102 protein-coding genes and 1 riboswitch (2 of these 103 only partly in view) are annotated in these 113,728 nt (G+C 74.5%); of the genes, 65 read left to right on the top strand and 37 right to left on the bottom strand.

All coding sequences use genetic code 11. From position 1 onward, the window contains the following. The 3 genes from OG335_RS17605 to OG335_RS17595 all read left to right on the top strand — a co-directional run. Positions 1 to 1,272, top strand: partial view of an SCO6880 family protein gene (locus OG335_RS17605; protein WP_405015436.1) — the 3' portion only. 252 nt of this gene lie to the left of the window's left edge; the window shows 1,272 of its 1,524 coding nt (coding positions 253-1,524); its start codon lies beyond the left edge, outside the window; the stop codon is at positions 1,270 to 1,272. Between the two features lie 49 nt (positions 1,273 to 1,321). Further along, positions 1,322 to 2,632, top strand: coding sequence for an ATP-binding protein (locus OG335_RS17600; RefSeq protein WP_405015435.1), 1,311 nt, complete (start codon positions 1,322 to 1,324; stop codon positions 2,630 to 2,632). A gap of 169 nt (positions 2,633 to 2,801) precedes the next feature. Continuing rightward, positions 2,802 to 4,607, top strand: coding sequence for a bifunctional metallophosphatase/5'-nucleotidase (locus OG335_RS17595; protein WP_405012078.1), 1,806 nt, complete (start codon positions 2,802 to 2,804; stop codon positions 4,605 to 4,607). Positions 4,608 to 4,691: 84 nt separating this feature from the next. Here OG335_RS17595 and OG335_RS17590 read toward each other — a convergent pair whose 3' ends face one another. The 5 genes from OG335_RS17590 to OG335_RS17570 form a co-directional block, all read right to left on the bottom strand. Then, complete coding sequence (locus tag OG335_RS17590; protein ID WP_405012077.1) at positions 4,692 to 6,146, bottom strand: sensor histidine kinase; 1,455 nt, start codon at positions 6,144 to 6,146, stop codon at positions 4,692 to 4,694. Next, positions 6,143 to 6,913 (bottom strand): response regulator transcription factor, encoded by a 771-nt coding sequence (locus OG335_RS17585; RefSeq protein WP_387586408.1) that lies wholly within the window; start codon positions 6,911 to 6,913, stop codon positions 6,143 to 6,145. Before OG335_RS17585 ends, OG335_RS17590 begins: the two co-directional genes overlap by 4 nt. Positions 6,914 to 6,973: 60 nt before the next feature. Continuing rightward, positions 6,974 to 8,161, bottom strand: a complete 1,188-nt coding sequence (locus OG335_RS17580; RefSeq protein WP_405012076.1) for a S1C family serine protease — start codon at positions 8,159 to 8,161, stop codon at positions 6,974 to 6,976. Positions 8,162 to 8,250: 89 nt separating this feature from the next. Next, complete coding sequence (locus tag OG335_RS17575; RefSeq protein ID WP_405012075.1) at positions 8,251 to 9,303, bottom strand: LacI family DNA-binding transcriptional regulator; 1,053 nt, start codon at positions 9,301 to 9,303, stop codon at positions 8,251 to 8,253. A 133-nt stretch (positions 9,304 to 9,436) separates the two neighbouring features. Then, complete coding sequence (locus OG335_RS17570) at positions 9,437 to 10,165, bottom strand: response regulator transcription factor (RefSeq protein WP_405012074.1); 729 nt, start codon at positions 10,163 to 10,165, stop codon at positions 9,437 to 9,439. 661 nt (positions 10,166 to 10,826) lie between these two features. Between OG335_RS17570 and OG335_RS17565 the strand changes: the two genes are divergently transcribed. The 6 genes from OG335_RS17565 to OG335_RS17540 all read left to right on the top strand — a co-directional run bounded on the left by OG335_RS17565 (position 10,827) and on the right by OG335_RS17540 (position 14,057). After that, complete coding sequence (locus tag OG335_RS17565; RefSeq protein ID WP_405012073.1) at positions 10,827 to 11,138, top strand: MoaD/ThiS family protein; 312 nt, start codon at positions 10,827 to 10,829, stop codon at positions 11,136 to 11,138. A 98-nt stretch (positions 11,139 to 11,236) separates the two neighbouring features. After that, positions 11,237 to 11,908, top strand: a complete 672-nt coding sequence (locus OG335_RS17560; protein ID WP_405012072.1) for a DUF2993 domain-containing protein — start codon at positions 11,237 to 11,239, stop codon at positions 11,906 to 11,908. 357 nt (positions 11,909 to 12,265) lie between these two features. After that, entirely contained in the window at positions 12,266 to 12,346 is an 81-nt protein-coding gene (locus tag OG335_RS17555) for a putative leader peptide (RefSeq protein ID WP_350637490.1), read from the top strand. A gap of 216 nt (positions 12,347 to 12,562) precedes the next feature. Further along, the gene (locus tag OG335_RS17550) at positions 12,563 to 13,396 is read left to right on the top strand and encodes a sulfurtransferase (RefSeq protein WP_405012071.1); all 834 of its coding nucleotides are present in this window, start codon (positions 12,563 to 12,565) and stop codon (positions 13,394 to 13,396) included. Between the two features lie 34 nt (positions 13,397 to 13,430). Further along, positions 13,431 to 13,721, top strand: coding sequence for a DUF1416 domain-containing protein (locus OG335_RS17545; protein ID WP_405012070.1), 291 nt, complete (start codon positions 13,431 to 13,433; stop codon positions 13,719 to 13,721). A gap of 63 nt (positions 13,722 to 13,784) precedes the next feature. Continuing rightward, complete coding sequence (locus OG335_RS17540; protein ID WP_405012069.1) at positions 13,785 to 14,057, top strand: DUF3099 domain-containing protein; 273 nt, start codon at positions 13,785 to 13,787, stop codon at positions 14,055 to 14,057. Between the two features lie 11 nt (positions 14,058 to 14,068). Here the strand turns inward: OG335_RS17540 and OG335_RS17535 are convergent, their stop codons facing one another. After that, the gene (locus OG335_RS17535; protein WP_405012068.1) at positions 14,069 to 14,431 is read right to left on the bottom strand and encodes a DsrE family protein; all 363 of its coding nucleotides are present in this window, start codon (positions 14,429 to 14,431) and stop codon (positions 14,069 to 14,071) included. A 288-nt stretch (positions 14,432 to 14,719) separates the two neighbouring features. Between OG335_RS17535 and OG335_RS17530 the strand changes: the two genes are divergently transcribed. From OG335_RS17530 to OG335_RS17520, 3 genes are all read left to right on the top strand, one after another. Then, a complete protein-coding gene (locus OG335_RS17530) occupies positions 14,720 to 15,304 on the top strand; it encodes an FABP family protein (RefSeq protein ID WP_405012067.1) in 585 nt (194 codons plus the stop codon). A gap of 104 nt (positions 15,305 to 15,408) precedes the next feature. Next, the gene (locus OG335_RS17525) at positions 15,409 to 15,858 is read left to right on the top strand and encodes a Fur family transcriptional regulator (protein WP_405012066.1); all 450 of its coding nucleotides are present in this window, start codon (positions 15,409 to 15,411) and stop codon (positions 15,856 to 15,858) included. A gap of 19 nt (positions 15,859 to 15,877) precedes the next feature. Beyond that, positions 15,878 to 16,843 carry a YgfZ/GcvT domain-containing protein gene (locus tag OG335_RS17520; protein ID WP_405015434.1) on the top strand — a complete coding sequence of 322 codons (966 nt, stop codon included), beginning with the start codon at positions 15,878 to 15,880 and terminating at the stop codon, positions 16,841 to 16,843. 23 nt (positions 16,844 to 16,866) lie between these two features. On the opposite strand, the gene dtd is transcribed toward OG335_RS17520, so the two are convergent. Further along, positions 16,867 to 17,298 (bottom strand): D-aminoacyl-tRNA deacylase, encoded by a 432-nt coding sequence (gene dtd, locus OG335_RS17515; protein WP_405012065.1) that lies wholly within the window; start codon positions 17,296 to 17,298, stop codon positions 16,867 to 16,869. Between the two features lie 344 nt (positions 17,299 to 17,642). On the opposite strand from dtd, the gene OG335_RS17510 reads away from it, so the two are divergent. From OG335_RS17510 to OG335_RS17500, 3 genes are all read left to right on the top strand, one after another. After that, positions 17,643 to 18,152, top strand: coding sequence for an ABC transporter substrate-binding protein (locus OG335_RS17510; protein WP_405012064.1), 510 nt, complete (start codon positions 17,643 to 17,645; stop codon positions 18,150 to 18,152). Positions 18,153 to 18,208: 56 nt separating this feature from the next. After that, a complete protein-coding gene (locus OG335_RS17505; protein ID WP_405012063.1) occupies positions 18,209 to 19,159 on the top strand; it encodes an asparaginase in 951 nt (316 codons plus the stop codon). Between the two features lie 140 nt (positions 19,160 to 19,299). Further along, positions 19,300 to 19,515, top strand: a complete 216-nt coding sequence (locus OG335_RS17500; protein ID WP_405012062.1) for a dodecin — start codon at positions 19,300 to 19,302, stop codon at positions 19,513 to 19,515. Positions 19,516 to 19,669: 154 nt separating this feature from the next. On the opposite strand, the gene OG335_RS17495 is transcribed toward OG335_RS17500, so the two are convergent. Further along, entirely contained in the window at positions 19,670 to 20,161 is a 492-nt protein-coding gene (locus tag OG335_RS17495; RefSeq protein WP_405012061.1) for an inorganic diphosphatase, read from the bottom strand. 76 nt (positions 20,162 to 20,237) lie between these two features. On the opposite strand from OG335_RS17495, the gene dacB reads away from it, so the two are divergent. From dacB to folE, 6 genes are all read left to right on the top strand, one after another. Next, on the top strand, positions 20,238 to 21,743 hold the full coding sequence (gene dacB / locus OG335_RS17490; protein WP_405012060.1) for a D-alanyl-D-alanine carboxypeptidase/D-alanyl-D-alanine-endopeptidase: 1,506 nt from the start codon (positions 20,238 to 20,240) through the stop codon (positions 21,741 to 21,743). An 87-nt stretch (positions 21,744 to 21,830) separates the two neighbouring features. After that, positions 21,831 to 22,997 carry a zinc-dependent metalloprotease gene (locus OG335_RS17485; RefSeq protein WP_405012059.1) on the top strand — a complete coding sequence of 389 codons (1,167 nt, stop codon included), beginning with the start codon at positions 21,831 to 21,833 and terminating at the stop codon, positions 22,995 to 22,997. A 315-nt stretch (positions 22,998 to 23,312) separates the two neighbouring features. Continuing rightward, positions 23,313 to 24,434, top strand: a complete 1,122-nt coding sequence (gene tilS / locus OG335_RS17480; RefSeq protein ID WP_405012058.1) for a tRNA lysidine(34) synthetase TilS — start codon at positions 23,313 to 23,315, stop codon at positions 24,432 to 24,434. A 62-nt stretch (positions 24,435 to 24,496) separates the two neighbouring features. Beyond that, complete coding sequence (gene hpt / locus OG335_RS17475; protein WP_405012057.1) at positions 24,497 to 25,051, top strand: hypoxanthine phosphoribosyltransferase; 555 nt, start codon at positions 24,497 to 24,499, stop codon at positions 25,049 to 25,051. Between the two features lie 222 nt (positions 25,052 to 25,273). Further along, a complete protein-coding gene (gene ftsH / locus OG335_RS17470) occupies positions 25,274 to 27,322 on the top strand; it encodes an ATP-dependent zinc metalloprotease FtsH (RefSeq protein ID WP_405012056.1) in 2,049 nt (682 codons plus the stop codon). 132 nt (positions 27,323 to 27,454) lie between these two features. Then, positions 27,455 to 28,060 carry a GTP cyclohydrolase I FolE gene (gene folE, locus OG335_RS17465; protein WP_405012055.1) on the top strand — a complete coding sequence of 202 codons (606 nt, stop codon included), beginning with the start codon at positions 27,455 to 27,457 and terminating at the stop codon, positions 28,058 to 28,060. Positions 28,061 to 28,165: 105 nt separating this feature from the next. Here the strand turns inward: folE and OG335_RS17460 are convergent, their stop codons facing one another. After that, on the bottom strand, positions 28,166 to 29,353 hold the full coding sequence (locus OG335_RS17460) for an alpha/beta hydrolase (RefSeq protein ID WP_405012054.1): 1,188 nt from the start codon (positions 29,351 to 29,353) through the stop codon (positions 28,166 to 28,168). A 445-nt stretch (positions 29,354 to 29,798) separates the two neighbouring features. Here OG335_RS17460 and OG335_RS17455 point away from each other — a divergent pair, with 445 nt between their 5' ends. The 6 genes from OG335_RS17455 (at position 29,799) to OG335_RS17430 (ending at position 35,013) form a co-directional block, all read left to right on the top strand. Beyond that, positions 29,799 to 31,643 carry a phosphatidylglycerol lysyltransferase domain-containing protein gene (locus tag OG335_RS17455; RefSeq protein ID WP_405012053.1) on the top strand — a complete coding sequence of 615 codons (1,845 nt, stop codon included), beginning with the start codon at positions 29,799 to 29,801 and terminating at the stop codon, positions 31,641 to 31,643. A 108-nt stretch (positions 31,644 to 31,751) separates the two neighbouring features. Next, complete coding sequence (gene folP, locus OG335_RS17450; protein WP_405012052.1) at positions 31,752 to 32,609, top strand: dihydropteroate synthase; 858 nt, start codon at positions 31,752 to 31,754, stop codon at positions 32,607 to 32,609. A gap of 73 nt (positions 32,610 to 32,682) precedes the next feature. Next, positions 32,683 to 33,171, top strand: coding sequence for a nuclear transport factor 2 family protein (locus tag OG335_RS17445; RefSeq protein WP_405012051.1), 489 nt, complete (start codon positions 32,683 to 32,685; stop codon positions 33,169 to 33,171). A gap of 205 nt (positions 33,172 to 33,376) precedes the next feature. After that, positions 33,377 to 33,736, top strand: a complete 360-nt coding sequence (folB, locus tag OG335_RS17440; protein ID WP_405015433.1) for a dihydroneopterin aldolase — start codon at positions 33,377 to 33,379, stop codon at positions 33,734 to 33,736. A gap of 40 nt (positions 33,737 to 33,776) precedes the next feature. Beyond that, positions 33,777 to 34,376: a 2-amino-4-hydroxy-6-hydroxymethyldihydropteridine diphosphokinase gene (gene folK / locus OG335_RS17435; protein WP_405012050.1), complete on the top strand. Its 600-nt coding sequence runs from the start codon at positions 33,777 to 33,779 to the stop codon at positions 34,374 to 34,376. 145 nt (positions 34,377 to 34,521) lie between these two features. Further along, positions 34,522 to 35,013, top strand: a complete 492-nt coding sequence (locus OG335_RS17430; protein ID WP_405012049.1) for a DUF3180 domain-containing protein — start codon at positions 34,522 to 34,524, stop codon at positions 35,011 to 35,013. Positions 35,014 to 35,037: 24 nt separating this feature from the next. Here the strand turns inward: OG335_RS17430 and OG335_RS17425 are convergent, their stop codons facing one another. Further along, the gene (locus OG335_RS17425) at positions 35,038 to 36,582 is read right to left on the bottom strand and encodes an alpha/beta hydrolase (RefSeq protein ID WP_405012048.1); all 1,545 of its coding nucleotides are present in this window, start codon (positions 36,580 to 36,582) and stop codon (positions 35,038 to 35,040) included. A gap of 1 nt (position 36,583) precedes the next feature. Next, on the bottom strand, positions 36,584 to 36,928 hold the full coding sequence (locus OG335_RS17420; protein ID WP_405012047.1) for a WXG100 family type VII secretion target: 345 nt from the start codon (positions 36,926 to 36,928) through the stop codon (positions 36,584 to 36,586). Between the two features lie 109 nt (positions 36,929 to 37,037). Here OG335_RS17420 and OG335_RS17415 point away from each other — a divergent pair, with 109 nt between their 5' ends. Beyond that, the gene (locus OG335_RS17415) at positions 37,038 to 38,039 is read left to right on the top strand and encodes a hypothetical protein (RefSeq protein ID WP_405012046.1); all 1,002 of its coding nucleotides are present in this window, start codon (positions 37,038 to 37,040) and stop codon (positions 38,037 to 38,039) included. A gap of 136 nt (positions 38,040 to 38,175) precedes the next feature. On the opposite strand, the gene OG335_RS17410 is transcribed toward OG335_RS17415, so the two are convergent. Together OG335_RS17410 and OG335_RS17405 are read right to left on the bottom strand one after the other, a co-directional pair. Further along, positions 38,176 to 38,751, bottom strand: coding sequence for a TerD family protein (locus OG335_RS17410; RefSeq protein ID WP_405012045.1), 576 nt, complete (start codon positions 38,749 to 38,751; stop codon positions 38,176 to 38,178). 117 nt (positions 38,752 to 38,868) lie between these two features. Next, a complete protein-coding gene (locus OG335_RS17405; protein WP_405012044.1) occupies positions 38,869 to 39,357 on the bottom strand; it encodes a hypothetical protein in 489 nt (162 codons plus the stop codon). A 98-nt stretch (positions 39,358 to 39,455) separates the two neighbouring features. Here OG335_RS17405 and arfB point away from each other — a divergent pair, with 98 nt between their 5' ends. Next, positions 39,456 to 39,890 (top strand): alternative ribosome rescue aminoacyl-tRNA hydrolase ArfB, encoded by a 435-nt coding sequence (arfB, locus tag OG335_RS17400; protein WP_405012043.1) that lies wholly within the window; start codon positions 39,456 to 39,458, stop codon positions 39,888 to 39,890. Between the two features lie 19 nt (positions 39,891 to 39,909). On the opposite strand, the gene OG335_RS17395 is transcribed toward arfB, so the two are convergent. Continuing rightward, entirely contained in the window at positions 39,910 to 40,437 is a 528-nt protein-coding gene (locus OG335_RS17395; RefSeq protein ID WP_405012042.1) for a flavin reductase family protein, read from the bottom strand. A gap of 279 nt (positions 40,438 to 40,716) precedes the next feature. On the opposite strand from OG335_RS17395, the gene OG335_RS17390 reads away from it, so the two are divergent. After that, complete coding sequence (locus OG335_RS17390; protein WP_405012041.1) at positions 40,717 to 42,501, top strand: diguanylate cyclase domain-containing protein; 1,785 nt, start codon at positions 40,717 to 40,719, stop codon at positions 42,499 to 42,501. Between the two features lie 90 nt (positions 42,502 to 42,591). Next, entirely contained in the window at positions 42,592 to 43,548 is a 957-nt protein-coding gene (locus tag OG335_RS17385; protein WP_405012040.1) for a hypothetical protein, read from the top strand. A 116-nt stretch (positions 43,549 to 43,664) separates the two neighbouring features. Here OG335_RS17385 and nagA read toward each other — a convergent pair whose 3' ends face one another. Further along, positions 43,665 to 44,837 carry an N-acetylglucosamine-6-phosphate deacetylase gene (gene nagA, locus OG335_RS17380; RefSeq protein ID WP_405012039.1) on the bottom strand — a complete coding sequence of 391 codons (1,173 nt, stop codon included), beginning with the start codon at positions 44,835 to 44,837 and terminating at the stop codon, positions 43,665 to 43,667. Further along, the gene (locus tag OG335_RS17375; RefSeq protein WP_405012038.1) at positions 44,834 to 45,766 is read right to left on the bottom strand and encodes an ROK family protein; all 933 of its coding nucleotides are present in this window, start codon (positions 45,764 to 45,766) and stop codon (positions 44,834 to 44,836) included. The genes nagA and OG335_RS17375 overlap by 4 nt, the downstream gene beginning before the upstream one ends. 560 nt (positions 45,767 to 46,326) lie before the next feature. Between OG335_RS17375 and OG335_RS17370 the strand changes: the two genes are divergently transcribed. Beyond that, complete coding sequence (locus OG335_RS17370) at positions 46,327 to 47,616, top strand: extracellular solute-binding protein (RefSeq protein WP_405012037.1); 1,290 nt, start codon at positions 46,327 to 46,329, stop codon at positions 47,614 to 47,616. Between the two features lie 54 nt (positions 47,617 to 47,670). On the opposite strand, the gene OG335_RS17365 is transcribed toward OG335_RS17370, so the two are convergent. Continuing rightward, entirely contained in the window at positions 47,671 to 48,012 is a 342-nt protein-coding gene (locus OG335_RS17365; protein WP_405012036.1) for a cupin domain-containing protein, read from the bottom strand. A gap of 92 nt (positions 48,013 to 48,104) precedes the next feature. Here OG335_RS17365 and OG335_RS17360 point away from each other — a divergent pair, with 92 nt between their 5' ends. Together OG335_RS17360 and otsB are read left to right on the top strand one after the other, a co-directional pair. Continuing rightward, complete coding sequence (locus OG335_RS17360) at positions 48,105 to 48,332, top strand: DUF3263 domain-containing protein (RefSeq protein ID WP_405012035.1); 228 nt, start codon at positions 48,105 to 48,107, stop codon at positions 48,330 to 48,332. Positions 48,333 to 48,373: 41 nt separating this feature from the next. Next, positions 48,374 to 49,237 (top strand): trehalose-phosphatase, encoded by an 864-nt coding sequence (gene otsB, locus OG335_RS17355; RefSeq protein WP_405012034.1) that lies wholly within the window; start codon positions 48,374 to 48,376, stop codon positions 49,235 to 49,237. Here the strand turns inward: otsB and OG335_RS17350 are convergent. Beyond that, positions 49,221 to 50,690, bottom strand: a complete 1,470-nt coding sequence (locus OG335_RS17350; protein WP_405012033.1) for a trehalose-6-phosphate synthase — start codon at positions 50,688 to 50,690, stop codon at positions 49,221 to 49,223. The genes otsB and OG335_RS17350 overlap by 17 nt on opposite strands. 74 nt (positions 50,691 to 50,764) lie before the next feature. Next, positions 50,765 to 51,769 (bottom strand): glucosyl-3-phosphoglycerate synthase, encoded by a 1,005-nt coding sequence (locus tag OG335_RS17345; protein ID WP_405012032.1) that lies wholly within the window; start codon positions 51,767 to 51,769, stop codon positions 50,765 to 50,767. 138 nt (positions 51,770 to 51,907) lie between these two features. Then, a riboswitch (SAM riboswitch) is annotated at positions 51,908 to 52,038 on the top strand. A 17-nt stretch (positions 52,039 to 52,055) separates the two neighbouring features. Between OG335_RS17345 and thrC the strand changes: the two genes are divergently transcribed. From thrC to OG335_RS17315, 6 genes are all read left to right on the top strand, one after another. Further along, a complete protein-coding gene (thrC, locus tag OG335_RS17340; protein WP_405012031.1) occupies positions 52,056 to 53,324 on the top strand; it encodes a threonine synthase in 1,269 nt (422 codons plus the stop codon). A gap of 32 nt (positions 53,325 to 53,356) precedes the next feature. Next, the gene (locus OG335_RS17335; protein ID WP_405012030.1) at positions 53,357 to 53,635 is read left to right on the top strand and encodes a MoaD/ThiS family protein; all 279 of its coding nucleotides are present in this window, start codon (positions 53,357 to 53,359) and stop codon (positions 53,633 to 53,635) included. A gap of 657 nt (positions 53,636 to 54,292) precedes the next feature. Then, a complete protein-coding gene (locus OG335_RS17330; RefSeq protein ID WP_100888966.1) occupies positions 54,293 to 54,499 on the top strand; it encodes a cold-shock protein in 207 nt (68 codons plus the stop codon). Between the two features lie 332 nt (positions 54,500 to 54,831). Beyond that, entirely contained in the window at positions 54,832 to 56,454 is a 1,623-nt protein-coding gene (gene groL / locus OG335_RS17325) for a chaperonin GroEL (protein WP_405012029.1), read from the top strand. Between the two features lie 119 nt (positions 56,455 to 56,573). Next, positions 56,574 to 56,930 carry a hypothetical protein gene (locus OG335_RS17320; protein WP_405012028.1) on the top strand — a complete coding sequence of 119 codons (357 nt, stop codon included), beginning with the start codon at positions 56,574 to 56,576 and terminating at the stop codon, positions 56,928 to 56,930. Then, positions 56,927 to 57,196: a DUF4031 domain-containing protein gene (locus OG335_RS17315; protein WP_405012027.1), complete on the top strand. Its 270-nt coding sequence runs from the start codon at positions 56,927 to 56,929 to the stop codon at positions 57,194 to 57,196. Before OG335_RS17320 ends, OG335_RS17315 begins: the two co-directional genes overlap by 4 nt. Here the strand turns inward: OG335_RS17315 and OG335_RS17310 are convergent. Continuing rightward, positions 57,177 to 57,806: a hypothetical protein gene (locus OG335_RS17310; RefSeq protein ID WP_405012026.1), complete on the bottom strand. Its 630-nt coding sequence runs from the start codon at positions 57,804 to 57,806 to the stop codon at positions 57,177 to 57,179. The two genes, OG335_RS17315 and OG335_RS17310, sit on opposite strands and share 20 nt — an antisense overlap. Positions 57,807 to 58,023: 217 nt before the next feature. Here OG335_RS17310 and OG335_RS17305 point away from each other — a divergent pair, with 217 nt between their 5' ends. Then, the gene (locus OG335_RS17305; protein WP_405012025.1) at positions 58,024 to 58,710 is read left to right on the top strand and encodes a copper homeostasis protein CutC; all 687 of its coding nucleotides are present in this window, start codon (positions 58,024 to 58,026) and stop codon (positions 58,708 to 58,710) included. A 41-nt stretch (positions 58,711 to 58,751) separates the two neighbouring features. Here OG335_RS17305 and OG335_RS17300 read toward each other — a convergent pair whose 3' ends face one another. Further along, positions 58,752 to 60,899, bottom strand: a complete 2,148-nt coding sequence (locus OG335_RS17300; RefSeq protein ID WP_405012024.1) for a HelD family protein — start codon at positions 60,897 to 60,899, stop codon at positions 58,752 to 58,754. A gap of 490 nt (positions 60,900 to 61,389) precedes the next feature. On the opposite strand from OG335_RS17300, the gene OG335_RS17295 reads away from it, so the two are divergent. Further along, positions 61,390 to 61,566: a hypothetical protein gene (locus tag OG335_RS17295; RefSeq protein ID WP_405012023.1), complete on the top strand. Its 177-nt coding sequence runs from the start codon at positions 61,390 to 61,392 to the stop codon at positions 61,564 to 61,566. Positions 61,567 to 61,606: 40 nt separating this feature from the next. Here the strand turns inward: OG335_RS17295 and OG335_RS17290 are convergent, their stop codons facing one another. After that, entirely contained in the window at positions 61,607 to 63,241 is a 1,635-nt protein-coding gene (locus tag OG335_RS17290) for a DNA repair helicase XPB (RefSeq protein WP_405012022.1), read from the bottom strand. A gap of 97 nt (positions 63,242 to 63,338) precedes the next feature. Here OG335_RS17290 and OG335_RS17285 point away from each other — a divergent pair, with 97 nt between their 5' ends. Next, positions 63,339 to 63,608, top strand: a complete 270-nt coding sequence (locus OG335_RS17285; protein WP_405012021.1) for a hypothetical protein — start codon at positions 63,339 to 63,341, stop codon at positions 63,606 to 63,608. A gap of 38 nt (positions 63,609 to 63,646) precedes the next feature. Here OG335_RS17285 and OG335_RS17280 read toward each other — a convergent pair whose 3' ends face one another. After that, complete coding sequence (locus OG335_RS17280; RefSeq protein WP_405012020.1) at positions 63,647 to 66,178, bottom strand: helicase-associated domain-containing protein; 2,532 nt, start codon at positions 66,176 to 66,178, stop codon at positions 63,647 to 63,649. A gap of 506 nt (positions 66,179 to 66,684) precedes the next feature. On the opposite strand from OG335_RS17280, the gene OG335_RS17275 reads away from it, so the two are divergent. Beyond that, a complete protein-coding gene (locus tag OG335_RS17275) occupies positions 66,685 to 67,272 on the top strand; it encodes a hypothetical protein (RefSeq protein ID WP_405012019.1) in 588 nt (195 codons plus the stop codon). A gap of 14 nt (positions 67,273 to 67,286) precedes the next feature. On the opposite strand, the gene OG335_RS17270 is transcribed toward OG335_RS17275, so the two are convergent. Together OG335_RS17270 and OG335_RS17265 are read right to left on the bottom strand one after the other, a co-directional pair. Then, positions 67,287 to 68,309 (bottom strand): ABC transporter substrate-binding protein, encoded by a 1,023-nt coding sequence (locus tag OG335_RS17270; RefSeq protein WP_405012018.1) that lies wholly within the window; start codon positions 68,307 to 68,309, stop codon positions 67,287 to 67,289. A gap of 182 nt (positions 68,310 to 68,491) precedes the next feature. Then, positions 68,492 to 69,628, bottom strand: coding sequence for an alpha/beta hydrolase (locus OG335_RS17265; protein ID WP_405012017.1), 1,137 nt, complete (start codon positions 69,626 to 69,628; stop codon positions 68,492 to 68,494). Positions 69,629 to 69,783: 155 nt separating this feature from the next. Here OG335_RS17265 and OG335_RS17260 point away from each other — a divergent pair, with 155 nt between their 5' ends. Further along, positions 69,784 to 70,032 carry a hypothetical protein gene (locus tag OG335_RS17260; protein ID WP_405012016.1) on the top strand — a complete coding sequence of 83 codons (249 nt, stop codon included), beginning with the start codon at positions 69,784 to 69,786 and terminating at the stop codon, positions 70,030 to 70,032. Here the strand turns inward: OG335_RS17260 and OG335_RS17255 are convergent. After that, positions 70,005 to 70,625, bottom strand: a complete 621-nt coding sequence (locus OG335_RS17255; protein WP_405012015.1) for an HAD family hydrolase — start codon at positions 70,623 to 70,625, stop codon at positions 70,005 to 70,007. The genes OG335_RS17260 and OG335_RS17255 overlap by 28 nt on opposite strands. A 351-nt stretch (positions 70,626 to 70,976) precedes the next feature. Between OG335_RS17255 and OG335_RS17250 the strand changes: the two genes are divergently transcribed. After that, positions 70,977 to 71,360: a cold-shock protein gene (locus OG335_RS17250; RefSeq protein WP_405012014.1), complete on the top strand. Its 384-nt coding sequence runs from the start codon at positions 70,977 to 70,979 to the stop codon at positions 71,358 to 71,360. Positions 71,361 to 71,367: 7 nt separating this feature from the next. On the opposite strand, the gene OG335_RS17245 is transcribed toward OG335_RS17250, so the two are convergent. From OG335_RS17245 to OG335_RS17230, 4 genes are all read right to left on the bottom strand, one after another. Next, entirely contained in the window at positions 71,368 to 72,213 is an 846-nt protein-coding gene (locus OG335_RS17245) for a 1,4-dihydroxy-6-naphthoate synthase (RefSeq protein ID WP_405012013.1), read from the bottom strand. Then, positions 72,206 to 72,949, bottom strand: coding sequence for a futalosine hydrolase (locus OG335_RS17240; protein WP_405012012.1), 744 nt, complete (start codon positions 72,947 to 72,949; stop codon positions 72,206 to 72,208). The genes OG335_RS17245 and OG335_RS17240 overlap by 8 nt, the downstream gene beginning before the upstream one ends. 11 nt (positions 72,950 to 72,960) lie before the next feature. Next, positions 72,961 to 73,482, bottom strand: coding sequence for a hypothetical protein (locus OG335_RS17235; RefSeq protein ID WP_405012011.1), 522 nt, complete (start codon positions 73,480 to 73,482; stop codon positions 72,961 to 72,963). Positions 73,483 to 73,599: 117 nt separating this feature from the next. Continuing rightward, positions 73,600 to 74,928, bottom strand: coding sequence for an MFS transporter (locus OG335_RS17230; protein ID WP_405015432.1), 1,329 nt, complete (start codon positions 74,926 to 74,928; stop codon positions 73,600 to 73,602). A 478-nt stretch (positions 74,929 to 75,406) separates the two neighbouring features. On the opposite strand from OG335_RS17230, the gene OG335_RS17225 reads away from it, so the two are divergent. Then, positions 75,407 to 76,288: a DUF3027 domain-containing protein gene (locus OG335_RS17225; RefSeq protein ID WP_405015431.1), complete on the top strand. Its 882-nt coding sequence runs from the start codon at positions 75,407 to 75,409 to the stop codon at positions 76,286 to 76,288. A gap of 115 nt (positions 76,289 to 76,403) precedes the next feature. Next, positions 76,404 to 79,697, top strand: coding sequence for a sacsin N-terminal ATP-binding-like domain-containing protein (locus OG335_RS17220; protein WP_405012010.1), 3,294 nt, complete (start codon positions 76,404 to 76,406; stop codon positions 79,695 to 79,697). On the opposite strand, the gene OG335_RS17215 is transcribed toward OG335_RS17220, so the two are convergent. The 3 genes from OG335_RS17215 to OG335_RS17205 form a co-directional block, all read right to left on the bottom strand. Continuing rightward, a complete protein-coding gene (locus OG335_RS17215; protein ID WP_405012009.1) occupies positions 79,685 to 79,996 on the bottom strand; it encodes a hypothetical protein in 312 nt (103 codons plus the stop codon). The genes OG335_RS17220 and OG335_RS17215 overlap by 13 nt on opposite strands. Before the next feature lie 26 nt (positions 79,997 to 80,022). Then, the gene (locus OG335_RS17210) at positions 80,023 to 82,476 is read right to left on the bottom strand and encodes an HAD-IC family P-type ATPase (RefSeq protein WP_405012008.1); all 2,454 of its coding nucleotides are present in this window, start codon (positions 82,474 to 82,476) and stop codon (positions 80,023 to 80,025) included. Between the two features lie 82 nt (positions 82,477 to 82,558). Beyond that, positions 82,559 to 82,864: a DUF2530 domain-containing protein gene (locus tag OG335_RS17205; RefSeq protein WP_405012007.1), complete on the bottom strand. Its 306-nt coding sequence runs from the start codon at positions 82,862 to 82,864 to the stop codon at positions 82,559 to 82,561. A gap of 238 nt (positions 82,865 to 83,102) precedes the next feature. Between OG335_RS17205 and OG335_RS17200 the strand changes: the two genes are divergently transcribed. After that, the gene (locus tag OG335_RS17200; protein WP_405012006.1) at positions 83,103 to 84,560 is read left to right on the top strand and encodes an NCS2 family permease; all 1,458 of its coding nucleotides are present in this window, start codon (positions 83,103 to 83,105) and stop codon (positions 84,558 to 84,560) included. Positions 84,561 to 84,952: 392 nt separating this feature from the next. Beyond that, positions 84,953 to 86,644 (top strand): hydrogenase maturation protein, encoded by a 1,692-nt coding sequence (locus OG335_RS17195; protein ID WP_405012005.1) that lies wholly within the window; start codon positions 84,953 to 84,955, stop codon positions 86,642 to 86,644. 72 nt (positions 86,645 to 86,716) lie between these two features. Here OG335_RS17195 and OG335_RS17190 read toward each other — a convergent pair whose 3' ends face one another. Continuing rightward, positions 86,717 to 87,646 (bottom strand): MHYT domain-containing protein, encoded by a 930-nt coding sequence (locus OG335_RS17190; protein WP_405012004.1) that lies wholly within the window; start codon positions 87,644 to 87,646, stop codon positions 86,717 to 86,719. A gap of 271 nt (positions 87,647 to 87,917) precedes the next feature. Between OG335_RS17190 and OG335_RS17185 the strand changes: the two genes are divergently transcribed. The 3 genes from OG335_RS17185 (at position 87,918) to thpR (ending at position 90,706) form a co-directional block, all read left to right on the top strand. After that, positions 87,918 to 88,352: a MarR family winged helix-turn-helix transcriptional regulator gene (locus tag OG335_RS17185; protein WP_405012003.1), complete on the top strand. Its 435-nt coding sequence runs from the start codon at positions 87,918 to 87,920 to the stop codon at positions 88,350 to 88,352. Between the two features lie 331 nt (positions 88,353 to 88,683). After that, complete coding sequence (locus OG335_RS17180; RefSeq protein WP_405015430.1) at positions 88,684 to 89,967, top strand: MFS transporter; 1,284 nt, start codon at positions 88,684 to 88,686, stop codon at positions 89,965 to 89,967. A 148-nt stretch (positions 89,968 to 90,115) separates the two neighbouring features. Beyond that, entirely contained in the window at positions 90,116 to 90,706 is a 591-nt protein-coding gene (gene thpR, locus OG335_RS17175) for an RNA 2',3'-cyclic phosphodiesterase (RefSeq protein WP_405012002.1), read from the top strand. Between the two features lie 91 nt (positions 90,707 to 90,797). On the opposite strand, the gene OG335_RS17170 is transcribed toward thpR, so the two are convergent. Next, the gene (locus OG335_RS17170) at positions 90,798 to 92,558 is read right to left on the bottom strand and encodes a glycoside hydrolase family 35 protein (RefSeq protein ID WP_405012001.1); all 1,761 of its coding nucleotides are present in this window, start codon (positions 92,556 to 92,558) and stop codon (positions 90,798 to 90,800) included. A gap of 139 nt (positions 92,559 to 92,697) precedes the next feature. Here OG335_RS17170 and OG335_RS17165 point away from each other — a divergent pair, with 139 nt between their 5' ends. Continuing rightward, positions 92,698 to 93,555: an AraC family transcriptional regulator gene (locus OG335_RS17165; RefSeq protein ID WP_405012000.1), complete on the top strand. Its 858-nt coding sequence runs from the start codon at positions 92,698 to 92,700 to the stop codon at positions 93,553 to 93,555. A gap of 312 nt (positions 93,556 to 93,867) precedes the next feature. Here the strand turns inward: OG335_RS17165 and serC are convergent, their stop codons facing one another. Continuing rightward, complete coding sequence (gene serC, locus OG335_RS17160) at positions 93,868 to 94,986, bottom strand: phosphoserine transaminase (protein ID WP_405011999.1); 1,119 nt, start codon at positions 94,984 to 94,986, stop codon at positions 93,868 to 93,870. 118 nt (positions 94,987 to 95,104) lie between these two features. Further along, positions 95,105 to 96,205: a citrate synthase 2 gene (locus OG335_RS17155; protein WP_405011998.1), complete on the bottom strand. Its 1,101-nt coding sequence runs from the start codon at positions 96,203 to 96,205 to the stop codon at positions 95,105 to 95,107. 387 nt (positions 96,206 to 96,592) lie between these two features. Between OG335_RS17155 and pdxH the strand changes: the two genes are divergently transcribed. The 11 genes from pdxH to OG335_RS17100 all read left to right on the top strand — a co-directional run. Continuing rightward, complete coding sequence (pdxH, locus tag OG335_RS17150; protein WP_405015429.1) at positions 96,593 to 97,216, top strand: pyridoxamine 5'-phosphate oxidase; 624 nt, start codon at positions 96,593 to 96,595, stop codon at positions 97,214 to 97,216. A 261-nt stretch (positions 97,217 to 97,477) separates the two neighbouring features. Continuing rightward, the gene (locus OG335_RS17145) at positions 97,478 to 97,660 is read left to right on the top strand and encodes a hypothetical protein (RefSeq protein WP_405011997.1); all 183 of its coding nucleotides are present in this window, start codon (positions 97,478 to 97,480) and stop codon (positions 97,658 to 97,660) included. Positions 97,661 to 97,737: 77 nt separating this feature from the next. After that, positions 97,738 to 100,092, top strand: coding sequence for an FxsB family cyclophane-forming radical SAM/SPASM peptide maturase (locus tag OG335_RS17140; protein WP_405015428.1), 2,355 nt, complete (start codon positions 97,738 to 97,740; stop codon positions 100,090 to 100,092). 108 nt (positions 100,093 to 100,200) lie between these two features. Continuing rightward, complete coding sequence (locus OG335_RS17135; RefSeq protein WP_405015427.1) at positions 100,201 to 100,617, top strand: CU044_2847 family protein; 417 nt, start codon at positions 100,201 to 100,203, stop codon at positions 100,615 to 100,617. Continuing rightward, a complete protein-coding gene (locus tag OG335_RS17130) occupies positions 100,548 to 102,683 on the top strand; it encodes a trypsin-like peptidase domain-containing protein (protein ID WP_405015426.1) in 2,136 nt (711 codons plus the stop codon). Before OG335_RS17135 ends, OG335_RS17130 begins: the two co-directional genes overlap by 70 nt. A gap of 53 nt (positions 102,684 to 102,736) precedes the next feature. After that, complete coding sequence (locus OG335_RS17125; RefSeq protein ID WP_405011996.1) at positions 102,737 to 103,705, top strand: AAA family ATPase; 969 nt, start codon at positions 102,737 to 102,739, stop codon at positions 103,703 to 103,705. After that, entirely contained in the window at positions 103,702 to 106,329 is a 2,628-nt protein-coding gene (locus OG335_RS17120) for an SAV_2336 N-terminal domain-related protein (protein WP_405011995.1), read from the top strand. The genes OG335_RS17125 and OG335_RS17120 overlap by 4 nt, the downstream gene beginning before the upstream one ends. 197 nt (positions 106,330 to 106,526) lie before the next feature. Then, positions 106,527 to 107,315, top strand: coding sequence for an aminoglycoside N(3)-acetyltransferase (locus OG335_RS17115; protein ID WP_405011994.1), 789 nt, complete (start codon positions 106,527 to 106,529; stop codon positions 107,313 to 107,315). A gap of 111 nt (positions 107,316 to 107,426) precedes the next feature. After that, a complete protein-coding gene (locus OG335_RS17110; RefSeq protein WP_405011993.1) occupies positions 107,427 to 108,767 on the top strand; it encodes a TIR-like protein FxsC in 1,341 nt (446 codons plus the stop codon). Continuing rightward, positions 108,764 to 112,750 carry an FxSxx-COOH system tetratricopeptide repeat protein gene (fxsT, locus tag OG335_RS17105; RefSeq protein WP_405011992.1) on the top strand — a complete coding sequence of 1,329 codons (3,987 nt, stop codon included), beginning with the start codon at positions 108,764 to 108,766 and terminating at the stop codon, positions 112,748 to 112,750. Before OG335_RS17110 ends, fxsT begins: the two co-directional genes overlap by 4 nt. Before the next feature lie 58 nt (positions 112,751 to 112,808). Beyond that, positions 112,809 to 113,728, top strand: partial view of a 2-hydroxyacid dehydrogenase gene (locus tag OG335_RS17100; protein ID WP_405011991.1) — the 5' portion only. 97 nt of this gene lie beyond the right edge of the window; 920 of the gene's 1,017 nt are visible here — the first part of the coding sequence; its start codon is at positions 112,809 to 112,811; the stop codon falls past the right edge of the window.

The following is a 113,728-nucleotide window of genomic DNA, read 5'->3' as shown; positions in this document are numbered from 1 at the left end:
CGCCGGACGGTGCGCAGCGGCCGCGCGGTGTGGAAGTCCGAGGTGATCGACGCCGGGACGCGGCTGGACGGCCGTGAGGTGGAGATCGGCCCGCCGCCGGGTGTCGGACGGCAGCGCTGGCTGTCGGCGCCGTTCGGTCCGGACGAGGTCGGGGTGCTGATGCACCTGGAGCGGCGCACGGTGACGGCGGCGATCGAGATCGAGGGCCCGGGTGTCGGCCTGCGCGACTCCGAGGACCAGGAGACGCTGGTCGACCGGTTCGGCACGCTGCTCAAGCACGTGGCCAACGGGGACGGCTTCGTGACGCGCCTGCAGATCCTGGCCCGGACGCTCCCGGCGGACCCGGACGCGCACGCCAAGGACGTGGAGCGCCGCGGCGCCCACGACGCGCCGCGATGGCTGCAGGACTCGTACGACCAGCTGCAGTCGATGGTGTCGACCTCCTCGGAGCAGCACCGCGCCTACCTGGTGGCGTGCATGCACTACACGCGCGATCTGGCGGCCGAGGCGCACGCGATGGGCCGGACGGCCGACGGGCGGCGGCAGCGCGACGACGAGGGCCTGGCGACGGTGATGGCCCGTGAGCTGACCGACATCTGCGCCCGGCTGGCGGAGGCGGACATCCGGGTGCGGCAGCCGCTGGGGGAGGCCCGGCTGTCGTCGCTGGTGCACTCGATGTACGACCCGGACCACCCGATCGACCACATCCAGGCGATGTCGCGCCGCAACGCGTGGCCGGCCGAGCTCGACGCCACGCACCCGCAGCTGCTGGGGGCCAAGACGCGTGAGTCGGCGACCCGTGAGCCGTGGTGCCACGCCACCGCGTGGATCAAGGAGTGGCCGCTGACCCCGGTCGGCGTGAACTTCCTCGCCCCGCTGCTGGTGCACACCCCGGACGTGATCCGCACGGTCGCCGTCACGATGGACCTGGAGCCGACCGACGTGGCCATCGAGCGGATGCTGACGGAGAAGACCAACGACGAGGCGGAGGCCAACCGCGCCGCCAAGATGAACCGCACCGTCGACCCGCGCGACCTCGCCCACACCGGCCGCGTCGACCAGCGCGGCGACGACCTCGCCTCCGGTGCGGCCGGCGTCAACCTGGTCGGGTACATCACCGTGTCGTCCCGCAGCCCGGAGGCGCTGGCCCGGGACAAGCGCACGATCCGTGCCTCCGCGGGCAAGTCGTACCTGAAGCTGGAGTGGTGCGACCGCGAGCACCACCGGGCGTTCGTCAACACCCTGCCCTTCGCCACCGGCATTCGACGCTGAGGAGGCGCCCCCCGTGATCGGCAACCTCACCGACGCGTTCACCAGCCTGATGTTCGGCAAGGTGGAGACCACCCGCCTGCCGGTCCGTACCTCCACCGGTCAGGCCCAGGCCGTCTACCTGCCGACCGCCGCACCCGGCCTCGGCGACTCCGGCGTGATCATCGGCCGCGAGGTCTACAGCGGCAAGGGCTACGTCTACGACCCGTTCCAGCTGTACGGCCAGCAGTTGCCCGCGCCGCACTGGCTGGTGCTGGGGGAGTCCGGCAACGGCAAGTCGGCGCTGGAGAAGACGTACGTGCTGCGCCAGCTGCGCTTCCGCGACCGGCAGGTCGTGGTGCTCGACGCGCAGGGCGAGGACGGCGTGGGCGAGTGGAACCTCATCGCCAACGCGCTGGGCATAAAGTCCATCCGGCTCGACCCGATGGCGGCCCGGGACGGCGGTGTGCGGCTCAACCCGCTGGACCCGTCGATCACCACCAACGGCCAGCTGTCGCTGCTGCGCACCATCATCGAGGTGGCGATGGGCCGGCCCCTGGAGGAGCGGGCGGGGTTCGCGCTGAAGGCCGCCCACGGGCACGTGCACGCCACGGTGACGGACCGCCAGCCGGTGCTGGACGACATCATCAACACGCTCCGCAACCCGGAGCTGTCGTCGGTGGAGTCGCTGGGCGTGGCCGTCGGTGACGTGCAGTCCTGGGGCCTGGACGTCGCCCTGGTGCTGGACCGCCTGGTCGACGGCGACCTGCGCGGCATGTTCGACGGCCCCACCTCGGCCGGCATCGACCTGGACGCGCCGCTCATCGTCTTCGACCTGTCGCACATCGACCGCAACTCCATCGCGATGCCCATCCTCATGGCGATCGTCGGCGTCTGGCTGGAGCACACCTGGCTCCGCCCGGACCGGGTGAAGCGGATCTTCCTGGTCGAAGAGGCCTGGCACATCATCAACAGCCCCTTCGTGGCGCAGCTGTTCCAGCGGCTGCTGAAGTTCGGCCGACGGCTGGGGCTGTCGTTCGTCGCGGTCGTCCACCACCTCTCCGACGTGGTGGACGGTGCCGCCGCGAAGGAGGCCTCGGCGATCCTGAAGATGGCCTCGACCCGCACGATCTACATGCAGAAGGCCGAGGAGGCGAGAGCCACCGGCCGGGTGCTGGGCCTGCCGCGCTGGGCGGTGGAGATCATCCCGACCCTCTCCCCGGGCATCGCGGTGTGGGACGTCAACGGCAACGTGCAGGTGGTGAAGCACATCATCACCGAGGCCGAGCGGCCGCTCGTCTACACCGACCGTGCCATGACCGAGGACGCGGTGGCCGAGCGCCAGCGGGCCGAGCAGCAGCTCGCCGCCGAGCCGCGGATCTGAGCGGCGGCCGGGCTCCGCGACGACGGATGCTCGGCCGCGCGTCGACCACGGGTAACCCGCTCGTTACGTCAGATGTCCTGACAGCTACGCGCGTTGACTCTAGGCTGCACTGGTCACGCCACGATGTCCCGGGCCCGTGCCGGGCCCCCGACGGTGCAGGGGTACCCTCATGTCCAAATCAGGTCGTACCGGCAGATACCGCCGCGCGACACTCGCAGCCGCGGCGACCGCCGGGCTGATCGGCACACTCCTCGTGCCGAGCGTCGCCGAGGCCCACGGCCACCAGAAGCCGAAGGTCGAGGACCTGCAGCTCCTCGCCATCAACGACTTCCACGGCAACCTCGAACCGCCGGCGGGCTCCTCCGGCACCATCAAGGAGATCGACCCGGCCACCGGCCTGGTCGTCTCCACCCCGGCCGGTGGCGTCGAGTACCTCGCCACCGCGCTGCGGGAGGCCCGCAAGGGCCACCGGAACACCCTCACCGTCGCGGCCGGCGACATCGTCGGCGCCAGCCCGCTGCTGTCGGGCCTGTTCCACGACGAGCCGACCGTCGAGGCGATGAACAAGCTCGGCCTCGACGTCACCGCCGTGGGCAACCACGAGTTCGACGAGGGCGCCAAGGAGCTGCTGCGCCTCCAGAACGGCGGCTGCCACCCGACCGACGGCTGCTACGTGGAGGGCCGCAAGTTCAAGGGTGCGGACTTCGACTACCTCGCGGCCAACGTCACCGCCGAGAAGACCGGCAAGCCGGTCCTCGACCCGTACTGGGTGACGAACGTGCACGGCGTGAAGGTCGGCTTCATCGGCGTCACGCTGGAGGGCACGCCCAACATCGTCACGGCCGAGGGCGTCAAGGGCCTGAAGTTCGGCGACGAGGTCGCCACGATCAACAAGTACACGGCCGAGCTGAAGCGCAAGGGCGTCGGCTCGATCGTCGCCCTGATCCACGAGGGCGGCCTCCCGGCGAGCAGCACGTACAACTACGACTGCGGCGCGGGCGGCACCGGCATCTCCGGTCCGATCGTCGACATCGCGAAGAACATCGACCCCGCGGTCGGCGCGATCGTCACCGGCCACACCCACAACGCCTACGCCTGCTCGATCCCGGACCCACAGGGCGTGCCGCGCTCGGTGACCAGCGCCGCCTCCTTCGGTCGGCTGTACACCGAGATCAACCTGCAGCTGGACAAGCGCACCGGCGCGATCGTCCGCCCGTCGGTGACCGCCGCCAACCACGTGGTGCGCCGTACGGTCGAGAAGGCCCCGGACCTCACCCGGCTGATCGACTACTACAACAAGATCGCCGCGCCGATCGCCAACCGTCCGATCGGCTGGATCGCGTCCGACATCAACGGCCGCGGCTCCGCAGACCTGGAGAAGCCGCTCGGCTCCGTCATCGCCGACGCCCAGCTGGCCGGCCTCGCGCCCGCCGACAAGGGCGGCGCGCAACTGGCCTTCATGAACCCCGGCGGCATCCGCTCGGACCTGGTCTACACGGCCTCCGGGGCCGAGGGTGACGGCGTCGTGACGTACGGCGAGGCGTTCACCGTCCAGCCGTTCACCAACATGATGCAGGTCAAGACGCTGACCGGCGCCCAGGTGATCCAGGTGCTGCAGCAGCAGGTGAGCGGGCCCAACGAGGCCGCCGTCAAGATCCTCCAGATCTCCAGGGGCCTCACCTACACGCTGGACATGAGCCGGGCCGGCGCCGACCGGGTGATCGTCTCCTCGATCAAGCTCGACGGCGTCCCGATCGACCCGGCCGCGTCCTACCGCGTCGCCGCGAACGAGTTCCTCGCGGGCGGCGGCGACGGCTTCCCGGCGTTCGCCGCGGGCACCGGCACCCTGGTCGGCCCCTCCGACCTGGACCTCTTCAGCGCCTACCTGGCGGCCAACAGCTCGGCGGCCGCCCCGCTGGCCGCCCCGGCCCGCGACCGCATCACCCTGGCGACGGCCGCGGCCGACCAGGACTGACCCACCGGCCGGTCCGCCGGTCGCAGCACGCCGAGGGCGGGGCACCCGGAAGGGAGCCCCGCCCCCGGCGCGTGCGGGCCGGTGTCAGTGCGGCGGGTCCGCCTGCCCGGGCAGCCGTACGGTCGCGAGCGCGCCCGGACCGCCGTCGGCGGCGGGCCCCAGCGAGACCTCGCCGCCGGTGTCGCGGACGGTCTGCGCGACGATCGACAGCCCGAGCCCCGACCCTGGCAGCTGACGCGAGGACGGCGAGCGCCAGAAGCGGTCGAAGACGTACTGCAGCTCGTCGGACGGGATGCCCGGGCCGTGGTCGCGGACGGAGAGCCGGCCGTCCAGCAGCGACACGTCGACCGCGCCGCCGGGCGGGCTGTACTTCACGGCGTTGTCGAGCAGGTTGATGACGGCGCGTTCCAGTGCGGCCGCGTCGCCGTGGACGTACCAGGGGTGGACGGCCACGTTGAAGACCAGTCCGGGGCCGCGGAGCCGGGCGCGTTCGAGGGCCCGGTCGGCGATCTCGTGCAGGGCGACGACGGCGAGCGCCTGCGGGGGCCGGGCGGAGTCGGGACGGGAGAGCTGCAGCAGGTCGCCGATGAGCAAGGTCAGTTCCTGCATCTGCGCCTTCATGTTGCCGAGCAGCTTCGCGCGGGTCGCGGCCGGGAGCGGCCGGCCGGTGTCGTCGCTGCGGATCAGCAGGTCGACGTTGGTGCGGAGCGAGGTGAGGGGGGTGCGCAGCTCGTGCCCCGCGTCGGCGATCAGCCGGGTCTGCCGCTCGCGGGAGTTGAGCAGGGCGGTCGACATCGAGTTGAACGAGGTGGAGAGCCGGGCGATCTCGTCGCTGCCGTGGACGGGGATCGTCGCCCCGACCTCCTCGGTGCGGGCGATGTGCTCGACGACGTCGGTGAGCCGGTCGACGGGCTTCAGCGCGGAGCGGGCGACGAGCCGACCGGTGAACCCGGCCCCGACCACGCCGAGCGCGGCGACCCCCATCAGCACGAACGCAAGCTCGCGCAGCGACGTCTGGACGCTCTCGGTCGAGGCCGCGACCAACTGGACGTACTGGCCGGTGACGCCGTCGACGTTCATGGTGACGGCGGACCGCCGGACCATGGCGGGCTCGCCGTTCGCGTACTCGCCGTCGCGGTAGGAGTAGCCGTGCGTACCGAGGACGGCCAGGTCGGCGGCGGTGGTCTTGATGATCCGGGTGCTCGACAGGGGGAAGCACACCGTGTCCGCGGTGATCAGCTGGACGTCCCACTTGTCGAACCCGCCGGGGAACCGCCGGTCGTCGACGGCGTTCGCGGCGACGGCCCGGTCGAGCGCGGCCTGCGCGGTGGGATCGCAGGAGACGTACCGCTGCTGCGGGTTGACCACGTTGGGCGGGCCACCGCCGAGGCTGTCCCGCACCTGGTCGTAGAGCCGGTCCCGGACGACGAACCAGCAGGCGAAGGCGGCCAGGGCGATCGCCACGGCCATTGCCGCCGCGGTCAGCATCGCCATGCGGCTCCGCAGCGAACGGCTGCGGTACCACCCGGTGAGTTTCACGCCGCCGCACCGCTGGCGGCGCGCAGTGCGTAGCCGACGCCGCGGACGGTCTGGATGAGCCGGGGCATGCCGCCGAGCTCGGTCTTGCGGCGCAGGTACATCACGTACACGTCGAGGGAGTTCGACGAGGGCTCGAAGTCGAAGCCCCAGACGGCCTTGAGGATCTGTTCGCGGGTCAGCACCTGCCGGGGGTGGGCGAGGAACATCTCCAGCAGCATGAACTCGGTGCGGGTGAGTTCGATGGGCTTGCCGCCGCGGGTGACCTCACGGGTGGCGGTGTTCATCCGCAGGTCGCCGAAGGCCATCACCTCGCTGTCGTCCTCCGCGGCGGCGCGGGCGGCGGCCTCGCTGGCGAGGGCGCTGCGGCGGAGCAGGGCGCGGACACGGGCGAGCAGCTCGTCGAGTTCGAAGGGCTTGGCGAGGTAGTCGTCGGCGCCGACGTCGAGGCCGGTGACGCGGTCTCCGACCGCGTCGCGGGCGGTGAGCATGAGGACGGGGGCGGTGTCCCCGCGGGAGCGCATCCGGCGGACGGCGGTGAGGCCGTCCATGCGGGGCATCATGATGTCGAGCAGGACGAGGTCGGGGTGGTCGCGTTCGACGGCCTCCAGGGCCTCGAAGCCGTCGGTGGCGGTGGTGACCTCGTAGCCTTCGAAGGCGAGGCTGCTCTCCAGGGCGTCCCGCAGGGCGGGCTCGTCGTCGACCACGAGGAGCCGGGCCGGGGTGCCCGTGAGCTCGGCGGGTGTGCGGTCGTCGGCGGGGGGCGTCATGGGCTCGGGCCCTTTCTGAGTCCGTGGGGGTGCTGCCATTGTCCTGCGGGTGGTGCTCGGTTACAGGTTCTGACCGGCCTGCATCGTGGACAGGACCTGCTTGACGTCGTTGATCGGGATGGCGAAGCCCAGGCCGACGCTGCCGGCGGTGCCGGATCCGGCGGTGGAGCTGGAGCCGCTCGCCGAGTACATCGCCGAGTTGATGCCGATGACCTGGCCGCTCGCGTTGATGAGCGGGCCGCCGGAGTTGCCGGGGTTGAGGGCGGCGTCGGTCTGCAGGGCCTTGTAGGTGGCGGTGTCGCCGGAGGAGGCCGACGAGCCGGAGGAGCCGGAGGAACTGTTCGAGCCGGGCATGCCGGGCAGCTCGGGGAAGCCGAATCCGCCGTTGTCCCGGGTGGAGCCCTCGTCGACCTGCACGGTGACCTCGCGGTTCTCGGCGCTGATGATGCCGGAGGTGACGGTGCCGGTGAGGCCCTCGGGGTTGCCGATGGCGACCACGGGGTCGCCGACCCGCACGGTGGAGGAGTCGCCGAGGACGGCCGGGGTGAGGCCGCTGACGCCGGACGCGGTGACGACGGCGACGTCGAGGGACTTGTCGGTGCCGGTGACGGTGGCGTCCGCGGTCCTGCCGTCCTTGAAGGCGACGGTCATCCGGCCGCCGTCCACGGCGCCCGAGACGACGTGGTAGTTGGTGAGGATCCGGCCCGTGGCGGTGAGGACGACGCCGGTGCCGGTGGCCGTGCCGCCGTCGGTCGTGACGGTGATCTGGACGACGCTGGGGGAGAGGGCCCCGGCGATGGCGGAGACGTCGGCGGTGCCGTCGGACTTCGCGGCGACCGGGCTGACGATGGTGCTCGCCGTGCCGGCCGAGCCGTCCCGGCTGCCGGCGACGACCCCGCCGGTGACGCCGCCGAGCAGGGCGGCGACCGCGGCGACCGCTGCGGCGAGGCCGAGCCTGCCGCGCCGGGCGCGGCCTCCGCCGGGGGCGGCGTGGGCGGGGCCCTCCGGGGGTCCGGGCGGTTCGGGGGTGTCGGCCAGGCCCGCGGTGAGCGGGTACGCCTCCTGCGGGCCGGGGGCGTGCTCCGCCCACGGCGCGGGGGCCTGCGGGGCGTACGGGGCCTGCGGGGCGTACGGGGCGTACGGCGTGCCGTACGGGGGCTCCGGGGCGTGGGCCGGCGGTGCGGGCCACACGAGGCTGCCGTCGGCGGTGCGGTAGGGCTCGTCGCTGCTGCGGTGCTGGTCGCTCATGACGACCAAGGTCCGCCCGCCGGATGAAGTTCCGATGAGAGCCGGGTCAGAAGGGTCCGAGAAGCCTGTCGGATTCTCATAAAGCCTGGTCAGGCCGAGCGGGTGGGCTCCTGCCCGGTGCAGCCGCAGGAGCGGCGTACGACCAGGCGCGATTCGAATTTCCGCACCCGCTCGGTGTCCGACCCGGGCACCATCAGCGAGTCGTCGAGCACGAGGTCGACGGCGGCGCGGGCCATCGCGTCGCGGTCGGAGGCGACGGTGGTGAGCGGCGGGTCGGCCAGGGCGGCCTCGGGCACGTCGTCGAAGCCGGCGACGGCGAGGTCCTCGGGCACGCGGAGTCCGACCTCGCGGGCCGCCCGGAGGACGCCGATCGCCTGGTCGTCGGTGGAGCAGAAGATGGCGGGGGGCCGGTTCGGGGAGCGCAGCAGCTCGACGGCGACCTCGTACGCGCCGTAGCGGTGGAACGGTGCGTCGACGAGGTGCGGCGCGGTGTCCAGACCGTGGGCGGTCATGGCGCGCTGCCAGCCCTCGACGTGGTCGATGACGGGGTCGCCCGGCGCCGGGGACTCGACCGGACCGCCGAAGCAGACCACGTACGGGTGGCCGTGGACCTCCAGCAGGTGGCGGACGGCGAGCTCGGAGCCGCCGACGTCGTCGGTGACGACCGCGACGTCGTCGATCGCCTCGGGCCGGCGGTGCAGGAGCACGACCTTGGCGCCCTCCATGGCGGCGAACTCCTCGGCGGCCCGCTGCGAGGGACCCTGGCTGACGAGGATCAGGCCGGAGACCCGCATGCCGAGGAAGGCGCGGACGTAGTGCACCTCACGGTCGTCGACGTAGTCGGAGTTGCCGATGAGGACGAGCTTGCCGCGCTCGGAGGCGGCGCGTTCGACGGCGTGCGCCATCTCGGCGAAGAAGGGCTGGCGGGCGTCGGGGACGACCATGCCGATGAGGTTGGTGCGCCGGGAGGCCATGGCCTGGGCGACGCTGTTCGGCCGGTAGCCGAGCTGCTCGATCGCCGCGAGGACCTTCTCGCGGGTCGCGGGGGCGACCGGGCGGGGTCCGTTGTTGATCACGTAGCTGACGACCGCGGTCGAGGTGCCAGCCAGTCGGGCTACGTCGTCGCGCGTCACCTTGGCCACGGGGGGAGTCTACGCGGGTGGCGCGGCAGCGGTAGGAGGAGTCTCACGTACCGGCGGGTACGGCCCCGGGGTATCCCCCGCAAGCCGGACAAACCGGGCGGCCGATCGATGGGACCGGCCGCCCGGTGGCGGGTCAGACCTCCTGCACGGCCGGGCGCTGCTCGGCCCCGGGCCGCTCGCCCTTGTCGGGCTTCTCCGGCACGACGAAGCGGTAGCCGACGTTGCGGACGGTGCCGATGAGCTGCTCGTGCTCGACGCCGAGCTTCGCGCGCAGCCGCCGCACGTGCACGTCGACGGTGCGGGTGCCGCCGAAGTAGTCGTAGCCCCACACCTCCTGCAGCAGCTGGGCGCGGGTGAAGACCCGGCCGGGGTGCTGCGCGAGGTACTTCAGGAGCTCGAACTCCTTGAAGGTGAGGTCGAGCACCCGGCCCTTGAGCTTCGCCGAGTAGGTCGCCTCGTCGACGGAGAGGTCGCCGTTGCGGATCTCCATCGGGCTGTCGTCGGAGGTGACCTGGAGCCGGCCCATGGCCAGCCGGAGCCGGGCCTCGACCTCGGCCGGGCCCGCGGTGTCGAGCAGCACGTCGTCGATGCCCCACTCGGCGGTGACGGCTGCGAGCCCGCCCTCGGTGACGATGAGGATCAGCGGGCAGCCGATGCCGGTGGACCGCAGCAGCTGGCAGAGGCTGCGGATCTGTGGCAGGTCGCGGCGGCCGTCGACCAGGATCACGTCGGCGCTCGGGGTGTCGACCAGGGCCGAGCCCTCGGCCGGGGCGACCCTCACACTGTGGAGCAGCAGGCCGAGTGCGGGAAGAACCTCGGCTGACGGTTGCAGGGCGTTGGTGAGCAGGAGGAGAGAACTCATACCCGGTAGTCCCCTTTCCGGGTCGTCGCGGTCGCACCGTGCGTACGGTCGCCGCCGTCCGGTACTGGTGCGATGAAGGTGGAGGAAACGCTGGCAGGGCGCGTGCGGGGAGCTCCGGGGGATTCGTCGGCACGCACGGCACGACGGGGCGCACGACCGGGGTGAAGCAACCCGTGGCGTACCGTTCCTGCCCTGCTCATCCGCGAACCTTCCGGTCTGCTCCCGTACCGGGCGGGGGCCCGGCGCCGGGTCCTGACGCCCCGTCGGACCGCGAGCACTCCGTCGTGCCGCTGTCGACGGGGGTGTTCCCGCGGCCGGTGCGGGTAGCGCACCGCTCGCGAGAACGTCCGTACTGGCGTCCTGAAAGCACAAAAGGACCCGGGGGCGACTCTGCCCGGATCCCTTACGGATCGAGAATAGCCGACCTCACCCCGCTCCGGGAGGGGCGTGCAGCGAGGGTTGGGCCACAGAACACACGCCCCGGCGCACATCCGGACCTCCGGCGTCCGCCGCCGGGAGCTGGGGGGTTTCCGTCCGGCGGTCCGGGCGGGCCATCATGGGGGCAGCACCGGCCGCACGGTACGTGTACACCTTCGGCGTGGGCGCCCGGCGCACGGAGCCGGGCCGCTGCACCGGGCGAGGACGACGAGGAGGGCCCGCCATGGACGCCATCACCGCTGCTTCACCCGGAGGAGTGACCCCGTCGGTCACTCGGGTGACCGGCACGATCCGCTACTGGGCCGCGGCGAAGGCGGCGGCCGGCACGGCGGAGGAGCCCTACCGGGCCGCGACGCTGGCGGAGGCGCTCGACGCCGTGCGCGCGCGGCACGCCGACCGGCCGCGACTGCTCGGGCTGCTCGGGCACTGCTCGTACCTGGTCGACGGCGAGCAGGTCGGCACCCGCGACCGGGCCGGGGTGCGGCTCACCGAGGGCGGCACCGTCGAGGTCCTCCCGCCGTTCGCGGGCGGCTGATCCCAGCCGGCGGACCGGAACCGGAACCAGCGGGCGCGGCCGATCGTCGTAGCTCTCCGGACGGCACGACGAGACGGAGCCAGACCCCGGGGAGAGACATGCGCGGCCTGCTGAAGCTGACGATCGGTCTGGTGGCGCTGGTCGGCCTGCTGGCCGGGGCGGACCGGATAGCCGTGGGCGTGGCGGAGGACGAGGCCGCGGACCGGCTGGCGAGCGGTGGCCGGATGTCGCAGCCGCCGAGCGTGCACATCGAGGGCTTTCCCTTCCTCACCCAGGCGCTGGCGGGCGAGTTCGACGAGGTCCGGCTGTCGGGCGAGGGCATGACCGTCGGCGACGGCAAGGAGCAGGTGGCGCTGCGCTCGTTCAGCGCCCGGCTCTCCGGCGTGGCGGTGGGCGACGGGTACCGCAGCGCCACGGTGCGCAGCGGCAGCGGCAGCGGGCTGATCAGCTACGCGGACGCCGCCCGGCTCGTCCCGGGCGCGGAGCGGCTGGAGCTCTCCTACGGCGGGCCCGGCAAGGTCAAGGCCTCCGTGATGGGCGTGTCGATCGGGCAGGGCGACGTGCACAGCAAGGGCAACACGATCACCGCGGACGGCTTCCAACTGACCGGCGTGGCGTCGCTGCTGAAGGGGCGTATGGCGGCGCTGCTGGGGCCGCGCAGCTTCACGCTGACCGAGCTCCCGGCCGGGCTGAACCTCGCCGCCGCGGTGCCGCAGCCCGACGGCCTGCAGCTCAGCTTCAGCGGCGAGCACGTCGAACTGATCGGCTGACCGGATACGGCTCCGGTTCCGGCCCCGGCGCAGGGCGAGGGCGCCTCTGCCGCTCGCCGCCGTCCGTCGGCCCGCCCGTGCCGCCGCCCGCTGCCGCCGTCCGTCGCCCCCGCGCTGCGCCCGCGTACGCCCCCGGACGGGCCTTCGGCCGCCTGTCGCGCCGTCTTGATCCGCGAGACGCGCTGTCCATCACCGGCCACGCCGCGACCGACCCGGTCCGATCGGGGTCGGGCGCGTCGGAGCGATTCCCGCGCCCTGCCTGGCGTAAAATCGGAGAATCCCAGCATTCGGGCCATTCGGTCTCACTATTCGACACAATGATGACAGCGGGCCTGCGGTGTCCCTAGCATCGACGACATGAAGCGACAGGCGGATCTCACGAAGCGGCGGGCGGTAGACCTGTGCCGCGTGTCCACCTGCCTGTGTCGAATGCGCTGACCGGGCAGCCGACGAGCCCCTGAGTCCTGCCCGACCCCGCATGCCGGTCCCGATCCGACCCGTCCACCGGGTCGGCGGCCTCCCCGGCGCCCCGATCCGACCGCGCGGCAGTCCCGCATCCCGCCGTGTCCACCATGTGGACGCGATGCCGGGCGCGACCCTGCCGGGCATCCTTCAGCAGCCTTCCGCAAACCGCCCCCGGATGGAGACACCACCATGAGCCGCAGCGACGTCCTGGTCGACGCCGACTGGGTCCAGGACCGCCTGGACGCACCGAAGGTCGTCATCGTCGAGGTCGACGAGGACACCTCCGCCTACGAGAAGAACCACATCCGCAACGCCGTCCGCATCGACTGGAAGAAGGACCTCCAGGACCCGGTGCGCCGCGACTTCATCGACCAGGCCGGCTTCGAGGCGCTCCTGAGCGCCAAGGGCATCGCCAACGACGACACCGTGGTGCTCTACGGCGGCAACAACAACTGGTTCGCCTCGTACGCCTACTGGTACTTCAAGCTGTACGGCCACGGCGACGTCCGCCTGCTCGACGGCGGCCGCAAGAAGTGGGAGCTCGACTCCCGCGAGCTGGTCGCCGCCGTGCCCGAGCGCGCCGCCACCTCGTACACCGCGCAGCCGGCCGACAGCTCGATCCGGGCCTTCCGCGACGACGTGCTCGCCGCGATCGGCACGCTCAACCTGGTCGACGTCCGCTCGCCCGACGAGTTCTCCGGCAAGCTGCTCGCCCCGGCGCACCTCCCGCAGGAGCAGTCGCAGCGTCCGGGCCACGTCCCGTCCGCCCGCAACATCCCGTGGGCGAAGAACGCCAACGACGACGGCACCTTCAAGAGCGACGACGAGCTGCGCGAGCTCTACCAGGCCGAGGGCGTGGACCTCGCGAAGGACACCATCGCCTACTGCCGCATCGGTGAGCGCTCCGCGCTCACCTGGTTCGTGCTGCACGAGCTCCTCGAGCAGTCGAACGTGAAGAACTACGACGGCTCCTGGACCGAGTACGGCAGCCTCGTCGGCGTGCCGATCGAGCTCGGCAACTGAGCTCCGGCTCGAACCGTAGGAAGGGAAGACAGACATGTGCGGTGCGAAGGCCGGCGGCCCGGACCTGGCAGGAGTTGACGTGGCGAGCGAGACCATCATCCAGGGTTCGGTGACCCGCGACGGCGAGCCCGTCAACGGCTACGTGCGCCTCCTCGACGAGGGCGGCGAGTTCACCGCCGAGGTGCCCACCTCGGCCACCGGGCAGTTCCGCTTCTTCGCCCGTCCGGGCAAGTGGACGCTGCGCGCGCTGGTTCCGGGCGCGACCATCGACCGCCAGGTCGTTGCCGCCCAGGGCGAGTTCACCGAGGTGGCGATCGCGGTCTGATCCGCGACCCTGCCCGACCGAGGCCCCCTGCGGCGCAGGGGGCCTCGGTCATACCCTGGAGGTGTGCAGGCACGCCGGCGGCACGTCCGCTACTTCGTGATGATGGGCGTCTGCCTCGGCCTCTTCGTGCTGGCGTGGGGCGTCGTCCGCTTCTGGTCCGTGCCCGCCGCGATCGGCATGTGCGTGGTGGCCATGGTCATCCCCCCGCTCGCCGCGGTCTTCGCCAACAAGCGGGATCCCGACGACGACTGGTGGAACGACCCGCGGTGGGACGACCCGCGCTGGGACCGTCCGGGCCACGACCGCGACCACCCCGACCACGAGCAGGGCCCCTGAGGGGTGCCGCGTCAGTACACCAGCGCCTGCACGCCGTCCTGCACGATCTCGCTGAGGAAGACCTGTGCGCCCGCGATGCGGACGCCCTCCACCGTGTCCTTCTCGGTGATGTCGCGCCGGGCCGCGCACTGGGTGCACAGCGTGACCGTGCCCGCGGCCAGCACCGACTCCAGGAGGTCCGGGAGCGGCGCCGCGTGGGGCAGCTCGAACTCCGCCGCCCGCCCGGGCAGGGCGAACCAGGACGACTCCCCGGTCAGCCACAGCGACACCTCGACCCCGCTGGCGACCGCGACCGCCGCCACCGTGAAGGCCTGCGAGCAGCGCTCCGGGGCATCCGCCCCGGCCGTGACCTTGATGACCAGCTTCTTCGACATGCGCCCAGCGTAGCGACGGCGTGGCGGGGCTCACCAAGACCCGGCCGGGGTGCGGCCGATAGACTCCGCAGGACGTACGTATCTGCCCGCCCGCCCGCAATGGAGCGTCCCGTGTCCGGTCTGGAAATCTTCTTCGACAGCCTGCTCGTGCTCATGGCCGTGCTGATCACCTGGTTCGCGTTCTTCTCGGTGATGAAGCTCTACCAGGGCCAGCGCTGACGCCCACTGCCGTACCGTGGTGGCCGTAGCACGAGTCCGTAGGCCCACACCGACGACAGCAGCAGGAACATGATCGAGATTCCCTCCGACCTCCACCGGGACGTCGTCCCGCTGGCCTTCCTCCTGGGTACCTGGGAGGGCGCCGGCGTCTTCGACTTCCCCGGGTCCGAGAAGTGCAACTTCGGCCAGGAGGTCGTCTTCCGGCACGACGGCCGTCCGTTCCTCGAGTTCCGCTCCCGCACCTGGGTGCTGGACGAGCAGGGCGAGAAGATCCGTCCACTGGAGAACGAGCACGCCTTCTGGCGCATCACCACCAACCAGCAGGGCACGTCCGGCGAGCGCGAGGTCGAGGTCTCGTCCGTCCGCGACGACGGCACCGTCGAGGTCTGGTACGGCAAGCTGCACGACGGCAAGCCGCAGATCGACCTCGCCACCGACGCCGTCGCCCGGATCGAGGGCGCCGCGCCGTACACCGGCGGAAAGCGCCTCTTCGGCCTGGTCAAGGACGAGCTGCTCTGGGTCGGCGAGAAGGCCGCCCCCGAGGTGCCGCTCCGGCCGTACATGTCCGCCCAGCTGCGCAAGGTGCTCAGCCCCGCCCAGCTGATCAAGGACATCAACGACCTCCCGGACGATGGGATCGCCTTCTTCCGCTGACCGGCGGCAAAGCGTTCCCCGGCCCGGTGTCGGGTGAGACAGGGACCGGCCGCTCGGCCGGTCCCTACACTTGTCGCATCACCTCGAACCGGCAGGGACACACCGTGGCGAACACCGAGACCCCCACCGACTGGAAGAGCGATCTGCGGCAGCGCGGTTACCGGCTGACACCGCAGCGCCAGCTCGTCCTCGAGGCCGTCGACGCCCTGGACCACGCCACGCCGGACGAGATCCTCGGCCACGTCCGCAAGACCGCGAGCGGCGTCAACATCTCCACCGTGTACCGCACGCTGGAGCTGCTGGAGGAGCTCGGCCTGGTCTCGCACGCCCACCTCGGCCACGGCGCCCCGACGTACCACCTGGCGGGCCGCCACACCCACCTCCACCTGGTCTGCCGGGACTGCGACAAGGTCACCGAGACCGACACCGCGATCGCGGCCCCGCTGGTCGACAGCCTCCGCGCCGAGTACGGCTTCGACACCGACCTCAAGCACTTCGCGATCTTCGGGCGCTGCGCCGACTGCACCGAAAAGCGCCACCGCCCGCAGTCGTAAGCTGGCCGGTATGACCGGTATCAAGAGCCCGCTGCTCGACCTGCCAGGTGCCGTCCCCTCGGAGGGTGCCGACGCGGGCGTCGCCGCGCACTACGGCAACATCTTCCGCGAACAGCGCGAGCTCGCCGCCGGCCGCGGCTTCGTCGACCTCTCGCACCGCGGCGTGCTCACCGTCACGGGCGCCGACCGGCTCTCCTGGCTGCACCTGCTGCTCACCCAGCACGTCAGCGCTCTGCCCCCGGGGCAGGCCGTGGACGCCCTGGTGCTCTCCCCGAACGGCCACGTCGAGCACGCGCTCTACCTGGTCGACGACGGTGCGACCACGTGGATCCACGTCGAGCCGGGCACGCAGGAGGCCCTGCTCGCCTACCTCGACAGCATGCGGTTCTTCTACCGGGTCGAGACCGCCGACGCCACCGGCGACCTCGCGGTCGTCCATCTCCCGGCCGGCTCCACCGTCCCGGCCGAGGGCGCCGCCGCCGTCCGCGAACTCCCGCACGGCCGCGATCTGTTCCTGCCCCGCGCGGAGCTGGAGAAGCTGACGGCCGGTTACGGTCCGGCGGCCGGCGTGTGGGCGTACGAGGCGCTGCGCATCGAGGGCCACCGGCCGCGCCTTGGCTTCGAGACCGACCACCGGACGATCCCGCACGAGGTCGACTGGCTGACCACCGCCGTGCACCTGCAGAAGGGCTGCTACCGCGGGCAGGAGACCGTCGCCCGGGTGCACAACCTGGGCCGCCCGCCGCGCCGCCTGGTCTTCCTGCACCTGGACGGCACCGAGGAGAAGCTGCCCCCGCACGGCACCGAGGTGCGGCTCGCCGCCGACGGCGACGGCGGCCGGGCGCTGGGCTTCGTGACCTCCTCGGCACGCCACCACGAGCTCGGGCCGATCGCCCTGGCGCTCGTCAAGCGGAACACCCCGGTCGACGCCGTGCTGCTGGCCGGCACCGTGCCGGGCACCCAGGACGTGATCGTGCCGCAGTAGGGCGGTGGCGGCCCGGGGCCGCCTCAGACCTCCAGCAGCACCGTGAACGGGCCGTCGTTCACCAGCGAGACCTTCATGTCCGCGCCGAACCGGCCGGTCTCCACCTTCGCACCCAGCGCCCGCAGCTCGGCCACCACCGCCTCCACCAGCGGCTCGGCGGCCGGGCCGGGCGCTGCGGCGTTCCAGGTGGGCCTGCGCCCCTTGCGGGCGTCGCCGTACAGCGTGAACTGACTGATCACCAGCAGCGGTGCGCCCAGCTCGGAGCAGGACTGTTCGGGGGTGCCCTCGAACAGCCGCAGCGTCCACAGCTTCCGGGCGAGCTGCGCCGCCTTCGCCGGCGTGTCCTCGTGGGTCACCCCGACCAGGACGCACAGGCCCGGTCCCTCGATCGCACCCACGCAGGCGCCGTCCACGTGGACGGCGGCCCCGGCCACCCGCTGCACCACTGCTCGCATGCCGCCATTCTGCCGGAGGCGCGCGGGGCGGTGGTGCGCGCCGGGTGGCGCACGCGTGCGCCGATGTCGGCGCAGGTCAGCGCCGAGGCGCCAATTGTCGTACCAGCCAGGGCGGTTCGCCAGGGGGGCCGTTCGGGTGCCGGGCGGTGCGCCGGGCCCCACCGGGGTGGGACGCTGTCGGACGGCCCGAGGGTGGCGGCGTGTCCGAGCGGAGCGGGAAACCGCCGTCCGGTGCCGCCCGACCGGGTGGCAGCGACGCCCGCCGGGAACCGCCGGGGGCGGCCGGTACGTGCTCACCCACGGGCCGCACCGGCACCGGGACGCAGGACATTGGCAGGTGGTGGATGGACGCGAGCGACATCGGCGGGCTGGGCCTGGACCAGCTCCGGACGCTCTGGCGGAACGCGCAGGAGCAGGAGGCGGACCTCTCCTACCTCCGCCGCCTGCTGCAGGGCCGGATGGACATCCTGAGAGCCGAGCTCGCCCGCCGCCGGGTGCCGCACGACGTCCGCCCCCAGGACCCGGCCGACCTGCTCGACCGGCTGCCGGCGATCCTCGCGGACCTCCCGTCACCGGTCCGGCGCCCCGCCCGGCACGTCACCCTGGGCCCGCCCCGCGGCGAGGAGTACCGCCGCGAGGCCGACGCGCTCATGGGCGACGTCCAGCTCGCCGACCTCGACGCCCACCCCGCCGACGACCTCCTCGCGGCCGTGGAGCGCCTCACCCGGCACGAGCGCGAGGTCTCCGGACGGCGCCAGCACCTCCAGCGGACGGCGGACGACTGCAGCGCCGAGATCACCCGCAGGTACCGTGAGGGGGAAGCACGGGTCGACGACCTGCTCACGGGGGGCTGAGGAGCGGGCGGCGGCCGGGCCACCCTCACCCAGTGCACAGCCGTCAGGAGCCATCCATGCCCCAGCCCGTCCTGCCCGCCCTCGCCGAGGTCATACGCTCCGGCTTCACCGAGGGCCGCCACCGCGGCTCCCTCGTGCTGCTCGCCGCCGACGGCACCGTCGAGTACGCGCTCGGCGCGCCGGACGAGCCGGTCTTCCCGCGCTCCACCGCCAAGCCGTTCCAGGCCGTCGCCACCCTCCGGGCCGGCCTCGTCCTCGACGACGAGCTGCTCGCGCTCGCCGCCTCCAGCCACTCCGCGGAGGCCTTCCACCGCGCCGGCGTCCGCAGCATCCTGGCCGGTGCCGGGCTCACCGAGGACGACCTGCGCACCCCGGCCGACCTGCCCCTCGACCGCGTCGAGGCCGACCTCCTGCTGCGCTCCGGCGGCGGGCCCGCGCCGATCCTCATGGACTGCTCCGGCAAGCACGCCGGCTGGCTCGCCGCCTGCGCCGCCAACGGCTGGGACACCGCCGCCTACCTCGACGCAGACCACCCCGTCCAGGTGCTGGCCCGGGAGGCCCTGGAGGAGGCCACCGGCGAGCGGGCCGCCCACGTCGGCACCGACGGCTGCGGCGCGCCGCTGCTCGCCGTCTCGCTCACCGGCCTCGCCCGCGGCTACCGCGCCCTCCTGCTCGCCGCGCCCGGCACCCCGCAGCGGCGGGTCGCCGACGCGATGCGCGCCCACCCGGAGTACGTGGCCGGCACCCGCCGGGCCGACACGTGGCTGATGCGGGCCGTGCCGGGGTCGCTGTCCAAGATGGGCGCCGAGGCCGTCCAGGTCGTCGCGCTGGCCGACGGGCGGGCGCTCGCGTTCAAGATCGACGACGGTGCGGAGCGGGCGCGCGGCCCGGTGCTGGCGGCCGCGCTGCGCCGGCTGGGCGTGGAGGACGAGGTGCTCGCGCGGATCGGCGCCGAACCGCTGCACGGCGGCGGCGCGGTGGTCGGCGAGGTCCGGGCCGCCTTCTAGCGGCCGGGCGTCCGGCGGGGGCCCGGCCCGGCCGCGTTGCCCCGGACGGCAGCTCGGCGCGCGGGCCACGGCGTCCTGCGGCACGGTGGACGAGGGACTGTCACACCACCCCCCGTCACATCATTGCTGGGAGACCCGCCATGACCGACCACGTCTACCGCGTCACCGAGATCGTCGGATCCTCCTCCGACGGCATCGACGCCGCGATCCGCAACGGCATCGACCGCGCCGCCCGCACCCTGCGCAACCTGGACTGGTTCGAGGTGACCCAGGTCCGCGGACACATCGAGGACGGCCGGATCGAGCACTACCAGGTCGGGCTCAAGGTCGGCTTCCGCCTCGACGACGCGGACTGACCCGCCGCCCCGCGGGAGCGGCACCCGGGACCGGCACCGCGCGACGCCGCCGGAGCCGCGGACGTGACGCCGCACCGCACGCACGAGGGCCGGGACGAGCAGCAGCTCGTCCCGGCCCTCGTCACGTCGGAGAACCGGGCGGGAACAGGACGGCTCAGTGGCCGCCCTGCTCCTCCAGGCGCTTGATCGAGGCGACGATCTCGGCCTCGGCCTCGGCGCGGCCGACCCAGTTCGCGCCCTCGACGGACTTGCCGGGCTCCAGGTCCTTGTAGACCTCGAAGAAGTGCTGGATCTCCAGACGGTCGAACTCCGACACGTGGTGGATGTCCTTCAGGTGCTCCCAGCGCGGGTCCGTCGCGGGGACGCAGAGCAGCTTGTCGTCGCCGCCGGCCTCGTCGGTCATCTTGAACATGCCGATGGCGCGGCACTTGATCAGGCAGCCCGGGAAGGTCGGCTCGTCCAGGATGACCAGCGCGTCCAGCGGGTCGCCGTCATCAGCGAGGGTGCCCTCGACGTAGCCGTAGTCGGCCGGGTAGCGGGTCGAGGTGAAGAGCATGCGGTCAAGACGCAGGCGACCGCTCTCGTGGTCGACCTCGTACTTGTTGCGCGAGCCCTTCGGGATCTCGATCAGGACGTCGAACTCCAAGGGTTCCTCCAAGGTAGGTACTGACAGAATCCCAGTGTCTCGCACGGCGGGGAGTGCTCGGGAAAGGGGCCGGTCGGTGAACGTGGGAGCAGGCACGGGGAGGGCGCGCGCGAGGGCGGCCGACGGGGTCGTCGCGGCCCTGCTGGCGGTGGCCGTCGCGGTGGCCGTCCCGTCCTCGGCGGCGGCCCGCCCGTCACCGGAGCCGGGCCGGAGCGGCCGGCCGGACCGGGTCGGGAGCGAGGACGGACCCCGGGGCGCGGGCGCGACCGGGAGACCGGGCACCCGCGCCTCCGGCGCCGCGCACCGGCCCGCTCCCGCCGCCGCCCCCGTGCTCGGGGTGCCGGCCGACACCGGGGCCGCGCCCACCGGCCCCGGCGTGCAGACCGCGCTGGGCGCCACCGTGCAGGACCGCGCGCTCGGCGCCCTCAACTTCGCCGTCGCCGACGCCGTCACCGGCCGCCTGCTGTACGGGTCCGGCGAGACGACCCCGGCCGTCCCCGCCTCCACCACCAAGCTCGCCACCGCCGTCGCCGCACTCGCCGTCATCCCGCCCACGACGCGGCTCGCCACGACCGTGGTGCGCGGCACCGAACCCGGCACCATCACCCTCGTCGGCGGCGGCGACCCGACGCTGACCGTGCTGCCGGCCGACCAGGTGAGGATCGGAGGGCTCCCGGTCGACCCCGACACCACGCCCGCCTCGCTCGCCGACCTGGCCGCGCGCACCGCCGACGCCCTCCGGGCGTCCGGCACCACCGCCGTCCGGCTCGGCTACGACGTGTCGCTCTACACCGGCCCGCTGCTGCACCCGGAGCACGACGCGGTGAACATCGCCGCCGTGACCCCGCTCATGGTCGACGAGGGCCGGATCGACCCCCGGTCGCCCGACGAGGCCCCGGCCCGGGTGTACGACCCCGCCGGGCAGGCGGCCGCGGCGTTCGCCGACGCGCTGCGCGCCCGGGGCATCGCCGTGGACGGCAGGCCCGTGCAGGTCACCGCCCCCGCCGGGGCGCCGACGGTCGCCGAGGTGCGGTCGCCGACCCTGCCCCGGCTGATCGAGCGGATGCTGACCACCTCCGACAACACCCTCGCCGAGGCCGTCGCCCGGCAGGCCGCGCTCGCCGCGCACCTGCCCGCGAGCTTCGCGGGCGCCGCCGACGCCACCGTCCGGGCGCTGGCCGCGCTGGACGTGCCGACCGCCGGGGTCGTCCTCAACGACGGCAGCGGCCTCAGCAAGGCCAACCTCATCCCGCCGGTCACCCTGACCGCGCTGCTCGCCCGCGCGGCCTCGCCCGCCCACCCCGAGCTGCGGCCCGTGCTGACCGGGCTGCCGGTCGCCGGGTTCACCGGCACCCTCGTCAACCGCTTCGGCGCCCGCTCCGGGGCGTCGGAGGCGGCCGGCGTCGTCCGGGCCAAGACCGGCACCCTCGCGGGCGTCAACACCCTGGCCGGGACGGTCGTCGACGCCGACGGCCGGGTGCTGACCTTCGCCCTCATGACGAAGACCGCCGCGGGCGCCTACGACGCCCGCTCCGCGGTCGACCGGATCGTCGCCAGGATCGCCTCCTGCGGCTGCCACTGACCGGCCCGCCGGACGGCCGCCCGCCGCCGCCCGCGGGCGGCGGCAGGTTCCCTCCCCACGCCGCCGTGGAACACGTACGGTGAGGGCATGACGAGCGCGAGCGGTGGAGCGGGCATGGTCGACTGGAACCTCGCGGTCGCGACCGCCACCCGGCTGGCCCGGCCCGGCCCGGAGGTGAGCCGCGAGGAGGCGGTGAAGGTCGTCGCGGAGCTGCGCCGCCACGCCCTGGAGGCCGAGGAGCACGTCCGCGGCTACACCGGGCTGCAGCCCGCCAGGCTCGCGGACGCCGAGGCCACCCCGGTCCTCGTGGTGGACCGTCCCGGCTGGGTGCGGGCCAACGTCGCGGGGTTCCGCACGATCGTCCAGCCGCTGGTCGACCGGCTCCAGGCCCGCCGCGCGGACGGCGCGGGCGCCCAGCTCGTCGGCACCCTGGGGGAGAAGGCCACCGGCATCGAGATCGGTGCGCTGCTCGCCTTCCTGTCGACCAAGGTGCTCGGCCAGTACGAGACCTTCGCGCCGGCCGAGCTGCCGCCGGCGCCGGACAGCCCGGCCGGGCTGTTCGACAAGCCGCGGCGCGGGCCGGAGCCGCCCGGGCCCGGCCGGCTGCTGCTGGTGGCGCCGAACATCGTGCAGGTCGAACGGGAGCTGGACGTCGACCCGCACGACTTCCGGCTGTGGGTCTGCCTGCACGAGGAGACGCACCGCACGCAGTTCAGCGCCGTGCCGTGGCTGCGCGACCACATCCAGTCCGAGGTCCAGGGCTTCCTCGCCCAGACCGACGTCGACCCGGGCGCCCTGCTGGAGCGGGCCCGCGAGGTGATCGCGGACGGCATCCCCGGCCTGGGCGGCCGCGGCGACGGCTCCGGGCCGACGACGCTGCTGGAGGCGGTGCAGTCGCCCGGTCAGCGCGAGGTGCTCGGCCGGCTGACCGCGGTGATGTCGCTGCTGGAGGGGCACGCGGACGTCGTCATGGACGGCGTCGGCCCGTCGGTGGTGCCGAGCGTCGCCGAGATCCGGGAGAAGTTCCAGCGGCGCCGCGACCGCGGCGCCGGCCGGCTCGACGTGGTGCTGCGCCGCCTGCTGGGGATGGACGCCAAGCTGCGGCAGTACCAGGACGGCGCGGTGTTCGTCCGGGGCGTGGTCGACCGGGTCGGCATCGCGGGCTTCAACCGGGTCTGGACGTCGCCGAACACGCTGCCCACCAAGGAGGAGATCCACGACCCGGCCGCCTGGGTCGCCCGGGTGGCGCGCTGATCCCCGGCCCGGTCCGGCCGGGACCGCCGGGCCGACCCCTGCCGGGGCCTCGTCGGAGCCGGTGACCCGGGACCGGCCGAAGGCCTTCCGGAGCCGTACAGATGCCCCCAGCCGGGCGTACGGCGCCCGAATGAACGTTTCTCCATTCACCCGTACGTGGGACGGTGGAGCCGACGCTGGCGCGCACGGCCTGACGGACCGCCGCTTTCTGCGACCATCTGTGAGCGCCCGGTGACCGTGAGCGTGCGAGGTCCCCGCCCCGCCGCCCCGGGCCAGGCCGCCCGTCCCTCCCCCTCTCCGTCAAGGAGTGCACCCGTGGGCCCTCACCCCGCCGTCGCGGCGATACGCCTCGCCGTCCGCCGTACGCTCGCCGACCTCGCCGCCGAGGCCGGCGTCCCCGCCGGTGCGCCGGTGCGCGCGCCGCAGAGCCGACCCGCCGCCGAGCTGGTGCCGTCCGGCGCCACCACCCTGATCGGCAACGCCCGCCGCCACCCGTCCGGGCTGCCCCGCACCCCCGCCGCCCCCGGCTCCCCGCTCGTGCTCGTCGCGGTCAGCGGCGGCGCCGACTCCATGGCGCTCGCCACCGCGACGGCCTTCGAGGCCCCCAAACTCGGCCTGCGCGTCGGCGCCGTCACCGTCGACCACGGCCTGCAGCCCGGCTCCACCGAGCGCGCCGACCTCGTCGCGATGCGCCTGCGCGAGCTCGGCCTGGACCCGGTCGAGGCCGTCCCCGTGCAGGTCGGCCGGGTCGGCGGCCCGGAGGGTGCCGCCCGCGACGCCCGCTACGCCGCCCTCGACGCCGCCGCCGACCGGCACGGCGCGCTCGCCGTCCTGCTCGGCCACACCCGCGACGACCAGGCCGAGACCGTCCTCCTCGGCCTGGCCCGCGGCTCCGGCTCCCGCTCCCTCGCCGGCATGCCCGCCCAGAAGGGCCGCTACCGCCGCCCCCTGCTCGAACTCGACCGGGCCGCGACCCGCCAGGCCTGCTCCGCGCAGTCCATCCCGGTCTGGGACGACCCGCACAACACCGATCCTGCCTACACCCGGTCCCGCGTCCGCCACGAGGTGCTGCCGGTCCTGGAGAAGCACCTCGGCGGCGGCGTGGTCGAGGCGCTGGCCCGCACCGCCCGGCTGTTCCGCGACGACGCCGACGCGCTCGACCAGTGGGCCGCCCTCGCCGAGCGCGACCTCCGGACGGCCGAAGGCGCCCTGGACGTCGAGAAGCTCGCCGAACTCCCGCCCGCGGTGCGCCGCCGGGTGCTCCGCCGGGCGGCACTGAGGGCCGGATGCCCGGCCGGCGACCTGTTCGCCCGCCACCTGGAGAGCGTCGACCTGCTCGTCACCGGCTGGCGCGGCCAGGGGCCGCTGCACCTACCCGGGGGGGTCGAGGCGGGCCGCAGGTGTGGCACGCTGGTGTTTCGGCGACAGGGCGACTAGCGGCAACGCGTCGCAGGGCCGCCGCCGACACAGGACCCCGAACGTTTGAGGACGTATCCCCGGTGGATCAGAACGACATGGGCGCCGACCTGGCGAAGGTGCTCATCAGCAAGGACGAGATCGACGCCAAGCTGCTCGAGCTGGCCGAGCGGATCGACCACGACTACGCCGGACGGGACCTGCTGCTCGTCGGCGTGCTCAAGGGCGCCGTGATGGTCATGGCCGACCTCGCCCGTACGCTGCACTCGCAGGTGACCATGGACTGGATGGCCGTCTCCTCGTACGGGATGGGCACCAAGTCCTCCGGCGTGGTCCGGATCCTCAAGGACCTCGACACCGACATCGCGGGCCGGGACGTCCTGATCGTCGAGGACATCATCGACTCCGGCCTCACGCTCTCCTGGCTGCTCGGCAACCTGGGCTCGCGCCGCCCGGCCTCGCTGGAGGTGTGCACCCTCCTGCGCAAGCCGGACGCCGCCAAGGTCGAGATCGACGTGAAGTACGTGGGCTTCGACATCCCCAACGAGTTCGTCGTCGGATACGGCCTCGACTACGCCGAGAAGCTGCGGAACCTGCCCTTCATCGGCACCCTCGCGCCGCACGTCTACGGTGGCTGAGGACCGTACGGGCGAAGGTCGGGAACGGCACACCGTTCCCGCCCGTTGAGGGCACGTAGGAAAGAGGTCGTGTCGTCGTGCTCCCGCCACGCGCGGGTGCTACTGCGGTACGGTCCAATGAACCGCTCTTCTCATGAGCACATACCGGATGCGCCGGCGGCCCTCGGGGCCGTGCAGCGCCGTTGAGTGGCAGGAGGGACGGGGCGGCAACGCCCCGCATGGATGGACGTCAAGCGATACTTCCGTGCGCCGATCATGTGGATCGTGCTGGCCGTCCTCGCCGTCATCGTTCTGATGCAGGTCGTCTCTGACTCGAACGGCTACAAGACGGCGTCAACCGGCCAGGTCATTGCCGCGATCAACAACCAACAGGTCAAGCAGGCGCAGATCACCACGGGTGATTCGAACCTCATCAAGATCGAGCTGAAGGACGGCCAGCAGCTCCCGGCCAAGTCCTCGGGCAAGCCCCCGAGCGGCAGCAAGTTCGAGGCGTCCTACGTCTCCGACGGCCAGGCTGCCGCCATCTCCAACACGCTGCAGGACTCCTACAAGGCGGGCCAGCTGCCCGAGGGCTACACCGTGAGCCCCGAGCGCCAGTCGACCTTCGTCAGCCTGCTGCTGTCGATGCTCCCGATCGTCATCATCGTCCTGGTCTTCCTGTTCCTGATGAACCAGATGCAGGGCGGCGGCTCCCGGGTCATGCAGTTCGGCAAGTCCAAGGCCAAGCTGCTCACCAAGGACACCCCGAAGACCACCTTCTCCGACGTCGCCGGCACGGACGAGGCCGTCGAGGAGCTCCAGGAGATCAAGGAGTTCCTCCAGGAGCCCGCGAAGTTCCAGGCCGTCGGCGCCAAGATCCCCAAGGGCGTGCTGCTGTACGGCCCGCCCGGCACCGGCAAGACCCTGCTGGCCCGCGCCGTCGCCGGCGAGGCCGGGGTGCCGTTCTACTCGATCTCGGGCTCCGACTTCGTCGAGATGTTCGTGGGTGTGGGTGCCTCCCGCGTCCGCGACCTCTTCGAGCAGGCGAAGGCCAACGCCCCGGCGATCATCTTCGTCGACGAGATCGACGCCGTCGGCCGGCACCGCGGTGCAGGCCTCGGCGGCGGCCACGACGAGCGCGAGCAGACGCTCAACCAGCTGCTCGTCGAGATGGACGGCTTCGACGTCAAGGGCGGCGTCATCCTGATCGCCGCCACCAACCGGCCCGACATCCTGGACCCGGCGCTGCTGCGCCCGGGCCGCTTCGACCGTCAGATCGCGGTCGAGCGCCCCGACCTCCAGGGCCGTCTGGACATCCTCAAGGTGCATCAGAAGGGCAAGCCGATCGCGCCCGACGTCGACCTCAAGGCCGTCGCCAAGCGCACCCCCGGCTTCACCGGCGCCGACCTGTCGAACGTCCTCAACGAGGCGGCCCTGCTGACCGCCCGTTCGGACAAGAAGCTGATCGACAACTTCGTCCTGGACGAGGCGATCGACCGCGTCGTGGCCGGCCCGCAGAAGCGGACCCGGATCATGTCCGACCGCGAGAAGAAGATCACCGCGTACCACGAGGGCGGCCACGCCCTGGTCGCGGCGGCCTCCCCGAACGCGGACCCGGTGCACAAGATCACCATCCTGTCCCGCGGCCGGGCCCTCGGCTACACCATGGTGCTGCCGGAGGAGGACAAGTACTCGACCACCCGCAACGAGATGCTCGACCAGCTGGCGTACATGCTGGGCGGCCGTGCCGCGGAGGAACTGGTCTTCCACGACCCGACCACCGGCGCGTCCAACGACATCGAGAAGGCCACCGCCACGGCCCGCGCGATGGTCACCCAGTACGGCATGAGCGAGCGCCTCGGCGCGATCAAGTTCGGTTCGGCCGACGGGGAGCCCTTCCTCGGCCGTGAGATGGCCCACCAGCGCGACTACTCCGAGGAGATCGCCGGGCTCGTCGACGAAGAGGTCAAGAAGCTCATCGAGAACGCGCACAACGAGGCCTGGGAGATCCTGGTCGAGAACCGCGACGTGCTCGACAACCTCGTCCTGGAGCTGCTGGAGAAGGAGACGCTGAACAAGGAGCAGATCGCCGAGGTCTTCTCCACCATCGTGAAGCGTCCGGCCCGTCCCGCGTGGACCGGCTCCTCCCGCCGCACCCCGTCGACCCGCCCGCCGGTCCAGTCGCCGAAGGAGCTGGCGCTCACCAACGGCGTCGCCGCCTCCTCCGTCGAGGCCCCGGCGGTGGACGTCGTGAAGCTGCCGCCGGCCGGCGACGGCTCCGCCGAGGGCTGACCGCCCGGAGCACCCGCACGGAATGAATGCCGCGTCACCGGGGTTTGTACCCTGGAGGCGCGGCATCCGTGCTGCCGGGCGCCCCGACCCGGGCACCCGTCCCGCCCACTCCCTCAGGCAAGCGAGGCCCGCATGATCGACCCGGTGACTCTCGGTGGTGAGCCCGTCGTCGGGCACTTCGACCAGAAGCGTGCGGAGAACGCGGTGCGCGAACTCCTCCTCGCGGTCGGCGAGGACCCGGACCGCGAGGGTCTGCTGGAGACGCCGGCCCGCGTGGCCCGCGCGTACAAGGAGATATTCGCCGGTCTGTGGCAGGAGCCCGAGGACGTCCTGACCACCACCTTCGACCTCGGCCACGACGAGATGGTGCTGGTCAAGGACATCGAGGTCTTCTCCACCTGCGAGCACCACCTGGTGCCGTTCCGCGGCGTGGCGCACGTCGGGTACATACCCTCGACCAGCGGCAAGATCACCGGCCTGTCCAAGCTGGCCCGGCTGGTCGACGTCTACGCCCGCCGGCCCCAGGTGCAGGAGCGGCTGACCAGTCAGGTCGCCGACTCGCTCATGCGGATCCTGGAACCGCGCGGGGCGATCGTCGTCATCGAGTGCGAGCACATGTGCATGTCGATGCGCGGCATCCGCAAGCCCGGCGCCAAGACGCTCACCTCGGCCGTCCGCGGCCAGCTGCGCGACCCGGCCACCCGCGCCGAGGCCATGAGCCTGATCGTCGCACGCTAGACGCCGTCCGGCCGCGGTGCCCGTGGCCCGGGCGCCGCGGCCCGACGCGAACGCCTGCGCGTCACGGCACTGCGCGCCACGGCACTGTGCGTCACGGCCTGCGCGTCACGGTCGGGGCTCGCGGTCCGGCGGCGGCGCCAGGTGGTCGCTCATCCACTCCAGCGCCGCCGGAAGCTCCCGCCGCCAGGTCTCGAAGCTGTGCCCGCCGTCGTCCAGGAACAGCGACTCCGCGCTGAACTCCGGGTGCTCCCCGGCGACCTGCTGCGCGGCGGCGAGGAACTGCTGGGTCGCCGGGTAGTTGTCCTCGGTCTTCGTGCTCACCACGAGCAGGGACGTGTGCGGCGCCGGCAGGTTCTTCAGCCGCCAGGCGAGGTCCGACTGCGAGGCGGCCCCGGCGTCGCCCCCGAAGAGGTCGCCGTCAGTCCAGCGGTCGTTCGGCACCTGGTAGTCCGCGTGCAGCCCGGCCGCGTAGGGGAAGGCGTCCGGGTTGCGCATCGCGAGGCGCAGTGCGCAGCTGCCGCCGGTCGAGTAGCCGAAGACGCCCCACGAGCCCGTCGAGTGGCTCACCCGGTACGCCGAGCGGAGCGCGGCCGGCACGTCCTTGGTGAACCAGGTCTCCGTCTTCGGGCCGCCCGCCACGTCCACGCACTCGGTGTTGCGCGGCGGCGCCACGGTCGGCCTGGCCATCACGATGACGGTCGGCGACATCCGCCCCGCGCGCTCCAGCTCCGAGGCCGTCTGCGGCACCCGCAGGCCCTCCACCAGGTGCAGGGACGGGCCGGGGTAGCCGCCGATGGCCATCATCACCGGGAAGCGCTCGCGCGCGTACTTCGCGATGAAGTACTCCGGCGGCAGGTAGACGAAGACCTGGTCGGACAGCCCGGACTCGGTGCCGGTGACCTTCACCGAGTCGACCCGGCCCACCTCCTCCGGCTTGCCGGCTGGCAGCACGTCCTTCACCGTCTCCAGCCCGCCCTCGGTGCTGGGCTCCACGAGCTTCTGCCCGTCCTCCGGCGCGGCCCCCGGCGCGTGCTCCGAACTCGTCAGCGCCAGCGCCGCACCGCCCGGGCTCAGCAGGTCGTTCCACGAGGTGTAGAAGCTGTACGAGTTGTTCACCGCCAGCGCGAGCACGCCCAGCACCGACACCTGAACGACCGTCAGCAGGCCGAGCCGTCCGAGCACCGCCAGCGGCCGCTGGCGGGCCAGCCGGGGCCAGAGCCAGAGGGTGGCCAGCAGCCCCGCAACCGCCGTCGCGGCCAGTGCGTACACCAGCGAACTGCTGGTCAGTTCCATGACGGCGCCTTCCATCGGGCGGTGTGTGGGCCAGGGTTCATCGTCCGTTCGCACACGGGACCGGGCCACCGGGGCTAGCCTGACCGGGCGTCGGTCGGCGGCGCCCGGTCGGGCTGCCCGGGCACACTGCAACCGAGGCCCTAGACTGCGGCGTCCCACCGTGTGTAGTGCGTGAGCCGGCGCCCCTCGGCGACGGTGCCCCAGCGTCCGAGCCCTTCACCTCTGCCACCCGCCCGTGCGACCGGCCGGCCACACCGACCCGTCCGAGGGCGGCCCCACCCGTCCCCATGCTTCCCCCGTCCGGGGAGGACCCGCTCCGGCGTGCCCGCGCGCGGACCCCTCTTGACCTGCGGATTGCCCGATCGAGGAATAGCCATGAAGGTCCATCACCACTCCTGCCGCGGCGTGACCGGGCGAGCCGCCCCAGCCCCTACGCTGAACCCCCATGAGCGTTCCCGTGTCCGTTGAGCCGTCGACCGAGCAGCCCCGCCGCCGCGGGCTGCAGACGCTGCGCACCCAGGCGGCGGCCGTCCCCCGCGTGTGGCTCCCCGGCGTGGTCGGCTACGCCTGCCTGCTGATCGGCCTGCTCGACATCTGCAGCGCCGTCTTCCCGAGGCTGCGCCACACCCGGATGCACACCTTCGCCGGACAGCTGCCGGGCATCACCACGGCCCTCGCCGCGGTCGGCACGCTCATGATCGGCATTCTGCTGGTGCTGCTCGCCCACGCGCTGCGCCGCCGCAAGCGGCGCGCCTGGCGGGCGGTCTGCGTGCTGCTGCCGGTCGGCGCGGCCCTGCACCTGCTGCGCTGGCACGAGACCGTCCCGGCGGTGGTGTCGCTGGTGCTGTTCTCGGTGATCCTGGTGCACCGCGGAGAGTTCTACGCGAAGGCCGACCCGCGCACCCGCCTCCGCGCCGTGGTCAACCTCGTGGTGATGGGCGTCTTCAGCGTGCTGCTCGGCCTGCTGATCGTGAGCGTCCACCCGAAGTCGGAGCTCGGCGACCCCACGCTCGCCCAGCGGCTCCAGGAGACGTTCTACGGCCTCTTCGGCTTCGACGGGCCGATCCGCTACGGCTCCGACCGCATCTCCGACCTCGTCGCGTACTCGCTCGGCGCGCTCGGCCTGCTCACCGCCTTCACCACCGCCTACCTGGCGCTGCGGCCGGAGAGGCCCGAACCCGAGCTGACCGCCGAGGACGAGGTGAAGGTGCGCGGGCTGCTGGCCCGGCACGGCCACCGCGACTCGCTCGGCTACTTCGCCCTGCGCCGCGACAAGAGCGTGCTGTTCTCGCCCTCCGGCAAGGCGGCGATCTCCTACCGCGTGGTGTCCGGCGTGATGCTGGCCTCGGGAGACCCGGTCGGCGACGTCGAGGCGTGGCCCGGGGCGATCAAGGTCTTCATGACGGAGGCCCGCGAGCACGCCTGGGTGCCCGCCGTCATGGGATGCAGCGAGGTCGGCGGCGAGGTGTGGACCCGTGAGGCGGGCCTCGACGCCCTGGAACTCGGCGACGAGGCCATCGTCGACACCGCGACGTTCTCGCTCGCCGGTCGGGCGATGCGCAACGTCCGCCAGATGGTGAAGCGGATCGAGCGCAACGGCTACTCCTGCCAGGTCCGCCGGGTCGGCGACCTCACGGCGGACGAGAAGCGGCAGATCGCCGACTCCGCCTGCCGGTGGCGGGGCACCGACACCGAGCGGGGCTTCTCGATGGCCCTCGGCCGCTTCGGCGACGCCGGCGACGACGACTGCATCGTGGTCACCGCCCACAAGGCCCCCGTGGATGAAGGGGCCGACCCCGGCCTCGCGGCCGTCCTGCACTTCGTGCCCTGGGGGCCCGACGGCATCTCCCTGGAGCTCATGCGCCGCGACCGCGAGGCCGACCCGGGCCTCAACGAGCTGCTCATCGTCGCCGCCCTGCAGGCCGTGCCGGCGATGGGCGTGCGCCGGGTGTCGCTGAACTTCGCGATGTTCCGCTCCGCGCTCGCCCGCGGGGAGCGCATCGGCGCCGGTCCCGTGCTCCGCGCGTGGCGGGGGCTGCTGGTCTTCCTCTCCCGGTGGTTCCAGATCGAGTCGCTGTACAAGTTCAACGCCAAGTTCCAGCCGGAGTGGGAGCCCCGCTTCCTCGTCTACAAGCAGACCCGCGACCTCCCGCGGATCGGCTTCGCCGCGATGCAGGCGGAGGCGTTCATCACGCTGGGCCTGCCCCGCATCGGCCGGCCCCGCCCCCGGCAGGGCCTGATGCCCGAGACCGGCGAGGCCCGGCTCGGATCGGTCACCGAGGCCGCCTGAGCCCGGCCCGCCCCGCACGGACGCCGTCGGCGGGCACCGCAGCACGCGGTGCCCGCCGACGGCGTCCGGCGTCCGGTCCGGCGCCCCGGGTGGCTCGATAATGGCCCCATGGACAACCCGCTGCCCGGCCTTCCCGCCCTCGACCGCTGCGCCGTGATGGGCGTCGTCAACGTCACCCCCGACTCCTTCTCCGACGGCGGCCTCTGGCTCGACCCGGACGCCGCCGTCGCCCACGGCCTGCGCCTGGCCGCGCAGGGCGCCGACCTGGTCGACGTCGGCGGGGAGTCCACCCGGCCCGGCGCGCAGCGCGTCACCGAGCGGGAGGAGCTGCGCCGGGTCGTCCCGGTCGTCCGCGACCTCGCCGCGGCGGGTGTCGCCGTCTCGGTGGACACCATGCGGGCGGCCGTCGCCGCGGCCGCCGTCGAGGCCGGCGCCCGGATGGTCAACGACGTGTCGGGCGGCCTCGCCGACCCGGCGATGGCCGAGGTGGTGGCCGCCACCGGCGCGCCCTTCGTGGTGATGCACTGGCGCGGGCAGTCCGCCGACATGGACTCCCTCGCCGTCTACCGCGACGTCGTCGCCGACGTCACCGCCGAGCTCGCCGCCCGGATGGGCGCGCTGCTGGCCGCCGGGGTCAAGGAGGAGCAGATCGTCCTCGACCCGGGCCTGGGCTTCGCCAAGACCGCGGAGCACAACTGGGCCCTGCTCGGCCGGCTCGACGCGCTCACCGCCCTCGGGCGCCCGGTGCTCGTCGCGGCTTCGCGCAAGCGCTTCCTGGGTACGCTGCTCGCCAACCCGGAAACCGGGGAGCTGCGCCCGGCCAGGCAGCGGGACGACGCCACGGCGGCGGTCTCGGTGCTCTCCGCCCGGGCGGGCGCCTGGGCCGTCCGGGTGCACGACGTGGCCGGCACGGCCGACGCCGTACGAGTGGTCGCGGCCTGGCAGCAGGCCGCCCGAAGGGGGTAGGCGTGGCAGCAGCAGCCCTGCAGGAGGCACGGTGCGGGACGACGACGCGGGCGGTACGTCAGGAGGCGGCACGGTGAGCGGAGAGCGGGCGTCGGCCCTGGAAGTGGACCGCGAGGCCGTCCTGGCGGCCAACCAGGCGATGTACGAGGCGCTGGAGAACGGCGACCTGGAGGCCGTGGAGGGCATCTGGCTCGGAGCCGGGGACGCCGACGACAAGAGCGGCGTCGTCTGCGTGCACCCCGGCTGGCCGGTGCTGCGCGGGCGGGCCCAGGTGACCCGGTCGTACATGCTGATCATGATGAACACGGAGTACATCCAGTTCTTCCTGACCGACGTCGAGTGCGAGGTGCAGGGCGATGTGGCCCTTGTCACCTGCACCGAGAACATCCTCTCCGGCGGCGAGGCCGAGGAGGAGGGCGAGCTGGGCCCGCTCGTCGGCGGCAAGGTCGTCTCCACCAACCTCTTCCGTCGCACCCCGGACGGCTGGCGGCTCTGGTCGCACCACGGATCACCCGTGCTGACCAGCGGGGACGACGAGGACGACGACGAGGACGAGGACTGACGCCGCCACCGGTGCGCGGCCGCAGCCGGAACGGCACGAAACGTTCACGTCGATCGCCGGTCCGGCGCGCGTGACGGCCCGTGGCACCGGGTAGACGGTCGGGGGCCACGGGCACCCGGAGGTAGATTCGACGGGTGGCGGGCGACGGGGCCCGCCGTCGCCCTGCCTCCGGCCGGGCCGTCTTCTGGGAGCAGTGATTCGTTTGCTGGACCGCGTCACCCTGCGGGGCCTGCGTGCCCGGGGCCACCACGGCGTCTTCGAACGGGAACGCGCCGAGGGCCAGACCTTCGTCGTCGACCTCGTCCTGTTCCTGGACACGCGCCCGGCCGCCGCCACGGACGACCTCACCCGCACCGCCCACTACGGCGTGATCGCCGAGGAGGTCACCGCGGTGATCGCGGGCGACCCCGTCGACCTGATCGAGACGCTCGCGCAGCGGATCGCCGACCAGTGCCTGAAGCACGGCACGGTCGAGGAGGTCGAGGTCACCGTGCACAAGCCGGACGCCCCGATCACCGTCCCGTTCGACGACGTGACCGTCACCATCCACCGGGGCCGCACGTGACGCGCCGGCCGCGTCGCCCCCGAGCCGCAGAGGGAACCCGATGAGCACCAGCGACCCGACCGCCACGCCGACCACGTCCGATCTGGAGCGCAGGGTCGACTCGGCGGACTCCACCCTGCAGACGGTCCGGCACGCCGCCGTCGCCCTGGGGGCGAACCTGGGCAACCGGCTGGAGACCCTGCAGGGCGCCGTCGACGCGCTCGGGGACACTCCCGGCATCCGCATCACCGCCGTCTCCGGCGTCTTCGAGACGGACGCCGTCGGCGGCCCCGCCGACCAGCCGTCCTACTACAACGCCGTGGTGCTGCTGCGCACCACGCTCCCGGCGACCTCGCTGCTGGAGCGCGGCAACGCCGTCGAGGACGCCTTCGGGCGGGTCCGCGAGGTCCGCTGGGGCCCGCGCACCCTCGACGTCGACATCCTCGCGGTGGAGGGCACCCTCAGCGAGGACCCGCACCTGGTGCTGCCCCACCCGCGCGCCCACGAGCGCGCGTTCGTCCTCGCCCCCTGGCTCGACGCCGACCCGGACGCCGAGGTGCCCGGCCGCGGCCCGGTCGCCGAACTGCTGAAGGCCCTGGGCGGCGAGGAGGCCCAGGGAGTGCGTCGCCGCTCCGACATCCGGCTGAGGCTGCCGGAGTGACCGACCGCCGGGGAACTTCCCCCGGCACCGGACCGTCCGTACAGGTGGGGGCCGGTGGGCCGGTACGGTGGCCTGGCACCGCCGCACCGCGACGGTCCGTCAGGGACAGCAGTCCGTCGCGTCCGTCGGGAAGGACATCGTCCGCGTGAAGCCGCTCCGTCTCCGCCTGCTGCTCGGCATCACCGCCGTGGCCGGGGTGCTCTCCTGGGCCGGCGCCAAGCTGTGGGGCTCGCTCGGCAGCCTCCCCGGCGTGCCCGCGGCGGCCCCCGTGGTGCTGGCCGCCGTTGCCGTGGTGCTGCTGGCCACCGCTCTGTCGCTGCGGGCCCGGCTCAAGGCGGTCCGCGAGCGGCAGCCCGGCGCCAAGGGCGTCGACCCGCTGCACGCGGCGCGGGCCGTGGTGCTCGCCCAGGCCAGCGGCCTGGTGGCCGCCGTGGTCACCGGCATGTACGCGGGCACCGGCGTCTTCCTGCTCGGCCAGCTCGACATCGCCGCCCGCAAGTCGCAGGCCCTCACCGCCGGGTTCGCGGTGCTGGCCGGCGCGGCCGTCATGGCGGCCGCGCTCTGGCTCCAGCACGTCTGCAAGCTCCCCGAGGACCACGACGGTCCCACCCGCCCCGCCGCCCCGTCGCCGCGCTGAACCGCACCCCCGGGCCGCGGCCGGTCAGCGGTGCGGCGCGGTGGTGACCTCCGCCCCGCGGCCCGCGACCACCCGGCCGATGTTGGCCAGCGACTCCGACGGACGGCCGTCGGCCGCGGCGTCGAAGTAGGCGGAGTGGCTCGCGAAGGCGCCCGCGCCCCCCGGTTCCACCCCGAACCGGTGGGCGCCGAAGCCCGCGCCGGCCGGGTCGCGGCCGAACCACAGGTCGTGCGGGCCCGCGGCCTGCAGCGCCGCGGCGGCCGGCAGCCCGCCCAGCAGCAGTCCGCCCGCCACCGACGCGCCGCCGGGCAGCCGGCCCACGGGGTCGTGGTCCGCCACGCCGACGTACACGTGGTCGGCGCCGACCCCCAGCTCCCCGGCCCGGCCGACGCCCGCGCCGGGGCTGCCGACCAGGACGACGTCGTCCATGCCGCCGCCCTGCCGGGCGGCCAGTCCGACGACCAGCGAGCCGTAGCTGTGCCCGACCGCCGTGACGTGGGCGGGCGGGCCCGGGCGGGCGGCCCGCAGGCCGTCCAGGAAGCCGTGCAGGCCCTCCGCCCCGGCCCGGGCGCGGTCGTCCCCGGCGACCTGGGCCGACCGCAGGTCCAGCCCCTCGTTGGGCGGGGCGTCGTACCCCAGCCACACCATCGCGGCGGTCGTCCGGCCGCTGCCGCAGCGGACGGCCGCGTCACGGATCCGCTCCGCCCGGTCGGCGTCGCCGCGGCCCGCGGCGGCCAGGTCGGTGCCGAAGCCCGGCACGTAGACGGCGACGTCGTCCGCGGTGTCCGGGTCGCCGTGGCTCAGCACCGCCCGGCCCTGGCCCTCCGCGCCGAGGGCGAGCAGCAGGATGCCGTCCTCGGCCCGGGCCAGGCGATCCGCGACGGCCTGCAGGCCGGTCCGCAGCGGTCCGGGCAGGGTGTCGGGGTGCTGCAGCAGGAGGGTCAGCCGGAGCCGGTTCGCCCGGTCGCGGTCGCGGGCCGGCAGGCCGTCCAGGCCGCCGACGAGCTCGGGCCGTCCCTCGGTGAGGGCGGCCCGGGCGTCGGGGCCGAGCGCCCGCCACCAGGCGGCGGCCTCCGAGGGACCGGCACCGGGCGGCGGCAGCAGGGACGCCAGCGCGGTGTTCAGCGCCTCGCGCGGGTCGGAGAGCCGGCCGAGCCCGGCGACCGCGGCGGCCGCGGTGAGGGCCGCACCGCTGCGGGCGGTGGCGGCGAGCGCGGTCAGCCGGGCGGCGGCTGCGGCATCGGCGTGCTCCGCCGCCGCGACGGCCCCGTCGGGGTCGGCCGCCAGCCGGCCCCGGGCGACCCGGAACGCCTCCGCGGCCGTCCGCAGGGTGTCCCGCACCAGGGCCAGCTCCATCCAGGCGGCCTGGAGGCGCCCGCCCGTCCGGTCGACGGTGGCCGTGGCGAGGTCGGCCGCCCGGCCCTGCCAGTCGGCGCCGTGCACCCGGGCGGCGGTCTCCCGCGTCCAGGCGGCGTGGTGCCGTTCGAGGGCGGAGACCAGGGCGGCGTAGGCGTCCGCGGCGGCGGGCAGGGTGTCCGGGCGGGCGGCGGCGAGTGCGGCGGCGTCCACGTCAGCGCGCCGGGGTGAGGGAGCGCCGGACGGCCTCGTCGGCGGCCGCGTAGCCGTCGGCGGTGCGGCCGAGGTCGCTGCCGATGGTGTCGAGCTCGTCGGCGAGCCGCTCCAGCACGCGGTGCCAGGCGTCGGCGCAGTCGCGGAGCGCCGCGGCGGTCCGCCAGCCCGGGAGGGCCCCGGCGGCGGCGTCGGCGGGGCCGAGCGCAGCGCGCGCGTCGGCGCGCAGCCGTCCGGAGGTGTGCCGGGCGGCCTGCCCGGCGGCAGTCAGTTCACCGGGGTGCACACGGAAACCGGGGGACACGGGCGCCTCGCTCTGCAGGTCGGTCGGTCGGACGGCGGCCATGGTAGCCCTCCGTGCAGGTTCGAACACGCCGTGCGTTTCCGACGGACTGTCAAGAGCCGAATGAGTGGCGAGGCTGACAGCGCCCCGATTCGCACGCTAGTTTCTTGGCATGTCTCGTGGACGCCACCGTCATTCCTCCGTCCTCGGCCGGTCCGTGCCTCCTGTCGCCGTCGGCGTGCTGGTCCTTGCCGCGGTGGCCGCCCTGGTGGCCACGCCGGACCCGCTGGTCGCGCGGTCGGTGGGTGTCGCCGCCGTCGTGGCGGCCGTCGGCCTTGGCCTGGTGCTGCGTCAGCGTGACCGTGCCGCCCGCGCCGCCCTGCAGCTCGCGGCCACCCGCCGGCTGCGCGCCGAGGAGCGCTTCGAGGAGCAGCTCGCCGAGGCCGAGTACGCCGCCGAGGTCGCCGAGGAGCGCGCCACCCGGTTCGGCCGCCGGCTGACCGCGGAGAAGTCCCGCCTGGCCAAGGCCGAGACGGAGATCGCCCGGCTGCTGCGCGAACGCGCCGTGGCGGTCGCCGAGCAGACGCTGCGTGAGGCCGAGGCGGCCCGGCGTGCGCGCGACGCCGAGGTGCCCGCGCACCCGGTCAGCCCGGCGGCGTTCGTCCGGGCGGCCGCCGCGCTGCGCCGCATGGAGCGCCAGGGCGCCGAGGCCGCGGCCCGTCGTCAGGAGGGTGCGGCGCGGGCCCAGGTGGAGCTCCGCCCGCGGTCGCCGCAGCCGGTGCCGGTGGTCCGGCAGCAGGCCGTGGTGGCCGTTCCGGAGCCGTCCGTCCCGAAGTCCGGCACGGTGGTGCAGGCGGCCCGTCCGCGGATCGGCCGCGGGCCGGGGTTCAGCTTCTTCGGGCGTCCCGCCACGGCCGCCGCGCTGCGGGCGGCGGTGCCGGCACCGGCGGTCGGCGACCTCGCCGACGTGGTGGGCGACGAGGCGCTCGCGGAGAGCGTGCGCTACGCGGCCCCGACGGAGGCCGTGCCGCGGGTGGCCGAGCCCGCGCCGGTGCCCGCCCGTCCCGAGGAGGACGAGGAGACGGAGCACCGCCGTCCCGAGGTGGTCGACCTGACGCCGCACGACGACACCGAGATGCTGCAGCTGCCGGAGCTCCGGGCGGGCCGTTCCTGACGGATCGCACGGCCGGCGGACGCCGGCGGACAGGCGAACGGGCGATGCCCGGACCCCCGAGGGGGTCCGGGCATCGCCCGTTCGTGGGCGGCGGGCCGTTGACGGCCCGGGCGCGGTCGTGCCGCGCTTCCGCGGGTCAGACGTTGACGCCGAAGTCCTGCGCGATGCCGACCAGGCCGGAGGCGTAGCCCTGGCCGATGGCGCGGAACTTCCACTCCGCGCCGCTGCGGTAGAGCTCGCCGAAGATCATGGCGGTCTCGGTGGCGGCGTCCTCGGAGAGGTCGTAGCGGGCGATCTCGGCACCGCCCGCGGCGTTGAGCACGCGGATGTAGGCGTTGCGGACCTGGCCGAAGCTCTGGCTGCGGTTGACCGCGTCGTAGATCGACACCGGGAAGGTGATCCGGGTGACGTCGGCGGGCAGGCCGGCCAGGTTGACGTTGATCTGCTCGTCGTCGCCGGCGCCCTCGCCGGTGCGGTTGTCACCGGTGTGGACGACGGTGCTGTCCGGGGTGCTGGTGTTGTTGAAGAAGACGAAGTGACGGTCGGAGTACACCTTGCCGTCGTTGTTCAGCACGATCGCGCTGGCGTCGAGGTCGAACTCCGCACCGGTGGTCGTGCGGGTGTCCCAGCCGAGGCCGACGGTGACGGCCGTCAGACCGGGGGCCTCCTTGGTCAGCGAGACGTTGCCACCCTTGGAGAGGCTCACGGGCATGGTGTGTGTGTCCCTTCGGTCGCTTTTGTTCGGAAGAACGCTGGTCGCGGGGGCCATGGTTCCAGCCCGGGCCGGATTTCTCGTACGAACCGTAGCGGCGCGGCGTGGTCCGGCCGGTCAGATCCGCGGAAAACGGCCCTGGACCGTCCAGACGTTCGGATTGTCGGCCAGGCCCTCGTGCAGGTCCGCCAGATCCGCGAGCACGTCCTGCAGGAAGTCGCGGGCCTCGCGGCGGAGGTCGGCGTGGCGGACGACGGCCGGTTCGGCGTCCCGCAGCCAGGTGGCGGTGACCTCCACCCAGCCGAAGCGGCGGGCGAAGCGCAGCAGCTCGGTGTTCTGGGTGAAGTCGAGGTCGGCCGTCTGCACGGCGGCGGCGCGGCTGCCCTGCGGGTCGCGGTCCAACTGCTCGACGATGTCGCACAGCGCCCAGGCGAAGTCGAGCACCGGCACCCAGCCCCAGCGCGTGCCGAACTCCTTGCCGTCCGCCTCCAGGTAGACGTCGCCGCAGAACAGGTCGTGCCGCAGGCTGCGCACCGGGGCGTCCCGGTAGTCGGTCTGCGGGGGGTCGGGGAAGCGGGTGGAGAGGGAGTAGCCGAGCTCGATCACGGGCCCATTCTGCCCCGGGGCGGTGCCGGCCGGGGCCGGAGCGGATCCGCGGTGATAACCGCGTGACCGGGGGCGGTGCGGCGCGGGATGATGAACGCATGTCCGAGCCCATCCGCGTACGGGGGTCGGTGGTCGTCCCCGACGCCGAGCTCGTCTGGCGCTTCTCGCGTTCCTCCGGCCCCGGTGGCCAGCACGTCAACACCTCCGACACCCAGGTCGAGCTGCGCTACGACCTGGCGGCGTCCACCGCGCTGCCGCCGGTGTGGAAGGAGCGCGCCCTGGAGCGCCTGGCGACCCGGCTGGTCGACGGCCGGGTGCTGGTCGTCCGGGCCTCCGAGCACCGCTCGCAGTGGCGCAACCGGGAGGTCGCCGCCGCACGGCTGGCCTCGCTGCTGGGGGACGCCACGGCGCCGCCGCCGAAGGCGCGCCGGGCGACCAAGCCGTCCCGCGGGATGGTCGAGCGCCGGCTGGAGAACAAGCGGCACCGGGCCCAGCTCAAGCAGGGCAGGAACCGGGTGCGCGGGGCGGAGTGACGTTCCGTCCGGCGGGTGCTCAGCCCAGCCGGCGGTAGTCGCCGCGGAAGTAGAGGAGCGGCCGCCCGCCCGCCGCGTCGACCCTGGCCTGCAGGACCCGGCCGAGCACCAGCGTGTGGTCGCCCGCGGGGATGCGCTCCTCGGTGCGGCACTCGACGGTCGCGAGGGCGCCGTCGACCAGCGGGGAGCCGGTGAACTCGGCCCGCCGGTGCGGGGTGTCGGCGAAGAGCAGGCGGTCGCTGAGCCGGCCCTTCATGGCGAACCGCGAGGCGAGGGCCCGCTGCTCCTCGCCGAGCAGGGAGACGGCCCAGGTCTCGGCGCGGGTGAGCACGTCGTCCATGCGGGAGTCCTCGCGGACCGAGATCAGCACCAGCGGCGGTTCCAGCGAGACGGACAGGAACGAGGTGGCCGTCATACCCGCGTCCTCGCCGTCCTCGGGGTCGCGGGCGGTCACCAGGGCGACGCCGGAGGCGAGCTGGGAGAGCGCGGCCCGGAATTCTTCGGGTCCGGCGGCTCGGGCTTGGGAGGGTTGCGGGGAGCTCTGCACGTATCGCACGGTAGTCCGCGGGTCGGCGGGGCGGAATCGGGCCCCGGTCGTAGGACTCCGGGCTGACGCACCCCTCCCCGCAGGACCGGTTGTCCGGTATCGTCCGGGTTTCCCTCGGCTCACCTGGGTATGGGCACGGGGGCCGTCTGTGATTTGGGTCACAAGTCGTGGCCTATTGCTGACCGAGCGTGCCGATCGCTGTGCTCGCTGTGATTCAGTTCTTCTGGCAATCGGACGATAACCATCACCGCCAATCCGAAGCAGCCGGGGAGACCCCGCATGGAAGCCGAGTCGGAGCCCTACGTCCGCCTCGCGACCCTCCGCACCTTGCACCGGGTCGTGGCGGACCTCAATGCTGCCCGCAGCCTGGCCGGAACGCTGCAGGCGGTCGTCGAGGGGGCCGTCCACGGGCTCGGGTTCGACGCGGCGGCGGTGAGCCTCGTCCGGCCCGACGGCGACCTGGTGGTGGCCGCCGTCTGGGAGCTGGAGGAGACCGGCGTGGGCGGCCCGGCGGTACTGCTCGGCCAGGTCGGCTCCCGGGAGTCCTGGGACCGCATGCTGAGCGTCAGCGACCACTGGGGCACCCTGCGCTTCCTGCCCTACGACCGCGGCTGGGCCATCGGCACCGACGTCCCGACCTGGACGGGCGACGGCCCGCTGCCGATCTACGCCAACGACTGGCACCCCCGCGACTTCCTCTTCGCCCCCATGTACAGCGCCGGCGGCGACCTGCTCGGCGTGCTCTCCGTCGACCGTCCGCGCAGCGGCAAGCGGCCCGGCGCCTGGACGCGCGAGGCGCTGGAGATGTTCTCCCTGCAGTCGTCCATCGCCATCGGCAACGCCCGGCTGCGGGCCGAGATGCAGCGCGCGCTGGCCCGGCTGGAGAAGGAGCAGCAGGCGCTGCGGGCCAGCGAGGAGAGCTTCCGGCAGGCTTTCGAGTACGCGCCGAGCGGCATGGCGATCACCGAGCTGCACGGGGTCGGGCGCGGCCAGCTGACCCGGGTCAACGACGCGCTCTGCCGCCTGCTCGGCCGGCCGCGGGCGACCCTGCGGCAGCAGAGCTTCGCCGACCTCGTCCACCCCGAGGACCTCGCCCTGCTGCAGCGCACCAGCGCCGAGGGCGGCCGGGCCGAGCTGCGGCTCTCCCGCCGGGACGGCGGATACCAGTGGGTGTGCCTGCGCAACTCGGTGGTGGCCGACGCCGCCGAGGGCCCGAGCTTCCTCCTCACGCACGTCGAGGACATCGAGGACCGCAAGCGCCACGAGCTGCAGCTGGCCCACCGGGCCAGCCACGACGCGCTCACCGGCCTGCCCAACGGCTCCGAGCTGAAGGCCCGGCTCGGCCGCCGCCTGTGCAGCCTCGCGCAGGGCGTCGGCGGGGCCGAGCACGGCACCGCGCTCGCCGCCTCCGGCCTCGGCCTCCACGGCGGCTACGGGGGCTACGGCGGGTCCGGTGCGGCCGGGCACGGCTACGGGCCCGCCGACGCGGCGCTCGACCGCGACCTGGAGGCCTTCGCCGCCGGCGGGGTGCTGGGCCGGTTCGACCACGGCCCCGCCCACGTGCACACCGCCGTGCCGGCGGACCTGCCCGACGACACCGAGCTGTGGGGTGCCCAGCACCGGCTGCAGCCGCTCGTCGACAAGGGCCTGGCCGTGCTCTTCTGCGACCTCGACGGCTTCAAGTCGATCAACGACCGGTTCGGCCACAACGCCGGCGACGCCGTGCTGATCGAGGTGGCCCGCCGCCTCCAGCAGATCGTCCGGGAGGGCGACACCGTCGCGCGGCTCGGCGGCGACGAGTTCGTCGTGCTGGCGGACGGCATCGGCCGCGAGGAGGCGAAGGACCTCGCGGGCCGGCTGCGCAACGCGATCATCCCGCCGATGCGGATCGACAACCGGGCGATGCGGGTCGGCGTCAGCCTGGGCATCGGGTGGGCGGGGTGCGGCATGTCCATCGAGGAGGTGCTGCGCGCGGCGGACGAGCGGATGTACGACGAGAAGCGGGCGCGTGGAGGTTCTGTGCGGGGCGCGCGGGGGGAGCGGTCCCACCGGCGTGCCGGGTGATCCGGGCGGTGATCGGCTTTTCCCGCAGTCCCCGAGGTTAGGTAGGGTGCCCCGGTACGAGCGTCCACCATCTGCCCGGGGAGTGACACCGTGACCACGGACGGCAGCAACGGAGCCCCCGAGGGCGCGGGCGACGACGACCCCTTCGCCTACCTCTACCGCCCGGCCGACGGCTCGACCGCGCCGAGCCAGCCGCGCAACGCGTACAGCCGCCCGATGGAGGTCGGCCGCGCCCAGTACGGGCAGCCGCCGGCCGCCCCCCAGCAGCCGTACGGACAGCCGCAGTACGGCGCCCAGCAGCAAGGGCAGCAGTACGCGCAGCAGCCCGCCGCGGACCAGGGCTCCCGGACGACGTCCCAGCTGCCGCAGCAGAGCCGCTACGCCGAGCGCTCCCGCCCGCAGCCGGGCGAGGACGGCCCGCGCGCCCGCCGCGGCAAGGGCGCGGTGATCGGCGCGGTCGCCGTCGTCGCGGCGATCGCGATCGGCGCGGGCATCGCGCTCTCCACCGGCGACCCGGACGGCACGCACAAGAACGGCAAGGGCGCCGCGAGCGCCTCGGCCCCGGCCAGCAGCGCCGCCCCGTCGCAGACGTCGGCCGCGCCGAGCCCGACGCCGGACGCCGAGCCGATCGCCGACGCCGGCACCCTGCAGGCACAGAACGCCCCCGCGGGCAGCGGCGTCAAGGGCGCCCTGTCGACCGACGGCGGCTACCTGACGCTGCAGGCCGGCTCCACCGTCACGTGGACGGTGCTGGCCGACCAGGCCGGGCAGGCGAAGTTCTGGCTGCACTTCAACAACACCGCGGCGGACCTGCCGGCGCAGGTCACGGTCAACGGCAAGGACCACGCGAACGGGGTGACCTTCAAGAACTACTCGAAGGGCAGCACCGACGCCGACCACGCCTGGTACAGCACGAACATATGGCCGCAGCTGCAGGCCGGGAGCAACACCCTGACGGTGACGATCCCGGCCGGGAGCAGCGGCACCATCCTGCTCGACCAGGTCGCGCTGACCCCGATGTCGGTCAGCTCCTACCCGAAGGGCTGACGACCGCCGCCCCGGCCGCCCGGCGGCGCGGGGCCGTCCCGGAAGCGGTGGGCGGGGCCGTCCCCGGGGGCGGTGGGCGGGACGTACGCCACCTCCCGCCCCCGGTGGGACGGGGATCAGGCCGCGACGGTCCTGGGGAGGCGGTCCGCGCCGGTGATCCACTCGCCGCGGCGCATCACCGCGACCAGGTCGTACGTGGCGGAGTCGAGGACGACGAGGTCGGCGTACTTGCCCGCCTCCAGGGTTCCGACGGAGTCCGCCAGGCCGAGCAGCCGGGCCGGGACGGCCGAGAGCGACCGGGCGGCCTGGCCGAGGCTCAGGCCGTTGACGGTGACGGAGCGCTTGAACGCCACGTCGAGGGTGAGCGTCGAGCCGGCGATGGAGCCGCCCTCGACCAGGCGGGCGACGCCACCGGTGACCTCGACCTCCAGCGGGCCGAGGAAGTAGCGCCCGTCGCCCATCGCGGCGGCGGCCATCGCGTCGGTGATCAGGGCCACCCGGTCGGCACCGGCGGTGCCGTACGCGAGGTCGAGCACCGACGGGTGCAGGTGCACGCCGTCGTTGATCAGTTCGACGGTGACCCGCTCGTCCTCCAGCAGGGCGACGATCGGGCCCGGGTCGCGGTGCTGGATGCCCGGCATCGCGTTGAACAGGTGGGTCGCGACGGTCGCGCCGGCCTCGACCGCCTCCAGCGCCTTGGCGTAGTCGGAGTCGGTGTGGCCGACGGCGGCGATGATGCCGAGGTCGGCGAGCATGCGCACCGACTCCAGGCCGCCGGGCAGCTCGGGGGCGAGCGTGACCATCCGGGCGTGGCCGCGGGCGGCGTCCACGACCTTGCGGACGAGCGCCGGGTCCGGGTCGCGCAGCAGGTCCGGCTGGTGCGCGCCGCACCGGCCGGGCGAGATGAACGGTCCTTCGAAGTGCACGCCCGCCAGCACGCCGTCCTCGGCCAGCTCGGAGAGCACGGCGGCCTGGCGGCACACCTCGTCGATCTCGCCGGTGACGGTGGAGGCGACGGTGGTGGTGGTGCCGTGCTCCAGGTGGGCGCGGGCGGACCGCAGCGCCTCCTCGGCGATGCCGGTCGTGTAGGACGCGCCGCCGCCGCCGTGCACGTGCAGGTCGACGAAGCCGGGAACGACCGTGTACCCGGTGAGGTCGAGGTCGCCCGGGACGGAGTCCCCGCCGAAGGCGGCGATCCGCGCGCCCTCCACGGTGATCCGGCCGTTCTCGGTCACGCCGTCCGGCAGGACGAGCCGGGCGCCGGCCAGGGCAATGCGGTCCGCGGTCACGCGGTCACCTCCGTGGAGAGCAGGTCCCAGGCGAGCAGACCCGCGCCCAGGGAAGCAGCTGTGTCTCTGAGCGTGGCCGGGACCAGCTCGGGGGGCATCTGGAAGGTCAGCCGCTCGGAGACCGCCGCGCGCAGCGGTGCGAAGAGCGTCTCGCCGGCCTCGGCCAGCCCGCCGCCGATGATCACCGTCGACGGGTCGAGCAGGCTCTGCGCGAGCACGATCCCGTCCGCGAGCGCCTCGACGGCGTCGCGCCAGATGGCCTCGGCGCGCTCGTCGCCCGCCTCGACCGCGGCGGCGCAGGCCGCCGCGTCGGCGTCCGGGTCGTCGCTGGCGCCGGCCCAGGCCCGGGAGACGGCGGAGGCCGAGGCCAGCGTCTCCAGGCAGCCGCGGGCCCCGCAGCCGCAGAGCGGCCCGCCGGGGCGGACCACCACGTGGCCGATCTCGCCGCCGTAGCCGTGGGCGCCCGCCTCGATCCGCCCGCCGATGCCGATGGCGCCGGCGATGCCGGTGCCCAGCGCGATGAACAGGAAGCGGTCGACGCCGCGGCCCGCGCCGATCCGGCCCTCGGCGAGCCCGCCGGTGCGGACGTCGTGGCCGAGGGCGACGGGCAGCCCGCCGAGGCGTTCGCCGAGGAGCTTGCGCAGGGGGAGGTCGCGCCAGCCGAGATTGGCGGAGAAGACCGCGATCCCGTTCTTCTCGTCGATCGTCCCCGGCACGGCGACGCCGGCGGCGAGGGGGTCGCACCCGAGGCGGGTGCGGCCCTCGTCCGCCAGGTCGGCGGCGAAGTCGAGGATGGCGGCGACGACGGCGTCCGTGCCGTGCTCCCGCCCGGTGGGTCGGCGGGCTTCGAACAGCACGGAGCCGTCCTGGGCGAGCAGCGCGGCTTTCATGCCGGTGCCGCCCACATCGAGTGCGATGACGTGCTTCACGGGGGACAGTCTCCCTTGTGGCGGTCCGAGAGGTCTAGTCCAGTTGCTTGATTGGTCTGGTCCGGAACTGGTGAGGTTCGTCCCTTCCGGGAGGATCCCTGCCGGATTGCCCCTCCCGTGCCCGTCGCCTGTCTCCTTCCCCGTCGGCACCCCGGTCGAGCGCGGACGGGCGGGTCGGTGTGCGCGGGCGGCCCCGGCCGGGGCCGTGGCGGGCCGCCTCGCCCGGCGCCGGGCGCGGCGCCCGGAGCGTCCGGGCCGGCGCGGCGGGGTTCCTCCCCGCGGGCGGGCCGGCCGTGCGTCCGCGGGCCCGGCGTGCCCTGCGGCCGGCGCACCGACCGCGCGGCGCCGGGGGTGGGGAGGTGGCGCGGGCCTTCACGGCGGCGGGCGCCGCGGTGGCCGCCGTCCGAACCCGCGTGGGGGGTGTCCTGATTCGTCCCGATCCGATTGCAGCCGGTGCAACGAGATCTGACACTTCGATAACTACCGTGCGGACAGGTCTGGACCACTTGCGCGGCGCTTGGGAGGGTGGCGGCGCTTCCCCTCCCGAAGGCGGTCCCCGCGTGAACACCCTCGCTCGCACGCATGCGTCCCGCGCCGCCCGGCGCGTCCTCCTGCCCGCCCTCGCCGTCGTCCTCACCGCTGGCTGCGGCGCGTTCGGCAGCGGTTCCGGCGGTGACGTCACCCTCCGCCTCGTCGCCGCCGACTACGGCGACAGCGAGGCGACCAGCACCGCCCACTTCTGGGACGACGTCGTCCACCGCTTCGAGGAGGCGAACCCCGGCATCAGGGTCCAGATCGACCTCCAGACCTGGAACGACATCGACAAGCGGGTCGCCTCCCTCATCGCCGGCGGACACACCCCCGACCTCGTGCAGACCGGCGGCTTCGCCGACCAGGTCGCCGCCGACCGGCTCTACCCCGCCACCGACGTGCTCTCCATCGACACCCAGGCCGGCATGATCGACGCCTTCGCCCGGGCCGGCCAGGTGCTCGGCAGCCAGTACGGCATCCCGTTCGTCGCCTCGACCCGCGTCTTCTTCTACAACCGCACGATCTTCGAGAAGGCCGGCATCGACGGACCGCCCACCACCTGGGACGAGCTCAGGCACGACGCCGAGCTGATCCGCTCCAAGGTGCCCGGCGTGACCCCGTACGCGCTGCCGCTCGGGCCCGAGGAGGCGCAGGCGGAGTCGATGATCTGGACGATGGGCGGCGGCGGCGCCCTCGCCGACAACGCGGGCAACTACACCGTCGACAGCCCGCAGAACCAGGCGACGTTCGCCTGGCTGCGCACCAACCTCGTGGCCAGGCACCTCACCTACGCGGACCCGGCCGCCACCGACCGCAAGACCGCCTTCAACGACTTCGCGGCCGGCAAGGTCGCCATGCTCAACGGCCACCCCGGCCTGATCAGCAAGGCCACCGCCGCCCGGATCGACTACGGCACGGCCGCCGTCCCGCGGCGCGACGCCTCAGTGAAGCCCGCCTCCTTCGGCGTGGCCGACTGGATCATGGCGTTCAAGGCCAACGGCCACCGGAGCGAGATCAAGAAGTTCCTCGGATTCCTCTACCGCACCGACAACCAGCTCGCCTTCGACGAGCAGTACAACCTGCTGCCGGTCACCCAGGACACCCGTGCCGAGATGACCGGCAGCGGCAGGCACAAGGACCTCACCGAGTTCCTCAACGCCCTGCCCACCGCCAACTTCTACCCGTACGGCGACCCGTCCTGGGACAAGGTCAGCGGCCTGGTCAAGCAGCAGATCGGCGGCGCCGTGAAGAACGACGGCACGGGGGCCCTCACGGCCCTGCAGGCCGCCGCGGCCGCCGAGGCGGGGCGCTCCCGCTGACGCCCGGCCCCGGCTCCCCGGCCCGCCGGGGCCCCGGGGCCGGGCACCGCCCGGTCAGGACAGCGTCAGCGCGTACGCCTTGCGCAGCGTCTCGTGCACCGTCCACGTGGTGCGGTCGCCCGCCCGCAGGACGGCGGCGTCGCCGGGCCCGACCTCCAGGACCGGGCCGCCCTCGACCTCGATCGTGGCCCGGCCGCTCAGCACCACGAACATCTCGTCCGCCTCGGTGTCCGTCACCACGCCCGGGGTGATCTGCCACAGGCCGCGCAGCTCGCGGCCGTCCGGAGAGGTCCACAGCACACGGCCGGTCACCTCGGGAGAGCCGGAGACGATCTGCGCCGGGTCGAGCGGTTCGGGCTCCAGCCCGGCGTCGGGGACGTGCAGGACGAAGGTCATGGCCCGACGCTAACCGCGGCGGCGCCCCGGCGGGTGCGGCAGAGTGTGTCGCACCCGCACGGCACAATGACACCCCGTAAGGGGAGGTGGCGATGACCGAGCTGACCGAGCGCGAACGGGCCGTGCTCGCCCTGGAGGCCCGCCCGTGGCGGACGGCCGGCGCCAAGGAGCGCGCCGTCCGCGCGGAGCTCGACCTGTCGGCGACCCGCTACTACCAGCTGCTCAACGCCCTGCTGGACCGGCCCGAGGCGCTCGCCGCCGACCCGGTGCTGGTCAACAGGCTGCGCCGGATCCGCGAGCGCAGGCGCGCCGCGCGCTGACCGGCGGTGTCCGGGCGCCGAGCCTGGGTACGGTCCCGGGCATGGGCATTCCTGAGCACCTCGTACCGAGCACCGCGGCCGGACGGGACGGTCTGGCGGCACTGCGGGCCGACCCCGGCGGGGCCGTGCTGGCCTTCGACTTCGACGGCACGCTCGCGCCGATCGTCGCCGACCCCGACGCCGCACGCGCCCACCCCGCCGCGGCCGCCGCGCTCGCCGCGCTGGCGCCGCTCGTCGACGCGGTCGCCGTGGTCACCGGCCGGCCCGCCGCCCTGGCCGTCGAGTACGGCGGCTTCGCCGGCGTGCCCGGCCTGGAGCACCTGACCGTCCTCGGGCAGTACGGCGCCGAGCGGTGGGACGCCCTCACCGGCGCGCTCACCGCCCCCGAGCCGCCGCCCGGCGTGGCCGCCGTGCGTGCCGCGCTGCCCGCCGTGCTCGCCCGGGAGGGCGCGCCCGAGGGCACCTGGACGGAGGACAAGGGCCGCGCGCTGGCCGTCCACACCCGCCGCACCGCCGAGCCGCAGCAGGCCGTGGACGCGCTGCGCGCCCCGCTCGCCGCCCTGGCCGCCGAGCACGGCCTGATGGTCGAGCCGGGCCGTTTCGTGCTGGAACTCCGTCCGCCGGGCGTCGACAAGGGCGGCGCCCTGGCGGCCTTCCTCGCCGAGCGGCCCGCCGCCCGCACCGTGGTCTACGCGGGCGACGACCTCGGCGACCTGGCCGCGTACGCCGCCGTCGAGAAGCGCCGCACCGAGGGCCTGCCGGGCCTGCTGGTGTGCAGCGGGCCCACCACCGGCGAGGCGCCGGTGCGCGAGCTGGCCGACCGGGCCGACGTCGTCGTCGCGGGCCCGGCCGGCCTGGTGGAGCTGCTGGAGGCGCTCGCCGGGGAGCTCAGCGCAGGGCGTTGAGCTGGTCCAGGAACCACTGCTGCGGGGGCAGCGCGGTGGCCGCGGCGGCGAGCCGCTTGGTGCGGTCGGCGCGCTCCCCGGCGGGCATGGTGAGCGCCTGGTGCAGGGCCTCCGCGGTGGCGATCACGTCGTACGGGTTGACCGTGAGCGCGTCCTCGGCGAGCTCGGCGTACGCGCCGGCCTCGCGGGAGAGCACGAGCGCGCAACCGTGGTCGGAGACCACGGGGATCTCCTTGGCGACGAGGTTCATGCCGTCCCGGATCGGGTTGACCAGGGCGACGTCGGCGAGCCGGTACGCCGCCAGCGACCGCGGGAAGTCGTCGTTGACGTGCAGGATCAGCGGCTGCCAGGAGGCCGTGGCGAACTCGTCGTCGATCTCGTGCGCGATCCGCTGCACCGCCGCCGTGTACTCGCGGTACTCCGGCAGGTCGTGCCGGGAGGGGTACGCGAAGGCGACGTGCACGACCCGGTCCAGCCACTCGGGGCGGCTGCGCAGCAGGTGCCGGTAGGCGAGCAGCCCGCGGACGATGTTCTTGCTGAGCTCGGTGCGGTCGACCCGGACGATCGTCCGCCGGTCGCCCACGGCCTCCTGCAGCGCCGCGAGCCGGGCGTCGACGTCCGGCCGGTGCGCGCGCTCCCGCAGGAAGTCGGCGTCCGCGCCGAGCCCGTGCACGCCCAGGTGCGTGGTGCGCCCGGCGTGGGTGACCGTGCGGGCCGCCCGGTCGACGGTGGCCCCGAGCACGGCCTCGCAGCAGTCGGCGAAGGCGAGCGCCCAGCGCTCGGTGAGGAAGCCGGCCCGGTCGGCGCCGAGGATGCCGGTGAGCACCTCGGCGGCGACGTCGTCGGGCAGCAGCCGGTAGTACTCGGGCGGCGCCCACGGGGTGTGCGAGAAGTGCCCGATCCGCAGGTCGGGGCGGAGCCTGCGGAGCTGCGCCGGGGCGAGCGAGAGGTGGTAGTCCTGCACGAGCACGGCGGCGCCGGGGGCGGCCTCGGCGGCGAGCGCCTCGGCGAAGGCGGTGTTGTACGCCGTGTAGGAGTCCCACTCGCGGCGGAAGCGGTCGTCGAAGACCGGGCTGACCGGGGTGTCGTACAGCAGGTGGTGGACGAACCAGAGGGTCGAGTTGGCGATGCCGTTGTAGGCCCGGGCGAAGGTGCCGGGCTCGATGTCCAGCATCCGGACGGCCTGGCCGCCGACGTCGTGCCCGGCGCGGTCCAGCCGGCCGTCCGGCGCCTGCCGGGCGGCCGTGCGGTCGGCGTCGCCGAGCGCGGCGCACACCCACACCGCGGTCGGGTCGTCGATCGCGGACAGTCCCGAGACCAGCCCGCCGCCGCCTCTGCGGAGGGTCAGGGTGCCGTCGTCCTCGCTGGTGAAGGACACCGGGCCCCGGTTCGAGGCCACGAGGACGGGGGCGGCGCCGGACTGCTGCGGAGGTTCGAACGCGAGATCGGCCATATCCCCTAGCTTGCCGCCGGACCGGGGTGGCAAACCATTCGGCGCCGTTCCGGCCGGGTCGCGGCGGCGGCCGCTCAGCGCTCCCGGTACTCGGCGAGCGTCTGCATCGGCGGCCGCTCCAGCGCCGTCACCGGGTGGGTGTGCGCGGTGAAGCCGCTGGTGCCCGGGTCGCGGGTGAACTGCGTGAGCAGCGGGTGCACGAGGTCCTCGGCCGCCTTCAGCCGGTCCGCGCGGTCGAGCCGCTCCAGGGCGGTCCGGTAGATCGTGGCGGCCATCCGCCCGAGGGCGTGCCCGTCCTGGTGGCGGTGGTGCCGCACCCCGACGTCGACCTGCGCCAGCGCGTCCAGTCCGGCCGCCTCCAGGGCGTCGACCAGCAGGCCCAGCTCCACCCCGTACCCGGTGGGGAACGGCAGCCGCTCCAGCAGCGAGCGGCGCGCCGCGTACTCGCCGCCGAGCGGCTGCACGAAGCCCGCCAGCTGCGGCCAGTGCATGTTCAGCAGCGGCCGGGCGACCAGCTCGGTGACCCGGCCGCCGCCGGCCGGCACGACCGCGCCGTCGGTCTCCAGCGGCCGGTCGTACATCGCCTTCACCAGCGCGATGCCGGGATCGGTCAGGAGCGGGCCGACGATCCCCGAGACGAAGGCCGGGTCGAACTCGCGCAGGTCGGCGTCGATGAAGCAGACGATCGCCCCGGACGTCGCCAGCAGCGACCGCCAGAGCACCTCGCCCTTGCCGTGGACGGCGGGCAGCCCCGGCAGGATGTCGTCGCGGTGCACCACCCGCGCGCCGGCGGCCCGGGCCGTCTCCGCGGTGCGGTCGACCGAGCCGGAGTCGACCACCACCAGTTCGTCGACCAGCGGGTGGCGCTCCATCAGCTCCTCGCGGATGGCGGTCACGATCTCGCCGACGGTCGGCTCCTCGTCCAGCGCGGGCAGCACCACGCTGACCGTCCCGTCCCGTCCCGCCGCCCGTTTGGCGGCGAGCAGCAGCTCCACCGGACGGTCGGCCGCCGCCCAGGAGCGGCGGCGCAACCAGGTCGCCACCTCCGGGAGGACGTCGGGACGGGGCAGCTCGGTCACGGTCTCGCTCCTCGTAACTTCCATCTCGCGTATCGGACGCGGGGGTCTCGGCCCGCAGGCCTTCGGTTACAGTCTTCGTACTGCGGTCGCGCCTTCGCACGCCGGGGTCGCCGCAGCGCAGGACCGACAACTTCACAGAGCTCATCCAGAGGGACTGAGGGAACGGCCCGTCGACGTCCCGGCAACCTTCTCGCAGGGCGGTCACAGGCCCCGCGGGACAGGTGCCAATTCCGTCCTGTGGCGCGCCCGCGTCACGGGGAAGATGAGGAGAGAGGCCTCCGCCATCATGGCTACCGCTACCCCTGCCGCCGTTGACCTCGGCCCCGCCGCCGCGCTGTCCTGTCGCGAGTGCGGCACCCGCTTCCCGCTCGGACCGAGCTTCGCGTGCATCGAGTGCTTCGGCCCGCTGGAGATCGCGTACGACTACGACGGCTACGACGCCGAGGAGCTCCGCAAGGCCATCGAGGCCGGCCCGGCCAGCATCTGGCGCTACGCCCCGCTGCTCCCCGTGCCCGCCGACGTCGCCGGCAAGCCCAACCTGAACCCCGGCTGGACCCCGCTCGTCAAGGCCGACAACCTCGGCCGCGAGCTCGGCTTCACCGCCCAGCTGCACGTCAAGGACGACTCTGGCAACCCGACGCACTCCTTCAAGGACCGCGTCGTCGCCTGCGCCATCGAGGCCGCCCGCGCCTTCGACTTCACCACGCTCTCCTGCTCGTCCACCGGCAACCTCGCCGGCGCGGTCGGCGCGGCCGCCGCCCGGGCGGGCTTCAAGTCCTGCGTGTTCATCCCGCACGACCTGGAGCAGGGCAAGATCGTCATGGCCGGGGTGTACGGCGGCGCCCTGGTCGGCATCGACGGCAACTACGACGACGTGAACCGCTTCTGCTCCGAGCTGATCGGCGACCCGATCGGCGAGGGCTGGGGCTTCGTGAACGTCAACCTCCGCCCGTACTACGGCGAGGGCTCCAAGACGCTCGCCTTCGAGATCTGCGAGCAGCTCGGCTGGCGCCTCCCGGAGCAGCTGGTCATCCCGATCGCCTCGGGCTCCCAGCTCACCAAGATCGACAAGGGCCTGCAGGAGCTGATCAAGCTCGGCCTGGTCGAGGACCGCCCCTACAAGATCTTCGGCGCCCAGGCCGAGGGCTGCTCCCCGGTCTCGGCCGCCTTCAAGGCCGGCCGCGACGTGATCCGCCCGGTCAAGCCGGACACCATCGCCAAGTCGCTGGCCATCGGCAACCCGGCCGACGGCCCGTACGTCCTCGACATCGCCCGCCGCACCGGCGGCGCCGTCGAGGACGTCACCGACGCCGAGGTCGTGGCCGCCATCAAGCTCCTGGCGCGCACCGAGGGCATCTTCGCCGAGACCGCCGGCGGCGTGACGATCGGCGTGCTCAAGAAGCTGGTCGAGACCGGGCAGCTCGACCCGTCGAAGGAGACCGTCGCCATCAACACCGGCGACGGCCTGAAGACCCTCGACGCGGTCGCCGACTCCGGCCTCACCGCCACCATCCGCCCGACGCTGGAGTCCTTCCGCGCCGCCGGCCTCGTCTGAGCCCCCCTCACCACGTCCGCAAGGAGCACCGTATGAGCGCCACCGTCCGCATCCCGACCATCCTGCGCACCTACACCGGCGGCTCCGCCGAGGTCACCGCCGAGGGCACCACCCTGGCCGCCGTCATCGCGGACCTGGAGCAGAACCACGCCGGCATCGCCGCGCGCATCCTGGACGACGCCGGCAAGCTGCGCCGCTTCGTCAACGTCTACGTGAACGACGACGACGTGCGCTTCGCCGAGGGCCTGGAGACGGAGATCAAGGACGGCGCCGCCATCTCGATCATCCCCGCGGTGGCCGGCGGCTGCTGAGGCCCCGCCGCGCGGGCGGTCCGGTCGCACCGGCCCGTCCGCGACGCGTACGCACCATCGGAGCCGCCGCCGGGAACGGAATGCCTTTTTCCGTTACCGGCGGCGGCTCCTGCCGTGCCCGGTGGAATTCGACCGGCGGTGGGAGGAGTAGAGTGCCGAAAGCGGCAGCGCCTCCCTCCGCGACGTCGCCCCTGATCTGCCGTAATACCCGGAATTCCCCGCGCGGCCGCGCCGACCGGGCCGCGGGCGCGGGGCGCCCGGGCGGATCGCAGGCCCCGTCCGCCCGCTGAGACGCCGCACGAAGGGCGCCGGGGCGAATCTGTCAGGCAAGTGTCAGAATTCCTGCAGCGTTATGTCGTGCTGCGCCCGTTATGTCCCGCGCGAATTGCGAAGATCCGGCGCTTTCATCCCGTGATATCCCCCGGGATGGTGCGGGAATTCCCAGAAGTTGGCTCTGTTGCACAGGGCTCCTGTCCGGATACATTCAGCCGCGGTCGACGCATTCACTCGCCCGTCGGCCCCCTCCGCGGGGGCCCGTGCGGTGGTCTGCGGCGTACAGGCTGTGCCCAAGGGGGGGTTCCCTCGGGCCGGCCACCGGACCTGGGAACGCATCCTGCGGACCCGTGAATGGCCAGCACAGCACAAGGGGAGTTCGGAATGGCTCAGGGCACCGTCAAGTGGTTCAACGCGGAGAAGGGCTACGGCTTCATCGCGGTCGACGGTGGTGCGGACGTCTTCGTCCACTACAGCGCGATCCAGATGGACGGCTACCGCACCCTCGAGGAGGGCCAGCGGGTCGAGTTCGAGATCTCCCAGGGTCAGAAGGGGCCGCAGGCGGACATGGTCCGTGCTGCTGCGGCCTGACACTGCGACCTGCGGAGCCCTCGGCTCGTCCCGAGCTGGTGGTCACACCTCGTCTTCGCGGAGGCCCGTACGACACCGTCGTACGGGCCTCCGTCGTGTCCGGGGCGCGGGACGCGGACGGGAATCATCCGCGCGGACACGGCGATCGGGCTTGCACTCGCCATCCGAGAGTGCTAACTATTGGCGTTAGCACTCACAGCATGAGAGTGACAAGCGGACCGGGTCGGTGAGGCCCCGGCGAGCGGTAGGGGAATGGACCCCCGCTCACAGGGCCGTCCGTCGCGGGCACCTCTGGTCCGAGCAGTCGACCGTGTCCCGGAGGACCACTTCTGATGGCCAAGATCATCGCCTTTGATGAGGAAGCTCGCCGCGGCCTTGAGCGCGGCATGAACCAGCTTGCCGACGCAGTGAAGGTCACGCTCGGCCCCAAGGGTCGCAACGTCGTTCTGGAGAAGAAGTGGGGCGCCCCCACGATCACCAACGACGGTGTCTCCATCGCCAAGGAGATCGAGCTCGAGGACCCGTACGAGAAGATCGGCGCGGAGCTCGTCAAGGAGGTCGCCAAGAAGACCGACGACGTCGCGGGTGACGGCACCACCACCGCCACCGTGCTCGCCCAGGCGCTCGTGCGCGAGGGCCTGCGCAACGTCGCCGCCGGCGCCAACCCGATGGCCCTCAAGCGCGGCATCGAGAAGGCCGTCGTCGCGGTCTCCGACCAGCTCCTGGCCCAGGCCAAGGACGTCGAGACCAAGGAGCAGATCGCCTCCACCGCCTCGATCTCCGCCGCCGACACCCAGATCGGCGAGCTCATCGCCGAGGCGATGGACAAGGTCGGCAAGGAAGGCGTCATCACCGTCGAGGAGAGCAACACCTTCGGTCTGGAGCTCGAGCTCACCGAGGGCATGCGCTTCGACAAGGGCTACATCTCCGCGTACTTCGCCACCGACCTGGAGCGCATGGAGACCAGCTTCGAGGACCCCTACATCCTCATCGCCAACTCCAAGATCAGCTCGGTCAAGGACCTCCTCCCGCTGCTGGAGAAGGTCATGCAGAGCGGCAAGCCGCTCGTCATCATCGCCGAGGACGTCGACGGCGAGGCGCTGTCGACCCTGGTCGTGAACAAGATCCGCGGCACCTTCAAGTCCGTCGCCGTCAAGGCCCCGGGCTTCGGCGACCGCCGCAAGGCCATGCTCGGCGACATCGCCATCCTCACCGGTGGCACCGTCATCTCCGAGGAGGTCGGCCTCAAGCTGGAGAACGCCGGTCTCGACCTGCTGGGCAGCGCCCGCAAGGTCGTCATCACCAAGGACGAGACGACCATCGTCGACGGTGGCGGCGACAGCGACCAGGTCGCCGGCCGCGTGAACCAGATCCGCGCCGAGATCGAGAACAGCGACTCGGACTACGACCGCGAGAAGCTCCAGGAGCGCCTCGCCAAGCTGGCCGGCGGCGTCGCCGTCATCAAGGCCGGCGCGGCGACCGAGGTGGAGCTCAAGGAGCGCAAGCACCGCATCGAGGACGCCGTCCGCAACGCGAAGGCCGCCGTCGAGGAGGGCATCGTCGCCGGTGGCGGCGTCGCGCTGCTCCAGGCCTCGGTCGTCTTCGACAAGCTGGAGCTGGAGGGCGACGAGGCCACCGGTGCCAACATCGTCAAGGTCGCGCTGGAGGCCCCGATCAAGCAGATCGCGACCAACGCCGGCCTCGAAGGCGGTGTCGTGGTGGAGAAGGTGCGCAACCTCCCCGCCGGTCACGGTCTGAACGCCGCCACCAACGAGTACGTCGACCTCATCGCCGCGGGCATCATTGACCCGGCCAAGGTCACCCGCTCCGCGCTGCAGAACGCCGCCTCCATCGCGGCGCTCTTCCTCACCACCGAGGCCGTCATCGCCGACAAGCCGGAGAAGGCCTCCGCGGCCGCCGGCGGCGGCATGCCGGGCGGTGACATGGACTTCTGATCCCCGGCGGATCAGCGGTTCCGATCGTCCCGCGAGGGCGGTCTCCCCACGGGGAGGCCGCCCTCGCGGCGTTCTCGCCCGCTTCACCCCGCCGTGGGGCGCTGCGCGACAATGGGGGGATGGCCAGCCCTGAGATCGAAGCCGCCCTGCACGCCGCCCGTGCGCTGATCCTCGCCGACCTGACCGCCCGCGACGTCGCCGACGCCGCCGTCGTCTCGCTCGTCGAGAACGCCGTCACGCACCGCCGGTGGTGGCTGGAGCAGTGGCCCGACGGCACGGAGTACGTCCTCGGGCTGGTCGCCCAGGACGTGCAGGACGCCCTGCTGGAGGCGTACGGCCGCTGGCCGCTCTGCGAGGCCTGCGCGACCGCGGGCGACCCGCACGCGCTGGGCGTCGAACCCGAGCTCGGCCCCGAGCCGCACTGGGTGTGCGGCAAGGAGGGCGTGGCCGTCGCCGCGGTCGGGCACCTCGCGTGATCCTCATCGACCCGCCGACCTGGCCCGGCCACGGCAAGCTGTGGTCGCACCTCGTGAGTGACACGGGCTACGAGGAGCTGCACGCCTTCGCCGTGCTGCTCGGCGCCCCCGCGAAGGGCTTCGAGCGCGACCACTACGACATCCCGGCGGCCTGGTACGACCGCGCGGTCGCGCTCGGCGCCGAGCCGGTGGGCTCCAAGGAGCTGGTGGCCCGGCTGACCGCGGCCGGGCTGCGCCGCCGGAAGGCTAGCTTTCGAGACGGCTGAGCTCGGCCGCCAGGTTCGTCCGGGCCGCCGCGTCGAAGCGTTCCCGGGCCTGCGCGGTGCGGTAGAGCGCCGGCAGCGCCAGCAGCTGCCGCAGGATCGCGGCGCGGCCCGCCCGGAAGGCCTCCTCCGGCACGAACGCGTACTCCTCGCGGACCTCGGCCGCGTACGCCGCGTACCGCTCCGGGGCCGACCCGAGGATCGCCAGGTCGGCGTCGCACAGCACCTCGCCGTTGCGGTCGCCCGCGGCGCAGTCGTGACCGGCCGTCAGGCGCACCAGCCGGGCGACCTCCTGGACGGACCCCTCCGCCAGTCCGGCCTCCCGCAGGGCGCGGACGGCGAGCTGGGCGCTGCGCTCCTCGTTCTCGGAGCGGTCGGGCCGGTACACCGCGTCGTGGAACCACGCGGCCAGCCGCACCGCGTCGGCGTCGTCGGCGAGCGCGGCCAGCGTGTCGACGTGGTCGAGCACCGCGCGCAGGTGGTCGACCGCGTGGTAGCGGCGCTGCGGCTCGGCCCAGCGGGCCAGCAGGTCGCGGCCGTACGGCTCCGGGTCGGCGGTGGCGCCGCAGCGGGCCAGCAGGCCGTTCCAGCGGTCGAGCAGGACATCGGTCATGACGGCCATTCTGCTGCACCGGGTGTTCCGCTCCTCCTCCCGGCGGCCGCTCCCGCCGCGCCCGTCCCCGCCGGCCGTCCCCGGCCCGTGCGGCGGCCCCCCGTTCCGGGCGCCCCCGGGCTGCCGGTCCTCCCCCGGGCCGCCCCCCCCGGCACCGGGCGACCGGATCGCGGGAGGGGGCTCGCCGGGGGGCGGGCCCGTGTGGCAAGGTAGCGATATGTCTAGACCAATCGTGGAAGTCATCGCGCTGACCGCCCAGGACGCCCTGGCCGCCGAGTCCGGCGGCGCCGACCGCCTGGAACTGGTCACCGACATGGCCGCCGACGGGCTCACCCCCTCGGTGGCCGACTTCGCGGCCATCCGGGCCGCCGTCGCCCTCCCGCTCCGGGTGATGCTCCGCATCCGCGACGGCTTCACCCCCGGCGACCTCGACGACCTGCTCGCCCGCACCGCCGCCCTGCGGGCCGAGGGTGCCGAGGAGTTCGTCCTCGGATTCCTCGACGCCGACGGCGCGGTCGACCTGGCCGCCACCACCGCCGTCGCCGAGGCCGTCGCGGGCTGCCGCTGGACCTTCCACCGGGCCATCGACCACAGCGCCGACCGCTCCGCCGTCCGCGCGGCCGTCGCCGGCCTCCCCGGCCTGGACACCTTCCTCACCTCCGGCTCCCCGGCCGGTGTCGACGCGGGCCAGGGCGTCCTGGAGGGCGAGCTCGCCAAGGCCGGCGACCCCGGCTACCGCCAGCGCATCCTGGTCGGCGGCGGCCTGCGGTCCGAGCACGTGCCCGGGCTCCGCGCGGCCGGCTTCGACGCGTTCCACATCGGCGGGGCCGTCCGCGTCGACGGCTGGACGACGCCGGTCGACCCCGCCAAGGTCGCGGCCTGGCGCACCCTGGCCGACACCTGATCGGCGCCCGACCCGGCGGCCGGCCGACCGGCGATCGTCCGTCAGCCGGCCAGCTGGGCCGGCAGCGGCTCCGCGTGCAGCACCTGCAGACCGGAGACCGCCCGGGTGAGCGCCACGTAGAGGCGGCGCAGCCCGGTCCGCTCGTCGGGCTCGCCCGCCACCACCGCGGCGGGCTCGTCGAGCACCACGTAGTCGTACTCCAGACCCTTCGCCAGCGAGGCCGGCACCAGGGTCAGCCGGGCCTCGGCCGACGTCTCCGCGCCCGGGGCGAGGAACGGCAGCCCGGCCGCGGCGAGGGCCCCGGCGAGCAGCGGGATCCGGTCGTCCGCCGCGATCAGCCCGGTCGACCCCTCGGAGTCCAGGGCGGTGCGGCACGCCGCCACGACGGCGCCCGGCAGGTCGTCGTCGACCTTCCGGACCACCAGCGAGCCCGGTGCGTCGCGCACCGACCCGGCCGGTGCCAGCCCCGGCGCGATCGACGGCAGCAGCCGCGACGCGTACGCGATGACCTCCTCCGGCACCCGGAAGCCCTGCGTCAGCTCCTCCACGTGCGCGCCCGGCTTGCCCAGGTGGTGCAGGGCCTCCGGCCAGCTCGCCGTCGCCCACGGCGTCGTCCCCTGCGCGAGGTCGCCGAGCACGGTCGCCGAACCGGTCGAGCACCGCCGGCCGACCGCCCGGTACTGCATCGGCGAGAGGTCCTGCGCCTCGTCGAGCACCACGTGACCGAGCGAGGCGGTCCGCTGCACCAGGTCGCCCGCCTCGTCGACGAGCACCGCGTCGGCCGCCGACCACGGCGCCGTCCGCACCGACCGCGGCGGCTTCGCCCACCGCACCGCCTCCTGCTCGTCCGCCGTCAGCACGCCGTCCGCGCAGGCCGCGAGGAACTCCGCGTCCGACAGCAGCCGGTGCACCAGCTTCACCGGGTCGACCGGCGGCCAGCACTCCTTCACCACGGCCTTGACCGCGGTGTTGCGCGCCACGGCGTCCTGCACGCGGTCGTCCGGCGCCTCGCCGCCGTGCTCCATCTTCACCAGCACCACGTGGGCGATCCGCTGCGGCAGCGCCTCGCGGGCGGCGCCGTACCGGATGTCCCGGGCGCGCAGCTCCTCGATGATCTCCGTCAGCTCGTGCACCGGGACGCGCCAGCGCCGCGATCCCCGGACGACGACGCAGGGCTCCGACGGCAGCGTGATGCCGGACCGCACCGCGCGCCGCAGCACCTCGGCCATCCGGGCGTCGCCCTTGACCGTCGCCGCCGCCGCGGTGTCCGTGCCGCGCACCTCCACGTGCGCCACCAACTGCTGGACGGTCGCCTGCGCGACGTCCAGCTCGCCGAGCGCGGGCAGCACCTGCTCGATGTACCGCAGGAACGAGCTGTTCGGCCCGATCACCAGCGTGCCGGTGCGGGCCAGCCTGTCCCGGTGCGCGTACAGCAGGTAGGCGACACGGTGCAGGCCGACCGCGGTCTTCCCGGTGCCCGGGGCACCCTGCACGCAGACCGTGCCGCCGATGTCGGCGCGCACGATCTCGTCCTGCTCGGGCTGGATGGTGGCCACGATGTCGCGCATCGGGCCGACGCGCGGCTTCTCGATCTCCGCCGCGAGCAGCGCCGACCGGGTGTCGGTCTCCGCCGGGTCGGACAGGTGCTCGTCCTCATAGGCCGTCAGTTCGCCGCCCGTGTAGCCGAAACGGCGACGCCGCTCGACGTCCAGCGGGTCCTTGCGGCTGGCCCGGTAGAACGGCTGCGAGACCGGCGCCCGCCAGTCGATCACCATCGGGTCGCCGACCGCGTCGTGCACGTGCCGGCGCCCGATGTAGAACCGCTCGCCCGCGCCGCCCTCGGCCAGCTCCTCGCTGATCGCGTGCAGGTAGTCGAGGCGGCCGAAGAACAGCGGGGTGTGCGCCAGGTCGGCGAGGGCGAGGATGCGCTGCTCGACCTGGTGCCGCAGCACCGCCGCGGAGACCCAGGTGCCGGTGACGTCGCGCAGGTCGAGCGACTCGGCGTCCGCGCGCATCGCGCGCAGGGCCGCGCGCGAGGACGCCAGATGGTCGCGCTCGCGCTGCAGCGGATCGGAGGCGTCGGCGGCACCCGTGCCGGTGGCACCGATGGTGGGCGTGGTGGGGGAGTGCACGGCGAACCTTCCCGGCTGCCCCGCCCGCACGGGACCGTACGGGGGCAGCGGACTCATCGTCAAAGCTCACGGCAGAAGGACACCGGCCGGTTGCCGAGCGGCCGGACCTCCCCCGGCTGCCGCACGACGGGGCACCACGGTTCGGGAGGGGCAGACCGGCGATGATAGCCGATCGGCCGCGAACCGTGCCAAGGGTTTGCCGGGGACGGCCGAGTGCCTCCGGGGTCCGCCCCGCGCCGGGCGCCGGGGCCGTCACCACCCGGACGGGGGCGTCCGCCCGGACCGCCCGTGAGCCGCCCACCGCGCTCCGCCCCGGGCGTCCCGAACACCTCGGAGTTGCGGCCCGTACCCGTCCTGGCGGGCTTCCCGGATCCGGCCTCCGGAGGCGCTCCGCCGCTGGACCGTGCCCCTCGGGGCCCGCCGCTCTCGGGGACGGGACCCGCAGGACGTCGGGGTCGGGATCCGCCGGAAGGACGACGTCCGGGGGGCTGCACGGCCGACCTCCGGCCGATGTGCGGTCGGCGGCCGACTCCTTACCGTGGAACGCATGAGAAACGCGCCGGACCACCCCGCAGCCCGACCCGCCGCCCACGCCGACGCCCCGCGCACCGCCGCGGGCCCCCGGCACCGCAGCCCGGTGGCGAAGGCCGTCCGCAACGTCGGGATCATGCTCGACACCGCCGCCCGGGTCGTCCTCCTGGGGCGCGACGGCGTCGCCTCCTGAGTCACCGGCCCCGGGCCCCGGGCACGCGCCGGCCGGTCCGTCAGATGTCGTCCGCGTCGACGATCCGATAGGCGTAGCCCTGTTCGGCGAGGAAGCGCTGCCGGTGCGCCGCGAAGTCCTGGTCGACGGTGTCACGGGCGACGACCGAGTAGAAGTGCGCCATGTGACCGTCCGACTTGGGCCGCAGCACCCGGCCGAGGCGCTGCGCCTCCTCCTGCCGGGAGCCGAACGTGCCGGACACCTGGATGGCGACGGTCGCCTCCGGCAGGTCGATGGAGAAGTTCGCCACCTTGGAGACCACCAGCACGCTGATCTCCTTGTTGCGGAACGCGTCGAAGAGCTTCTCCCGCTGGGCGTTCGACGTCTCGCCCTTGATCACCGGCGCGTCGAGCACCTCGCCGAGCTCGTCCAGCTGGTCGATGTACTGGCCGATGACCAGCGTCTGGTCCTTCTCGTGCTTGCGGACGAGGGCCTCCACCACCCGCCGCTTGGTCGCGGTGGTCGAGCAGAACCGGTAGCGCTCCTCGGCCTCCGCCGTGGCGTACATCAGGCGCTCCGAGTCGGAGAGCGTCACCCGCACCTCCACGCAGTCGGCGGGCGCGATGTAGCCCTGCGCCTCGATCTCCTTCCACGGGGCGTCGAAGCGCTTGGGCCCGATCAGGGAGAACACGTCGCCCTCGCGGCCGTCCTCGCGGACCAGGGTCGCCGTGAGGCCGAGCCGCCGCCGGGCCTGCAGGTCGGCGGTGAACTTGAAGACCGGTGCGGGTAGCAGGTGCACCTCGTCGTAGACGACCAGGCCCCAGTTGCGGGCGTCGAACAGCTCCAGGTGCGGGTAGACGCCCTTCCGGCGGGTGGTCATCACCTGGTACGTCGCGATGGTGACCGGCCGGATCTCCTTGCGGGTGCCGCTGTACTCGCCGATCTCCTCCTCGGTCAGCGAGGTGCGCTTCACCAGCTCGTGCTTCCACTGCCGGGCCGAGACGGTGTTGGTGACGAGGATCAGCGTCGTCGACTTGGCCTCCGCCATGGCCGCGGCCCCGACCAGGGTCTTGCCGGCGCCGCACGGCAGCACCACGACGCCGCTGCCGCCGTGCCAGAAGCCCTCCACCGCCTGCTGCTGGTAGGGGCGCAGGGTCCAGCCGTCCTGGTCCAGCTCGATCGGGTGGGCCTCGCCGTCCACGTAGCCGGCGTGGTCCTCGGCGGGCCAGCCGAGCTTGAGGAGGGTCTGCTTGATCTGGCCGCGCTCCGACGGGTGCACGACCACGGTGTCGGGGTCGACGCGGGCGCCGACCAGCGGGGCGACCTTCTTGGAGCGCAGCACCTCCTCCAGCACCGGCCGGTCGGTGCTGGAGAGCACCAGCCCGTGGACGGGGTGCTTCTGGAGCTGCAGCCGCCCGTAGCGGCCCATGGTGTCGGCGATGTCCACCAGCAGCGCGTGCGGCACCGGGTAGCGCGAGTACGACACCAGGGCGTCCACGACCTGCTCGGCGTCGTGGCCGGCCGCGCGGGCGTTCCACAGGCCGAGCGGGGTGACGCGGTAGGTGTGCACGTGCTCGGGGGCGCGCTCCAGTTCGGCGAACGGCGCGATCACCCGCCGGCAGTCCGCGGCCCTGGGGTGGTCGATCTCCAGCAGCAGCGTCTTGTCGCTCTGCACGATGAGCGGTCCGTCGTTCACGCGGGAAGCCTCCGGTACGTCGTGTCGCAGACTTTCCAGTGTCCCGCACTCGGGGGGTGTGCGGTGACCGGACGGCGGGCGGCTCGTTGGGCTGTTCATGAACAAGCGATTTCTCGCCGCCGTCGCGCTCTCCGGAGCCGCCCTCGCCTCCAGCCTCGGGGCGGCGGGCCAGGCCCACGCCGCGGAGCCCGGTCTCGACACCGTCGCCGACATGGGGCAGCCCGGCGGGCTGCTCGGTGCGGCCGCCTTCACCACCACCGGGCTGCTGACCGGCATGCAGCCCAAGATCCCGGACCCGCAGACCTTCGTCGAGCAGGCCAAGCAGCAGAAGGCCGACCAGGACGCGAAGGCCGCCCAGGGCCACTGACCCGCCCGCCCGCCGTCCCCTCCCGGTGGCGGCGGGCCTCAGGCCGGTTCGTCGACCTCGGCGACGCCGGTGATCCGGTGCAGGGCGAACGTCCGGACCTCGTCCGACAGGTGGTCGTAGGCGGTGACGAACCCGCCCTCGACCTTGACCGGGTCGACCACCCGCTGGGAGGCGATGCCCTCGGCGTTGACGAAGCCGATCCACATCCGCTCGCCGAGCAGCACCGCCGTCTGCAGGGCCGCCAGGGTGTCCGCCGCCGCGGTGCGCGGCAACTGCCGCAGGTCGGTGCGGGCGGGGCCGGTCTGCGTCCTCGTCGCGGCCGGGCCCGCCACGGTCTCCCGGCGGACGGCGGTCGCCGCGCGGTCGCCCGCACGGATCGCCCGGACCGCCGCGCCGAGCAGGGCGGAGTCGGGCCGCGGCGGCCCGTCGGGCACCGGCACGGGGGCGCTGCGCGGCGGGGTGCGCCGACTGTCCGGCCGGGAGATCAGCACGTCGCCCTCGGCGGACTCCGCCGCCGGCGCGTACCCCATCGCCCGCAGCACGACGAGCAGGGTCTCCGCGGGGGCCTGCGCGGCGAGCACGGTCGGGGCGATCATGCGCAGCCGCAGCTCGACGGCGCGGCGGTCCGCGAGCACCTCGTTGAGCAGCGCCGGGTCGTCGCACCGCAGGTACGAGGAGGCGGCGCCGACCCGGAGCACGCCGTGCCGGCGGGCCACGTCGTCGATCAGGTAGGCGAGCGGCTGCGGCACCGGCGTGCGGGAGTGCTGGGAGAGGAAGCCGTGCAGGTCGGCAGCGGTGCGGCCGGCGTCCAGGGCGCGCCGCACCGACTCCGCGGAGAAGCGGTAGACCGTCGCCCCGCCCTTCGACTCGACGTCCGCGCACAGGGCCAGCGCCTGTGAGAGCGGCGTGAGCAGCGGCCCCGGCGCGATGGCGGTCAGGTCGGGCTGCAGGATGACGTGGTCGAGGGGCTTCGGCAGCAGCGGGCCGAGCAGCGGCACCGGATCCCTGCCGTCCAGCAGGGCGCGGGCGGCCGAGGAGAGGGCGCCGCGGCCGGTGACCCCGAGCATCTCGGCCTCGTGGAGGGTCCACTCGGTGAGGTGGTCGCGCAGGTCGCGGCCGTCGGCGGCGTTGGCCCCGCCGCGCAGCGGGCGCTGCCAGCGCAGCACGGGCAGCAGCGTGGCGGCGGTCGCGGTGCCGCCGGCGGGCAGGCCGGCGAGGAGCCGCAGCACCGCCCGGCGGACGGCGGGGGCGAGGGTGCGGTCGAGTTCGGGGCCGAGGGCGGCCCGGGTCTTGCCCTTGCCGTCGGGGGTGCCGGCGAGACCGGCGACGCGGGTGGCGGTGAGCCAGCTGCCGGCGAGCCGGGCCCAGCGTTCGGCGACCGGCTGCTGCAGCCAGGTGTCGTACGCGGGGGTGGGCGCCCACCGCTCGTCCGCCTCGCCGTCGGCGGCGAGCAGACCGGCCGCGTAGGCGAGTTCCAGCCAGAAGGCGGCGGTCGGCTCGGGGCACTCCAGGACGAGGGCGGCGCGCTTGAGGTCGCGGACGCCGAGCCCGCCGGCCCGCAGGGTGGGCGGCGGCTGCAGGCCCCAGGCGTCGAGGACCTCCTCGACGGTGCGGACGGCGGTGTACGCCTGGCCGGCCGCGGCGGTGTCGGCGACGGCAGGATCCCGGTCGGCGGTGGCGGTGAGCGCGGGAGGGGCCGCCTCGACCGTGCGGTGGCTGCGCCCGCCGCGGAGGTGCAGGGCGAGCTCGCGGGGCAGCACCACGGAGCCCGGCCCGGACGGCAGCAGCAGACCGCGGGCGAGCAGCCACTCCAGCGGGGTGCGCGCCTGCTCGGCGGTGACGGGGCGGGCGGCGTCGGGCAGCGTGCCGGTGGGCGGGCCCCACACGAGCCGGTCGAGCAGGGCGAGGGCGGGCGCCGGGGCACCGGCCAGCAGCGCCGCGCACTGCTTGCGGTCCTCGAACAGCCCGGTCAGGGCGGCGACGGCGGTCACCGGATCGGGGGTGGCGGGCAGGCCCGCCCCGGCGAGCAGCTCCTGCAGGCGGGCCGGAGACATGCCCGTCGTGGCGTCGGCGACCGTCGGACCGAGGCCGGTGCGGCCCGGGTTGGCCGCGCTCGGGGCGAGCGCCTCGCGGACGGCGATGACGAGCCGGAGCGCCTGGTCCGGGCCCCAGAGCAGCGCCCGGCTGCGCAGTTCGGCGAGTGCGCCGGGCAGGGCGGCGGTGACGGCGGCCCGGTCCACGGGGTCGGCCTGCGGGTGCGGCCTGACCCGGGCCGGGCCGGTCAGCAGGTTGCGGACGACGGTGTCGGGGCCGCCGTCCGGCGCGGCGGCCAGTGCCTCGGCGACCTGGAGGGTGAAGCGGTCGAGGCGTTCGAGGGCACGCAGCGCGGAGGCACGCCCGGAGAGCCGGGCGGAGAGCTGGGTGAGGTCGCCCGGTACGGGGTTCAGCAGGTCGGGCCTGGCCCGCAGCAGGCCGGCGAGCTCCTCGTCGCTGCGGGCGCGGAGCTCCTCGGCGAGAGTGCGGGGTGTGGTCGCCCGCGTACGGGAGGCGCCGCTCTGCTGCGTGGTCATCCGACCCAGGTTAGTCGGCCCGGGTGACCGCGGCCCAGTGCCGGGGACACGGCCGGGTGCCGCGGGGTGGGACACCGGGCGTGGCGGGCGCGCCGCGGGTGCCGCGGGCGGGGATGCGCCGGCCCGGCGGCGCCTCTCGCCGGGACGGGGCACGAGTCGGTACCGTCGGCACGGTCGGGGGCGGGGCCGAGCGGGCAGGGGTGCGGGCGATGGCGGACGGCGGGGCCGGAGGCACGGCGGAGGACGGCGCGGGCGGCGAGGGCGCGAGAGGCGGCGGCAGGGCCGGCGGGAGCGGTCCCGTCGGGGAGTGGTGGCGGATCGAACGCCCGTCCCGGGTACTCGGGCCGCCCCGCAGGCCCGCCGACGACGACCGGGGGGACGGGGCGGGCGGGTACGCCTCCGACGGCCGGACGCCGCCCGCCCCGCCCGTGTCTCCCGCGCCGCCTGCCCCGCCGCGGGCGTCCGGGCCGTCCGCCGGGGGGCCGGTCTTCGGATCGGGCGCACCGGTGCAGGGCTTTCCCGGCTGGGACGTGCGGTTCGAACCGGAGGAACCGCAGGCGGACGCCGTGCCCGCCCCGCGGGCGGCGCCGGAGTCCGCGCCCGTCGAGGCGGTGCCCGCGGCGCCGGCGGGGCGCCGCGGCCTCTGGGGCCGCCGGGCCGCGTCCGGCCCGAAGGGCGGAGCCGCGGACCCGAAGGCAGGGGCCGCGAAGGCGGCCGGCCCGAAGGCGGACGCCGTGCGGGCCCCGCGGCGGCCGTCGCCGCTGCTGCTGTTCGCGGCCCTGGCGCTGCTGGCCGGGGCGGTGACGGGGCAACTGCTGGTCATGCTGCTGGGCTGGGGCGCGGCCTACCTGTCGCGCCGGCTGTCGGACGCCGTCCGCAAGTTCGTGGTGCTCGGCACCCCGCTGGCCGCGCTGGGCGCCGCGGCGGTCTGGTACTGGGGCCGCACCGCCGGCCGCTGGGGCGAGCCGCTGGCGGAGGGGGCGCCGATGAACGAGGCGCTGTGGGCGGCGGCGCCGGGCGTGCTGCGGGTGGCGGCGGCGCTGACGGCGCTGGCCGTGCTGCTGCTGACGCTGCGCCGCCGGGCCGCGGGGTAGTCCGGCGGGCGGGCTCAGCCGCCGAGGAAGCGCTGGAGTTCGCCGATGAGCAGATTGGCCCCGGTGTAGCCGACGCCCTGGAACCACAGCTGGTCGTCGACGGGGAAGGCCCGGTGCGCGCGGACGACGCCCAGGGACTGCCAGGCGGGGCCGGCGAGGGTCGCGGTGGTGCCGGCGCGGCCGGGGTCGCCGTAGGTGGCGTAGAAGAGGAAGTCGGCGTCGGCGCGGGCGAGCTGGTCGGGCGGCAGGTCGATCTCGTCCTGGGCGGTGTTCTGGGCGTCGGGGCGGGCGAGTCCGAGGTCGGTGAACACGGTGCCGAGGAAGCTCTGCCGGCCGTAGGTGCGGACGCCGGGCGGCGGCCCCTCGACGAACCGCAGGACGCTGATGCGCCGGCCGCCCGACCCGGCGTCGCGGATCACGGCGGTCGCGCGGTCGGTGTGCCGGCGGTACTCGGAGGTGACGGCCGCGGCCTGCTCCCGGCGGCCGAGGGTCTGGGCGTGCAGCTGGAAGTTGTCCTTCCACGGCGGGCCGGGGGTGCGGGTGAGGACGGTGGGGGCGATCCGCTGCAGGGTGGCGAGGCGGGTGCCGTCGCGGTCCTGGCTGCCGAGGACGACCTGCGGCTCCACGGCGCGGATGCGGGCCGGGTCGGGGCTGCCGGTGTCGCCGACGTGGGCGATCTCGGCGAGGCGGGAGGCGGGCCAGTAGTCGGGCAGGCCGGGGTCGAGCGCGGACCGGGTGGCGCCGACGGGGGTGATGCCGAGGGTCATGGCGGAGTCGAGTTCGGGGCTGCCGAGCACGACGACGCGCACCGGCCCGCCGGGCACGGCGACCGGGCCGGCCGCCGTGGTCACCGTGACGCCGGGGGTGGGATGCGGGCTGGGGCTGCCGGTGGGCGTGGCGCCGCCGGACGAGGCGGCGGGCGCCGTGCTGCGGACGCTGTGCGTGGTGCAGCCGGTGAGGGCCGTGCCGGTCAGGGCGGCGCCGGTGCCGGTGGCGAGGGCGGTCAGGACGGCCCGGCGGGTCGGCTGGTGCGGCATCGGGACCTCCCGTGAGGCGGGCATCTCCGACCGATTATGGGTGATTTGCCCGCCTTCTCCGGGGAGCCGTCCCCGCCGGAGTCGTGCCCGTCCCCGTCCCCGCCCCCGTCCCCGCCGCCCCGTCCCCGCCGGAGCCGTCCGCACCGGAGTCGTCCCCGCCGCGGCCGTCGGCGGCGGGCCGGTCACGGCCGCGGGTCGGTGAGGTGCTCGCCGAGCCAGCCCAGCGAGGCGGGCAGCATCCGCGACCAGGTGTGGAAGTTGTGGCCGCCGGTGTCGAGGGTGATCGAGGAGATCTTCGTCGGGCCGTCCCCGGCGGCGGCGACGAACCTCCGGGTGGCGGGGTAGTAGTCGCCGTCGCCCTCGCGGCTGCCGCCGACGAGCAGGGCCACGGGCGGGTGCGGCCGGTGGCCGAGGCGCCAGGTCAGGTCGGCGTCCTCGCGCCGGTGCTCGTCGCCGTGGAAGAGGTCGCCGGTGGTGGCGTCCTCGGCGGCCCGGTAGTAGCCGGAGAGGGAGACGGCCGCGGAGAAGACGTCCGGGTGGCGCATGGCGAGTTTCAGCGCGCAGTAGCCCCCGGTGGAGTTGCCGATCAGGCCCCAGCTGCCGGGCCCGTCGGCGACCCGGTACGCGGCGCGGACGGCGGCGGGCACGTCGCGGGTGAAGTAGCTGTCGGCCTGCGGCCCGCCGGGGACGTCCTCGCACTCGGTGTCCCGCGGCATCGCGGGGGAGGGGCGCATCAGGACGAGCACGGTCGGCTTCGTCCGGCCCTCGCGGAGGAGCTGCAGCTCGGTGGCCGGGTAGTTGAGCTTGGTGATGAGGTTGCGGGCGTCGCCGGGGAAGCCGGTGATGGCGATCGCGGCGGGGAAGCGCCGGTCCTTGTACGCGGGCTGGAAATACTGCGGCGGCAGGTAGACGTACCCGTCGGTGGACAGCCCCGTCCCCGCGCCGGGGATGCGGACCTTCTCCAGGCGGCCGACCTCGGCGGGGGCGCGGCCGACGGTGTTGCTGCTGCGGATGTTCTCGGCGGAGATCCGCCGTACGCCGTGGTCGCGGCCGTCGAGCCGGTTCTGGATGGTCACCGGGCCGTCGTCACCGGTGCCGAGGAGGTCCTGCCAGCTGCTGTAGAAGGCGAAGTAGTTGTTGGCGAGCAGCCCGAGGGTGCACATCACGGCGAGCTGGGTGCCGATGACGGTGCCGAGCCGTCCGGCGACGGCCGTCCAGGTGGGCCGGGCGAGTCGGGGCCAGAGCCAGACGGTGGCCACAACGGCGGCCGCGGTCATCAGCGCGGACAGCGCGAGGACCTTGTGGCTGGTCAGTCCCATGGCATGCGCTCCCGTTCCCCGTGGTCAGCCTCAGTTTCAAGGATGGCGGCGGGATTTCCGGGAGGACTCGGCGCGCAGGGTGAACCTCCCCCCGCCGTTCGGCGGGGGCGTTCTGCTGCGAGACTGACGGGTGTCCGTGCTGTGAGGAGCCTGTTGTGAGCAATCCGTCCGCCGACCGCGGTGACGCCCTCGTCCGCGCCGGGGTGATCGTCTTCGCCGCCGGCGCGGTCGCGACCCTCGTGACGTTCGTGCCGCTGTTCTTCGACCTGACGCCGCTGCCGTCCGCCGCCTACTGGCTCTGCATGCTGATGCCGGCGGGTTTCCTGCTGTCGATGGCGGGCCTGCTGGGGTCGGCCCGGGCGCAGAGGCGCCGGGCTCAGGCCGAGAGGCAGCCCGCGCGGTAGCCGGCGAGCCAGTCGGGGAAGGCCGTGAGGTCGTCGAGGACGACGTCCGCCCCGGCGGCGCGCAGCTCCTCGGGGCCGTACGGGCCGGTCGCGACGGCCACGGCGACGGCGTCGGCGGCGCGGGCGCCGATGATGTCGCCGAGGTGGTCGCCGACGTACACGTCCGCGCCGTGCTCGCGCAGCGCGTCGCCCTTGGTCTCCGCCCAGAGGTCGCCGACGAGGACGTCCGCGTCGAGGCCGGCGTGGTCGAGGTGGAGCCGGGCGTTCGGCTCGTACTTGCCGGTGATCACCGCGACCCGCCCGCCGTGGCTGCGGACCGCGGCGACGGCCTCCCGGGCGCCGGGCAGCAGCACGGTGGGGGCCAGCGCGTGCTCGCGGTACATCTCCCGGTACCGGACGGCGACCGCGTCGAGCCGCTCGGCGGGGAACCAGTGGGCGAGCTCCTGCAGGAGCGGCGGCCCGAGCCGGGTCACCGCGAGCGCGCTGTCGATCGGGGTGCCGGTCTCCGCGGACAGCGCGTCGTACGTGGCCCGGATGCCGGGCCGGGTGTCGAGCAGGGTCATGTCGAGGTCGAAACCGACGGTGAGGGCCATGCGGTCACCCTATGTGCTGCGGACCGGCACGTGGTGTCCGTCACTGCCCGCAGTTCTCCGGGGACGCAAAGTTTCGACCGCGGGCCGGGCCGGGTATGCAGCCCTCGCACGGGGTTGATCGGTTGCCCCGCTTCGTCCGGGGGGTGTTCGCCAGTGGATCGCGTCTCGCCGCGTCCCGGCCGTCCCCGGCCCCCGTCCCGATCGTGCTCCGCTCGCGAGTGAGCGGTTGAGGGATCGTTAATCTGCTGAGTGATGCCGGCCGTCCGCGTAGGGTGGTCGGCTCGCCGTCCGCCCGGCGGGGCCGGTCCACAGCCCGTTCCCCGCCCACACCCACACCGAGGACAGTTCGAGATGCCCACCGGCCAGGTCAAGTGGTTCAACGAGACGAAGGGTTTCGGCTTCCTGTCGCGCGACGACGGGGGAGACGTCTTCGTCCACACCAAGGCGTTGCCCGCCGGGGTCACCACGCTGCGGCCGGGCCAGCGCGTGGAGTTCGGCGTCGTCGCCGGTCACCGCGGTGACCAGGCGATGAGCGTCACCCTGCTGGAGGCCCTGCCGTCGGTGGCCGCCGCCCAGCGCAAGAGCCCGGACGACATGGCGCCGATCGTGCAGGACCTCATCACGACGCTCGACGCGGTCCTGCCCGGCCTGCAGCGCGGCCGCTACCCGGCCAAGCCGACCGGCCCGAACCTGGCCGTGCTGCTCCGGGCGGTCGCCGACCAGTTCGACGTCTGACCCGCGCTCAGCGGGCGCGCAGCGCACCCGGGTCGACGGAGGGCACCAGGCCCTCCCCGGCGGCCCGGGTGAGCAGGGCCTCCACCGCCGCGTAGCCCTCCTCGCCGAGGTCCGCGGTGAACTCGTTCACGTACAGCCCGATGTGCTGGTCGGCGACGGCCGGATCCATCTCCTGGGCGTGCGCGAGTACGTACGGCCGGGAGTTCTCCGGCTCCTTCCAGGCGGCCTCCACGGAGGCGCGGACGGTGTCGGCGAGCTCCCGCAGCCGGGCGGCGCCCAGGGAGCGGCGGGCGACGATCGCGCCGAGCGGGATCGGCAGGCCGGTCGCCCGCTCCCAGGCCTCGCCCATGTCGGCGAGGCTGTGCAGCCCGTACTGCCGGTAGGTGAACCGGGCCTCGTGGATGACCAGGCCGGCGTCGACCCGGCCGTCCCGGACGGCCGGCATGATCTCGTGGAACGGCATGACGACGATCTCCCGGAAGCCGCCGGGCACCGCCTGCGCCGCCCACAGCCGGAACAGCAGGTACGCGGTCGAGCGCTCGCTCGGCACCGCCACCGTGCCGCCCGTCAGGTCGGCGCCGGGCTCCCGGGTGAGCACCAGCGGCCCGCAGCCGCGTCCGAGCGCCCCGCCGCACGGCAGCAGCGCGTACTCGTCGAGCACCCAGGGCAGCTGCCCGTAGCTGATCTTCAGCACGTCCAGCTCGCCCCGCTCGGCCATGCCGTTGGTGACGTCGATGTCGGCGAAGAGCACCTCGGGCGCGTCGGCACCGGGCACCAGCCCGTGCGCCCAGGCGTGGAAGACGAAGGTGTCGTTCGGGCAGGGCGAGTACGCGACCCGCAGCGGCTCAGCCATCGGCGGACTCCTGGAGCAGCTCTCGGTACGGCAGCGCCGCGAAGGCCCGCTCCAGGGCCTCCAGCGCCTCCTTGATCCGCCACGCCGCGCGGTCGCGCGGGCCGACGGGGTTGGACACGGTCCTGATCTCGAAGACGGGCACCCCGAACAGCGCCGCCGCCTCGGCGACCCCGAAGCCCTCCATGGCCTCCGCCGCCGCACCCGGGTGGCGGGCCGCCAGCCCGGCCGCCCGTCCCGCGCTGCCGGTCACCGTGGTGACGGTCAGCACCGGGCCGGCGGCGGCGCCCAGCGCCGTCGCGAGCCGGGCCACCAGCGGCGGCGCCGGCACGTGCCGGACCCGGCCGAAGCCCAGCGCCGCGACGTCCGTGAAGCCGTCCGGCGTCTCGGCGCCCAGGTCGGCCGCCACGATCGCGGACGCGACGACCACGGAGCCCACCGGCGCGACACCGGCGAAGCCGCCCGCGATGCCCGCCGACACGACCGCCCGGTGGCGGCCGCCGGCCAGCACCGCCGCCGTTGCCGCGGCGACCGACGCCGGGCCGACCCCGCCCGCCAGGACGTCCACCGGCACGCCCGAGGCGTGCACGGCGCGGTGCAGCGTCCCGCCGGGCACCGGCACCGGGCGGGCGGCGGCGCCGACCCCGCGCAGCACGGCGTCCGCCTCGGCCCGCACGGCGACGACGACGAGCAGCCCGGCCGCGGGGCCGGACTGCTCGTCGTCGTGGTGCGGACTCATCGCCGGAACGGTCAGCTGTCCTTGGTGTTCAGGTCGAAGTACCAGATGCCGAGGATCTCCTGGGTCTTCTGGTCGGCCTCGACCACGGTCACCAGGGTCTTGCCGGTCGAGTTCAGCACCGTGGAGGCCGGGACCGAGCCGGACCAGGTCGTCCCGCGGGAGTCCTGGGCGAGCGGCGCCTGGCCCTGCGAACCGCCGTCGGTGAACGCGAACCAGCCGCGGTCGGCGACGCCGGTGGGCACGCCCACGCCGATCCGGTCGCTCGCGCGGACGTCCGAGGTGGGCAGGACGCCCTTGTCACGGGCCGTCTTGGCGTCCGCCTGGCACTTCGCGAGGGCGTCCTGCCCGAGCGCCTTGCCGCCGTTCTCGCAGAACGGCGCAGAGGTGATCGAGGAACGGCCGACCGTCAGGGTGGCGACGTTCTCGTCGGGCTTGCCCGCGTCGGCGGCGTGCCAGACGGAGAAGCCGACCGTGCCGGCGCCGATCACGACCACGGCGCCGAGGGCGGCGATTGCACGGGTGCTGAGGCTCATGGGCAAGAGGCTACCGGGCATTCGTGATCACGCGACGCGGGGGTGGCCGACGCGCAGGGCCCTGCCACCCCCCGGCCGAGCGGTCCGGCCCGCGCCGGCGGCGGCCGGGCGGCCGGCCTACGCCACCCGTGGTCTGGCCGCCGGCCCGCGCAGCCCCACCTTGAACAGCGACCGCAGCGTCCACAGCAGCATCAGCCCCATCGCCCCGGCGGCCGTCGCCAGCCCCAGTGTGGGGTTCAGCGGCATCGAGATGCCCACCACGCCGCCCGCCACCCAGCACAGCTGCAGGATCGTCTCCGAACGGGCGAAGGCCGAGGTGCGCACCGACTCCGGCACGTCGCGCTGGATCAGCGCGTCCAGCGCCAGCTTGCCGAGCGAGGCCGCCATGCCCGAGGCCGCCGCGAACACCGCCACCGTGACCAGGCTGTACCAGAGCGCCGCCGCGCCTGCCGCGAGCCCGGCCAGCAGCAGCATCGCCGTCACCGTCGCCTCCGAGCCGCGCGTCCGCAGCCACGAACCCAGCACCGACCCGAGCGCGTTGCCGACGCCCGCCGACGCGGCCACCACGCCCAGCGCCGCCGTCGACGGCAGGCCGCCCACCGGGTCGTTGCGGATCAGGAACGCCAGGAACATCACCAGGAAACCCACCAGCCCGCGGAGCCCCGACACGCCGCGCAGCGCCAGGATCACCGACGGGCCGACCGTACGCAGCCGGGTCCGCGACCGCTTCGGGCCGTGCTCGTCGGCGTGCATGACGGCACGCTGCTCGCCCTTCGCGGAGTCCACCTTGTGCGGCAGGTGAAACGCCATCAGCGTGCCGATGACGAACACCAGGAACGCCCCGCGCAGCGGCCAGCCCGGCCCCGCCAGGTGCAGCAGGCCGCCCACCCCCGCCGCGACCATCGTCGCCAGCAACCCGGCCAGCGTCACCCGCGAGTTCGCCTTGACCAGCGACAACTGCGGTGGCAGCAGGCGTGGTACGACAACGCTGCGCACCACTCCGTACGCCTTGGAGGCGACCAGCACCCCGAGGGCCTCCGGATAGAGCGCGAGGCCGCCGCCCGAGATCGAGCCGGCCATCGTCCACGCCAGCACCGCCCGGGCGAGCATCGAGATCGCGATCGCCGACCGCCGGCCCTGCGGCAGCCGGTCCAGCAGCGGCCCGATGACCGGCGCGAGAAGCGCGAACGGCGCCATGGTGATGAGGAGGTACAGCGCGACGCGGCCGCGGGCCTCACCGGTGGGCACGGAGAAGAAGATGGTGGACGCCAGCGCGATGGTGATCAGCATGTCGCCGAAGGAATTCAGCGCGTGCAGCTCGATCAGCTTCGCCAGACCCGACTCGCCCGCGCCCTCCGCGGAGGTCGCCCGGCGGATCCGCCGCCCGGTGCCGTGCACCACCCGCCCGGTCCGCACGCCGGCCGACGACGCCCCGCGGACCAGCACGTTCTTCGCCCGGCCGGCCTTCGGCGGGGCCGTCGCGCCGTCGGGAGGAGCGGTGTCGCCGGCGGAATCCGGCTGTTGCGGCGGCACAGCCGTCGCCCCGGTGGGGCCATCCGGCTGCGGAGCGTCCACGCCGTGCTGCGAGGGAGTCTCGTCCGCCACATACGCCATCCTGCCCGAGAACGCCCTTCCGTACGACCGAGACCGCGCACGGCTTCGCCGGAGCCGTGCCGCCGCCCCGGACTGTGCCCGGACGCCGACCGGCGGGTAGCCTGCACCAAGCACGTACGGGCGGGACGCACCGCGCGGGGGCGGCGCGGCCGGTCCCGGGGAGGCGTCCGGGTCGCGCAGAATAGAGGGTGCCCCTCGTGCAGATTCCGGCGGCGGGCGGGGCATGACTCCCCCGGACGGCCCGCCGGGCCGTGCGAGGGTGACCGCCGGACAACAGGACTGGGAGAGAATCGACGCCGTGAGCGCTGCGATGCGAAGCCGTACCCCCGACCGGCTCTGTGCCGAAGCCGTCGAACTCGCCCGCCAGGCCGCCGTCGAGATGGTCGGCCCGGAGACCGTCGGGGCCTCCCTCGGCGTACGCGCCGAGGCGGACCGGGTCGTCACCCACTCGTTCGAGTGCCTCGACGCCGCCTACCGCGGCTGGCACTGGGCCGTCACCGTGGCCAGGGCCCCGCGGGCGAAGAACGTCACCCTCGACGAGGTCGTCCTGCTGCCCGGCGAGGACGCTGTCCTCGCACCGCAGTGGGTGCCGTGGAGCGAGCGGCTGCGGCCCGGCGACATGGGCCCCGGCGACCTCCTGCCGACCGGCGCCGACGACCTCCGCCTGGAGCCCGGCTGGAGCGGCGAGGACGAGCCCGCCCCCAACTCCGTGTTCGGCGAGGCCGCCGAGGAGGACGTCGTCCTCAGCGACCCGCACGTGCAGCCCGCGCCCGCCCGCGCCCGGATCGGCGCGGTCGCCGAGGAGCTCGGCCTGGCCCGCCCCCGGGTGCTCTCCCGGCTCGGCCTGCACCTGGCCGCCGAGCGCTGGGACTCCACCTACGGCCCGCAGACGCCGATGGCGCAGGCCGCCCCGGCGAACTGCGACAGCTGCGGCTTCCTCATCCCGATCGGCGGCTCGCTCGGCCAGGCGTTCGGCGTGTGCGGCAACGAGTTCGGCCCGGCCGACGGCCAGGTCGTCGCGTTCGGCTACGGCTGCGGAGGCCACTCCGAGGCCGCCGTGCTGCCCGCCCCGCCGACCCCGTCCGAGCTGATCCTCGACGAGACCGTCGTCGAACCGCTCACCCTCCACCCCGACCGCACCGGCGGCTCCGTCGAGCCCGACGCCCCCGCCGAGGAGCTCGGCCACTCCTGACCCGCCGGCCGCCACGGCGGCCCGCGCCGTCCCCCGGTCCGAAGTCCGCTCCGGACAGGGGAGAATGCGGATCGTACGCAGCGCAGGGTGCAGACGGCGGAAGGCGGCAAAGTCAGTGGAGCCTCGGATCATCGGCGGTACGGACGGACAGGCGACGGACGTCTTCGACACGGCAGGGCTGCGCCGCCGGGTGCTCGACGCCTGGACGGCCGCCCCCGCGCGCTTCCGCGAGGACGCCAACGCCGAGGAGGAGCTCGCCCTCGGCGGCTACCGCGACCGGCTGATCGTGGAGCTCGCGCAGAACGCCGCCGACGCGGCCTCCCGGGCCGGCGGCGCCCCCGGCCGGCTCCGCCTCACCCTGCACGGGGGCGTCCTCGCCGTCGCCAACACCGGCGCCCCGCTCGACGCCACCGCCGTGGAGTCGCTCTCCACCCTCCGCGCCTCCGCCAAGCGCGCGGAGGACGGCACCCCGACCGTCGGCCGCTTCGGCGTCGGCTTCTCCGCCGTGCTCGCCGTCACCGACGAGCCCGCCGTGCTCTCCACGCACGGCTCGGTGCGCTGGTCGCTCAGCGAGGCGCACGCCCTCACCGAGGCCCGGCCCCAGCTCGCCGGGGAACTGCGCCGCCGCGAGGGCCATGTGCCGCTGCTGCGACTGCCGTTCCCCGCCGAGGGCTCCGCCCCCGACGGCTACCACACCGTGGTCGTCCTGCCACTGCGCGACGCCGCGGCCGAGGACCTCACCCGGCGACTCCTCGCCGACATCGACGACGCCCTCCTGCTCACCCTGCCCGGCCTCGCCGAGATCGTCGTCGAGACCCCGGACGGGGTCCGCACCCTGACCCGCTCCGCCGACGCGCCGCGCCCCGACGACATCACCACCGTCACCATCACCGACGGCGACCGCCGCACGGTCTGGCAGACCGCGGGCGCCCGGGGCGCCGTCACGGCCGACCTCCTCGCCGACCGCACCACCGAGGAGCGCGCCCGCCCGTTCTGGTCCGTCACCTGGGCCGTGCCCGTCTCCGACACCGGCGTGCCGCAGCAGCTGCGCACCGCCGCCGTCGTGCACGCACCCACCCCCAGCGACGAACCGCTCGGCGTCCCGGCACTGCTGATCGCCGGATACCCGCTCGACCCCACCCGCCGGCACGTCGCACCCGGCCCGCTCACCGACTTCCTCACCCAGCGCGCCGCGGACGCCTACGCCGACCTGCTGCGCGCCCGCGGCGGCGACCTCGGCTCGCTCTCCCTCGTCCCCGGCCCCCTCGGCAACGGCGCCCTCGACAACGCGCTGCGCGCCGCGATCCTCGACCGGCTGCCCGAAACGCCGTTCCTGCCGCACCCCGGCCCCGTCGAGGAGGGCACCCCGGCCCTGCGCCCGCGCGACGCGACGCTGCTGGAGGGCGCCGACACCTCCGTCGTCGCGGCCCTCGCCCCGATCTTCCCCGGCCTGCTGCCGGCCGGCCTGGAGCGCCGCCCCGAGCTGCGCGCCCTCGACGTGCGCCGGGTGCCGCTCGCCGAGGTCGTCGACCAGCTCGGCGGCCTGGAACGGGAACCCGCCTGGTGGCGCAACCTCTACGCGGCGCTGGCCGGCGCCGACCCGGAGTCGCTGGGCGCGCTGCCCGTGCCGCTGGCCGACGGCCGGACGGTGACCGGGCCGCGCCGCGTCCTGCTGCCCTCCGACGCCTCCGACTGGGCCGGCTACGAGGGGTACCCCGAGTCCCTCGCCGAGGCCCTCGGCCTGCTCGACCTGCGGCTCGCCCACCCCGAGGCCGCCCACCCGCTGCTCGCCAAGCTGGGCGCGGCCACCGCCACCCCGGCCGGGGTGCTGGACACCCCCGAGGTGCAGGCCGCCGTCGCCCGCTCGCTGGAGGTCGGCGAGGACGACTTCGACGCGGCCGTCGACCTCGCCGACGCCGTCCTCGCACTGGTGAAGGCCGCCGAGGCCTCGCCCGGCGACCGCCCGTGGCTGGCCCGGCTCGCCCTGCCGGACGACGAGGGCGAGCTCAGCCGCGCGGGCGAGCTGATCCTGCCCGACAGCCCGCTCGCCGCGCTGGCCCGCGAGGGCGACGCCGCGTACGTCGACGAGGACCTGCTGGAGCGCTGGGGCCCCGACGTGCTGGCCGCGGCCGGTGCGCTGGCCGGCTTCGTCCTCGTCCGGGCCGAGGACGTCGTGCTCGACCCGGACGACCTGGAGCGCCTCGACCCGACCGCGCCCGCCGACCGGGCCGCCGGCGGCCCCCCGACCGGCCTGCTCGACGAGGCCCCGGACGGCCTCGCCGAGTGGTGCGAGGACACCCTGGAGGCCCTGCACGCCGACGATGCCGGCGAGCTCGGCGTGCCGCCGGTCGCCGCCGAGCTGCTCGCCGTCCGCGACCTCGACCTGGTCGACGACTCCGCGTGGCCCGAGGCGCTGGCCGTGCTCGCCCGCCCGCCGTACCGGGCGGCCGTGGTCGAGCCGGTCCGCACCCTGCTGCCGGACGGCCGGTACGTCGACCTGCCGCCCTACACCGCGTGGTGGCTGCGCGACCACCCGGTGCTGGACGGCCGCGAGCCCGCCGGGCTGCGCGCGGCCGGCGCCGACCCGCTGCTGCGCGGCCTCTACGACGAGGCGCGCACCACCCTCGACGAGACGTTCCTGCACGCCCTCGGGGTGCGCACCACGCTCGCCGCGCTGCTCGCCGAGACGCACGGGCCGGACGAGCTGCTCGACCGCCTCGTCGACGAGGTCTCCGAGGTGACCCACCGCCAGCTGCACGGCATCCACACCGCGCTGGCCGCGCTGCCCGCCGACCGGGTCGACCCGCCGGACGTCGTCCGCGCGCTGGCCCCGCTCGACCCGGAGACCGGCCGCCGCCCCGACACCACCGTGATCGTGGACGCCTCCGCGGCGGTCGTCGCGGACGCCCCCGACCTCGTCGCGCTGCTCCACGACCACCCGGTGCTGCCGGTCGCCCCGGAGCACGCCGCGGCGCTCGCCGAGCGCCTGCACGTCTCGCTGGCCAGCGAGGTGGCGGGCGGCCGGGTGCTCTCCGAGGGCACCCTGCACCGGGTGCCCTCGGTCGTGCGCGAGCTGCTGCCGGGCTGCCCGGCGGTGTACGAGGAGCACGACGAGCTGCTCGTCGTCGGGCCGGACGGCGGGGAGGCGCACGTCGACTGGCGCTGGGACACCGCCGCCGAGGCCCCGGAGGCGCCGTACGCCCCCGAGGACGCCGAGCCGGGCGACGAGGACGACGAGTTCGAGGTGCCGCCGGTGCCGGGGCTGCTGCACGCGGCCACGCCCGAGGGGCTGGCGGCGGGCCTCGCCTGGTCGGTCGGCCAGTGGCACCGCCGCTTCGAGGTGCTCGCCGCGCTCGCCGAGCCGGACCGCGCCTACGAGCTGCTCGCGGCCCGCGACTACGAGTCCTGAGCCGCCCGGCCCGCTCCGCCCCGGCCCGCTCCGCCCCGGCCCGTCACGGCCGGGGCGGCCCCGGCGGCTCCGGCCTTGGCCTCCTGGGCCGCCCTCGCCGCCCGTGCGGTCCGCAGGGCGCGGGCGGCCGGGCGCACCCGCAGCCGGTGGTACGTCCCGAGCGTCGCCACGGCCGCGGCGACCGTCACCGCCCACACCGGCACCCGGACGACCGCCCCCAGCAGCCAGCCGCCGAAGACCGTCGCCAGCCCCGCGCAGAAGGCCATGAAGGCCTCCGGCTCCCCGCCTCTGCGCCCCATGCCGCGCCCCCTCGTCCTGCGTGAAGCTACCCGGCCGGAGCGCCCGCGAAGCCCTCGCCGCCGTCCTCCGGCGGCTCGGTGCGCAGCACCACGATCCGCCAGGTGACCTCCAGGAGCACCCCGGCGACCGCGGCGATCAGCACGCCCGTCAGCGGACCCCGCAGGCCGACCAGGTGCAGTTCGAAGAAGTCCGACAGCCACGGGACCAGCAGCACCAGCGCGAACGCCCCGCCCATCGCCGCGATGAGCAGCAGCCGCCACCACGTGTACGGCCGGGCGACGATCGCCAGCACCCACATCGCCACCAGGAACAGCGTCAGCGTCGCCACGCTGGTGTCCGCCTCCAGCCCGGTGGACGTGTCGAGCCGGGCCAGCATGTACGCGGTGAAGCAGGCCGTGCCCGCGATCACTCCGCCCGGCACGGCGAGCCGCAGCACCCGCCGGACGAAGCCGGTGCGGGCCCGCTCGTTGTTGGGCGCCAGCGCGAGGAAGAACGCGGGCACGCCGATCGTGAGGGTCGACAGCACGGTGGAGTGCCGCGGCAGGAACGGGTACGGCACGTGCGTGCAGATCACGAGCAGGGCGAGCAGCACCGAGTAGACCGTCTTCACGAGGAAGAGGTTGGCGACCCGCTCGATGTTGCCGATCACCCGCCGCCCCTCGGCCACCACGGAGGGGAGGGTGGCGAACGAGTCGTCGAGCAGGACGATCTGCGCCACCGCCCGGGTGGCGTCGCTGCCGGTGCCCATGGCGACACCGATGTCGGCGTCCTTCAGGGCGAGCACGTCGTTGACGCCGTCGCCGGTCATGGCGACGGTGTGGCCCCGGGACTGCAGGGCGGCGACGAGTTCGCGCTTCTGCTGCGGGGTGACCCGTCCGAAGACGGACGTGCGGTCCGCGAGGTCGGCGAACTCGGGGGAGCCGTGCGCCGGGAGGGTGCGGGCGTCCACGGGCTGCTCGGCGCCGGGCAGGCCCAGGTGCGTGGCGACCGCGCCGACGGACACCGCGGCGTCGCCGGAGATCACCTTGGCCCGCACCCGCTGGTCCTCGAAGTAGCGCAGGGTCTCGGAGGCGTCCGGGCGCAGCCGCTGCTGCAGCACCACCAGCGCCGCGGGTTCCAGCCCGGCGGCCGGGTCGGGCGCGTCGAGCGGTACGGCCGAGCGGCCCAGCAGCAGCACCCGCAGCCCCCGGGCGCCCAGGGTGTCGGCCTCGCCGAGGGCGGCGTGCCCGGAGGGCAGCAGGACGTCGGGGGCGCCGAGCAGCCAGCTGGCCTCGCCGCCCGCCGGGTCCGCGAGCCGGGCCGCGCTCCACTTGCGGGCCGAGGAGAACGGCATCGCCGCGAGCACCGGCCGCCGGCCGTCCGGGGGCGGCCCGCACGCGTCGATCACCGCCTGCATGGACGCGTTGGGGCGGGCGTCCGCGGCGCCCAGCGCGGCGAGCACCTCGCGCAGGACCTGCCGGTCGTCGTCGGTGGCGCGGCCGTCGGAGAGCGGCCGCAGCTCGACGAGGTCCATGCCGCCCTCGGTGAGGGTGCCGGTCTTGTCGAGGCAGACGGTGTCGACCCGGGCGAGGCCCTCGATCGCGGGCAGCTCCTGCACGAGGCACCGGCGGCGGCCGAGCCGCACCACACCGATCGCGAAGGCCACCGATGTCAGCAGCACCAGGCCCTCGGGGACCATCGGCACGATGCCCGCCACCATGCGGCGGACGGCCTCCTGCCAGTCGCGGCCCTCGACCGCGAGCTGGCTGATGACCAGGCCCACCGCCGTGGGCACCAGCAGGAAGGTGATGAAGCGGAGGATCTGGTCGATGCCGGTGCGCAGCTCGGAGCGGACGAGGGTGAACCGGCTCGCCTCCTCGGCGAGCTGGGCGGCGTACGCCTCACGGCCGACCCGGGTGGCGGTGAACGCGCCGGAGCCGGCGACGACGAAGCTGCCGGACATCACCTGGTCGCCGGGCCGCTTCAGCACGGGGTCGGGTTCGCCGGTGAGGAGCGACTCGTCGATCTCCAGCCCGTCGGCCTCGGTGACGGAGCCGTCCACGACGACCTTGTCGCCGATGGCCAGCAGCACGGTGTCGCCGAGCACGATCCCGGAGGTGGCGACGGTCTGCCCGGCGCCGTCGCGGCGGACCTGCGGCCTGGCCTCGCCGATCAGCGCGAGCCCGTCGAGGGTCCGTTTGGCGCGGAGCTCCTGGACGATGCCGATCAGCGTGTTGGCGACGATGACGAGGCCGAAGAGGCCGTCCTGGATCGGGCCGACGACCAGGATGATCGCGAACATCACGCCGATGATGCCGTTGAAGCGGGTGAAGACGTTGGCGCGGACGATCTCGCGGGTCGAGCGGCTGGAGCGGACGGGGACGTCGTTGACCTCGCCGCGCGCGACCCGCCGGTCGACCTCGGCCGCCGTGAGCCCGCCGTGCCGCCCGCCCGGGCCGTGGTCCCCGGTCTCGGCCGTGCCCTCCGCGGGATGCGTCATGGCACCGACTCTAGGTGGGCGGAATGTCCGGTGCGCCGGTTGTGCGGCGTTCGGGGCGCGGGGCGGGGCGCCGTCCGCGGGTTCAGTCCAGGTGCGGGGCGGGGCCGTCCGCGGCGGGTCCGTCGACGGGGGCGGCCCCGGCCTCCGCGGCGCGGGAGCGCCGGATGGCGTCCCGGCGGGCCCGGCAGTACCAGAGGCCGATCAGCCCCAGCAGGCCGCCCGACAGGCAGATCCACGGCCAGCTGCCGTGGCCGTGGTCGGAGAGCGTGCCCTGGAAGGGCAGCAGCACCACGAACGCGACGAACCACAGCACCGTGCCGCCGCCGACGATCGCGACGTCGTTGGCCTCCAGCGGCGGGGGCGAGGGGCGCAGGGGGGTCTTGGCCATGGCCCCTAGGGTACGGGGGCGGGTGCGGGCCGGTGCGGAAGGCCCGGGTGGAACGGCCCGCGCCGGGTAAGGGGCCTTTTCTACGCGCGAAGATGGCGCGTGCACGAGCGAAAACTCATACTGGACATTCCGGTTGCTGTCCCGCGCGTCCGTCGGACCGCCCCCCAGGCCGCCGGTGGACCAGGCAGCGCCGCCACGGTCCCTCCCCGTGCCCCCCACCACCCGCGAGGACCCCCGCATGCCTCCGAAGGCCCAGTCGACCTCCGTGGCCGACGTGCCCTCCCCCGCTCCGAAGCCCTCGGCCGGAGCCCTCGACCGCTTCTTCCGGATCTCCGAGCGCGACTCCACGCTGCCCCGCGAGATCCGCGGCGGTGTCGCGACCTTCTTCACCATGGCCTACATCCTGGTGCTGAACCCGATCATCCTGGCCAGCGCCACGGACATGAACGGCGCCCACCTCGACAGCGGCCAGCTGGTCACCGCCACCGCGCTCACCGCGGGCCTCACCACGCTGCTCATGGGTGTCATCGGCAACGTGCCGATCGCCCTGGCCGCGGGCCTCGGCGTCAACAGCATCGTGGCCCTCCAGCTCGCACCCCGGATGACCTGGCCCGAGGCCATGGGCATGGTGGTGCTCGCCGGCATCGCGATCATGGTGCTGGTCGCCACCGGCCTGCGCGAGCGCGTGATGAACGCCGTGCCGCTCGGCCTGCGCAAGGCCATCGCCATCGGCATCGGCCTCTTCATCGCCCTGATCGGCCTGGTCGACGCCGGCTTCGTCAGCCGGATCCCCGACGCCGCCCACACCACCGTGCCCCTGCAGCTCGGCAGCACCGGGCACCTGGTCGGCTGGCCCGTGCTGGTCTTCGTCATCGGCCTGGTGCTCACCCTGGTGCTGATGGTGCGCAAGGTGCCCGGCGCCATCCTGATCAGCATCGTCGTGTCCACCGTCGTCGCCCTGGTGATCGAGCAGGTCGCGAACATCGGCCAGGGCTGGGGCCTCACCGTGCCGACCTGGCCCGGCAACCCGGTGGCCGCCCCCGACTTCGGCCTCATCGGCGACGTCGACCTCTTCGGCGGCTTCCAGCACGTCGGCATCCTCACCGGCGTGCTGTTCACCTTCACCGTGCTGATGTCCTGCTTCTTCGACGCGATGGGCACCATCCTCGGCGTCGCCGACGAGGCGCACCTGCTCGACGAGAAGGGCGACCTGCCCGGCATCAACAAGATCCTCATGGTGGACGGCATCGCCACCGCGGCCGGCGGCGCGGCCTCCTGCTCCGCCAACACCTGCTACGTCGAGTCCACCGCGGGCGTCGGCGAGGGAGCCCGCACCGGCTTCGCGTCGATCGTCACCGGCGCGCTCTTCCTGGTGGCGCTCTTCCTCACCCCGCTGGCCACCATGGTGCCCGCGCAGGCCGCCACCCCGGCCCTGGTCGCCGTCGGCTTCCTGATCCTGGCGAACTCGATCCGCGAGATCGACTGGGACGACTGGACGATCGCGATCCCGGCGTTCCTGACGATCGTCATGATGCCGTTCACCTACTCGATCACGAACGGCATCGGCTTCGGCTTCATCTCCTTCTGCATCCTGCGCCTGGCCGTCGGCCGCGGCCGCGAGGTGCCGGTCGCGATGTACGCCGTCGCCGCGGTGTTCACGTTCTACTACCTGATGCCCGCGCTCGGCCTCGGCTGACCCGCGCCGCGCGTCCCGCGACCGGCCCCGCCTGCGACCGTGCAGGCGGGGCCGGTCGCGTCCTGTCCACCGGGGCTGGCGCGTGGGCGTGCGGGCGTGCGGGCGGGCACGGGGGAGCGCGGCGAGTGGCGTACGGGTGGCGTACGGGTGGTGATCCGGCGGTGATCCGGCGGTCGGGACGGGTGTTCGGGGAGAGTGTTGTGGAGGGCCTGCGACCGGCCGCGATCCAGGATGTTGCGTGTCCATGACCATGGTTGGATGACCGGACCCGCCGGCCCGCCGACGGGTGCGCCCCGGTCCGTGACGCCGCCTCCGCGCCCGGGCGCACCCCGGTGCGCCCGTACCGGCCGGGCACACCCGCAGCACTGCTGACATGCCGTCGGAGGGCCACTTTGCGCATCCTGCTCGTCGCCAGCGCGTTCAACAGCCTCACCCAGCGCGTCCACACCGAACTCCGTGCCCGCAGGCACACCGTGGCCGTCGAACTGGCCCTCGGCGACGAGCCCGTCCGGGCCGCCGTCGCACGGTTCGCACCGGACCTCGTCCTCGCGCCGATGCTCACCCGGGCCGTCCCCGAGGACATCTGGAGCCGACACACCGTCCTCATCGTCCACCCCGGCCCGAAGGGCGACCGCGGCCCGTCCTCGCTCGACTGGGCGATCCACGAGGGCGCCGAGGAGTGGGGCGTCACCGTGTTGCAGGCGGTCGCCGAGATGGACGCCGGACCCGTCTGGGCGTCCGTCCCGTTCCGGGTGCCCGCCTGCGGCAAGAGCGAGGCCTACCGCAACGAGGTCGCCGACGCGGCCCTGGAGGCCGTCCTGCTCGCCGTCGAACGCCACGAGAGCGGCTGGTTCGAACCCGAGCCGCTCGACACCGCCCGCCGGGACGTCCGGGGCCGCCTCCGGCCGTACCACGCCCAGGAGCACCGCCGGATCGACTGGGCCGCCGACGACACCGCCACCGTGCTGCGCAAGCTCCGCTCCGGCGACTCCCAGCCCGGCGTCCTCGACGTGCTCCACGGCACCGAGTACTTCCTCCACGGCGGCCACCCCGAGGACGAGCTGCGCGGCACCCCGGGGACGGTCGTCGCCACCCGGCACGGCGCGATCTGCCGCGCCACCACCGACGGCGCCGTCTGGATCCCCCAGCTCCGCCCGCGCCGCGCGCCCGGCGGCCCGGCCACCTACAAGCTGCCCGCCGCACAGGTGCTGGGCGCCCTCCTCGACGGCGTGCCGGAGGTGCCGGTCACCCCGTGGGACGCCGCCCGCCGCGCCACCTGGTCGGAGCTGCGCTACCACGAGGACGCCGGCGTCGGCTTCCTCGAGTTCGCGCACCCCGGCGGCGCGATGAGCACCGGCCAGTGCCGCCGCCTGCTCGACGCCTACCGGGCCGCCTGCACCCGCCCCACCGGGGTGATCGTGCTCGGGCCCGGGCGCGACTTCTACTCCAACGGCATCCACCTCAACACCATCGAGGCCGCCGACGACCCCGCCGAGGAGTCCTGGCGGAACATCAACGCCATGGACGACCTCGTCGAGGCGATCCTCACCACCACCGACCGGGTCACCGTCTCCGCCGTGGCCGGCAACGCGGCGGCCGGCGGCGTGATGCTCGCCATCGCCGCCGACGAGGTCTGGTGCCGCACCTCCGCGGTGCTCAACCCGCACTACCGGCTGATGGGCCTGTACGGCTCCGAGTACTGGACGTACACCCTGCCCCGCCGCGTCGGGGCGGACACCGCGGCCCGGCTCACCGGCGCCGCCCTGCCGGTCGGCGCCCACGAGGCCGAGCGCCTCGGCCTGGCCGACCGGGTGCTGCCGGGCAGCCCCGCGGAGTTCCGCCGCCGGGTGCACCGCGAGGCGGCGGCCCTGGCTGCCTCGCCCGACCTCGACACCCGGCTGCTGGAGAAGAAGCGCCGCCGTGCCCGCGACGAGGAGGCGAAGCCGCTCTCCGCCTACCGGGCCGAGGAGCTGGACCGGATGCGGCGCAACTTCACCGCCCCGGACGAGCCCTACCACGGGCTGCGGCGCGCCTTCGTGCACAAGGTCTGCCCGACGGAGACGCCCGCCCACATCCGCGCCTGAGCGCACCGCGCCCGGACGCACCGCGGGGGAGGACGGCCGGTGGGCCGTCCTCCCCCGCGACGGGGCCGTGGTTCAGCGCCGGTGCGGCGCGGCGGCCGGTCGGTCGAAGGCCTGCGGCCCGGACCAGGCCGGCACCACCCGGCCGGCCACCGGCGCGGCGGCGGGCCGTTCGGCAGCGGGTCGACCAGCGGGGGGCCGTTCGGTGGCGGGCCGTTCGGTGCGGGCCGTGCGCTCGCCGGGCAGCGGTGCGGCCGGACCGGTCAGGACGGGACGCTCACGGCCGTGCCTGCTCGGTGCCACCGCGAAGGCCAGCGCGCTGATGAAGACGTACGTGCCGAAGCCCACGGCGAGCGGGAAGACGAACTGCAGCGCCACCGGCCCGGCCGGGGCCCGCAGGTCGTCCGAGAGGTGCACCGAGACGGCCGCCATGCCGGTGAAGTGCATCGCGCAGACGGCGATGCCCATCACCGGGGAGGCCGCCAGCACGGCCGCGGTGCCCCGGATGTTGAGGGCGGCCCAGAGGGCGGCCGTCGCGGCGACCACGGCGATGGCGACGGAGATCGCCACGGTCACCGGGTCGTAGGAGAGGTGGCCGGGCACCCGGACGGCGGCCATGCCGAGGTAGTGCATCGCCGCGACGCCGAGGCCGGTGGCCACGCCGCCGGTCAGGATCGCCCCACGGGGGCGGGTGCTGTAGCCGACGGTGAAGATGCCGACGCCGACGAAGCCGAGGGCGACGACCAGGCTCGCCAGGGTGAGCGGGACGGCGTAGTGGATCTCGACGCCGCTCACGGCGAAGCCGAGCATGGCGACGAAGTGCATGCTCCAGATGCCGCCGCCGAGCGACACCGTGCCGAACAGCAGCCAGTTGCGCCGCGAGCGGCCCTCGGACAGCAGGGCCCAGCGGGTACTGCGCAGCGCCACGAGGGCGCCGAGGCAGGCGATGACGTACGAGATCGCCGGTGTCAGCCAGCCGTAGACAGCGTGGTGGACGTGACCCAAGGGGACTCCCGGGATGGAGTGGGGGGTGCACAGTGCCGGCGTGCTGTGTTCCTGACAAGACGGACCCTAGTGGTCGCCGTCACTCATGGGCAATGCCGGGAGATTCGGTGAACTCGCAGGTCGGGAGCGGTACTTCACGTTTGAGGCAAGAAGTCGTCACCGGAGATTGACGTGATGTCCAGGGGAACTGCGCGCCGGGGGCGGGTCGGCGGTCCGGAGGTGACGGAAATTCCGTTTTCCTTAGAGAGGGTAATGACGTAGTCTAATGACCATGCCCGAGATGTCCGAGGACGATCTTGCAGCCGTCAGCCAGCTGCGGTCGTCCACGATGCGCCTTGCCCGCCGGTTGCGACACCAGCGGATCGAGGAGTCGCTGAGCCCCACCGAGATGGGGGTGCTCGGCACCCTGGCCCGCTGCGGCCGGGCGACCCCTGGCGAACTCGCCCGACGCGAGCACGTCCAGCCGCCGTCCATGACCCGCATCATCGCCATGCTGGAGGAGAAGGGGCTGGTACGGCGCGAGCCGCACCCGGACGACCGACGCCAGGTGGTCGTCAGCAGCACCGAACAGGCGGAGGAGATCCTCGCGGAGAGCCGCCGCCGACGGAACGCCTGGCTGGCCGAACTGGCCGCCGGGCTCACCGACGAGGAGTGGGCCCTGGTCCGCGCCGCGGCACCCGCGCTCTACAAGCTCGCCGGCCTCTGAGGCGCGACATCCCACGGCACCGACGAAGGAGTACCGCATCACCGCAGGACACACGAGTGAGATCAGCCGCGTGGCGCCGCGCCTGCCCGCCGCCACGCACCGAGGGGAGCCCCACGTGACACCGCCGGCCGCAGCCAGCGCAGCCGCCACCCGTACCGACGACAACACCGCGGACCGGAGGGCGGCCGACGCCGCCACCGCCGTGAGCCGGGCACCCGCCCCCGTGGGCCTGCCCGGCACCGGCGACGACGACCCCTGCGAACGCACCGCGGCGGCCACCACCGCCGCATCCGCCGCCCCCTCCCGGGCGCGCCCGACCCGGTCCGGCGGGATGTTCTCCTCCCTCCGGATCCGTAACTACCGCTACTACTTCGCCGGCCAGGTCGTCTCCAACACCGGCACCTGGATGCAGCGCATCGCCCAGGACTGGCTGGTGCTCAGCCTCACCGGCAGCCCGTTCGCCGTCGGCATCACCACCGCCATGCAGTTCCTGCCGATGCTGCTGCTCGGCCTGTGGGGCGGCGTCCTCGCCGACCGGCTGCCCAAGCGCCGTCTGCTGATCGCCACCCAGGGCGTCATGGGCCTGCTGGCCGCCGGCCTGGCCGTGCTCACCGTCACCGGAACGGTGACCGCCGGCTACGTCTACGTCTTCGCGCTGCTGCTCGGCCTCGTGACCGTCGTCGACAACCCGACCCGGCAGGCCTTCGTCAGCGAGATGGTGCCCGCCAAGGACCTCTCCAACGCGGTCAGCCTCAACGCCGCCAACTTCCAGACCGCCCGCCTGGTCGGCCCGGCCGTCGCCGGCCTGCTGATCGCCGCGGTGGGCAGCGGCTGGGCCTTCGCCGTCAACGCGCTGTCCTTCGCCGCCGTCATCGGCGGCATGCTCGCCATGCGGGAGAGCGAACTGCGGCCGGTCGAGCCGGTCGCCCGCCGCGGCGGGCAGCTCCGCGAAGGGCTGCGGTACGTCCGGGAACGCCCCGAACTGCTGTGGCCGATGGTGCTCGCCGGCTTCATCGGCACCTTCGGCTTCAACTTCCCGACGCTGCTCTCCGGCTTCGCCTACGACACCTTCAAGGTCGGCGCCGGCGAGTACGGCCTGCTCAACACCGCGATGGCGGTCGGCTCCCTCGCCGGGGCCCTGCTCGCCGCCCGGCGCGGCGCCCCGCGGCTGCGGCGACTGGTCGGCGCGGCCCTCGCGTTCGGCGCGCTGGAGGTGCTGGCCGCGTTCGCCCCCGGCTACTGGACCTTCGCCCTGCTGCTGACCCTGACCGGCGTCTTCGGCCTCACCTTCAACACCTCCGTCAACTCCGCGCTGCAGCTGGCCACCGAGCCCGCCATGCGCGGCCGGGTGATGGGCCTGCTGGTGCTGGTCTTCACCGGCGGCACCCCCATCGGCGCACCGATCGTCGGCTGGGTCACCGACGTGTACGGGCCGCGGGTCGGCCTGCTCGCCTGCGGACTGGTCTCCGCCGCCGCCGCCGGCACGGTCGCCGTGGTGCTGGCCCGCGCCGCCGGCCTGAAGGTCCGCGTCGACCTGCACCCCGGTGCGGGCGGCCGGGTGGTCACGGTCGTGCCGCGCACCCTGCCCAAGGACGACCTCGTGGCCGCCTGCTGAGCGCCCCACGACACCGCGGCACCGCGCCCGGCCCGGCCACCGCCGGGCCGGGCGCGGCCGTTCGCCGGGCGGTGACGCGGGCGGCGCGGCGGACGGGCCCGGCCGTAAAGCGGATGAGTCCGGCGCCGCCGGGCGGCAGGATGGGCCCATGAGGCTCTTCGTGGCGGTCGACCCGCCGACCGCGGCGGTGCAGGAACTCGTCGACGCGGCCGCCCCGCTGCACGGCCTGCCCGGCGCCGACCGGCTGCGCTGGACGGAGGTCGAGGGCTGGCACCTCACGCTCGCCTTCCTCGGCGAGGTGCCCGTCACCGACGTTCCGGCGCTGGAGGCCGCGCTCGCCCGGACGGCCGGCGAGCACGGCGCCCACCGGCTCCGGCTGGCCGGCGGCGGCACCTTCGGCGACCGTGCGCTCTGGGCGGGCGTCGACGGCGAGGTGTGGGCGCTGCGCCGACTCGCCGAGGCCGTCCGCGCGGCCGTGGGCGAGCTGGGCGTGGAACTCGACCAGTACGGCTTCCACCCGCACCTGACCCTCGCCAGGTCCGGGTCCACCCGGGGGCGGCGCCGCGCCGAGCAGCGCGGTGCGGCCTCCGCGCTCCAGCACCTCGCGGCGGCCCTGGACGGCTTCCGCGGTACGGAGTGGGAGGCGTCGGAGATGCACCTGATGCTCAGCGAGACGGGCTTCGGGCCGTCCCGCTACCGCAGCCTGACGGCGTGGCCGCTGGCCCGCTGGGAGGCCTGAGGCCGCTCGCACCCGGACGCCGTGCCGTGCCGTCCCCCGGCCGTCCCGTCGCACCCGGCCGGCCCGTCGCACCCGGTGTCCCGGCGGGGTCTCAGCCCAGGTCGGCCTCCGGCCGCAGCTCGATCCGGTCGGGGGCCGCGTCGCCGAGCTCCAGCAGGACGAACGTGTTGCGGCCCGCCCGCAGTACCGGCTGCGGGCAGTAGAGGGTGCGCTGGGGGCCGCGGGCGTCGTAGCGGCCGAGGAGGAAGCCGTTGGCCCACACGTAGCCGTGGTGCCCGCCCGGGACGGCGAGGAAGGCGTCGCCGGTCTCCGCGAGGTCGAGCGTGCCGCGGGCCAGCCCCTCCCCGTCACCGGCGGTGAACTCCGCCGCCGGCAGCGGGTCCAGCGGCAGCGGCTCGGCCCGCCAGCCGTGCACGTACTGGCGCTCGTGCCGGACACCGCCCGTGATGCCCTTGGTCTCGCCGACCTGCGGCCCGTAGTTGACCCGGCCGAGCGACTCCACCAGCAGCTCGATCCGGACGCCGCCGGCCACCGCGGGCGGCTCCTGCCCGGTGCCGCGCTCCAGCTCGGCGGCCCGTCCGCCGTCGACGCGCAGGGTGGCCCGGTCGCGCAGCCCCTCGACGGTGAGCGGCAGCGGCGGCCGGGGGCCGGGGAGCTCCGCGGTGTACCGCACCAGCCCGTGCTCCAGGCCGAGCTCCTCGAAGGTGGGCGGCACGGGCGAGGCGACGGCCGGGCCGAACGGCAGCGCCGCCCGTTCTGTCAGCGGCACCGTGGCCTCCGGCAGCACCGGTGCGACGGGCGGGGGCCCGGGCTCCCGGTCGTCCAGGTACCGCGCCTCCTCGGGACGCGCCGCCGCGAACTCCGCCAGCACCTCCCGGAACAGCCGGTACTTGGCGGTCGGCGCACCGCGCTCGTCCAGCGGCGCGTCGTAGTCGTACGAGGTCGTCACCGGCTGGAACGGCGAGTGCTCCCAGTCGGTCGAGTTGAACGGCGGGTCGGCGTGGTTCGCCCCGGCGGTGGTGCCGAAGCTGGTGCCGCCGTGCGCCATGTAGAGGTTGACCGAGCCGCCCGCGGCGAGGATCCGCCGCAGCGTGCCGGCGGCGTCCTCCGCGTCACGGGTGTGGTGCGGGCGGCCCCAGTGGTCGAACCAGCCGTTCCAGTACTCCATGCAGAACGGCGGGTCCGCGGGGCGGTGGCGGCGCAGCGCCGCGAACGCCTCCTCCGGGTCGGAGCCGAAGTTCACCGTGGCCAGCACCCCCGGCAGGGTGCCGCCGGTCAGCATGTGGTCCTCCGGGCCGTCCGAGGTGAAGAGCGGCACGGTGACACCGCGGTCGCGCAGCCCGTCCGCGAGGTGGCGCAGATAGGCGCCGTCGCTGCCGAACGACCCGTACTCGTTCTCCACCTGCACCATCAGCACGTTGCCGCCGCGGTCGCTCTGGCGGGCCACCACCGCGGGCATCAGCACGTCGAAGAAGGCGTCCACCGCCGCCAGGTACTCCGGGTCGGACGTCCTCGCCCGCCGGCCCACCCGGGCGGTGAGCCAGCCCGGCAGCCCGCCGTTGTCCCACTCCGCGCAGATGTACGGGCCGGGCCGGACGATCGCCCAGAGGCCCTGCCGGGCCGCCTCGTCGAGGAACTCCCCGAGCTCCGCGAGCCGCTCGTGCCGGCCGGGCGCGGGCTCGTGGAGGTTCCACGGCACGTACGTCTCGACGGTGTTCAGCCCCATCGCGCGGACGGCGGCGAGCCGCTGCGGCCACTGCCCGGGACGGGTCCTGGCGTAGTGCACGGCACCTGACAGGATGCGCAGCGGGCGGCCGTCGAGCCGGAATCCGGCGGAGTCGTAGGTGAGCATGCCGCCAAGCCTGCGCGACCGGGGCGGGCCGCGGCCATGGACGGAACCTCCCGGCGTGTTGGATTGTCGTGCCACCCGGCACCGGCCGGCGGGACCCCGGCACCGGGGCGGGAGGGGGAAAGGGAGGGGAGGGGACGGCATGGAGCGCTGGTGGCACTACCTCACGCCCGGGCCCGCCCAGCTCGCCACCGGCCTGGCCTGCCTCGGCACCGGCGTGCAGCGCGGGCGGCTCCCCGTCGTCGGGCCGCGCACCCTCGACCACTGGGTGGCGGTGCTGGTCACCGAGGGCCGCGGCTGGTCCGCCGCCGCCGACGGCACCCGTCGGACCGTCGTGGCCCCCGCGGTACTGCTGCTGCGCCCGGGCGTGTCCCACCACTACGGGCCGGACGCCGGCGGCTGGGCGGAGTGCTTCGTCGACTTCACCGGCCCGGCGCTCGCCGCCTACGCCGAACTCGGCCTGCTGCCGGAGGCCGACGTCGTCCCGCTGACCGCCGCGGAGTCCGTCCGGCGGGTGATCGCCCGGATCGCCGCCGCCTGCCGCGGCGGCGGGCCCCTCGCCGGGGTGGAAGCCGGGGCGGCCGTCCACGAGCTGCTGGTGGAGCTGCGCCGTCACCGGGCCGACCTCGGCCCGGCGGGCGACCCCGTCGTCGCCGCGCTGCGGCAGGGCGCGTTCCTGCCGCTGCCGGTCGCCGGGCACGCCCGACGGGCCGGGGTGACGGTGGCCGGGCTGCGGCGCGCCGTCCGTGCGGCGGGCGGGGTCGGCCCGCGGGAGTACGTGCTGGCGGTACGGCTCGACGAGGCCAAGCGGCTGCTCGCCGCGGGAGGGCTGCCGGTCGCCGAGATCGCCCGACGGGTGGGGTACGAGGACCCGGCGTACTTCAGCCGCATCTTCACGCGGCGGGTGGGCACGGCGCCCAGCGTGTTCCGCGCCCGGGCGTACCGCGGCGGCCTCCCGCCCGCGCAGGGCGGTGGCTCCGGTGCTCCGGCGACCGACTAACCTCGGAGCGTGGACCCGAAGACTCGCATGCGGATCGTGACCGGCGCACTGTTGCTGCTGCTGGCCGTGGTGATCGTCAGTTCGCTCGTCCGGCGCTGACGGCGGGCGGGGCCCCGCAGCGGCGACCGCGGGCGGGACCCGGCACCGCCGACGGCCTTCCGTCCGTGCCCTGCCCCGGTCCTGTCCCCTGCCCGTGTCCCTGCCCGTGGAGCGGGGAACGGCGACGGCCCCCGGTGCCGTGAGGCGAGCCGGGGGCCGTCGGTCGTGCGGGTGCCGTGGTCCGTCACCCCGTGCGGGGCGCCGGGCGACGGGTCAGAGGTGCTCGATCACGTGGTCGATGCAGGCCGTGAGCGCCTGGACGTCGGCCGGGTCGATCGCCGGGAACATCGCGACGCGCAGCTGGTTGCGGCCGAGCTTGCGGTACGGCTCGGTGTCGACGATGCCGTTGGCGCGCAGCGCCTTGGCGATGGCGGCGGCGTCGATCGAGTCGTCGAAGTCGATGGTGCCGACGACCTGCGAGCGCTCCTCGGCCTTGGCCACGAACGGCTGGGCGAAGGAGGACTTCTCGGCCCACGAGTAGAGGATCGAGGAGGACTCGGCGGTGCGGGCGACGGCCCACTCCAGGCCGCCGTTGCCGTTCAGCCACTCCAGCTGGTCGGCCAGCAGGAAGAGCGTCGCCACCGACGGGGTGTTGTACGTCTGGTCCTTCGACGAGTTGTCGATCGCGGTCGGCAGGTCGAAGAACGGCGGGATGTAGCGGCCGGAGGCGGCGATCTCGGCGGCGCGCTCCAGGGCGGCCGGGGAGAAGGCGGCCAGCCAGAGGCCGCCCTCGCTCGCGAAGGACTTCTGCGGCGCGAAGTAGTAGACGTCCGTCTCGGTGATGTCGACCGGCAGGCCGCCGGCGCCCGAGGTGGCGTCGACCAGCACCAGCGAGCCCGCGTCCGCGCCGGCGGGGCGCCGGATCGGCATGGCGACACCGGTGGAGGTCTCGTTGTGGGTGAGCGCGTAGACGTCCACGCCGGCCTCGGCGACCGGCAGCGGGTGGGTGCCCGGCTCGGACTTGATCACGGAGGGGTCGCCCAGCCAGGGGGCGGCCTTCACCGAGGAGGCGAACTTGGACGAGAACTCGCCGAAGTTGAGGTGCTGCGACTTCTCGCGCACCAGGCCGAAGGCGGCGATGTCCCAGAACGCGGTCGAGCCGCCGTTGCCGAGCACCACCTCGTAGCCCTCGGGCAGCGAGAAGAGGCTGCTCACGCCCTCGCGCACACGCTTGACCAGGTTCTTCACCGGGGCCTGGCGGTGCGAGGTGCCGAGCAGGGAGGTTCCGGTGGCGGCGAGGGCACTCAGGGCCTCGGGGCGCACCTTGGACGGTCCGCAGCCGAAACGGCCGTCTGCGGGCTTGATGTCAGCGGGGATCTGGATCTGAGCCACGCGCGCAGCCTACCGGCCGTGTTGCGGGGAGGTGACGGACGTCCGCACGGTGAGATGTGATCTTCACAGGTGCGGGCGGGTCCGGCCGCGTGCCGGACCCGCCCGAACGAGTGAAGCGTCAGTGCGCGATCGAGTCGTAGCCCTCGACCTCGCGCGGGCTGCGCGGGCCGGGGCCGAGGTAGCGCGCGGACGGCCGGACCAGGCGGCCGGTGCGCTTCTGCTCCAGGATGTGCGCGGACCAGCCGGCGGTGCGCGCACAGGTGAACATCGAGGTGAACATGTGGGCCGGCACCTCGGCGAAGTCCAGCATGATCGCGGCCCAGAACTCGACGTTGGTCGCGAGCACGCGGTCGGGGCGCCGGTTGTGCAGCTCCTCCAGCGCGGCCTTCTCCAGCGCCTCGGCGATCTCGAAGCGCGGCGCGCCGAGCTCGCGGGCGGTGCGGCGCAGCACGCGGGCGCGCGGGTCCTCCGCGCGGTAGACGCGGTGGCCGAAGCCCATCAGGCGCTCGCCCTTGTCGAGGGCCTTCTTCACGTAGCCCACCGCGTCACCGGTGCGCTCGATCTCCTCGATCATGCCGAGCACGCGCGACGGCGCGCCGCCGTGCAGCGGGCCCGACATCGCGCCGACCGCGCCGGACAGCGCCGCGGCGACGTCGGCGCCGGTGGAGGCGATGACGCGGGCGGTGAAGGTCGAGGCGTTCATGCCGTGCTCGGCGGCGGAGGTCCAGTACGCGTCGACGGCCTTGACGTGCTTCGGGTCCGGCTCGCCGCGCCAGCGGATCATGAACCGCTCGACGACCGTCTCGGCCTTGTCGATCTCGCGCTGCGGCACCATCGGCAGGCCCTGGCCGCGGGCGGACTGGGCGACGTACGACAGTGCCATGACGGCGGCGCGGGCGAGGTCGTCGCGGGCCTGCTCGGCGGAGATGTCGAGCAGCGGCTGGAGGCCCCACACCGGGGCGAGCATGGCGAGCGCGGACTGCACGTCGACCCGGATGTCACCGGAGTGCACCGGGATCGGGAAGGGCTCGGCGGCGGGCAGGCCGGGGTTGAACTTGCCGTCCACCAGCAGGCCCCACACGTGGCCGAACGAGACGTGGCCCACGAGGTCGTCGATGTCCACGCCGCGGTAGCGCAGTGCGCCGCCCTCGCGGTCGGGTTCGGCGATCTCGCTCTCGAAGGCGACTACACCTTCGAGTCCGGGTACGAAGTCGGACATCAGACGGCTCCTTCAGTGATCCGATCCGGGACGCCGCGGAGAGTGGGGCGGCGGTCCGGGTGACCGTTCGGTGGGGTTGGCACTCGGTGTCAGCCTTGCAGGCACGGAGTGCATTGCGCCATACACCACGACGGTGATGTTTCCCCCACCGGCCGCCTCGGCCCCGGCGGCGGACGGACCGGGGGAAACCGGGTCGTACGGCACGATTCCCCGTACGGCGGGTGGCCGTGCGGTGGGGGGACACCTTAACTCCCACCGGGGTTTGCCGGGACGTAGCAGCCCGCCACGCTTGTCGTACGGGATGATGTTGCCGTGCCTACCGCGGAACACCCCCCGACAGCCCTGACCGCGCCGACCGAGGACCGGCCCGGGCCGGACCTGGCCGTCATGCGCAAGCACTACCAGCACGACGGCCTCGCGGAGGGCGCCCTCGCGGCCGACCCGGTCACCCAGTTCACCACCTGGTTCCACGAGGTGGCCGAGGCCGGGGTGACCGAGCCGAACGCCATGGTCCTCTCCACCGCCGACGCGGCGGGGCGGCCCAGCTCCCGCACCGTGCTGCTCAAGGGCTACGACGACCGCGGTTTCGTGTTCTTCACCAACTACGGCTCGCGCAAGGGCGCCGAGCTCGCCGTCAACCCGCAGGCCTCGCTGCTCTTCCCGTGGGTCGCCCTGGCCCGCCAGGTCATCGTCGGCGGCCGGGTCGAGAAGGTCGGCCGCGACGAGACCGCCGCCTACTTCCGCACCCGCCCGCACGGCTCCCAGCTCGGCGCCTGGGCCAGCGAGCAGTCCAGCCCGGTCTCCGGCCGCGAGGTCCTGGAGCAGCGCTACGCCGACCTCGCCGCCCGCTACCCGGAGGGCGAGGGCGTGCCGGTGCCGCCGTTCTGGGGCGGCTACCGCGTGGTGCCCGAGACGGTCGAGTTCTGGCAGGGCCGCGAGAACCGCCTGCACGACCGCCTGGTCTTCGTCGCGGACGGCGACGGCTGGCGCGTCGAGCGGCTGTGCCCCTGACGGGCACCGTGTCGAGCGGGGGTAGACCGTTCGGGCAGTTTTCCCCGAACGGCCCATCGCAAACCCTGATTGTGCGTCAAAAATCCTTCACCGGAAGGTATCGTGCAGAACTGGGTGTACAGGCCTGGGGCCGGGCCGGCTGCTCTGGGCCGGGTCGGAGCGGCGTCGCCCGCCATGCCGGGGCATGCCCGCGGTGGCTCAGGCCCTGTGGGCCCGCGTTTCCCCCTACAGGTGCTTCGCCCCCGAAGAATCGAGACCCCCATGGTTTCTGCACGTGCCGCCCGGACGTCCGACGGCCCCGCCTCCGAGGACACCGTCGCACGGCCCTCCCTTGCCGCCCTCGCCGCTCTGGGAACCGACCGACTGACCGAACAGCTCCAGCGGGCACTGCCGGGCGCCGACTCCGGCCAGGTGGCCGTGGCCGCGTTCAACTCGTCCATCTGACGGTCGTGGCCACGCCCGGGCGCCCGCACGGCCCGGCCGCCGCGCCGCTGGTGCCCTTCTCCCAGTTCGTCCTCAAGATGCACAGCCGCTGCGACCTCGCTTGCGACCACTGCTACATCTACGAACACGCGGACACCAGTTGGCGCGGCAGGCCCCGAGCGGTCTCCGGCCCCGTCCTCGCCCGGACGGCCGAGCGGATCGCCGAGCACGCCGCCGCCCACGCCCTGCCCGCCGTGCACGTCGTGCTGCACGGCGGCGAGCCCCTGCTCGCCGGACCGGCCCTGCTGCGCCGCGCCGCCGAGGAACTGCACCGGGCCCTGCCCGCCGACTGCAGCCTCGACCTGCGCATCCACACCAACGGGGTGCTGCTCTCCCCGGCCCTGCTCGACCTCTTCGCCGAGTACGGCATCAAGGTCGGCATCAGCCTCGACGGCGACCGGGCGGCCAACGACCGCCACCGCCGCTACGCCGACGGGCGCAGCAGCCACGGCAAGGTCCTCGCCGCCCTCGAACTGCTCCGCCGCCCGGAGTACCGGCACCTGTACGCCGGGCTGCTGTGCACCATCGACGTCGAGAACGACCCGCTCGCCGTGTACGACGCGCTCCTCGCGCTCGAACCGCCCCGGATCGACTTCCTCCTGCCGCACGCCACCTGGGACGCCCCCCCGAAGCGCCCGCCCGGCCTCGGCGGGCACCCGTACGCCGACTGGCTGCTCGCGATCCACGAGCGCTGGACGGCCCAGGGGCGGCCCGTGCCTGTCCGCACCTTCGACTCGGTGCACCGCACGCTGCGCGGGCGCTCCAGCCTCACCGAGTCGCTCGGTCTCGACCCCGCCGACCTCGTCGTCGTCGAGACGGACGGCTCGTTCGAGCAGGCCGACAGCCTCAAGACCGCCTACGACGGCGCGCCCGCCACCGGATTCACCGTCTTCGCGCACACCCTCGACCAGGTCGCCGACCACCCCGGGATGCGCGAACGGCAGTCCGGCCTCGCCGGGCTGGGCGACGACTGCCGCTCCTGCCCCGTCGTCCGCTCCTGCGGCGGCGGCCTCTATGCCCACCGCTACCGCACCGGCAGCGGCTTCGCCAACCCTTCGGTCTTCTGTGGAGACCTGATGCACCTCATCACCACCGTCCGCGACCGCATCGCCGACACCGCCACCGTGCCCGCCCAGGCCAAGCCCGTCGAGGCCGACCTGACCGACGACCAGCTCGACCGGATCGCCGCCGGGCACGGTGACACCGACACCGTCACCGCGCTCGCCGCGAGCCAGCTCGGTCTCACCCGGGCCATGGTCGCCGCCCTCGCCGACGGCCGCCCCGACGCCTGGCAGCTCCTCGCCGACCTCGACGGCCGCGCCCCGCACGCCCTCGACGCGGTGCTCGCCCACCCGTACGCCCGCGCCTGGGCCGCCCGCTGCCTGCGCGGCGAGAGCGGCGCCGACCTCGGCGGCCTGGCCGAGCTCGCCGCCGCCGCGGCACTCCGTGCCGGGGTCGCCTTCGACCTGCCGGTGCCCGTCCGCGGCGGCGCCGTCCACCTGCCCACCCTCGGCCGCCTCCACGTGGGCGGCGTCGGCGAGGCCCGCCTCACCGGCACCGCCGACGGCTTCACCGCCCGCGGCGCCCGGCTCGACTGGGACGCCCCGCCGACCCCGGCCTGGCAGGCCGTGCGGCGGGTCGCCCTGCCCGGCTGGACGGTCGCCCTGGAGGACACCGACCCGCAGCGCGACAGCCACCAGTGGCCCGCCGCCGACCGGCTCGGCGAGGACGCCCTGCTCGCCTGGAGCGACGCGCTGCGCGAGGCCTGGGAACTCGTCGGCCGCGACCTCCCCGGCCACGTCGCCGGCCTGGCCGCCGGCCTCACCACCGTCACCCCGCTGCGGCCCGGCCCCGAGGGCCGCGACGTCAGCGCCTCCGCCCGCCAGGCGTTCGGGGCCGTCGGCATCGCCCGGCCCGCCACCGCCCCGACCCTGGCCCTGCTGCTCGTGCACGAGTTCCAGCACGTCAAGCTCGGTGCCGTGCTCGACCGGCACGACCTGTACGACCCGGCGGACGACCGGCTCTACCACGCCCCCTGGCGTCCCGACCCGCGCCCGCTGGAAGGGCTGCTGCAGGGCACGTACGCCCACCTCGCCGTCACCGAGTTCTGGGCCGCCCGGGTGCGCGTCTACGACGGGCTGCCCGGCGGCCCCGCCGACCACGCACGGCAGCAGCTCGCCACCTGGCGCGCGCACACCGCCACCGCCGTGGAGACCCTCGCCGGTTCCGGCTCCCTCACCCCCCTCGGCGCCCGCATGGTCTCCGGCATGCGCACCGCCGTGACGCCGTGGCTCGCCGTGCCCGTCGGCGCCGCTGCGGAGGCCGCGGCCCGCGCCGCCGCCGCGGCGAACCGGACCGCCTGGGAGGAGCAGCTCGCCGCCGCCGGTGGCTGACCCGGCGTCACAACGCTCCGGGAGGGCCGGCGGTGACGTCCGGAAACCGACGGTGGAAAACCGCGAGGAGCCGGTGCCGGACGGGGTGGCGGTGGCAGAGTGTCGGGCATGACGGCATTCACCGAAGTGACCCTGGCGGACGGCACCACCGTGCTGCTGGAGGTCTTCGACCTGGGTGGCCCGCCGCCCGCCGAGGACGGCGCGGACCTGCCCGGCGGCTCCGGGGAGACGGTGGCGGTGGGACGCCTCCGGGACGCCGCGCGCACCACCGGCACGGCCCTGCGCGACGCCCTGCAGCCCCTCGGGGGTGTGCTGGACCTCGTCCACGACGCGGTGCGGAGTGCCGTACGTCCGCCGGAGCAGGTCGAGGTCGAGTTCGGGGTGAAGCTCAGCAAGGACCTCCGGCTGGGCATCGTCTCCGCCGGGGCCGAGGCCGCCCTCACCGTCCGGGCGACCTGGCGGACCGGCCCGGCCGTCGCCGTGCCGCGGCAGGCCGCCGCCGAGACGGAAGCGGCAGCCCCCTGACGGCCGGCGCGGGCACCGGGCCGCCGTCCGCCCGGGACCCCGACACCGCGGTCAAGGCCGCCCACGCGGCGCTCTACGGACCGTCGGGCCCCCGGGCGTGCGGCGGGGGCCTGCTGGTCGCCGACGGCCGCGTGCTGACCTGCGCACACGTCGTGAACCTGGCCCTCGGCCGTGCCGCCTTCGAACAGCAGCCGCCCCCCGAGCACGACGGCGCCGTCCGGGGACTGCTCGTCGGCCTGCCCGGTCGCTCGCCCCACAGCCGGCTGCGGGCGACCGTCGAGCACTGGCTGCCCGGCACCCGCGACGCCCACGAGCCCGCCCGTCAGGGAGATCCGGAGTGGGCCGCCGACCTCGCCCTCCTCCGCCTCGTCGACGTCGTCCCGCCCGGACCTGACGGACCGCACCTCGGCGACCACCGCACCGGACCCTCGGCCTACGCCTGGTTCGGCAGCGGGAACGCCAGCACCGTCGCCGCCGTGACGATCCAGGGCGTCACCGACCGCTGGCTCGTCCTCGACACCCCCGCCTCGGCCCAACCGCTCGTCGAGGGGTACAGCGGCAGCCCGCTGTGGGACCGCGAACGGCAGCAGGTCGTCGGCCTCGTGGTCAGCCGCCGCGACGCCCGGGCGTTCGCCATACCGGCACAGGTGATCATCGGCCACCTCCCCCGGCTCGCCGCCGGCCCGGCCGCCGAGGCCGACGCCCGACGGCTCCGCCCGCAGGCCTGGCGCCAGCTCCTCGACACCGTGCGCGGCGTCCTGACCGACCCCGCCGACCGCGCCGACACGGCCCGGTCCCTCGCCGCCGCCCTCGCCGTGCCCGGCCCCGCCGTCGGCGAGCCCGTGCCGCCCGAATGGCTCGTCCTCACCGCCACCGGCACCGACCACGGCTCCGCGACCCTGCTCGCCCTGCTCGCCGAGCGGCCCGCGGCCGACCGCCCCGGCCTGCAGGCCGCCGGAGTGTTCGCCGCCCCCGACGAACTCCTCACCGCCCCCGAGCACCGCGACCTGCTCCGCCTGCTGGAGGACCACCCCTCCCGGCCCGGCACCGTGGCCGCCCGGGCCCTGCCGCTCGGCCCGGACCGCGCCGGCGTCGGCTGGCCCGAGCTGGTCCGGCACCTGGAGGGCTACCGCCCCCGCCAGGGCGCCGTACCGGCCCTGCTCACCGTCGTCGAGTTCGCCGCGGAGGAGGCTCCCGAAGGTGTCGGCGGCGACCTCCGGGCGTGGAACGACCGGGTCGCCGCCCGGTTCGGCGTCGCCGCGGGCCTGGCCGAGCAGCGCGCCAGGGCGGCCGAGACCGGCGCCCGCCGGACGCCCGCGCCGGGGCCCGCCGCCGCGCCCGTCGTCCAGGTGCAGCTGTGGCGGGCCGGCCCGGGGGATGCGTACCGCGCCGTCGTCCGGACGTCCGCCGCGGACGGCACCGCGCGGCAGCGGATCTGCCTCGACACCCCGGTCGCCCGTGCCACGCTCCTGGCCCGCCTCGCCGACCTGCTCGCCGACACCGTCCGGGAGTGCGAACCGGGAGTGCTGCCGACGGTCGAGGTCTTCGTCCAGAAGGACCAGCTCGACCTAGACGTCGACCGGTGGGTGTACCGGCCCGACGAGATCTTCCCCAGCGTGCTCGGCGAGGACTTCCAGGTCGTGCTGCGCTGCCCCGAACTGCGCCGTCCCGAGTACTGGCCGGAACTGCGCTACCGGTGGCAGGCCCGCCACGGGGCCGCCGTCCTCGCCCAGCGCCGGCGCGAGCCCGCCGTGCAGGAACGCGGCCGCCCCGAACCGGTCGCCGGGGTCGCCCTCTGCGGCCCGTCCGCCGCGACGGCCCAGCTGCGCGCGATCGCGCTCGCCGTCGGGGTGCCCGCGGTCGTCTGGCCACGGCCCTCCGCCGGCCGTGGCGGCGCGCCGTTCCTTCAGGGGCTGGCGGCCGGACTCACGGCGGCCCGGCTTCCGCGCGCCGTGTACGAGGCCAGGGTGCGGTCGGCCGACGGCGGACCGGGCCGTCACCTCGCGCTGGTCTACGACGGCCCGGACGGCCTCCCCGCGGCCCTGCCGCTCGACGACCCCCAGTGACACGGTGACCGACACGGACACCCGACCGATCGTCAGAGGAGAGGCACCGCACGATGAACGCCGACGACAGCGACTGGCGGCTCTACCGCGGGGACCGCGTGCCCCGCACGCGGGAGCTCCCGCCGCCCCCGCCTTGGCGCCGCTTCCCGAGTGACGGCGTGGCCCGCCACGCCACCCGCTACCACATCAGCCCCGCCGAGGCCGACATCGTCAACGCCGCCCTCCTCCTGCGGCGCCCGCTGCTGGTCACCGGCCCGCCCGGCACCGGCAAGTCCTCGCTGGCCCACTCCGTCGCCCACGAGCTGGGACTCGGCAGCCCGCTGCGGTGGGACGTCAACAGCCGCACCGTCCTCGCCGACGGCCTCTACCGCTACGACGCGGTCGGCCGCCTGCGGGACGCGGGAACCGCAGGCCGGGCGGACGGGCCCCCGGCCGGCATCGGCGACTACGTGCGCCTCGGCCCGCTCGGCACCGCCCTCGCCACCGGCACCCCCGGACGGCCGCGCGTGCTGCTCGTCGACGAGCTCGACAAGGGCGACGCCGACCTCCCGAACGACCTGCTCGTGGTCTTCGAGGACGGCGAGTTCCGCATTCCCGAGCTCGCCCGGCTCGGACCGGACCAGGAGGAGGTCCGGGTCATGGTGGAGGACGGACCGGACCGCCACCCCGTCCGGCAGGGCCGGGTCGCGTGCCGGGAGTTCCCCGTCACCGTGCTCACCAGCAACGGCGAACGGGACTTCCCGCCCGCGTTCCTGCGCCGCTGCGTCCGTCTCGACCTGAAGCCGCCGACCGGCGACCAGCTGCGCGCCATCGTCGGCGCGCACCTCGGCGACGAGGGGCTGGCCGTCGCCGAGGACCTCATCGAGGCGTTCCTCGACCGGCGCGACACCGGGCAGGCCCTGCTCGCCACCGACCAACTGCTCAACGCGGTGCACCTGCGGATCAGCGGCGTCGACCTCGGTCGGGACCACCTCACCGAGGCCGTCCTGCGCTCCCTCGACGACGACGGGCTCCCGGTGTGAACGGCGGCGGCCCGGAGCGCCTCCGGTCGGTGCTCGCCGCCGCAGGCGTCGGCCTGACCGCGAGGGAACTCGCCGAGGTGCTCTGGCTCGCCGACCGGATGGGGCCGGCCGAGGCCCGGCCCGGCGAGGCGGTCGAGCCCGGGTCCGTCCCGCCCGAGGCGCCCGCCGCGGCCGCCTCCGAGCCGCCCGGCCGGGGGACGGACGACCCGCCCGGTCCGAGCACGGACGTGTACGCGGCCGCCGGCCGGCCCGACGGGGGCACCGCCACCCGGCCGGTGCTCGTCCGCGGCGAGCGCGCCGTGTACGGCGCACGCAGACTCGTCCGCGCCCTGAAGCCGCTGAAGCGCCCGGTGCCGTCGCCCCGCGACGGGGAACCCGACGAGAACGCGACCGCCGACCTGATGGCCGACACCGGTCTGCCCGACCTCGCCCTCCGTCCCCGCACCGAACGCTGGCTGGACCTCGTCCTGCTGGTGGACGACGGCCTGTCCATGGAGATCTGGCGCGAACTCGCCGACGGGCTGCACACCCTGCTCGGCGGCGCGGGCGTCTTCCGCCGCGTCCGCAGCCACGGCCTGGACACCCGGCACCCGGCCGGTCCGCGGCTCCACCACCGCCCCTTCGGCGGCCCGGCAGGGCCCGCCCCGCACACGGTCCGTCCCGCCGACGGCCGGGGCGTCGTCCTCGTCCTGTCCGACACCGTGGGTGCCGCGTGGCGCGACGGCCGGATGGACCCCCTGCTGGCCGACTGGGCCCGCCGGTGCCCCACCGCGGTCCTGCAACCGCTCCCGCAGCGCCTCTGGCCCGGAGCCGGACTGCCCACCGAGACCAAGCTCCTGCAGCCCGCCGCACCGGGCCGCCCGAACACCGCCTGGCGGGTCGAGGACCTCCTGCTGCCCGCCGACCTCGCCCCCTTCGCCGGCATCCCGGTGCCGGTCCTGGAGTGCGACCCCGCCGCCCTCGCCGCGTTCGCCGGCCTGATCGCGGGGACCGCGCCGGCCGTCCTCCGTACCGCCGCGGCCGCCGCCGGCCCCCGGCCCGCGCCGCCCGCGCCCCGCGGCGAGCCGGCCGCCCCCGACATGCACGCCCGCCTCACCCACTTCCGCGCGGCGGCCTCGCCCGAGGCCTTCCTGCTGGCCGGGCACCTGGCCGCGGTGCGCCCGCTCACCCTGCCCGTGATGCGGCTCGTCCAGCGGGCCGTGCTGCCCGGCCGCGGCACCCCCGCCCAGCTCGCCGAGGTGCTGCTCGGCGGCCTCGTCCGACGGGCCCCCGGCCCCGCCGGGCCGGGCGGCCGCGGGCAGCGCTACGACTTCAGGCCCGGCCTGCGCGAACTCCTGCTCGACTCGGTGCCCGCCCGGGCCGCCCTCGACACCGCCGCGCTCGTCGGCGACCTGCTCGAACGGACCGTCCCGCAGGGCGGCCACGTGCCCGCTCTGCAGGCGGACACCGCGGGCACCCGGGCACTGCCGCCGGGCGCGGCCGCGTTCGCCGGCACCGGATCGCCGCTCCTCGCCCGCTTCGCCCCCGCTGCCGGCGGCCCCGCCGGGCCGGTCGGCGACGTCCCGTTCGGCACCCTGGCCGACCACGACCCGCAGCTCGCCGCGGCCGTCGCCGGCAAGCGCTGGCGCGAGGCCGTCGAACGCGGCGAGCAGGCCCTCGAACACCTGCTCGCCGACCACGGGCCCGACCACCCCGCGGTGCTCGGCGGCCGCCTCGACCTCGCCGAGTGGATCGGCGAGGCCGGTGCGCCGCAGACCGCCCGCCGCCTCTGCCGCGAACTCCTCGCCGACCTCACCGGCCGCCTGGGCCCCGACCATCTGCGGACACTGCGGCTGCGGGCCAGGACCGGCCACTGGCACGGCCGCTCCGACGACTGGCGCCGGGCCGCGGACACCTACCGCGCCCTGCTGCCGGACCAGGAACGCCTCCTCGGCCCGGACCACCCCGACAGCCTGTACAGCCGCCACCAGCTCGGCTTCTGGACGGTCTACGTCGACCGCGCGGAAGCCCTCGCCGTCTTCACCGACCTCCTCGTCCGGCAGACCCGCGTGCTGGGCCCCGACCACCGGGAGACCCTGCGCACCCGCGCCAACATCGCCTCGCAGACCGGCCAGGGCGGTGACGCCGCGGCGGCACTCGTGCTCTGGCAGGACCTGCTCACCGACCTGCGGCGCGCCCTCGGCGCCGACGACGACCTCACCGTGATCGCCGAGGCCGAGATCGCCCACTGGCTCGCCGCCACCGGCGACCCGGCCGCCGCGCTGCGGACCATCCCGACGCTGCTGCCCCGGATCACCGCAGCCTTCGGGCCCGGCCACCCCACCCCGTACGGCTACCGGCTCCGGATCGCCCAGTGGACGGGCGAGACCGGCGCGCCCGCGGACGCCGTCCGGCAGCTCCGCGAGCTGATCGGCGACCTCGGCGCCGTACTCCCCCCGGAACACCCGATCTTCCTCGCCGCCCGCGGCGACCACGCGTACTGGACGGCCCGGGCGGGCGACCGCACCGGCGGCCTGCAGCGCCTGCGGGACCTCCTGCCCGAGCTCGACGGCATCCTCGGCGCGGACGACCCGTGCACCCGGAGGGTCCGCGACGCCGTCGCCGCCTTCGAGCGGGAGGGCTGAGGCGCTCCCGAACGGGTGATTCCCGGCCGGTGGCGTCCGGCGCACCGGACGGTGAACGCACGCCGTCGAAAAGGGACATGGCGCCCGATCGGGCGCGGACGGCGCAGACGGGAGCGTGCCCGACCGGCTACCGTATGCGGTCGGCCGGTCGAGACGCGGCAGGGCCGCGCGACCTGCCATGGCTGCTGGAGGCCGGTTTGTACTCCCAGGCGGAGCTGACGGACCATCTGCGGCTGCTCGGGATCCGCGAGGGGGAGACGCTGCTCGTCCAGGCGTCCGCGCGGGCCGTCGGGCCGGTCGAGGACCGGGCGCGGACGGTCGTCGCCGCACTCCGGACGGCCCTCGGCGGCACGGGCACCCTGGTCGCCTACACCGCGACCCCCGAGAACTCCGCGACCTCCCTGCTGCACCGGCGGGCCACCGCCGGACTCACCCCCCGCGAGCTCCGCCGCCACCTGGCGACCATGCTGCCGTACGACCCCGCGACGACACCCGCCTCGCCGACCATGGGCCGGATCTCCGAGGAGATCCGGCTGCTGCCCGGGGCCGTCCGCAGCGCCCACCCGCAGACGTCGTTCAGTGCCGTCGGCCCGCGCGCCGAGGCGCTCATGGCCGGGCACGCGCTGGGGTCGCACCTCGGCGACCGCTCCCCCCTGCAGAGGCTCTACGCGGCCGGTGCCCGGGTGCTGCTGGTCAGCGTGCCCTGGTCGTGCTGCACGGTCTTCCACCTGGCCGAGTACTGGCAGCCGAACTGCCCGGTGCAGCGGTACGCCTCCGTCGTCACCGACCGGACCGGCCGCCGGACGTGGGTGCACTTCGAGGCGCCGAGCCTGGAGACCCGGCACTTCGAACGTATGGCCGCCGACATCACCGCCGATCTCCCCGGCCTGGTCGGAGGCCGCCTCGGCGACGCCCCCTGCCTGCTGATGCCGATCGCGGACAGCGTCGACCTGGCGAACAAGTGGCTTCTGAATCAGGAGTGTTGACCGGGTTCACGCGTGTCGGACGTTACGGCCCTATTCCCATCGGGAACATGACCTTCCTAGACTGACAATCCCCGCAAGGGGCAGGGATGGACGGTCTCGGGGGAGGCGCCGGTGAACAACCCGGGGGGACGGGGCAAGAACGAGGTACGCCCGTACTTCTTTCTCAGCTATGCCCACACGCCACGCGCCACCAGCCGCGTCGGCGATCCCAACCACTGGGTGGCCAAGCTCTACGAGGACCTGTCGGAGGCGATCACCCAGCTCACGGACGTACCGGACGGCGTGCCCGTCGGCTTCATGGACCAGTCGATGCACCAGGGGCAGTTCTGGGCCGAGCGGCTCGCCAAGGAACTCTCCAACTGCCGCGTCTTCGTGCCGCTCTACTCGCCCCGCTACTTCAAGAGCCACGCCTGCGGCCAGGAATGGCACACCTTCAGCCAGCGGCCCGTCTACCAGCGGCGCCGCGACGGCGAGGAGACCAGCGGCATCGTCCCGGTGCTCTGGGTCGCCATGGACCACTACACCCTGCCCCGCTGCGCCGGCGAACTGCAGTTCAACCACGGCAGCTTCGGCCCGGACTACGCCACCGAGGGCCTCTACGCCCTCATGAAGCTCACCGCGTACCGGCCGCAGTACGAACTCGCCGTCCACCGCCTGGCCCAGCGCATCGTCGACGTCGCCGAGCAGACCGTCATCCCGGTCGGCCGGCAGACCGACTTCGAGACGCAGCCCAGCGCCTTCGGCCCGGCGGAACCCACCAACACCCTGCGGATCTCCGTCTACTCCTACCGCCGCGGCGAACTGCCCCCCGGGCGAGGCCCCGAGTGCTACGGCGCGCGCCGCACCGACTGGCAGCCCTACCGGCCGGACTCCCGCCGCCCGCTCGCCGAGGACGCCGCCGAGGTCGCCCGCGACATGGGGTTCCGCGCCACCATCCACGAGTTCGAGACCGAGGCCACCGCCCTGCTCGGCAGCGCCGAGCCCAGCGCGCCCGGCGTGGTGCTCGTCGACCGCTGGGCGCTCTACGACACCCGCCGCCGGGAGACGCTCCGCAACCTCGACCGCCGCGACCACGGCTGGCTCTCCACCCTCGAACCGTGGAACACCGACGACGAGGAGTGCACCGCCCACGACGCCGAACTCGGCCGGATCAGCGACGACGTGCTGCGCCACGCGCACGGATCCCACCGGCCCACCCTGCGGGGCGCCGGCACCGGCCCCCCGACGACCCTGGAGGAGTTCCGCGGCGAGATGCAGCGAGCCCTGATCCGCGCCAACGAGGGGTTCGAACGCCGCGACGAACCCGACACCCACCTGCCGGGCCCCCGCAGGCCCAGCCTGCGGGACGAGCCCGACACCGCACCGCGGCCCCGCCAGTTACCGCCCGACGCACGGCACGACGAGGACGGCGAGGGCACCGTGAGGGCCACGCCCGGGGGAGGACAGCCATGACCGACAGGCAGACCGAGGCCACAGTGCCGGGCGGGGCCGCACCCGCGGCGGCCGAGGACCGGCAGGGCCGCATCATCACCTTCTACTCGTACAAGGGCGGCACCGGCCGCACCATGGCCCTCGCCAACACCGCCTGGATCCTCGCCGCCAACGGCTTCCGCGTGCTCACCGTCGACTGGGACCTCGAAGCGCCCGGTCTCGGCCGGTTCTTCCACCCGTTCCTCGACCAGGCCGCGGTGGACGCCACCACCGGCATGATGGACCTCTTCGCCGACTACTACGAGGAAGCCCGGCGGCCCGTCGAGCGCAGCGCCCACTGGTACGAGGACTTCGCCCGGATCCACCCGCACGCGATCTCGCTCGCCTGGCGGTTCCCCGGCACCGGCGGCCTCGACTACGTCCCCGCCGGCCAGGTCAACCGCGACTACGCCGCCAACCGCGTCGACTGGGACGACTTCTACGAGCGCTACGACGGCCAGCGCTTCCTGCAGTTCCTGCGGCAGGACATGAAGCGGCACTACGACTACGTGCTCATCGACAGCCGCACCGGCCTCACCGACACCGCCGACATCTGCACCGTCGAGATGCCCGACGACCTGGTCGTCTGCTTCACCCTCAGCGACCAGAGCATCGACGGCGCCGCCCGCATCGCGCACACCGTCGACGGCCGCTACGGCGACCGCGGCATCCGCATCCTGCCCGTGCCGATGCGGATCGACGAGAACGAGAAGGAACGCGCCGACGCCGGCCGCGCCCACGCCCGGATCCGCTTCGCCGGCCTGCCCAGCGGCCTCGGCGAGGCCGAACTCGCCCAGTACTGGGCGTCCGTCGAGATCCCCTACCGGCCCTTCTACTCGTACGAGGAGATCCTCGCCCCGTTCGGCGACGCCCCAGGCCAGCCGGCGTCGCTGCTCTCCGCCTGCGAACGCCTCACCTCGGCGGTCACCCGCAGCCGGATCGCCGCCCTCCCGCCCATGGACGAGCTGGAACGCCTCCGGAACCTCGACGCGTTCATCCGCCGCCGGCCCACCGCCCCCGCCGACCTCTACCTCAGCTTCGTGCCCGAGGACCGCGTCTGGGCGGACTGGATCGCCTCCGTCCTCACCGACGCGGGCTTCCGGGTCGTCTCGCGCGACCTCGGCATCGGCTCGGACCCGCGCGCCTCCACCGAGCAGGGCATCGACGCGGCCTTCCGCACCGTCGCCGTGCTCTCCTCCGCCTACCTGGTGTCGCCGCAGGCCCAGGCGCTGTGGGAGCGCACCGTCGGCGGCGACCCGGCCGGCACCCGGCGGCAGGTCATCCCCGTCCGCGTCGGCGACGTCCGCCTGACCGCGCCGTTCAACAACCGCAACCCCGTCGACCTCGTCGGCCGCGACGAGACCCAGGCCGCCCTCACCCTGCTGCGCGCCCTCGGCCACAACGACCCCGTCGACCGCAGCCCCGGCGCGCCCCGCTTCCCCGGCACCAAGCCGGCCTACTGGTCGGTGCCGCAGCGCAACCCGTCCTTCACCGGCCGCGTCGGCGTCCTCGACGACCTGCGCGAGCAGCTCGTCGGCGGCCCCACCGCCGTCCTGCCCACCCCGCAGACGCTGTACGGCCTCGGCGGCGTCGGCAAGACCCAGGTCGCCCTGGAGTACGCCCACCGCTACATGTCGCACTACGACCTGGTCTGGTGGATCGACGCCGAGCAGGCCGAGAGCGTCGCCCAGAGCCTCGCCGAACTCGCCGACCGCCTCGGCCTGCGGGTCAGCGACAGCGTCAACGAGGCCGCCGAGGCCGCCCGCGAGGCACTGCGCCGCGGCACCCCGACCCCCCGCTGGCTGCTGATCTTCGACAACGCCGACGAGCCGTCCGAGGTCCGCCGGTACTTCCCCGGCGGCTCCGGGCACATCCTCATCACCTCCCGGAACCAGGGCTGGTCCGGGCAGGCCGGGGTGCTCGGCGTCGACGTCTTCACCCGCGGCGAGAGCATCGACCACCTGCGCCGCAGGGTCCGCGGCCTCTCCCGCCCCGACGCCGACCGCGTCGCCGAGGCCGTCGGCGACCTGCCGCTCGCCGTCGAGGTCGCCGCCGCCTGGCTGGAGACCACCCGCACCCCCGTCGACACGTACGTCGCCCAGCTGCAGGCCGAGGCCACCAAGGCCCTCGCGGCCGGCGACACGCCCGTCGACTACCCCACCCCGGTCGGCGCCACCTGGAACGTCTCCATCGCACGCCTCCGCGAACAGTCCCCGGCCGCCGTCCGCCTCCTCCAGCTCTGCGCGTTCTTCGCACCCGAGCCGATCTCGCTCACCCTCTTCTACAACGACCAGATGACCCGGGCCCTCGCCCCCTACGACGACGAGCTCACCGACAGCTTCATGCTCGGCAAGGTCATCCAGGCGGTCAGCCGCTACGCCCTGGCCAAGACCGACGCCAACAGCAACAGCTTCCAGGTGCACCGGCTCGTGCAGGCCGTCGTCCGCAGCGGCATGTCCGCCGACGAGCAGAACGACGCGGTGCACGACGTGCACCGCATCCTCGTCAACGCCCGCCCGGCACTCGGCGACACCGACGACCCGCAGAACTGGCCCGCCTTCGAGAAGATCTGGCCGCACCTCGGCCCGTCCAAGGCCCAGGACTGCGACGAGCGCGAGACCCGCGAACTCCTCATCGACCGCGTCCGCTACCTGTGGAAGCGCGTCGACCTCGACCGCGCCATGGCCCTCGCGCGCTCCCTGGACGCCGCATGGTCGGAGCGCTACGAGACCGAGACCAAGGCCGGCGAACGCCGGTTCCTGCGCCGCCAGATGCTGAGCCTCAACTTCCAGCTCGGCAACGTGCTGCGCAGCCAGGGCGCCTACCACGAAGCCCTGGAACTCGACCGCGCCACCATGGCCGGCCAGAAGGAACTCCTCGGCGACCACAACGCCTTCACCCTGATGACCGCGGGTTCGCTCGGCGCCGACCTGCGCTTCCTCGGCAGGTTCCAGGAGGCGCTGATCCTCGACATCGACACCTACAACCAGTTCCGCGACCTCTTCGGCGACGACAACCCGCGCACCCTGTCCGTCGCCAACAACCTGGCCATCGACCACCGGCTGGTCGGCAACACCCAGCTCGCCCGCGACCTCGACCAGGAGACGTACGACCGGCGGGCCGCCGTCCTCGGCGCACGCCACCCGTACACCCTCTCCAGCAAGTCGAACCTCGCTCGCGACCTCCGCGAACTCGGCGACTACAAGGGCTCGGTGGAACTCCTCCGGGAGGTCACCCAGGTGCTCGACAGCATCCTGCAGCCCGACGCCCCGGAGAACCTCCGCAACGCCAAGTCGCTCGCCGTCTCGCTGCGCCGCGCGGGCGAGTCCCGCGAGGCCCGCCGCCTCACCGAGCAGACCTACGAGCGGTACGTCGAGCAGTACGGCCCGGAGAACGCCGACGCGCTCGCCTGCCGGCTCAACCTCGCCGCCGACCACAGCGCCGCCGGCGACAAGGAGACCGCCCGCGACATCGCCCAGGAGGCGTACGACGGCTACCGGCGCCTCAACGGCGACCACCACCCCTTCACCGCCCTGTGCCAGAACAACCTCGCCATCTACCTCCGTGGCAGCGGCGACACCGCCGGGGCGATCCGGCACGGCGAGGAGGCCGTCGCCGGCCTCGCCCACGCCCTCGACCCCGACCACCCCTACACGCTCAACGCCACCATCAACCTCGCCAACGCGTACGCCGACAACCACCAGCTCGCCAAGGCCGAGGAACTGGGCCGCGCCGCCTACGCCGGCCTGCACAACCGGTACGGCCCCGGCCACCCGGACGCCGTCGTCTGCGGGCTCAACCTCGCGATCACCCTGCGCACCGCGGGCCGCCAGGACGAGGCCGAGACCCTGCGCCGGCAGGCCATCGCGGCGCTGGTGGAGCTCTTCGGCGACGACCACCCGACCATCGTCTCGGCCCGCGGCTGGCAGCGGATCAACCGCGACCTCGAACCGCAGCCGCTCTGACCGGTCCGGTCGTCGGAGCCGGTCACCGGGCCCGCAGGCGGTGTAGCCTGCGGGCCTGATGACCGACATCCGCACGTTCGCCGACACCCACGCGGCCGCACCCCGGGTGCTCGTCACCCGGCGGCTGGCCCCCGGTGTCGTGGAGCGGCTCGCCGCCGTGTGCGAGGCGACCGTGCACGACGGCGAGCAGCCGATGCCGCGCACCGAACTGCTCGCCGCCGCAGCCGGCCGCACCGCACTGATCACCACGCTGGACGACGTCGTCGACGCCGAACTCCTCGACGCCGCGGGCCCCGCCCTCCGCCTGGTGGCCAACCACGCCGTCGGCACGCACAACATCGACCACACGGCCTGCGCCGCCCGCGGGGTCGCCGTCTCGCACACCCCGGGCGTGCTCACCGAGGCCACCGCCGACATGGCGTGGGCGCTGCTGCTCGCGGCCGCCCGGCGGGTCGGCGAGGGCGAACGGCTGCTGCGCTCGGGGCGGCCCTGGGCGTGGGCGCCGACCTTCATGCTCGGGATGGAGCTCGGCGGCACGCCGCTGGGCATCCTCGGCATGGGCCGGATCGGCCGGGCGGTCGCCCGGCGCGCCGCCGCGTTCGGCATGCCCGTCGCCTACCACAACCGCCGCCGGCTGCCCGCCGACCAGGAAGCCGGGGCCGGGCTGCTGCCGCTGGACGAACTCCTCGCCACCTCACGGGTGCTGGTGGTCACCGCCCCGCTGAACGACGCCACCCGGCACCTGATGGACGCCCGCAGGATCGCACAACTGCCGCCCGGAGCGGTGCTGGTGAGCATGACCGCCGGCGTCGTGGACGAGGCCGCGCTGGCCGGCGCCCTCGAATCGGGCCACCTGTTCGCGGCGGCGGTCGACAACTTCGAGCACGAGCCGGCCGTCCACCCCGCCCTGCTCGCGCAGGAACGCGCCGTGCTCGTCCCGCACCTCGGCAGCGCGACCGTCCGCACGCGTCAGGCGAT

This window comes from Kitasatospora sp. NBC_01539, assembly GCF_045040525.1.
Lineage (GTDB): Bacteria > Actinomycetota > Actinomycetes > Streptomycetales > Streptomycetaceae > Kitasatospora.
The sequence above is the reverse complement of the archived record's forward strand: the minus strand, read 5'-3'. Positions and strand labels throughout refer to the sequence as shown.

What these genes read in the sequence shown, in the direction of transcription:
- OG335_RS17335 (WP_405012030.1), top strand. Translation starts at nt 53,357, where the DNA reads ATGAGCGCCACCGTCCGCATCCCGACCATCCTGCGCACCTACACCGGC.
- OG335_RS17170 (WP_405012001.1), bottom strand. Translation starts at nt 92,558, where the DNA reads ATGCTCACCTACGACTCCGCCGGATTCCGGCTCGACGGCCGCCCGCTG.
- OG335_RS17180 (WP_405015430.1), top strand. Translation starts at nt 88,684, where the DNA reads ATGTTCTCCTCCCTCCGGATCCGTAACTACCGCTACTACTTCGCCGGC.
- OG335_RS17270 (WP_405012018.1), bottom strand. Translation starts at nt 68,309, where the DNA reads ATGCCGCACCAGCCGACCCGCCGGGCCGTCCTGACCGCCCTCGCCACC.
- OG335_RS17125 (WP_405011996.1), top strand. Translation starts at nt 102,737, where the DNA reads ATGAACGCCGACGACAGCGACTGGCGGCTCTACCGCGGGGACCGCGTG.
- OG335_RS17600 (WP_405015435.1), top strand. Translation starts at nt 1,322, where the DNA reads ATGTTCGGCAAGGTGGAGACCACCCGCCTGCCGGTCCGTACCTCCACC.
- OG335_RS17350 (WP_405012033.1), bottom strand. Translation starts at nt 50,690, where the DNA reads ATGGCCGATCTCGCGTTCGAACCTCCGCAGCAGTCCGGCGCCGCCCCC.
- OG335_RS17545 (WP_405012070.1), top strand. Translation starts at nt 13,431, where the DNA reads ATGTGCGGTGCGAAGGCCGGCGGCCCGGACCTGGCAGGAGTTGACGTG.
- OG335_RS17455 (WP_405012053.1), top strand. Translation starts at nt 29,799, where the DNA reads ATGAGCGTTCCCGTGTCCGTTGAGCCGTCGACCGAGCAGCCCCGCCGC.
- OG335_RS17410 (WP_405012045.1), bottom strand. Translation starts at nt 38,751, where the DNA reads ATGCCCGTGAGCCTCTCCAAGGGTGGCAACGTCTCGCTGACCAAGGAG.
- dtd (WP_405012065.1), bottom strand. Translation starts at nt 17,298, where the DNA reads ATGCGAGCAGTGGTGCAGCGGGTGGCCGGGGCCGCCGTCCACGTGGAC.
- OG335_RS17135 (WP_405015427.1), top strand. Translation starts at nt 100,201, where the DNA reads ATGACGGCATTCACCGAAGTGACCCTGGCGGACGGCACCACCGTGCTG.
- OG335_RS17285 (WP_405012021.1), top strand. Translation starts at nt 63,339, where the DNA reads ATGAACAAGCGATTTCTCGCCGCCGTCGCGCTCTCCGGAGCCGCCCTC.
- OG335_RS17420 (WP_405012047.1), bottom strand. Translation starts at nt 36,928, where the DNA reads ATGGCCGCCGTCCGACCGACCGACCTGCAGAGCGAGGCGCCCGTGTCC.
- OG335_RS17295 (WP_405012023.1), top strand. Translation starts at nt 61,390, where the DNA reads ATGAGAAACGCGCCGGACCACCCCGCAGCCCGACCCGCCGCCCACGCC.
- OG335_RS17510 (WP_405012064.1), top strand. Translation starts at nt 17,643, where the DNA reads ATGGACGCGAGCGACATCGGCGGGCTGGGCCTGGACCAGCTCCGGACG.
- OG335_RS17240 (WP_405012012.1), bottom strand. Translation starts at nt 72,949, where the DNA reads ATGAGTCCGCACCACGACGACGAGCAGTCCGGCCCCGCGGCCGGGCTG.
- OG335_RS17555 (WP_350637490.1), top strand. Translation starts at nt 12,266, where the DNA reads ATGAAGCGACAGGCGGATCTCACGAAGCGGCGGGCGGTAGACCTGTGC.
- OG335_RS17215 (WP_405012009.1), bottom strand. Translation starts at nt 79,996, where the DNA reads ATGGGGCGCAGAGGCGGGGAGCCGGAGGCCTTCATGGCCTTCTGCGCG.
- folP (WP_405012052.1), top strand. Translation starts at nt 31,752, where the DNA reads ATGGACAACCCGCTGCCCGGCCTTCCCGCCCTCGACCGCTGCGCCGTG.
- OG335_RS17535 (WP_405012068.1), bottom strand. Translation starts at nt 14,431, where the DNA reads ATGTCGAAGAAGCTGGTCATCAAGGTCACGGCCGGGGCGGATGCCCCG.
- OG335_RS17500 (WP_405012062.1), top strand. Translation starts at nt 19,300, where the DNA reads ATGACCGACCACGTCTACCGCGTCACCGAGATCGTCGGATCCTCCTCC.
- OG335_RS17580 (WP_405012076.1), bottom strand. Translation starts at nt 8,161, where the DNA reads ATGAGCGACCAGCACCGCAGCAGCGACGAGCCCTACCGCACCGCCGAC.
- OG335_RS17390 (WP_405012041.1), top strand. Translation starts at nt 40,717, where the DNA reads ATGGAAGCCGAGTCGGAGCCCTACGTCCGCCTCGCGACCCTCCGCACC.
- OG335_RS17280 (WP_405012020.1), bottom strand. Translation starts at nt 66,178, where the DNA reads ATGACCACGCAGCAGAGCGGCGCCTCCCGTACGCGGGCGACCACACCC.
- OG335_RS17485 (WP_405012059.1), top strand. Translation starts at nt 21,831, where the DNA reads ATGACGAGCGCGAGCGGTGGAGCGGGCATGGTCGACTGGAACCTCGCG.
- thpR (WP_405012002.1), top strand. Translation starts at nt 90,116, where the DNA reads ATGAGGCTCTTCGTGGCGGTCGACCCGCCGACCGCGGCGGTGCAGGAA.
- ftsH (WP_405012056.1), top strand. Translation starts at nt 25,274, where the DNA reads ATGGACGTCAAGCGATACTTCCGTGCGCCGATCATGTGGATCGTGCTG.
- OG335_RS17460 (WP_405012054.1), bottom strand. Translation starts at nt 29,353, where the DNA reads ATGGAACTGACCAGCAGTTCGCTGGTGTACGCACTGGCCGCGACGGCG.
- OG335_RS17595 (WP_405012078.1), top strand. Translation starts at nt 2,802, where the DNA reads ATGTCCAAATCAGGTCGTACCGGCAGATACCGCCGCGCGACACTCGCA.
- OG335_RS17305 (WP_405012025.1), top strand. Translation starts at nt 58,024, where the DNA reads ATGTCTAGACCAATCGTGGAAGTCATCGCGCTGACCGCCCAGGACGCC.
- thrC (WP_405012031.1), top strand. Translation starts at nt 52,056, where the DNA reads ATGGCTACCGCTACCCCTGCCGCCGTTGACCTCGGCCCCGCCGCCGCG.
- OG335_RS17300 (WP_405012024.1), bottom strand. Translation starts at nt 60,899, where the DNA reads ATGAGTCCGCTGCCCCCGTACGGTCCCGTGCGGGCGGGGCAGCCGGGA.
- OG335_RS17225 (WP_405015431.1), top strand. Translation starts at nt 75,407, where the DNA reads ATGCGAAGCCGTACCCCCGACCGGCTCTGTGCCGAAGCCGTCGAACTC.
- pdxH (WP_405015429.1), top strand. Translation starts at nt 96,593, where the DNA reads ATGCGCAAGCACTACCAGCACGACGGCCTCGCGGAGGGCGCCCTCGCG.
- OG335_RS17560 (WP_405012072.1), top strand. Translation starts at nt 11,237, where the DNA reads ATGCGCGGCCTGCTGAAGCTGACGATCGGTCTGGTGGCGCTGGTCGGC.
- OG335_RS17245 (WP_405012013.1), bottom strand. Translation starts at nt 72,213, where the DNA reads ATGGCTGAGCCGCTGCGGGTCGCGTACTCGCCCTGCCCGAACGACACC.
- OG335_RS17550 (WP_405012071.1), top strand. Translation starts at nt 12,563, where the DNA reads ATGAGCCGCAGCGACGTCCTGGTCGACGCCGACTGGGTCCAGGACCGC.
- folK (WP_405012050.1), top strand. Translation starts at nt 33,777, where the DNA reads ATGAGCACCAGCGACCCGACCGCCACGCCGACCACGTCCGATCTGGAG.
- otsB (WP_405012034.1), top strand. Translation starts at nt 48,374, where the DNA reads ATGGGCATTCCTGAGCACCTCGTACCGAGCACCGCGGCCGGACGGGAC.
- OG335_RS17570 (WP_405012074.1), bottom strand. Translation starts at nt 10,165, where the DNA reads ATGAGTTCTCTCCTCCTGCTCACCAACGCCCTGCAACCGTCAGCCGAG.
- OG335_RS17140 (WP_405015428.1), top strand. Translation starts at nt 97,738, where the DNA reads ATGCACAGCCGCTGCGACCTCGCTTGCGACCACTGCTACATCTACGAA.
- OG335_RS17585 (WP_387586408.1), bottom strand. Translation starts at nt 6,913, where the DNA reads ATGACGCCCCCCGCCGACGACCGCACACCCGCCGAGCTCACGGGCACC.
- OG335_RS17235 (WP_405012011.1), bottom strand. Translation starts at nt 73,482, where the DNA reads ATGAGCCTCAGCACCCGTGCAATCGCCGCCCTCGGCGCCGTGGTCGTG.
- groL (WP_405012029.1), top strand. Translation starts at nt 54,832, where the DNA reads ATGGCCAAGATCATCGCCTTTGATGAGGAAGCTCGCCGCGGCCTTGAG.
- OG335_RS17250 (WP_405012014.1), top strand. Translation starts at nt 70,977, where the DNA reads ATGCCCACCGGCCAGGTCAAGTGGTTCAACGAGACGAAGGGTTTCGGC.
- fxsT (WP_405011992.1), top strand. Translation starts at nt 108,764, where the DNA reads ATGACCGACAGGCAGACCGAGGCCACAGTGCCGGGCGGGGCCGCACCC.
- OG335_RS17155 (WP_405011998.1), bottom strand. Translation starts at nt 96,205, where the DNA reads ATGTCCGACTTCGTACCCGGACTCGAAGGTGTAGTCGCCTTCGAGAGC.
- OG335_RS17165 (WP_405012000.1), top strand. Translation starts at nt 92,698, where the DNA reads ATGGAGCGCTGGTGGCACTACCTCACGCCCGGGCCCGCCCAGCTCGCC.
- OG335_RS17320 (WP_405012028.1), top strand. Translation starts at nt 56,574, where the DNA reads ATGGCCAGCCCTGAGATCGAAGCCGCCCTGCACGCCGCCCGTGCGCTG.
- OG335_RS17185 (WP_405012003.1), top strand. Translation starts at nt 87,918, where the DNA reads ATGCCCGAGATGTCCGAGGACGATCTTGCAGCCGTCAGCCAGCTGCGG.
- OG335_RS17360 (WP_405012035.1), top strand. Translation starts at nt 48,105, where the DNA reads ATGACCGAGCTGACCGAGCGCGAACGGGCCGTGCTCGCCCTGGAGGCC.
- OG335_RS17415 (WP_405012046.1), top strand. Translation starts at nt 37,038, where the DNA reads ATGTCTCGTGGACGCCACCGTCATTCCTCCGTCCTCGGCCGGTCCGTG.
- arfB (WP_405012043.1), top strand. Translation starts at nt 39,456, where the DNA reads ATGTCCGAGCCCATCCGCGTACGGGGGTCGGTGGTCGTCCCCGACGCC.
- OG335_RS17255 (WP_405012015.1), bottom strand. Translation starts at nt 70,625, where the DNA reads ATGGCCCTCACCGTCGGTTTCGACCTCGACATGACCCTGCTCGACACC.
- OG335_RS17530 (WP_405012067.1), top strand. Translation starts at nt 14,720, where the DNA reads ATGATCGAGATTCCCTCCGACCTCCACCGGGACGTCGTCCCGCTGGCC.
- OG335_RS17265 (WP_405012017.1), bottom strand. Translation starts at nt 69,628, where the DNA reads ATGGGACTGACCAGCCACAAGGTCCTCGCGCTGTCCGCGCTGATGACC.
- OG335_RS17565 (WP_405012073.1), top strand. Translation starts at nt 10,827, where the DNA reads ATGGACGCCATCACCGCTGCTTCACCCGGAGGAGTGACCCCGTCGGTC.
- folE (WP_405012055.1), top strand. Translation starts at nt 27,455, where the DNA reads ATGATCGACCCGGTGACTCTCGGTGGTGAGCCCGTCGTCGGGCACTTC.
- OG335_RS17365 (WP_405012036.1), bottom strand. Translation starts at nt 48,012, where the DNA reads ATGACCTTCGTCCTGCACGTCCCCGACGCCGGGCTGGAGCCCGAACCG.
- OG335_RS17145 (WP_405011997.1), top strand. Translation starts at nt 97,478, where the DNA reads ATGGTTTCTGCACGTGCCGCCCGGACGTCCGACGGCCCCGCCTCCGAG.
- OG335_RS17205 (WP_405012007.1), bottom strand. Translation starts at nt 82,864, where the DNA reads ATGGCCAAGACCCCCCTGCGCCCCTCGCCCCCGCCGCTGGAGGCCAAC.
- OG335_RS17200 (WP_405012006.1), top strand. Translation starts at nt 83,103, where the DNA reads ATGCCTCCGAAGGCCCAGTCGACCTCCGTGGCCGACGTGCCCTCCCCC.
- OG335_RS17505 (WP_405012063.1), top strand. Translation starts at nt 18,209, where the DNA reads ATGCCCCAGCCCGTCCTGCCCGCCCTCGCCGAGGTCATACGCTCCGGC.
- OG335_RS17210 (WP_405012008.1), bottom strand. Translation starts at nt 82,476, where the DNA reads ATGACGCATCCCGCGGAGGGCACGGCCGAGACCGGGGACCACGGCCCG.
- OG335_RS17310 (WP_405012026.1), bottom strand. Translation starts at nt 57,806, where the DNA reads ATGACCGATGTCCTGCTCGACCGCTGGAACGGCCTGCTGGCCCGCTGC.
- OG335_RS17330 (WP_100888966.1), top strand. Translation starts at nt 54,293, where the DNA reads ATGGCTCAGGGCACCGTCAAGTGGTTCAACGCGGAGAAGGGCTACGGC.